The sequence below is a fragment of the Cohnella zeiphila genome (genome assembly GCF_014212055.1).
GTDB classification, from domain to species: Bacteria; Bacillota; Bacilli; order Paenibacillales; family Paenibacillaceae; genus Cohnella; species Cohnella zeiphila.
Window position 1 is genome coordinate 1 of record NZ_JACJVO010000040.1, and the last position, 105825, is coordinate 105825.

The following is a 105825-nucleotide window of genomic DNA, read 5'->3' on the forward strand; positions in this document are numbered from 1 at the left end:
TGTATTAGCTGGTTTTTTTGTTTTACATAAACCCCCCATTCATTTGACAATTTACAAATTGTTTACGCCGATGGCTATCTGCATTAACTTGCCGGTAATTTGCAACAAACACACGAAAGGTAAGCTCTTCACAGAATGCAAGCATGTCCGAAGCCCATAAGAAGGGCGGACGGCGCAATCAAGCATTCCGAAGGGAGCAACCCGTATGAACGGATCGGAGAGGAGCGTCCGCCTGCCCGGCAACGTCGCTTCCCCACGGACGGCGAAGCGGCTGGGAAGAGCGGCAACCCTCAGCGGTCTACGCCGGCGCGAGAGTTTGCTGGCTTACGTTTTTCTTGGCCCGTCGCTCATTCTGTTCGGCATTTTCTTCTTTTACCCCATGCTTGACTCGGTCATCTTGAGCCTTCATTCCACCGATCCGACGGGGAAGGTGGTCGGCTACGTCGGACTGGACAACTTCAAGTTCCTGACGCAGGACTTCCATTTCCTGAAAGGGCTGCAGGTCACCGCGATGTTCACGCTGCTGACCGTCCCGACGGGAATTGCGATCGCGCTGGCGCTCGCCGCCATGACCAGCGGCAGAAGCAGGGGAATGAAAGGATTCCAATTCGTTTTCTCCATGCCGGTCGTGCTCTCGGTCGGTTCCTCCTCGGTTATCTGGATGTTCCTGTTCCATCCGTCTCTCGGCATGTTGAACTACTTCCTGGGCCTGCTGAACGTATCGCCGGTGCCTTGGCTCGTCAGCCCGCAATGGGCGCTCGTCTCCGTCTCGATGATGACGGTCTGGATGAACATGGGGTTTCTTTATATCGTGCTGCTGAGCGGCATCAAGGGGATTCCGGAAGAGATCCTCGAGAGCGCCAGGATCGACGGAGCCGGACCGTTCCGGTCGTTCGCCGGCATTCTGCTGCCTCTGCTCTCGCCTTCGCTGTTCTTCGTCACCGTCATCTCCGTCATCGGAGCGTTCCAATCGTTCGGGCAAGTCAACATCCTCACCCGCGGCGGGCCGATGGACAGCACGAACGTGCTCGTCTACTCCATTTACCAGGAGGCATTCGTCAATTACCGCTTCGGCACGGGCAGCGCGCAGGCGCTGGTGCTGTTCGCCATCATTTTGCTGCTGACGCTGGTGCAGTTCAAGTGGGTGGAAAAGAGGGTGCACTATCAATGAGCGGAAGATGGCCTGCTGCCGTGCTCTATGCGGTGTTGACGATTTGCGCGCTGGCCGTTCTTTACCCGGTTCTCTATACGTTCTCCTCCTCGCTCATGTCTCCGGGGGAATCGAACCTGTCGCCGCCGCATCTGTATCCCCACAGCCCGAGTCTGGACAATTTCTCCGGCGTGTTCAAAGCCGTGCCGATCGCCGCGTTTCTCGGCAACACGCTGCTCGTATCCGCGCTCGTCACGATCGGGCAGATCGTCACGTCCGGCATGTCCGCGTACGCGTTCGCCCGCATGCGGTTTTTCGGCAAAAGCGCGCTGTTCGCCCTCTTCATGGCCACGATGATGATCCCATGGGAAGTGACGATCATCCCGAACTATTTGACCGTTCGGGCATGGGGCTGGCTCGACTCCTATCAAGGGCTTATCGTTCCGTTCCTGGCGCTGTCGTTCGGAACGTTCCTGTTGCGGCAATTTTTCCTGCAGCTGCCCGACGAACTGTTCGAAGCCGCCCGGATGGACGGATGCGGTCACGCGCGCTTTTTCGTATCGCATGTGCTGCCGCTGTCCCGCCCCGCCCTCGGAACGCTGGCCGTCTACTCGTTCCTGAACATGTGGAACTCGTACTTGTGGCCGCTGCTCGTCACCAACAGCGACAAGATGAGAACCGTGCAGATCGGCGTCGCGATGCTGCAGTTCCAGGAGACGACATCGTGGAACCTCGTTTTTGCCGGCATCGCGCTCGTCATCCTGCCGTCGCTGCTTCTGCTCGTCTTCGGCCTGAAGCAGTTGGTACGAGGCATGACCGCCGGCGCTCTGAAAGGATAAAACATTTCCCCCAAAAGGGATGTGAAGCTTGGCAGCCGATTCCAATGTCTCGTTATTCATTAAAATCATCCTATAAAGGGAGAGAACCGATCCATGAACCAGGTATCGACGAAAGCACTGCTCGCCGTATCCGCCGCAGCCGCACTGGCGCTCGTTTCCGCTTGCGGAAGCAGCAACAACGGCAACAACGCGGTGAGCGCCGCCCAGCCGTCCTCCGCCAACGGCCCGTCCCAGAGCAGCGCGACTCCGTCCGCAAGCCCGTCTGCTAGCCCGTCCGAATCGGTAAGCGCCGCCAAGCCCGTCAAGCTCACCTGGTGGCATTCCATGACCGGCCCGGGGGCGGAAGCGATCAACAAGATCGTGTCCGACTTCAACGCGTCGCATCCGGACATCCAGGTGCAGGCGGTGTTCCAGGGCAAGTACGACGACAGCCTGAACAAGCTGAAAGCGACTCTCGGCTCGTCCGAAGGCCCGGACATCATTCAGGTGTACGAGATCGGCAGCCGCTTCATGGCGGATTCCCAAGCGATCACGCCGATGCAGAAGTTCATCGATCAGGACTCGTTCGACCTGAGCCAGCTCGAGCCGCACATCCTCCAGTATTACACGGTGGACGGCAAGCTGAACGCGATGCCTTTTAACACGTCGAATCCGATTCTCTACTACAATAAGGACGCTTTCAAAGCGGCCGGGCTCGACCCGGAGAAGCCGCCGACCACGTACGAGGAGTTCGAGAAGGACGCCAAGGCGCTGACCAAAAAAGGCCAGGCCGGCGCGTCGATCGCCATTTACGGCTGGTTCATGGAGCAGTTCTTCGCCAATCAGAACGCGGACTATCTGAACAACGGCAACGGCCGGACGTCTCCGGCGACCGAATCGCTCGTCAACGCCGACGCCGGCGTCAACACGCTGACCTGGTGGAAGAGAATGATCGACGCCAAGACGGCGACCAACCTCGGACGCAACACCGATGATACGGACGCCGCGTTCGCCGCCGGACAAATCGCCATGACGCTCGATTCCACCGCCTCGCTGCGCAATATCGTCAACCAGGTCGGCGGCAAGTTCGAAGTGGGCACGGGCTTCCTGCCCCGGCCGGCCAGCGCGAACCAAGGCGGGGTCGTCGTCGGCGGCGCCAGCTTGTATATCATGAACAACAAACCGGAAGACGAGCAGCAAGCTTCTTGGAAATTTATCAAGTATCTGACCTCGCCGGAAGTACAGGCTACTTGGAGCGTAAGCACCGGTTACTTCCCGATTACCAAAGCGGCGTACGACCAGCAAGTTTTGAAAGACAACATGGCCAAGTACCCGCAGTTCCAGACGGCGGTCGACCAGCTTCACGCTTCGGCCGATTCGACGGCGACGCAGGGCGCGATGATGGGCGTGTTCCCCGAAGCCAGACAGGTCGTCGAAGGCGCCATCGAGTCCGTTCTGAACGGCAAGCAGGAGCCGAAGGCCGCATTGGACGACGCCGCCAAGCAAATCACGGACAAGATCGCGCAGTACAACAGCACCGTGAAAAAATAAGAGTATCGTACCAGTTGGAAGAGGCCGTCCTCTTGCCGCGGCAGCGGCGGGAGGGCGGTTTTTTCTGAACCTATCAGAAAGTATAAAATTCGTGGTCCAGGGTTGCGCCCAGGCAAACAATTGTAAACGATTGTGTTAACGGTGGACGCGGGCCGGAAAAGAAGCGAGTCAATCGAGAGAAGGAACGGGAATTTCTCCTCTTAAATTGAATTAAAAACTTCGGAAATGGGGATTTGCAGGAAGCGCATTGGGCGTTCATGAAGGGGACTTTCCCTTTCACTGCGCCATCACGACTCTTAGAGGGGCTGACGGCTAAATATGGGCCCGATACTGGCCGGGAGTGACGCCGACGAACTTCTTGAATTGGCGCATGAAGTGGGTATCGTGCTCGTAGCCGCACATCGCGGCGACCTCCGTCACCGAATAGGCGCTGTGCTGCAGGAGATACTTGGCATACTCCAATCTTCCGTTAATGATGTCGGTAACGACGGAGCAGCCGAACAAATCCTTATACAGATGCTGAAAATAGGATTTGCTCAAGTTGAGCCGCGAGGCCAGCAGCTCTACGGTGCAGTGCCGCTGCGGAGAATTAAAGAGCTCGTCGCGCAGCTCCGAGAACTGCCGGAAGTAGCGGCCCTGCTTCTCGGTGAGGGACATCTCGCGAAGGTTGCTCAGCTTCATCAGGAGCGACCGGATCTCGGTGTCGACGATCCGCTGCGTAAGCGGCCCGCCCGATTTGCGAATCCGGTGCAGTTCCATGATGCTTCGGGAGATGAGCGAGGGGTCGGTCCCGGGAAGAAGCGTGTCGAGCGGAAGCTGCAGATCGGCGAGAAGCTCCGCCATCCCGGGGCCGACGCAATGGAACCAGTCGTTGACGAACGGCAGGTCGGATTCGCGATACGAGTGAGGGGTCGTCGGGCCGAACAGAATGTAAGAGTCCCGTTCGCAGATCGACCGCTTGCCGCGGACGACGACCTCGGATCGGCAGCGGAAGAAGACGAAAGCATAATCCCCCGAGCCCTGAGGACGATTTATCAGGATCCCGTCCGGATGGATATAGCGATAGCCGCAGCCCAGCAATTCGATCATTCCATCCTCTCCCCGGCTTAAAAAAAGCAGAATAGGTCAGTTAATATCATCATAGTCGATTGTTGTCCCGCTATCAAACTCCTACAATTTTGATTAGGCATCCATCAGCGGATTGGAGGAATGGAATATGAGACGGCAAGGGACGTTAAGGGTTCGCACGCAGGATAAGGGCGCGCCATTGGGAGACTTGTTCGGCATCTTCTTCGAAGATCTCAATCATGCCGCAGACGGCGGCCTTTATGCCGAGCTCGTTCAGAACCGGTCGTTCGAATTCGATCCGGTCGATCATCCGGACTATCATGCCTTAACCGCATGGGAGATCGTCGAACGCGGACAGGGCAGGGCGAATCTGACCGTCGAAGACGAGCGGCCTTTGAACCCGCGGAACATCCATTACGCGGCCATCGATATCGTATCGGAAGGCGACGGAGTCGGCCTGGCCAATCGCGGTTTCAATACCGGCATTCCGGCGAGGCAGGGAGAACGGTACCGGTTCTCCGTCTATGCGAGAAGGGACGCCAGCTTCGAAGAGCCGGTTCGGATTGCGATCGAGCGAGGGGACGGTACGGTTCTCGGAGAGACGATCATTCGGGTCGATTCCTCCGAGTGGAAGCGGTACGAGGCGGACATCGTCGCGAACGCGACCGACAACGGCGGCAAGCTGACGATCGTCACGAAGGGAACCGGCAAGCTGTACCTGGATATGGTGTCCCTGTTCCCCGCGAAGACGTTCCGCGACCGGCCGAACGGCCTTCGCGAGGATATCGCGAGCCTGCTGGCCGGCCTGAAGCCGAAGTTCATGCGGTTCCCCGGCGGATGTCTCGTTCATGACGGGTCGCTCGATCCGGACGATCGGGATTCGATGTACCGATGGAAAAACACGATCGGAGACGTTGCCCAGAGACCCGCGCGGCGCAACAATTGGCGATACAATCAGACGTTGGGCCTGGGTTATTACGAACTCTTTCAATTCTGCGAGGATATCGGCGCGAAGCCGATCCCGATCCTGCCCGCCGGCTACGATCCCCATCACAAGCGCATCGTGCCGATCGAGGAGCTCGGGCCTTGGATCGGCGACGCGCTGGACCTGATCGAGTTCGCGAACGGCGGCGCGTCGACCGAATGGGGCCGCATCCGCGCGGAGCTTGGCCACCCGGAACCGTTCGGACTCGAATATATCGGCATCGGCAACGAGGAAGTCGGCGCGCCCTTCTTCGAGCGCTACGAATATTTCCATCGCGCGATCAAGGAGAAGCACCCGGAGATCAAGATCATCAACTCCAGCGGCCCTTTCGCCGCGGGCGGCGAATACGAGCGCGGATGGAAGTCCGCCCGGGACAACCGGTCGGATCTCGTCGACGAGCACTATTACCAGACGCCGGAGTGGTTCCTGGCCCATGCCGGCCGCTACGACGGCTTCAAGGCCGACGATCCGAAGGTATTCCTGGGCGAATACGCCTCCTGGGGCAACACCTACTACAATGCGCTGGCCGAAGCCGCCTTCATGACCGGACTCGAACGGAACGCGCACGCGGTAGCGCTCGCTTGCTACGCCCCGCTGCTCTGCAATGCCGATTACGTCAACTGGAAGCCGGACCTGATCTGGTTCGACAATCATCAGGCGTTCGGGACCGCGAATTACTACGTTCAGCAGCTGTTCATGCACCACCAGGGCGACCGTCTGCTGCCGATCGAGGCGAGCGGCTTCGAGGCTGCGAAGCCGCTTCGGGAAGCGACGCCGATCCGGGGAACGATCGCGCTGGGAACGGAAGGAAGCAGCGTTCATTACTCGTCGATCCGGTTGGTCAACAACGCGACGGGCGAGACGCTCGAATATCCGGACGTCTCGCTGGACCAATCCGGCGCGGGCAAGAAGCAAATCTTCGAATTGGGAGCAGCGGACGGGGACGACTATACGCTGCATCTGAGAGCCAGGAAGGACGGCGGCGGTCCAAGGGGATTCAACCTGTATTTCGGCTGGAAGGACGATCGGAACCATCTGAATTGGGAGATCGGCGGATGGCAGAACCAGGACAGCATCATCCATTCCTTCATCGACGGAAGGGGCTCCGTGTTGACCCAGAGCCTGTTCGAGGTCGAGAACGGCGTAGGGTACGATTTGACGCTGCGGATATCGGGCCGGAGCGTTCAAGCTTCCATTGACGGAACGCTAATGGCCGAGACGGAGGACAAGATTCCGCTCATCGAACCGCTGTATTATACGGCAAGCGTAGAAGAAGCGACCGGAGACACGATCGTGAAGGTCGTCAATGTCCGAGACGAATCCGAACTTGCCGCGATGGTGCTGGAGAGTTGGCCGGGCAAAGGTCCGGTAACGGTAGAAGCGCATATTCTCTCCGGCTATCGTCCGGACGAAGCCAATTCGTTCGAAGAGCCTGCCCGCATCGCCCCGAAGACGAAGACATTGACCTTCGACGGACCTTCCTTCGATTATGAGTTCCCGAACCATTCGGTGACCGTTCTACGAATTCGCGGTTAGCCGAATGGCGCTGAATCTACGATCAGGACATCGTGGTGAGAAGCTATTTCGACGATCAACCGAGCTGACCGGTGCTTGTCAAGCGTACGTGGGGCTGTACCCGGAATTCGACTTCGGGATACAGTTCCACCCACTTTTTCCACACGTGATCGGGGTTCCCGGGATGCCGGGCACGGTAGCGCAGCCCGAATCCGATCGGATCGATGTTCGCCTGCTGCAGACGCTTGACGAATTGAAGGGCCCGCTCCTTGATTTCCTGCTCCGCTTGGCGCTCGTACTTCGCCAATTCGGTTTTGGAAATGGGACTGGTCGCTTCTTCGATAATCCCATGAATATGGGGTTTCAGCGTAATAACGGTTTTGCCTTGAACGTTTTCGATCGTGAACGAGCCTTTGACGTTATCCGCCGAGATGATGAAGTAGCCTTGGTCCTGACGGATTTGGATGTCGTATTTTCCGATTCCTTGATAGAAGGAGTTGAAGATCTTCGTATCCAGAGGATCGAGAACGAGCCTCATCTTGTTTTTATCCAGAAGAGCCACCTTGTTGATGGCGACTTGCTGGTCGCCCCTCGATTCGACGATCGGAAGAATGGGATCGAGTCCCCGCTCTCTGAGCCTGCGGCGGAAATCGAACAAATATTCGGAGACGATATAAGCCGTCTCGGTACCGACTTGCCCGAACGACATAAAGAGCATGTTGGACGGAAGCCGCTCGGTCGGCGGCCGAAGGTCCAGGATCGATCTGCCGTCGGGGACTCCCGCCGCGACCCAGGCGATATTCTGGATGTCCCGGCGTCGGACGAACCAGTCCATCACCTCGTCCATGTTCCCTTTCTCGACGAGCTCGCGGCCGATGACGATCGCCTTCAAATGGCCCAGATCGAGTTCTTTATCCACTTTCGATTTAATAATCCGGACCGCTTGCGCAATGGAATCGGTGTCTTCGGAGACGAGCGTGTACTGGTTGGAACCGAATTTTTCCGACGGACTCGGAATCGCCAGCTTTACGGTAACGAGATACTTCTTGTCTTCCTTGCCCGACGGATCGACCGACATCGCGACGACAAAGAAGCGTTTGTCGATATCTTTGAATCCGCAGCCGCCGAGCGCCGATCCCGCGAGCAGCAGGGTCAAGAGAACGAGAAGCCGTTTCCCCTTCATGACGTTCTTCTCCTTCTGGCGGCAATAAGAATAAGGGCGACGATCAGCACCTCGCTGGGCAAGCGAAAGTTTAACCATACTCTTCCGACGGCCAAAATGTTGTTCTCGTTGAAGAAAAAAGCGAGAACGAGCGAGACCGACGCGAAAAAGGCGAAAAAGATCCAGGAAGTCAACGGCTTCTTCCGGGACCAGGAGGAGGGCAAGCAATCCTTCAGGAGATCCGAGGCGATGTGCCATCGGACGATGATGCTCCCCAGGGAGATTCCGGAATAGAGCAGCAGGAATAAAGGGAGGACCCGTTCGACGATGCCCAGTTCCACCCGCATCGAATCGGCCGTGATGATCCAGGGGTAGATGTAGTCCGAGACGCCGTCCGCTCCCTGGAAGGCGATCGGGATCGAGAACGAGGCGAACAGGATCGCGAGGCCGAGCGCCCCGAACAGCCATACCGACTTCGGGGAAGGCGTCTGTTTAAAGGCTTTGTGAACGACGACCAGGTCCGAATACCCGCTGAAAATATACGTCGCGGCGGACAAGGCGGTCCACGTCGGAAGCGCGGAATAGCTCATCCCCACGGTCGCCACCGCGTCCCAATCGTAGGATCGGTTCCAGAATGCCTTTACGATAATGAAAAGGATGAGGGGAACATCGATAAACAAGATGATTTCGACCAGATAAAGGACCTGCTTGGTTCGATGGACGGCGGCCATGCAGATGACGATCAGGAACATGAATATCCCCATAACGAGAGGGGTCTCCGGACTGATATACCGGATGCTCGTATCCGCGATGGACAGGAGCGAAATGCAGCCGGCCATGAAAAACTGACAGGCTGACATCAAAAGAAGCACCCGGCCGATCCAACGGGGCAAAATCGAGTCGAGGATGTCGGTCAATCCCTGCCGCGGAAAGCGGGACATCGATTTCAAACAGGTATAAATAAGCAGCATCCCGATCGGCACGGAGGCGAGAATAGCCCAGATGGCGCCTTGAAACCGCGAGCCGATCAGGATTTGGGGCACATAGGACACGATGTTGACCAGCATGTTCAGGAATACAAGGTAAACGAAATACCGATTCAAACGCAGATCTCCTTTTAACCCGCTTCTTTCCGAGGGACGACCTTCCCGTTTTCCGCAAAAAATCTCAAATAAGCCCGGCCGTAGTTTTGCTTTCGGGTCAGATGCACGATCAGGCCGATGAACGCGATGACCAGCCCCATAATCCCGAAGATCGTCGTAATGCCGAGGAACACGTACTTCATCACCCGCATCGAGAACATCATCTCGTTGATCGGCAATACGAAGTTGGAGATCGCCACGCAAGCGACGATAATAATCATGATGTTGCTGACCAGCCCGGCCTGCGTGGCGGCCGTTCCCAGAATCAGCCCGCCGACGGTCGTCGCGGTCGAACCGATCGTTCGCGGCAGCCGAATGCTCGCTTCCGTCAGCAGCTCCATCATGAGCAGCATGAACAGCACTTCGATAAAGGACGGGTACGGTACCGGCGCGCGGCTTCCGGCAATCGACAAGGCCAGCTGCACCCGGAGAAATTCGGGATTGTACGAGGTCAGGCCGACATAGAACGAGGCCATCGTCAGGTTGAAAAACAAGCCGATATAGCGAAGCACGAGCAGAAACCGCGAGGTCCAGTAATGCGAATACACATCGTCCATCGCCGTCATGAAATCGTAAAACACGGCGGGAGCGACAATCCCGAAGGGAGTCCCTTGGACCAGAATCGCCACTTTGCCCTGACTGAGGTTCAATACGACCCGATCGGGCCGCTCGGTGATCATGACCGTCGGGAAAAGGGTTCGTCTGGCGGGACTCATCTTGCGCTGAAGCTGTCCCGCCGCCTGGATGACGATATGATCGCTTATTCGCTTCAGATCCTTTTTGATTCCTTCGAGAACCTCGGGGTCGACGAGCTCCCGATCGTAGAAGATCGCGATTTCGGTTTTCGGATGGGATTCCAGATTGGCCCTCTCCACCGTCAGGCTCGACTCGGTATAACGGCTTCGAATGACGTTCATGTTGGTGTCCAATTCCTCGCTGAACGCGTGCTTCGGACCGACGACCGAAACTTCCACTTCCGCGGGACCCGGCGAGGAGTTCAACGGCTTTTTCATCGGAACGTTGGCGATGAACGTATCTTCGATGCAGACGATCGCTTCGCCTTTGATGACCCGTTCGAGGAGTTGACCCGGACTCGACGACGTTTTTTGATTGATCAGCGAACGAACGTAATTCTCGTAGCTCTCCGCCCGATCGGCCTGGTATAGCGGCAGAACTAGATCCCGCTGGATTTTGAGGTCGTCGCAGATACTTTTCAAATAAAAGAGATGCACTGTCGTATCATGATGATCAAGCTGTCTGATCACGAAGTCGGAGGACTCGGCCATGGGCGAATCCAGCAACTCCTTCAGCTGTTGTACGTGTTCGGTCGACAGGAGCGGCACCTCCCTTTTTGGCTGGAGCGAGCGTAAGGCCGGCTGCGCTGCTTCCTATTGTAACCAATGCAAAGATTGGATATCCGACGCTACAATCGGCCTCCGCCGATGCCGATAAAAGAGACAGGACGATAATAGATCGGAGGCTTCGCATGTTTGCCAATCGTAAGGCCAAGATGGGCTCCGGCGCGCAGCCCAATACGGGTGCGGCATCGGGCCGTTCGGGAAGCGCGCCCGGCGGATGGCAGGCGCTGCAGCGAACGGTCGGCAATCAAGCCGTACTGCAGATGATCGGCGGCGACGGGAGACCGGCGAGACGGAAGAACCTGAAAGACACGTCGTCGACGCGGGAAGAGAGATTGGCCAAAACCGTCGAGGCCGCCAAGAAGAAACGCAAGAACGAAAAGGACGATGCGCTTGCCGTCAGGCGAGGGAAATATACCCTCGGCATGCACGGGTACAAAAAGTCGGAGCAGAAGCGGCTGTCGAATGCGTACGGCATCAGCGTAACGGGCTCGACGCACGAATCGGAGCATACGATCGGCTTCGAACCTCTCAACCAGACGTCGGGGAACAAACGGGGAGAGAACGCCACGGCGCGGTCCCTGGAGAATCGGGCCCCGGCCTATCAGGAAGTGAAGGAGCTTCACCGCGACCACATCGGGACGGGCACTCACGGATCGCGGGACGCGTCGGGCTTCAATTCGGAAGAATATCGCAACAGCCAGCGCAGCCTGCTGGAGGCGGGGGACGTCAGCAGCGCCGTGCAGCTCAACCAGCTCGGCTACGCGTTCGATCCGAACAAGTCGGCGCTGACGGCGACGGAAGAAGGCAAAGCGGCGACGGACTCCTACGATACGATGGTCGCCAACATGAATTCCGTCGCCTATGCGCAGGATGACGACGAGGTGTCGGTTGGCGTCGACGCCAAGCAGAAGGCGGAGATGTATTTGGCGCGCCGCGCCGCGATTACGGGCAAGTTCCCGACGATCGAAGAGGAGAACGCGGCAAGAATCAAGTTCGGCTTGGATCCGATCGCCGATTCTTGACAACATTTTCGATTCCTCCTACACTTGCTTCCATTATAAGCGGACTCGCCGGCGGCGTTCTTGCCCGTGACGTGTTCGGTCAAGCGGGCAGCCCCGGCAAACTTCCTATTCATGGAAGGCGCCGGGGCTTTTGTCGTCCGGCGAAGTGAAACGCTTGGAGCCGCTTTTCCCGCGGGGTTCGTTTGCGATGCGCCTCCGCGATTGCTATACTGGGCACGAACGCAGATTCGTCTTACTCTTTTCGGACAGGAGCCCAGCCGATGCGAACCCGTTCTCCCTGGATAAGGTACGCGATCATTTTTGCCGCTTATGCGATCGTGATGGCATTATACGCGAAATATACGTCACCCAATACCGTCCCCGCCGCTTACCAGGGGACCGATGTCGATCCGGCGACTTATTTTACGCCGCAGCAATTGCACGACAGCGAGACGCTGAACGCGGCGAGAAACTGGATCTTCTTCCTCGGCGGGCCGTGGGAATGGCTCATCTACCTGCTGCTGCTCGTCGGGGGCACGGGAAGCCGCTGGTGGGCGTCGCTGGCTCGGCGGAAGTGGCCGCTATCCGTGCGTTTTCCCGTTTTCGTGCTGGCGGTCAACGCGTTCGCATTCGTGCTGTACTTGCCCTTGCAAATATTCAGCTACGCGATGTCCAAGTCTTACGGAGTCACGACCCAGCCGGTGCTCGGCTGGCTGAGGGATAAGCTGGTCGGCTTCGCGGTCTCCTACATTACCGCGCTGGCCGTGGCGGCGGTCGTGTTCTGGATGCTGTCGCGCGGCGGGAGATGGTGGCTGAAGCTGTGGCTGATCTCGATCCCGTTCACGCTGTTCATGATGTACGTGCAGCCGGTCGTCATCGATCCGCTGTACAATCACTTCTCCCGGTTGTCGGACCCGAATCTGGAGAAGAAGATCTTGGATATGGCCGCGAATGCGGGCATTCCCGCGGACCGGGTGTACGAAGTGAAAATGTCGGGCAAGACGAACGCCATGAACGCCTACGTCAGCGGAATCGGCTCTTCGCTGCGCATCGTGCTCTGGGATACGACGCTCAAAAGCCTAGACGAGCCGGAAATCCTGCTAATTATGGGCCATGAGATGGGACACTACGTCATGCATCATCTGGAATGGAGCGCGGTCGGCGCGGTCGGTTCTTCGCTGGCCGTGCTATGGATCGGCTCGAAGCTGTACGCCTGGCTCATCCGCAGGCGCGGCGAAGCCTGGGGCATCCGCTCGCTGGCGGATCCGGCGGCTCTGCCCGCGATGCTGCTTCTGCTGTCGGTGCTGTCGTTCGTGTCGCTGCCGATCTCGAACGCGGTCTCCCGGCAAGCCGAGGCTTCTGCGGACCAATACGGCATGAAGCTGATCGGAAGCGCCGACGGGGCGGTGACGATGTACCAGAAGATGGCGGCGGCTTCCTTAAGCGACGTCAATCCGCCGCTGCTCTCCTTTTGGTTCCGCGACGACCATCCCACCGATATGGATAGAATGATCGATGCCGAGCGATTCGCCAAAGCCCATGGGGAATGAGCTGGGGCTCTATTTGCTGGGCGGGTTGAAAACGGCGCCGTTGTTTATGGAAGGAATGCGTCTCGCGCTGCACGAACGGTTGAAGGCGGCGGGGGAGGGGGTACATTCCCGCTTATTGCTGCCTTACGGGGATTGGAGCCGGCAAGCCGTGCCCCAGCTGTGGGAGATCCGCCGGGACATGAGGCGAACTCCGCATCGGACCGCGCGGTCGACGGGCGGCAGACGGGCGTTGCTGGCGATCGACGAGGAAGAGCGGTCGTCCGGCGTCCCGGCGCCGGGCAGACGAATTCTGATCGGTCACAGCGGCGGAGGCGTGGCGGCGGTGCATGCGGCGCAGACGCTCTGGGAACGCGAGGGCGGGCAGCCGTGCCCGGTCGTCCTCGTCGGCTCGCCGAGGATCCGCATCCCCGAGCGGCTGCGTGCGGCCACGCTCTATATCCATGCGGAGGGACGCACGCCCGGGCGGTCGGCCGATCCGGTCGCGCGGATCGGCTCCTTCGGGGGCTGGACCGTCTCCGACCGCTCCCGGCTGCCCGTCTGGCGAGCCGGCAAGTTCGCGCCGGAGAACGCCGTCTCGGTCCCGGTCATCGGCGGTCACGCGGACTATTTCCGCGACCGGACGCCGTTCGTCGACCCGCAAGGACGTTCCAACCTGGACCGGCTGCTGGAGATCGTATGGCCGTGGCTTTGCTCGCGGCTCGGCCTTATCCCGGAATCGACTTGATGGACAGGCTGAAGGCAAAAAAAGCCGCGCTCGGCAAGCCGAGGCGGCGAGAAAAGCGGTCGTGCCAATTAATAGAAGATGCCGGCTTTGAGAATGATAACCAGCAGCACGAACAGAACGAGCACGAATGCGGCACCGTTTGTTGCGCAAGAAGCTCCACCAACATAGCCCATGATATCACCCCGCTGTAGGTTGATGTTGTGGTTCACCCTCCTATCATATGTGGGGAGAATATCGTGGACTGGACATACGCACAGTTCTGGTTTTTTTATTTTAACCGCATCGGCGCGCTTGCGACGTTCGATTTAACCGGCCATCCGATCGTGGTCCTCGCATTTATCCGAGCAGTAGCCGTTGTGTTCCCGCTCGCAGTCGTCGCAGACGATGAATTGCATGTGGCAAGTATCGTCCGTGCAGTTGATGTAACGGTCTGCGGGCTTGCCGCAGTGGTGGCAGCGGCCGACGACGATATCCTCGTCCGTATGGTTGATCGGCACGGAGATTCGCTCGTCGAACACGTAGCATTTGCCGTCGAACAGCCGTCCCTTTACTTCCTCGTCTTTGCCGTAAGTGACGATGCCGCCTTCCAGCTGGTACACTTCCTTGAACCCTTCCTTGATCAGGAAGCCGCTCAGTTTCTCGCAGCGGATGCCTCCCGTACAATAAGTGAGCACGGGCTTGTCCTTGAACCCGTCCATGTTCTCGCGGATCCAGGTCGGGAATTCGCGGAAGCTCTCGACGTCCGCGCGGATCGCGCCCCGGAAGTGCCCGAGGTCGTACTCGTAGCCGTTGCGTCCGTCCAGCACGACGACGTCGTCCCGCCGGAGCATCTCGTAAAACTGCTTCGGCGCCAGACGCGCCCCGCTGACGACGTTCGGATCAAGCTCCTCTTCGTCGAAGCGCATCGTCACGAGCTCCTTGCGGTAGCGGACGAATATTTTCTTGAACGCGTGCTCTTCCGCTTCGTCGATCTTGAAGACGGTGTCCGCAAACAACGGATTCGCCTTCAGGTCGCGCATATATCGCTCGGTCTGCTCCGGGGTTCCGGACAGCGTGCCGTTGATCCCTTCGTCGGCGATGAGAATGCGGCCTTTGACGCCGAGCTCCTTGCAGTAGGCCAGATGCTCCTGGGCGAACGTCTCCGCCTCCGGCAGCCGGACATATTTATAGAACAGCAGCACCCGATAGGGGAACGATGGATTCATGGTCTTTTTCACCTTGTTCATTAGATTTGGGCGACTACTAGTATACCACATCCGCGCGGAGCGTGAGCAAGCGGCGGGCCGGAATCGCATTCCGGCAGGCATTTCCGGCGTTTCCGGCGGAAAATGGTACGCCGAAGCCGGAATTGTACCTTTACTTGCGGCGGGGAAAACGGTACGATCTTGCTATAGTAAGCGCTCACAAAGAAAAGGGATTCCTCCGCTTCGCATCTGGTCGGTCGGACTCGGTTGCCATATCGGGCCAAAGCAACTACGGTGAGTCATCGGGAGTTGCTTTTCCGTTTTTTTGAGGGGTTAATTTGGGGGGATGAACGTGCCTAAGTTTTCGGGGGTCTTTCGAAGTTTTCTGATCTCGTACATCGTCATCCTGATCATTCCCAGCCTGGCCGGGTACATGTCCTACCGCACGTCGATCTCCGTCACGAAGTCCGTCTCGATCGAGAACGGCATTACCCAGCTCCAGAAGAGCAAAGAGATATTGGAGCGGCGCATGGCCGAAGTCGAAGGCTTCACTCGGCAGCTAGCGATCAATCAGGACTTGAACGTGCTGATGAACGAGAGAACGGCGAATGACCAGACGAACGTCTACGGCATTTGGAAAATGATGAGAGACGTGCTGACGTTCGGGCAGACGAACGATTTTTTGCAGAACTTCTTTATTTATCTGACCAACTACAACGTGGTGCTGACGCCGGGCTCTGCTTATTTCCGTCCGGAGCATTATTATGAGAGCTTCCACTACGGCGATCTGTCGTTCGACGAATGGAAGCAGAAGATTCTCGATCAGACGCACCGCAGCGAGATCATGCCGCTTCATCCGTTCGTCAACAAAGGGACGGATACTTCCGTCATCACCTACATGCAGTCGCTGCCGTTGGACAGCTTCAACGGCTCGTCGCCCGCCATCGCGGTCGTGCTGATCGACGCGAAGACGATGACGAGTCTGCTGTCGGGGCTGACGGACCGCTACGGAGGCTGGGTCGACATCAGCGACGCCCAGGGCCAGCCGATCGCGATGCAGGGCATCGCGCAAGCGGACATCGCGAGCATGACGTCGGACCCGAGCTTCGACTCGAACAAGATGGACCAGTTCTACGATGACGATCTGGTCATTACGATTCGCTCGTCGTCGAACGGCTGGGTATACCGGGCCGGCATTCCGAGACATGCCCTGATGGAGAACGCGAACAAGATCAAAGCGATCACGTGGACCGTGACCGGAATGGCGCTCGTCCTCGGGGTTGTCGTCGGCTTCCTGCTCGCCTATCGCAACAGCGCCCCGATTCATCGGCTTCTGGGCATCGTGCGCGAGCAGTTCGGCCAGGAAGGAGGCGCTTCGAACCGCAGCGACTACGACTTCCTGCACGGCAACATCTCGGAGATGATCACGAGCAACAAACGGCTCGAGTCCGAGCTTCGAAGGCAGCTTCCGCTCGTACGGGACGCTTTTCTCAAGCGGCTGATCGCCGGCGAATTCAAGTCGCGGGACGAGATTCTGGCCGCGGCGGCCCAGGCGAACACCGGCGTCAGCGGCCATTCCGGCTACGCCGCGATCCTGCAGATCAACGGCTATTCCGGAATGGACAGCGTCGAGATACTGAACGAGCTGAGCGCGGCGCGGCTGCTGCTGAAGCAGGGACTGATCGACCGGGCGGGGCAGATTCCGATGACGGACCTGGGCTCGGACAAAATCGTGATTCTGTTCCCGACCGTCGACGGGGAGACCGGGCATCCGGTCGCCCGCGAGGATGTCGAGCACTATTTGAACAATCTGGAGAGGCACGTGGCGGCGGAATACCGGATGAGCTTCACCGCCGCGTTGGGCGGCTTTTTCCCGAGCGAGACGGAAGTTCCGCACTCGTTCGAGCAGGCGAAGCAGGCGCTGGAATACGCCCTCCACTTGAACCGCAAAGGCGTGCTGTGGCACGACGAGATGAAGCTGGAGAGCGCCACGTTCTATTACCCGCTGGATATGGAGCTGAGGCTGATCGGCACGATCCGCGCCGGGGAGATCGAGGAAGCGCGGCGGATCGTCGATTCCGTCATTTCGCAAAATACGATGCGGCGCGAGCTGTCGATCGAGATGAAGCACCAGCTGGTCGGGGAGATCAAAGGAACGTTCCTGAAGCTGCTGGACCAGAAAGCATTTCAGGAGTCGGATCAATTCGAGACCGTCAAAACGCGGATTCTCGGCATTCAGGAGACGGAGACGATCGACGGGGTAAGACGGGAGATCGACGAAGTCATGGGAACGTTGTGCAGGCTCGTCACGAGCCGCAAAAACGATTCCCATATGCGGACGGTGGAGCAGATCAAGCAGTTCGTGCAGGAGCGGTATTCGGATTCCGAGCTGACGCTGTATCGAATCGCCGAGCAGGTCGACCGGCCCGAGAAATACATCTCGCAGCTGTTCAAGGAAGTGACCGGCACGAATCTGTCCGACCATCTGGAGAAAGTCCGCATGGACCGAGCCGTCGCCCTGCTGCGGAACCACGACCATACGGTGGACGAGATCGCGTCCAAGGTCGGCTACAACAGCTCCCATTCGTTCCGGCGGGCGTTCAAACGGGTAACGGGCGTATCCCCGAGCTCGTTCCGGCAATCCGCCGACCATTGGGAAGGAGGGCAGATCGCCGAATGAACGTGCGAACGGGCATCTTGCCGATGTTGACGATTTTTCTGGCTCTGACGGCAACGGCTTGTTCCCCGGCGGGAGAACCGCGGGGAGCGAGCCCATCCGCGGATCCGCTCGTCTTGCGCGTGTTCGCCCAGCAGAACGCGGACCAGAACCTGGCCACCAACGACTTCACGAAGCAGCTGGAGAGCCGGTTCAACGTCCGGTTCGACTGGGACCTCGTCCCTTACGACGGGGCCAAAGAAAAGCGGCAAATCTCGCTGGCCGGAGGACATTACGACGACGCTTATATTTTGACGGCCTACATCGACCAATTCTCGCAGGCGGACGTGCTCCGCTACGGGAAGCAGGGCGTGTTCGTGCCGCTTAACGATCTGATCGGGAAATACGCCCCGCACATCCGCGACGCGCTGGCGAACAATCCCGATCTGCGGGCTTTCAGCACCGCGCCGGACGGCAACATCTACGGGCTCGTCGATTACAGCGAATGCTACCACTGCTCTTATCCGAACAAGATGTGGCTGAATACGAAATGGCTGGATCGGCTTCATCTGGACATGCCGCGCACGACCGAGCAGTTCAAGCAGGTGCTGGAGGCGTTCAAGACGCGCGACCCGAACGGCAACGGGCTGGCCGACGAGGTGCCTCTCAGCGGGTCGACGGAAGATTTCGGCGTGCACGTCATTCCTTTTCTCATGAACGGCTTTATTTATGACGACGACCAGACGTACCTGCAGCTTGTGAACGGGAAAGCGGAGATGGTCGCGAACCAGGAACGGTGGAAGGAAGGCCTAGCCTATATCAAGTCGCTGTACGACGAGGGACTGATCGATCCGGGCGCGTTCACCCAGAACGCCGACGCGTACAAGATGATCGGCGAGAACGACGGCGCGCAGATTCTCGGGGCCGGGGCGGCGATGCACCCGGCGATCTTCGTCGATACCGGGCAAGGGAACACCAGGGGAAGCGACTATAATCCGGTGCCGCCGCTCGTCGGTCCTTACGGTTCCTATGCCGTATACAAGAAAATGGGGATTCTGCCGGGCGCCAAATTCGTCATCACGGATCGGGCGAGCGAAGCGGAGAGAATCGCGCTGATCCGCATGGTCGATTACATGTTCACGCCCGAAGGCCAAGCCTTCGCCGAGATCGGCAAAGAGGGCGTGGAGTGGAGGCGTCCGCTCCCCGGAGAGAAAGGGCTCGACGAAGCCATCCAACCTTCGTTTGCCACGATCCCGCTCGGGAAGGGAGAGAAGCCCCGCAACTCGGGCTGGGGCGGCATGGGCCATTTCTACATGCCGAAGTCGTACCGGGACAGCTGGGTTCAGGGCATGGACATTTACGCGCCGGACGGCTATGAGCGCAGACTGTTCGAAGCGACCGGTCTGTACGACGGCAAGCAGTCTCCGAATTTGTACCCGACCTGGTCGGTGTGGATCGACTCTTCCCAGGCGGACGAGGCCAGCATTTTGCAGACGAACCTGAAGTATTACATCGAGCAGAACGCGCTGGAATTCATTACCGGCGACAAAAATTTGGACAGCGACTGGGATTCGTACGTGAAGGGCTTCGGCGACCTCGGCTTGAGCTCTTACCTGGCGATCATGCAGCAGGCGTACGACGCGTCGCTCCGCCTTAGCCGGAAGTAGGCAGGGGATGGCACTTTCAGAGCGATGGTGATTTTTTTGGGGCGGCGGTCACCTCTGGCCCATTCGGCCATACGATGCGGCCAAACGATGCGGCAAGCGCAGCCGCGTTTACCGCCCGGCCGAAGGGTTGCGGCGGTATTCGCGCGGGCTCAGGCCGTGGTAGGCCCCGAAATGCCGCGTAAACGGGTGGATGGACGGGTAGCCGAGGCGGTCGGCGATCTCGGTAACGCTCAGATCGCTCTCCCGCAGCAATTGGGCGGCGCGCTTCATGAGCAGTTTATGATGGTACGCCTTCGGCGTCATGCCGGTCTCGCGGAGGAACAGCTCGTGGAAATAAGTGCGCTTCAGACCGCAGCGCCGCCACCAGATCTCGACCGGCTCCCGGCGCTCCGGGTGGACGTCCAGTTCGGCGAGCAGCCGGACGATGCGATAGTCGCTCGGACGCTGCGAGTGGATGGCGTCATACCAGCCGAGCAGCCAGGCATAAAGCAGGGCATTAACCGTCTCCGAGCGATAATGGCGCGCCTCGTCGAACGTTCGGGCGATGGCGAGCAGCCCGTCATAAAGCTGGGGGTACGCTTGCAGAGAGAAAGCTCCGGGCAAGCGGTCCAATTGTTCGCACGGCCGAGAGACGGCGGCCGCGTCCGTCCGGAACGGCTCGGGCACGAAATAAAATTGCCGGTTGACCGAAGCCGGGCGCTCCCGATCCCACAGATCGAAGTATAAATTGTACGAGTTTAACGGACGGTCGGGAGAGACGTGGAAGGCGTGCGGCTGGCCTGGCCTGATAAAAAACAGCGTTCTTTTCCCGATCGGATGCCGAATGCCCTCGATCTCGAATTCGCCCGGCCCCTCGGGGAAAAGGTGAAACGCGTAAACGCTGCAGGTCCGCAGCCGCTCGCTGGAGCTTCCGTCGTACCGGTAGGGCATGCAATCCCCGAGATGAGGCGTGATCTCCGCCAAGCTCATCATCGTTCTCCCCCTCAATTGCGAAAATCACCGGATTTTTTGTCAAATAAATGGATGTCTGTGCAAATACGAGATCTCATCAAAATGATACGATAATCTGGTGAAAAGGAAAAGCATATTCGCTCAGGATAAGCGGATAAATCGACAAATTGAAATGCGCTTGAAGGAGGGGATCGCCATGCGCCGTTTTGACGGGAAAACCGTCCTCGTCACGGGAGGAGGCTCCGGCATCGGCGAAGCGAGCGCGGAGAGGTTCGCCGCAGAAGGGGCATCGGTCGTCATCGCCGATTGGAACGAAGCGGAAGGGCTTCGCGTCGCCGAGCGGCTGAACGCGGCCTTCCCCGGCGAGAGCGGGCTTCCGCGCGCCGTCTGCGTACGGGCCGACGTGTCGCGGTCGGCGGACGTTGCGGACGTGTTTGCCCAGTCGCTGGCCGTATTCGGACAAGTCGACGTGCTGTTCAACAACGCAGCCGTCATTTTGCCTAAGCGGCTGGAAGACATCGAGGAGACGGAATTCGACCGCGTCGTGGCCGTGAACCTGAAGGGCGTTTTTCTGATGATGAAGCATGCGCTGCCCTTGCTGAAGGCGACGAGAGGGACGATCGTCACCATGGCGTCGCTTAACGGTCTGGTGGGGCAGAAGCAAAATCCGGCGTACGCGGCGACCAAAGGCGCGATCATCGCGATGAGCAAGTCGGTGGCGCTGGATGCGGCGGCGGACGGCGTTCGCGTCAACTGCGTCTGCCCGGCCGGGGTGATGACGCCGCTGCTTCGGGATTGGACGGGGCGGCAGGAGGATCCGGCGGCGACGCTTCAAGAGCTGAACGACATGCACGCGCTGGGGCGGCCGGCCACCCCGGAGGAAGTGGCCGAGGCGGTTCTGTTCCTGGCGAGCGGGCAATCGGGCTTCGTAACGGGAGCCGCGCTGCCGGTCGACGGCGGGGCGATGCTCGGTTATTAATTCAATCGGGAGAGATAGCGGATGAAGATTACGAAGGTAGAGACGTTTGTGCTGCATGTGCCGATTACCCCGCCGATTACCGACGCCATCAACGTCGCGACGCATTGGGGCTTGTCGGGGGTGCGCATTTTCACCGACGAGGGGCTCGTCGGCTGCGGCTATACGGGCACGTGCGCGCAAGGCGACGAGATGATCGCGGAGACGATCGACCGCTACTACGCGCCGGAGCTGATCGGCAAGGATCCTTTTATGGTGAAGGAAATTTGGGATTCGCTCCGCTTCGGCAAGATGCACTGGATCGGCCGCGCGGGCGTCACTCACATGGCGCTGGCCGCCGTCGACATCGCGCTGTGGGACCTGATGGCGAAGGCGGCGGGCAAGCCGCTCTGGCAGTACCTCGGCGGGCATAAGAGCAAGGGCATCAAGGCGTACAACACGAACGGCGGCTGGCTCAACTGGACGAAGGAGCGGCTGCTGAAGGACGTGACCGACATCGTGGAAGCGGGCTTTACGGGGGTTAAGATCAAGGTCGGCAAGCCCGACCCGCGCGAGGATTATGACCGCGTGAAGGCGGTGCGGCGGGCGATCGGGGACAACGTCATTTTCATGATCGATGTCAATCAGCAATGGAATCTCAATACGGCGATGACCTGGGGCAAAAAGCTGGAGGAGTTCGACCTGTTCTGGCTGGAGGAGCCGCTGAATCCCGACGACATCCTGGGGCACAAGAAGCTGGCCGACGAGCTGAACGTGCCGATCGCCCTCGGCGAGCACGTGTATACGAAGTATGCGTTCCGCGATTACATTCACCAGGGCGCGGTCGAATACTGCCAGGTCGACGCGACGCGGGTCGCGGGCGTTACCGAATGGCTGCAGGTCGCCGGGCTGGCGGCCGCGTACGACGTGCCGGTATGCCCGCATGTCGGCGACATGGGACAGATTCACCAGCATTTGGCGGCGGCGACGCCGGGGGCGATCATGCTGGAATACATTCCTTGGATCCGCGAAATTTTCGTCGAACCGGCGACGGTGAAGGACGGGTACTACGTGCTGCCGGAGCTTCCGGGCGCATCCACGGATATCATGCCGAAGTATTTCGAGCAGTACCGGGTTCGCTGATAGAAGGATGGATATTGTGCTTATAAAGGATGGGACGCTATGAATCGATGGAGATTGTGGTACGATCGGCCGGCGGCGGACTGGTCGCAGAGCCTGCCGCTCGGCAACGGCAGAATCGGGCTTGTCTCGGACGGAGGCTTGGAGGCCGAGACGTGGTGTCTGACCGAGATTACGTACTGGTCGGGACGGACGGAAAGAACGCCGAGCCGCTCGGCGGGCAAGCGGGATTTGGAGCGTCTTCGGGAGCGGTTCTTCGCAGGCGACTACGCGGGCGGAGAAAAGCTGGCGGAAGAGCTGCTGCAGCCGGCCAAAGGGAATTTCGGCACGAACCTTGCCGTGTGCGACGTGCGGCTCGAATTCGGCCATGCGGGGGAAGCCGGAGACTATGTGCGCGAGCTGAATCTGGAGGAGGCGGTCGCCGGCGTCTCTTACCGGGCGGACGGCTGCCGCTACCGGCGCGAGCTGCTCGCTTCGCATGCCGAGGGGGTGGCAGCGGCCCGGCTGAGCTGCGATCGGGCGGGCGGACTCCGCTTTTCACTCGCCGTGAGCGGGCGGACCGAGCGGTTCGAGGCGAAGGCCGCGGGCAACGGAACGTTGACGTTCGCGGGCCAGGCGGTCGAATCGGTGCACAGCGACGGCGACTGCGGCGTCCGGTGCGCAGGAGAGATCCGCGTCGTCGCGCGGGGCGGGGAGATTCGCGCCGAAGGGGGACGGATCGTCGTGCAGGGCGCCGACGAGGCGGAAGTTTACCTGGCCGTGAACACCGATTACGGCGAGGACGGCAAAGAGTGGCGCTCCCGCAGCGGGCGGCAGCTCGCTCAAGCTGCCGCTCTGGGATTCGCCCGCCTGCGCGAGCGGCATGTGGCGGACTACCGTCGGCTGTACGCTAGGCAAACCGTCGAGCTGGGAGACACCGGCCGTTCGGAACTGCCGACCGATGAAAGGCGGCGCCTGTTGCAAAGCGGGTCGACGGACGATCCTCAGCTGTTCGCGCTATTTTATCAATACGGGCGCTACTTGACGATCGCCGGATCTCGGGAAGATTCGCCGCTTCCGATGAATCTGCAAGGCATCTGGAACGACGGCGAGGCGAACCGGATGGCGTGGAGCTGCGATTACCATCTCGACGTGAATACGGAGATGAATTACTACCCGACCGAAGTCGGCCATCTGACCGAGTGCCGCGCACCGCTGTTTCGCTACCTTCGCCGGCTGTCCGACGCCGGGAGAGAGACGGCGCAGGACTTTTACGGCTGCGGAGGCTGGGTTGCTCACGTATTTTCGAACGCTTGGGGTTTTACGGCGCCGGGCTGGCACTATTCGTGGGGGATGAACGTTACCGGCGGTTTATGGCTGGCGATGCAGCTGCGCGAGCACTATGAGTTCAGCCTGAACCGAGCCTTCCTGGCGGAGACGGCCTATCCGATTTTGCGGGAGGCGGCCGTTTTCTATCTGGACTATATGACCGTTCATCCCCGGTACGGCTGGCTCGTGACCGGCCCGTCCAATTCGCCGGAGAACAGCTTTTACCCGGGGCCGCCCGAAGCCGGCTCGCACACGCTGTCGATGGGCCCGACGATGGACCAGACGCTCGTTCTCGATTTGTTCGAGTTCTGCTTGCGGTCGGCGGAGCAGCTTGATTCGGACGCAGCGCTGCAAGCTCGGCTTCGCGAGGCGATCGCGCTGCTCCCGCCGCTGCGGGTCGGCGCAGGCGGACAACTGATGGAGTGGCTGGAGGATTATGGGGAGGCTCAGCCCGACCATCGCCATTTGTCGCATCTGTACGCTCTGTATCCCGGCGACCGGGTGACGCCGGACGGAACGCCTGAACTGGCGGCCGCGGCGCGGAAAACGCTCGATACGCGCATGATCAGCGACAGTCTGGAGGACGTCGAGTTTACGATCTCCCTGTTCGCCGCCGGGTTCGCCCGGCTTCGGGACGGCGAGGCAGCTTACCGCCAGCTGTCGCATCTCATCGGAGAGCTTTGCTTCGATAACTTGTTCACCTACTCCAAGCCCGGAATTGCCGGAGCGGAGACGAACATTTTCGTCGTCGACGGCAATTTCGGCGGCACTGCGGCGCTGGCGGAAATGCTGCTGCAAAGCCGCGCCGGGGAGATTCGCCTGCTGCCTGCTCTGCCGTCGGCATGGCCGTCCGGCCGGGCCGACGGCCTTCGCGCCCGCGGCAACGCGGAAGTGTCGCTGGCCTGGGCGGACGGCCGGCTGACGTCGGCGACCGTGACGGCGCGGGGCGCGCTGCTGACGACGCTCCGCTGCGGAGACCGCTCCGTCGCCCTCAGCCTCGAAGCCGGCGAATCGCTCGCCGTGGACGGGCAGCTTCAGGTCGTCTCCCGGCAAGGAACAATCGTCTGATCCGAACGCTCCGCACCACTGAAAGCCGCTCGTAATAGCAGGAGCCTCCCGCATCGCTACCAAAGCGAAGCCGGAGGCTGCTTTTTTCCGGGAACTTGCGGCGATAGGCAGAACGGGGCGTTGTGCAGTACCTTCGTTCGCAGCCTTTCTTTCGAAATCCCCTTGGCTCAGTCCGGGTATCCCCTCGTCTTGACTCCTTATCCTCGAAATCCCGTTCGCTCAGTCCTTGGTATCCTCGGTTTTTCTCCTTATCCTCGAAATCCCCTTCGCTCAGTTCGGGTATCCCCTCGTTTTGTCTCCTTATCTTCGAAATCCCGTTCGCTCAGGACTCGTCCCATTATCCCCGGCTCGCCATTTTTGCCGCTATTCCCAACCGAACGAGCCCCGCCTCACCCTGCCACTTATCCCGATTTCATCTGATTTCAGATTAACTAACTTCGAGTCGCCCCAAATTCCGCAGATTTAATCTGATAACAGATTAAATTGCCCGGTCCCCACCTCTCCACGCCCGGAATTAGCCTGAAATCAGACTAATGAAACTCGGACCGCCCTACTTTTCGCCGAATGAATCGGATATCCAACCAACTAGCCCCGCCTCACTCCGTCACGCCTCGGGACTAATCTGAAACCCGGCTAACTTAAACTCGGACCTGAGGGAACGGGATTTCGATTGAAAGCGGGCGGAGAGCCCTGCATGCGAGATAACGAACCTGAGCAAAGGGATTTCGAATGGAAGCGGGAGGGAAGGCCCGCATAAGAGAAAGCACCTCCTGAGCGAACGGGATTTCGAGCGAGGCCGAGGAGAGCGCCGAAAGGTGAGGGAGAGCGCCGGAACCTGAGCGAACGGGATTTCGAAGGTAAGGGAGCGGAAGAGGTGCTGCGAGGAGGAGGAGGAGGAGGAGGAGGAGGAGGAGGAGGAGCCCGGCGACGCGAGAAACGAAAAAGGAACAGAACGGGTGAAGAGGACGGCAAACGAGCGAGATGACGGAGAGAGCCCGGAGCTTTGGGAGAAAAGGCCGCCGGAAGGCGAACTGGACCCGCCAAAACGGGAGAGATGTACGCCGAAAGGAGCAGTTGTACCTACCCGAAACGGGCGATTCTCCCCTATGATCAACCTGTAGTAAGCGCTGCCACAGCCGCAGCGCAACAGGCATCGCAGGCAAGCGACTTGGGAGGGATCGTTCTGAACGTTGAAATCGCACTGGATTCGAAAACGCCGGCGTCTCGCAAACGCGGCATGGCCTACGCGGCCCGCAAAAGCTTGCGCAGACATTGGCAGCTTTATTTGGTCGTCGTGCCGCCGCTGCTCTTTTTTCTGATATTCAAATATATTCCGATGCTGAACGCGGTCCTCGCTTTCAAGGACTACAACGTCATCAAAGGAATCTGGGGCAGCCCTTGGGTCGGCTTCAAAAACTTCAACTTGTTTTTCGACAATCCGCTCTTCTGGAGTCTGCTGAAGAACACGATCTATTTGAGCGGCTATCTGCTGCTGGCCGGCTTCCCGATTCCGATCCTGCTCGCGCTGATGCTGAACGAGGTGCGGAGCGGAAGGTTCAAAAAGCTGGTGCAGATGGTTTCGTTCGCGCCTTACTTTATTTCCACGGTCGTCATGGTGTCGATGATCATGCTGTTTCTGGCGCCCAGGCTTGGCTTCGTCAATATCGCGCTGAACCATCTGGGGCTGCATTCGATCAACTTCCTCGGCGAGCCGGGCATGTTCCGGTCGATTTACGTCTGGTCGGACATCTGGCAGACGGCCGGCTATACGGCAGTCATCTATTTGGCCGCGCTGGCGGGCATCGATCCGACGCTTTACGAAGCCGCCAAGGTGGACGGGGCTTCCCGTTTTCAGAAAATCCGCCATGTCGATCTGCCGGGCATTCTGCCGACGATCATCATCGTGCTCATTCTGAACGTGGGCAACGTCATGGCCATCGGGTTCGAGAAGGTGTACCTGCTGCAAAACCCGCTCAACCTCGTCAATTCGGAGATTATCGCGACGTACGTGTACAGCATCGGCCTGCTGAACGCCAATTACAGCTTCGCGACGGCGGTCGGCCTGTTCAATTCCCTCATCAACTTCATTCTGCTGCTGCTCGTGAACGGTTTGGCCAAACGGTTCTCGAACACCAGCATCTGGTAAAAAGGAGAGCAACCGCATGGCAACCATGAAGAAGACGATCCGGGAATCGACGGGCGACAGAATCTTCCTGACGACGATCTATGCCATTCTCGGCATCGTGCTGATCGTCGTGCTGTACCCGCTCATCTACATCGTCAGCAGCTCGATCAGCAGTCCGGCGGCGGTTACGTCCGGACGGGTCTGGCTGTGGCCGGTCGACATCTCGTTCAAGGGCTTCGAGACGCTGTTCCATACGCCGCAGGTGATGTCGGGCTACGGCAACTCGATTTTTTACACGGCGGCAGGCACGTTCATCAGCGTCGCGATGACCGTCATGATCGCCTATCCGCTTTCCCGCAAAACGTTTTTCGGACGCAACGCGATGATGGTGTTCGTGACGTTCACGATGATTTTCAGCGGCGGATTGATTCCGACATACATGGTCGTCAAAGGGCTGCACCTGATCGACACCCGCTGGGCGCTGCTCATACCGAACGCTGTCTGGGTATGGCAGGTCATCATCGCCCGCTCGTTTTTCCATTCGTCGATCCCGGACGAATTGCTCGAAGCGAGCGAAATCGACGGCTGCAGCGACCTGAGGTTTATGCGGAGCGTCGTTATCCCTCTGTCCAAACCGATTCTGGCCGTGCTCGTGCTCATGTACGCGGTCGGGCAGTGGAACGCCTACTTCGACGCGTTGATTTATTTGAAGTCGGCGAACTTGTTCCCGCTGCAGCTCGTGCTGCGGAGCATCATCATTCAGAACAACAGCTCCGGCCTGATGGACGCGATGAAGATGGTCGAGCGCCAGCAGCTGGCCGAACTGCTGAAATATTCGCTGATCGTCGTCGCTACGCTGCCCGTCCTGATCATTTATCCGTTCGTGCAGCGTTACTTCGTGCAAGGGATGCTGGTCGGGTCGGTCAAAGGCTGACGCCCGGACACGGAAAGGGGTGATTCCCATGTAGGGGGCGGGGGAATCCGGAACGGCTTATACTAGGAAACGACATGAAAAAGGGAGCGAACACACAGTGAAAAAGAGATGGCTCAGCCTGCTTGCGATTGCGGTCATGGTCAGTTTGGCGCTCAGCGCCTGTTCGAAAGGCAACGACGGTTCGTCGGCATCGTCTTCATCCTCCGCGGCATCTTCCTCCGGCTCGTCCGCGTCGGGTTCCGCGTCGTCGGCGCCGGCCGCCGCGCCGGTCAAGATCAAGCTGTTCGCCGTTCAGGAGCAAGGCATCGACCTGAAGACGAACAAGTTCACGAAGCTGGCCGAAGACAAGTTCAACATCCAATTCGACTGGGATATCAGCCAATCGGACGGCGCGAAGGAGAAGCGCCAAATCTCGCTCGCGAGCGGCGACTATCCGGACGCCTACATGCTGACGGACTACATCGACCAGTTCTCGCAGGCCGATCTGCTCAAATACGGCAAGCAAGGGGTATTCATCCCGCTGAACGACCTGATCGACCAGTACGGCCCCAACATCAAGGCGGCGATGGAAGCGCATCCGGATTTGAAAGCGTACGTCACCGCGCCGGACGGCAACATTTACGGCCTCGACGCTTATGCGCAATGCTTCCATTGTTCCTATCCGAACAAGATGTGGATCAATACGAAATGGCTGAAAAAGCTGAATCTCGAAATGCCGAAAACGACGGAAGATTTCAAGAAAGTGCTGGAAGCGTTCAAAACGCAGGACCCGAACGGCAACGGCAAAGCCGACGAAGTGCCGCTCAGCGGCTCGACCGAAGATTTCGGCGTACGCGTCATTCCGTACCTGATGAACGGCTTCGTCTATGACGACGACCGCAACTACCTCATGCTGCAGGACGGCAAAGTGCAGTCCGCCGCCATTACTCCGGAGTGGAAGGAAGGCCTCGCCTACGTCAAATCGCTCTACGACGAGGGGCTGATCGACCCGGGCGCGTTCACGCAGAACGCGGAAGCGTTCAAGAAGATCGGCGAGAACGCCGACGCGCAAATTTTGGGCGCCGGAGCGGGCATGCACCCGGCCATTTTCGTCAATATCGACCAAGGCAACAAGTATTCCGCCGACTATGACGCCGTGCCGCCGCTGACCGGACCGCACGCTTCGTTCGCCACGCATGACGGAGGCGGCGTCGCGCCGGGCGCGAAGTTCGTCATCACGAACAAAGCAAGCAAAGAAGCGCAGATCGCGCTGATCAAACTGGTCGACTACATGTTCACGCCGGAAGGCCAAACGAACGCTTCGTCGGGCGTGGAAGGCCTCGACTGGGAAAAGCCGGGACCGGACGACAAGGCGCTGGACGAGAACATTCAGGCGCAATTCAAGCCGATTCCGGCGAAGGAAGGCGACGCTCCGCATAACGGTTCCTGGAGCGGCATGGGCCACTTCTACATGCCGAAGGAATACCGCGACAGCTTCGTGTCGGCGACGGACATTTACTCTCCGGACGGCTACGAACGGAGACTGTACCAGGCAACGCTGCTGTACCAAGGCCATGAGCCGAAGGAGCTGTTCCCGCTCTGGTCGCTGTGGGTCGATCCTTCCCTGACGGACGAAGCCAGCATGCTCCAGACGAACCTGCGCAACTATATCGAGCAGAACGAGCTGCAATTCGTAACCGGTAACAAGGATTTAAACAAGGACTGGGACAGCTATGTAAAAGGATTGAAGGATCTGAAGCTGGACCGCTATCTGGAAATCCTGCAGCAGGCATACGACAACATGGCCAAGTAACGGCAGGGTAAGAACGGCTAAAAGCGAGAAGCCACAGGCTAGACGGCCAGAGGCGAGACAGCCAGAGATTAGCAATCGCGGGAGATCAGACGTACGGCCCTTCGGGCGGGGCGTCTGATCTTTCGCGTTCAAGGGAGGAAAGGACAGTGAAGCTGAATGCGTGGGAGCAAGCAAAGCGGCACCCGGTTGTCGGCGACCGTCCGGCGCCGGGATTTTTCGAGGGGGCGCTGCTCGGCAACGGCGGGCTCGGCGCCGTCGTGACAACGCGCCCGGACGCGGTCGTCGTCCGGTTCGGCCATAACAGCGTCTGGGACATCCGGATCGCCGAAAATCATCGGGAGGAGCTCGGCACGTTCGCGGAGCTGTTCGAGCGGCTGAAGCAGATTCCCGAGCATTACGAGTCCTTGAGCAAAGACGAATGGTATCGGGAGTACGTCCAGATGGCGGCCGACAACTACGGCCGCCCGTATCCGCGCCCGATGCCGTGCGGCTCGCTGCTGCTGGGCTTCGACCGGCGGAAGGCGGAGCTGCTCGGCCACAAGCTGCACATCGACCGCGGCTTGTGCGAGGTTTTCTTCCTGATCGGCGGGAAGCGGGCGGTGCTGGAGATTTTCGTCGATCAGACGAAGGACGAACTCTGGCTGGCAATGAAGCCGGCAAAAGGTTCGAAGTCCGGAGCGGGGTCGGCTTCGCCGTTCAATCGCATCCGGCTGCTGCCGGATCCGTACACGCCGCCGGAGCTGCCGGCCTGCCGGACCCATGCGGAGGCGGATAGGGCAGGCGGCGGAACGCTGGCGCTGCGGCAGACGCTGCCCCGGGCCGAACGGCCCGGCAAAGCCGCCGACCCCCGAGACCGGGCGTTCCGCCTGTCCGCGCGCGTGTCCGGCGGCGCGGGCTTTCGGCCCGGCGCGAACGCGCTCGAGGCGGCGCTGGCGCCGGGGGCGGACCTCCTCGTCCGCGTGCGACTGGACGAGAGCTTGAACCGCGACGTTCCCGCCGCCTCCGGCGCGGCGGGAACGCTAACGGCCGATCGCCGCGCGCGCCGGGAGGCGCTCGCGGCTTCGGAAGAGAAGTGGCGCGCATACTGGTCCCGTTCCGGCGTGGCGCTGGAGGACGATTTTCTGGAGGCGGTCTGGTATCGCAACCTGTACTTCTTCCAATGCGCCGTCCGGCCCGACGCGGCGTGCCCGGGCTTGTTCGCCAACTGGAGCCACGGGCGCATCGGCGCCGAATGGCACGGAGACTACCATATGAACTACAACACGCAGCAGCCGTTTTGGGTTGCCTTTTCGAGCAACCATGCAGACAAGCATCTCGCCTATGTGAACATGGTCGACCACGTGCTGCCGGTCAGCCGGAAGTGGGCGCAGGAATACTACGGCTTGCGCGGAGCGTACTATCCGCACTCGGCATATCCGGTCGAGATGACGATGATGCCGTACCCGGTGCCCCATTGGGGCTGGGAGGTGTGCGAGACGCCGTGGACCGTGCAAAGTCTGTGGTGGCACTACTTGTACACGATGGACAAGGAATTTCTCGCGAACCGCGCTTTCGTGCCGATCAAAGAAGCGGTCCTGTTCATGGTCGATTACATGAAGCGGCCGGAGGCAAGCGGCGAGGCATGGGGCGACGACCGCTATCATATTTTTCCGACGGTCGTGCCGGAGCTGTACGAGCTGACGCCGGGCTTCCGCCGGAATCGCGACTGCCTCGTCGACCTGACGCTGACGAAGTTCCTGCTGCGGTCGTTCGAGCAAACCTGTGCGGCGCTTGGCCGAGAAGAGGAAGAGCGGGAGCTGCTTGCGGAGGTCGCCGACGTGCGGGGCCGGTTCCCGGACTATCCGACCGCGGAGTCGCGCCAAGGCACCGTGTTCGTCTCTGTCGCGGGGGAGGATCCGGACGTCGTCTACAATGTGCCGAACTCGGTAACGACCGTTTTTCCCGGCGAGGAGCACGGACTGCATTCGCCGCCGGAGCCGTACGCGATCGCCGTCAACTCGTACCGCAACCACCGCAACGAAGGCGGCAACGAGCTTGTTTTCTACCATATGGCGGGCGCGCGGCTCGGTCAGCTCGACCTGGAGCGGTTCAAACGGCAGATCGCTTACTGCCTCCTGCCGAACGGTACGTGTACGGATCGGCTGCTGGAGAGCGGCGGGCGCTACTCGGACGAGACGGACTTCGATTATATGGGCGGCATGGGCATTTGGTTCGAAAACTTCGCGCTGCCCGCCGTCATCAACGAATGTCTGCTGCAAAGCTACAACGGAGTTTTGCGGTTTTTCCCGAATTGGCCGGCGGATCGGCGGGCGGCGTTCTCCACGCTGCGCGCGGTCGGCGGCTTCCTTATTAGCGCGGTCTGGGAGGACGGCAATGTGCGGGAGATCGAAATCTACAGCGAGGCGGGCTCGCAGCTGCGCATCTACAACCCTTGGAAGGAAGGCGCTCGCATCACGAGAGACGGAGAAGGGGGTAAGGCTTGGGCCGCGGGAGACGTGATCGAGACGGACACTGCGCCCGGAGAGACGATCCGGCTGGCGAAGGCGCTACGCTAGCCAGGCAAGCCGGGCGCGGAGGGAGCTCGGAACGGGTTGGCCGGTCCGAGCTCCAAGGCTTCCGGGCGGCGGCTGTCACCACGACTTCAGCACGGAGTCCGCCGGAATGTTGTTTAAAGCCGGGAACGATTCGGAGGCGGCCGTGCCGGGCGTCTCCGGTTCACGGAACTTCTGCCGGTCCGCGGAGTCGTCCGCGGACTCCGTCGCTGCCGCGGCGCGGTTCTCGTCCTGAGGCTGAGGCGCGTCCTTGTTCTCCATTTGGCTGGTGCCGTGGAAAAAACCGCCCGCTTCGATCGCCAGCTCCGAGGCGCTCAGATTGCCGAGCAGGCGGCCCGACGATTTGACGATCAGCTTGCCTTTGGCGATAACGTTGCCGTGAACCGTGCCGGCCAGCACGACGTTGCGGGCCGAGACGTTCGAGCGGGCGACGCCTCGCTCGCCGATGATGACGTCACCTTCGCAGACGACGTCTCCGGTGATTTCCCCTTCCAGCCGAATGCTGGCCTGCGACTTGATCTTTCCTTCGAAGGTGCTGCCTTCTCCGATGAGCGTATCCGTCGTTCCGGGATCGAGTTTTTTCTTGAACATCTCTATTCACTTGCCTTTCTGTCAGCTTTGAGATAGGCGCGCGGATCGACGGGCTCGCCGGCGACGAGAACCTCGTAATGCAGATGCGGGCCGGTGCTTCGGCCGGTGGAGCCGAGCTCGCCGATCTGCTCGCCCTTGGCAACCTTCTGCCCGACCGTCGCGATGAGCTTGCTCATATGCATGTACCAAGTGCGAATGCCGTTGCCGTGATCGATAATGATGTTGTTGCCTTCGGCGCTGTCCTTCTCGGACAAGGCGACGACGCCGTCCGCAGCGGCGAAGATCGGATCGCCGACATGCCCGGCGATGTCGAGTCCGGCGTGAAACCGGGCTTTGCCGGTGAAAGGGTCGGTTCGGACGCCGAACAGCGATGTGATTCTGCGATTGTCGGTCGGCCAGATCGTCGGCGTGATCCGCAGGCGCTTCCGGGCCTGGTCGACGTCGGTTTTCGTCTGCTTCAGCCGGTTCGCCAGTTCGTCCAGAACCGGCGCCAGCGTAAGGAGCTGATCGGCGGTATTTCGGGCCAGCGCGTTGATCTCCTCATTGGTGACGGGCAAATCTTCGCCGCCCATTCCCCCGTCGGAGGGATCTCCGTCTTCCACCGTTCCGCCGTACGTCGTCAAGTCCTTCGCGCCCCCTTTCGAAGAGTCTGCCTCCTGCAGGCCGACCATGCCCTTGACCTGATTTTCCAATTGATTGACTTCATCCACTTTCTGTTGGATCGACTTGGTCTGTTCGGACAATCCGGCGACTTGGGTTTGCAGCGACTCGATGCTGTCGTTCTTGTCCGCCAGTTGGCGCTCGTATCGGGAAGCGGATTCGGACAGCTCCCGCCGCATGTCGCCGACATCGCTTAAATTGCGGGCATACAGCAGGAAGAGGCCGCAGGCGACGAGAGCAAGGAACGCGAAAAGCGCAGGTACCGCGATAAAGATCAACCGCGGCAAGGCAAAACGTTTGACCGAGCCGTTCGCATCCGGAATGATGACGAATGTGAACCGCTTCATGCTCCACTTCATGACTGACCTCCTGGTTCTTCAAGCAGCTTTGTCCGAAATAGGGGTTCGACATTATGGGACAAAATTCCTTTTAAAACGGAAAAATTATGAAAATAGACCCTGAAAAAAAGAGGATTTTGTCAGAATGAGGCGAAAAGGTACAAATCAAATACTTGCATATGGGAAAATCAGGCATGACCAAGGACAGGAGGCGCATTATGTTCAGATTAGCGGGCATCGATATCGGCAACGACAGCGTCAAGCTGGTTGTCGGAGGAGGGGGCGAACCGATCGTCATCCCGAACGTCGTATCGCCGGGGTACGAGAGACTGGTGCTGCAAGAGGAAGACTCCCCGCTCAAGGCGTTGGACGTCATGGTCTACAGCCCGAAGCTGCGGAAGAAGAAATCCCGTTACTTCGTCGGATTGATCGCTTCGGAGGATCCGGACAACACCGAGCAGGAGGAGACCGACAATAAGGCGACGAGCGATCAGTCGCTCATCGTCGCCCTGACGGCGCTCGCTTATGCCGGCCTTGCCGGTCCGTCTTCCGCCATTCAGCCGGGCCAGACGGTCGACGAAGTCGAATACGTCATCGGAACCGGGCTTCCGGTCCGATCCTATGCGAGATATCATCAAATCTTCGAAGAGCGGCTTGTCGGAGAACACGAGGTATCGTTTCTGTCGACGCCGAAGCTGCAGGGCCGGACCGTCCGGGTCATCGTCCGCAGGGCGGTTGTCTCGGTCGAAGGAGCCGCGGCGCTGTTCAATATGGCGACCCACGACAATTTGCAGATTCGGGACGAGGAGCTGTACAACGGCTGCATCGGCATTTGCGAGATGGGGGCGCTGACGACGGATCTGCCGGTCATCAAGCGAATGGCGATCGACAATCAGTTCAGCACCGGGGAGCTGATCGGCCTGGCGACCTATCTGGACTCGATCATCCGGGAGGTCGAGGATCAATTCGGCTACCGGTTCCCGAGCCGGACGAAGCTGATGCAACGGATTCGCCGCCACGACTATACGGTTCAACGGGTCGGCGAGGGGCAGGCGGACATTCGCCCGATCGTGGATGCGTTCTTCGCCCGCGCCGCGCAGAAGATCGTCGACCTGATCCGCAAACGGTGGAAAAAGTACCCGGACATTCAATGTTTCTACGTGCTGGGAGGCGGCGCGGCCGCGCTGAAGCCGTACTTGCTGGAAGCGGCCGATACGATGCGGCTGCGGTTCGTCGACAACAGCGAGTTCCAGAACGTGCTGGGCTATCTGAAGCTGGCGAGGAACAAGATGAACCAACTGAACCAGCAAGAAGCCGGCGCGGTTTAATAGAATAGAAAGGCCGAGCTTGCCGGCTATACGTTCGAATAAAAAAAATCGGCCTGCGCATCTAGCCGCAGGCCTTCAAAATCTATGATACAGAAGAGGTCGTGAAATCATCTTACCTCCCAAGCCTTAGCGGAAAGTGAAGACAATCTTAAATTCTCATTAAAAAGTGATCGGCGAGCGAAACGTCATTTTGGATAATGGAGAGAGCCACTTGACGCCGGCGGGCGTCAGCGTGTCGGCGACCAGATGGGACAGGTAGGCTGCCCCGGCGACGACGGCCAATCCCTCGACGTGCAGCTCGCGCTCGAACGCCGCGCCGATCGCCGTCCAAGCGGCGGCGGCCCAGATCGTATGCGTCAGCCCGCGGTGCTTCAGCCACGGGGCGATGACGACGAAAGCGCCGAGCCCCATCAGCCCGTTCAAGCCGGCGCTAAGCCCGGCGAAGAGAAGCGCGGCGCCGCAGGCGCTGACCAAGGCGTTGCGAAGAGCGCCTTCCTTCAGAACGAGCCCCAGCAGCGCCAGAACGGCCCCTGCCAGAAAAAGCCTGGTCTGCGGCATTCCCTGGAAGCCTTGGACGGCGAAGGATGCGACGACCGCCGCCAGTCCGAGCCACAGCGCGCCTTCGCGCAGCCAATGGGATGCCTTGCCCAGCTTGCTGCTCAGCATGCTGGTGCCGTCCAGGTCCGCGCTAAGGGCGGAGAAGGCGGCCGCAGGCAGATAAAAGACGGCTTGCTCCCATTGATGAGGTTGATAATAGATGGTTGCGGCGACACCGATAGCGGCCCCGATGGCCAGGTGGGTTCTTCCCTTCATGCGTTCCTCCGGTTGCGAGTCTGACTGGCGTGCGAACATACGTTTGTCCTCGTATTATACACGGGATCCGGAACGCTGGCAAATGTTACTGGACGCCTCTCCTTTTATAAGCCCCACGTCTATAAGCCTCACGTCTATATGCCCCAAGTCGCCTCGGCCAAAGCCGGTTGTTTCGCGGCTTCCGCGCGGCGCAAATATTTTCGGTCCCGCCAACGGAAGAACGACAGGATGCCGCGGGAATATTCGTCCGCGATCATGCAGCCGTAGATGGCGATCAATCCGCCCGACCAATGAATGCCGAACCAGTAGGAGCAGCCTGTGGCGATCAGCCCCATGGACGCGAGCGACGTCGCCATGATGTACCGGGTGTCTCCGACGGCGTTGAGCGCGTTGCCGAGCGCCATGTTGAGCATCTTGCCCGGCTGGAGCAGCAGGTTCAGGCCGAGCAGCGACACGCCGAGCGAGAGAATGTCCGGGTCTGAAGTGAAGAGCCCGAGCATTCGCTTGCCGAGCAAGAACAGGACGAAAGCATTCGCCGTGACGAGCGCGAGCCCGATGAAGAGCGCCCGATAAGCCGACTTATAGGCTTCCTGCGTTCGGCCGGCGCCGTACAGATGGGCGATCTGGATCTGCACCGCCAGCGCGAACGCATAGCCGAGCATGAAGCAGAACGATTCCAGCGTGTTCATATAGGTGCGGGCGGCGAGCTCCTTGGCGCCGAGAATGGCGAGGAACGAATAGATGGCAAGCTGGGAAAATACCCAGCAGGACATGTTCACGCCGAGCGGCCAGCCGATCCGCAGCACCTCGCCGAACAGCTTTCGTTCGAACGTGCGGTAAAATTCCGCGATCCGGATCCGCCGCTCGAAGGAAAAGAAGAACATATACATCAGCAGCACCGTAGACAGCAAGCGGCAGACGTTGTCGGAGACGGTCACGCCTGCGAGGCCCCACTTCGGCAAGCCGAACGAGCCGAAGATAAGCGCATAGTTCAGAACGATGTGCAGCAGGTTGATCGCAATGCCGGTCATCATCGGGCCCTTGGTGTTGCCCGTATTGCGGATGACCGTGCCGAGGGCGGCGGTCATGGCCGCCAGGAACATTCCGCCGCCTACGTAGGAGATGTACATATCGGAAAGAGGAAGAAGATCCTCGGACAGATGAAGCATTCGGGCGATCGGGCGGGCTTGCGTGAACAGCAGGACGCTGATGACGAGCCCGATGGCCGTGCTGACGGTAATGGCCATGATGGCGATCTTGCGGGCGTCCTCGCGCCGGTCCGAACCGATCCGCTGGGCGACGAGTATGCCCGCGCCGCTGGCGATGGTCATGAACAGCGTCGTCAGCGCGTTAAACAGCTGATTGGCGAAGCCGACGACGGCGACGGCGTCGTCCGAGATGCGGCTGACCATGACCGTGTCGACCGTTCCCAGCATCGTCTGCAGCAGAACTTCGATGAAGATCGGCCAGGCAAGCGCCCACAGCGTAAATTTCGGATCAAGCGTTTTCATCATCCCAACTCCCTGATGTTCGTGCTGCCGTTAAGTCTCGTGACTCCGGTATCTTTGTGTGCAGAACAAATTATAGATGGTATACTCGTAACCATGTATCACTTTTCAAACGGATAATTTCATTTTTCCAACTTGAATTCGGGGAGGGGAAACGGTGGATCTGCTGCAATTCGCGCTGCCGCCGCTGCCTCATTATATTGCGAGCGGTTACATGACGGGGGAGCCCGGAGACCGTCATGTCAGCCGCCACAGCATCGGAATCTTCGACCTGCTGTTCGTTCGCCGGGGACGGCTGTTCATCGGCGAGGAAGACCGGAGATACGAGGTGACCGAGGACAGCTTTATGATTTTGCGGCCGGACTGCTATCACTTCGGTTCGGAGGGGTGCCGGGAGCCGACCGAATATTTCTGGCTTCATTTCCAGGCGACCGGGAACTGGTCGATGGCGGAAAAGGGAGCGTCTTCCAACCAAACGGAGGGAGCGGACGAAGTTCCGCTTACGTTCGCCGCGCGGCCTTTTCAACTGCTGCTGCCGCAGTTCGCCCGCGCATACCAGCCCCGCAAGCTGGAAGAGCTGCTATTCCAGCTCGTCCGCTTGGAGCCCGGGGCGCACCAAAGCTCCGTTCGCCTGAAGGAGCAGGTGCTGTTCCAGGAAGCGGTCCAGCTGCTCGCCGCTTCGGCCGATTCGCAGCGCTATTCGCCGGCGACGGCCTGCGCCGAGAAAGCGGCGGAATACTTGCGCAGCCATTACCGGAACGAGATTACGGCGAAGGAGCTTGGCGAACGGCTCAACTTCCATCCGGTCTATATCGCCAGATGCATGAGGCAGGAGTACGGCTGCTCGCCTATGGAGTATTTGCTGCGCTACCGCATCGAGCAGAGCAAGCGGCTGCTGCTGCAGACCGATCTGACCATCGCGCGCATCGCCGAGGAAGTCGGCTTCAACCAGACCCCTTACTTCAGCTCCACGTTCGCGAAGCTCGAAGGGTTGTCGCCGCGCCGTTACCGCGAGCGCTTCTCCCGCGCTTAGCCCCGCCGCTGCCGGTTAGCGCCTCATCCCGGGATTAATCCCGCCGTATCCGGGAACGATCCTCCCGAGCCTGATTTCCGCAGCTGCCGCCGAGTGCCGGCTTCCGGGGACTCGGCTTTTTTTGCGCGCTCATCGTTCAACTGGTATGATGGTTGCTAGTGTTTATAGCAGAACGGCGGGGGTTGACGATCATGAAATTCGGAATTATCGGCACGAACTGGATCACGGATTCATTCATCCGGGCAGGGCGAAAGGTGGACGGCTTCGAGCTTGCGGCCGTCTACTCGAGAACGGAACGGACGGCAAGCGAGTTCGCGGCCAAGCACGGCGTGCGGCACACGTTCACCGACTTGGAGCGAATGGCCGCGAGCGGGGAGATCGACGCGGTGTACATAGCCAGCCCGAACAGCCTCCATGCGGAGCATGCGATCGCCTGCTTGCGGAAGGGCGTGCACGTTTTGTGCGAGAAGCCGCTCGCCTCGAACGCGGCGGAAGTCGCCCGGATGCTCGAAGCATCCGAGCAGAGCGGCAGCGCGTTGATGGAGGCGATGAAATCGACGCTGCTCCCGAATTTCGCCGCCATTCGCGCGAGCCTGCCCAAGATCGGCAAAATCCGGCGCTACTTCGCAAGCTACTGCCAGTACTCTTCGCGATATGATGCATTCCGGAAGGGGACGGTGCTCAACGCCTTCAACCCGGCTTTTTCCAACGGGGCGCTGATGGATTTGGGCGTTTACTGCCTGTATCCCGCCATCGTTCTGTTCGGCAAGCCCCGCTCCGTGAAGGCGGGAGGCATGCTGCTGTCGTCCGGGGCGGACGGCGAAGGAAGCATGCTGCTGGAATACGACGGGATGGAGGGCGTCATCCAATATTCCAAAATATCGGACTCGTCCCTTCCGAGCGAAATTCAAGGAGAAGACGGTACGATCGTGATCGACCGGATCAGCCAACCGCAGCGGGTCGAGATCCGATACCGGGACGGCCGGATCGAAGACGCGTCGGTCGGTCAGGACGACGAGACGATGAAGTACGAGATCGAGGAATTCATTCGCCTGGTCAAGCGGGGGAGACGGGAGTCGGAGACGAACAGCCACGCGAATTCGCTGGCGGCAATGGAAGCGGTTGACGCAGCCAGGCGGCAGATCGGACTTCGCTATCCTGCGGACGACCGCTAAATCCGCAAGCTGACATAATCCACGTTCCGAAGGCATATTTTTGTAGGAACGGACAAGCATGAATTTATTTTGCCGGATCGCCCGTTTCAGGCTTAGATTAAAAGTTTATAAAATCGTACCGACGGCATAAGTTTCATTTTGACAAAAGAATGCGGCAGTAGCATAATGACTCTATCATTGTTCGCCGCAACGTCAGGCAAGATTATGAAGCCGCGCCCTAGACAGGATGAACGCTCAGCCTGCCTGTTTTTTGGCGCGTGCGAAAGGAAGGGGAAGGATCATGTCCTTCATAAGGACACTTCGCGACAGGCCTTTTATTCTGTTTACTTTAATTCTGCTCGTCAAAGGCGCGTTGGCTTGGTTCGTCGTTTTTTCCGACGGGCCGTCGTGGGCAACGCTGATAACGGAAATTCCGTTTTTTTGGGTCGTATTCTGCATCATCGAGTGGTTCGCCACCAAGCGGAAGTTTCTCTATTATATGATCGTGAATCTGCTGCTTACGGTGCTCTACTTCGCCGTACTCATGTACTATAAATATTACGGAATCATTGTCACCTACCACGCGCTGGGGCAAGCCGGCAAAGTAACGCAAGTCGGGGAAAGCACGTATTCGCTTCTCGATCCTTATTATCTGCTCATTTTCGTGGATATAATCGTCTTCGGCATCTTCATGCTGCGGCCGAAAACGATCCGCAAGCTGAAGAACATCGGAATGAAGCGCGCCAACCGGCGCATGCTGCTGGGCGGTTTCGTGCTGTCGCTCGTTCTGTGCATCTTCAACATCTGGCCGAATCACGCCAGCATGAACGAGAACAAGAAGGCGGAAGGAATGGGCATCCTCAATTACGAGGTGTATACGATTTTCGCCGATTCGACCCAGCAAGAGGACCTGATCGACAAGAAGGACATTACCCAGCCCGCGATCGATCAGCTCAAAGGCATTTCGGAGCCGTCCGCTCCGGCTTACTTCGGGGCCGACAAGGGCAAGAACCTGATTATCATTCAGATGGAATCGTTCCAGAATTTCCTGATCGGGCTTAAGATCGACGGGCAGGAAATTACGCCGAACGTGAATAAGCTCGCCGCGGAGAATTATCATTACGACAACTTCTATACGAGCGTCGGCGCGGGAACTACCTCCGACGCGGAATTCGTCGTCAACACGTCGATGTACGTTCCGCAGCACGAGCCTGCGACTCAGGTGTTCGTCGATAAGGCGCTGCCGAGCTTGCCGAAGCTGACGACGGCCAACGGCTACAACAACGCCACCTTCCATACGAACGACGTAACGTTCTGGAACCGGAAGGAACTGTACAGCGCGCTTGGCTGGCAGAAATATTACGACAAGAGCTTTTACGGCGACGACGATCATGTCGCTTTCAGCGCTTCCGACGAAGTGCTGTACCAGAAGACGCTGCCGAAGCTTGAGGAGATGGATCAAGTCGACAAGCCGTTTTATGCGATGATCATCTCGCAGAGCGCCCATCATCCGTTCAACATTCCCGAACGCAAGTACAAGATGCAATTGCCCGAACGGTACGAGGGAACGCTGGTCGGCGACTATATCCGTTCTCAAAATTACGCCGACTATGCGCTGGGGCAATTCATCGATCAACTGAAATCGAGCGGTCTGTGGGACGACAGCGTCATTCTGTTCTACGGGGACCATCAAGGCCTGTCGCTGTACGCCCTGAGCCAGAAAGAAAAAGACATGATGAAGGATATGCTGGGACGGGAATATGGCTATACCGACATGTTCAACATCCCGCTCATTCTGCACGCTCCGGGCGTGACGACCAGCCCGAAAAAGCTGGAGCAAACGGGCGGACAGATCGATATTCTGCCGACCGTATCGAACCTGCTGGGCTTCTCCTTGCAGAACCAGATTCATTTCGGCGAAGATTTGTTCAATCAGAAGACGAACCTGCTTCCGATGAGGCACTTCCTACCGACAGGCTCGTTTATCAACGATACGAGCGTGTTCCTGCCGGGGATCGAGTACGAAGACGGAATCAACTATTCGGTCATCGACAACAGCGAGCTGCAGGACGGCTCCACCAAGGATCAATACGACCGGGCGTTGGAGCTGCTCAATATGTCGGACAGCTACGTCAAGCAGCTTCCGGAAAAAGACCAGTAAAGCAAGCCATCCTTCGGGCGCCGAGCCCGAAGGATTTTTCATGCGCTCGGAGCCGATTGCCCTATAAGGAGGATTACCGATGGACAACATGCGGACAAAGATACCGGGAACCGATCTTCAATCGTTCCCGATTGCGCTCGGAGGCGCTTCGTTGGGCAGCTCGATCCGCCGCGAAGACGCCTTCCGCCTCATGGACGAATTCGTAGACGCAGGCGGCAATATGGTCGACACGGCTCAAGTGTACGCCAACTGGCTGCCGGACATCGAGCCGAGCATCAGCGAACGGGTGATCGGTCAGTGGATGGCGGAGCGCGGCCTTCGCAGCCGAATGATCGTGACGACCAAAGGGGCGCACCCCCTCCTGCATTCGATGGACCGTTCCCGAATGTCGGAGGAGGATATCCGGCAGGACGTGGACGGCAGCCTTCAGCGCCTTCGCGTCGACGAGATCGACTTGTACTGGCTCCATCGCGACGATACGGACCGCACGGTCGGGGAAATTCTCGAAACGATGAACCGATTCGTCCGGGAGGGGAAAATCCGCTACTTCGGATGCTCCAACTGGTCGGTCGAACGGATTCGGGACGCCGCCCGCTATGCGGCCGAGCATGGGCTGCAAGGATTTGCCGGCAATCAGATGATGTGGAGCCTGGCCTCTGCGGACCGCTCGCTATTCCAAGATCCGTCGCTCGTTCCGATGGATGAGGAGATGTACCGTTATCATCTGGAGTCCGGAATGGCCGCTCTGCCTTACTCCTCGCAGGCTCAGGGCCTTTTCGCCAAATGGGAACGGGGAGAGTACGCGAAGGACGACAATCGCATCAGCCCGCAATATCGGTCTCCCGAGAACGTCGGCCGTTTTGAACGGTGTCTTGCGCTTGCCTCCGAGCTGGACGTCTCCGTCAACCGGATCGTACTCGCCTATTTGTCCAGCCAGCCGTTTCCTACCGTTCCGATAGCCGGCTGCCGCATGTCCGCCCAACTCCGCGACAGTCTCTCCGCCGCCGGCCTCCGCTTATCCAAGGACCAACTGGCTTACCTGGAACGCGGCATTTCGCTTTAACTTCCTCCGCAGGCGTCAAGCTTCGTCATTTTGGCGGCTTGACGCCTTTTTCCATTTGCACATTCCGGTGTCTTCCCCCGTTGAATAACCCTCATCGTCAGCCTTAACTTCGAAATCCCTTTCGCTCAGGTCCGCTGATGAGTGGGTTCCGTTTTTCCTCTTTCCTTCGAAATCCCCGTCGCTCAGGAGCCGGCTCTTTCGTATTACTTGTTCTCCTTCCGTCGAAATCCCCGTTAATCAGGCTGCTTTCGCACATTTGCTTAACTCTCCGAAATCCCCTTCGATCAGGAAACGGTTGGAAAAGTTTTGGTTGCATTTGGGAACATATGTTTGGTATAATCAAAAAGGGAACATACATTCGCGTTCGAGGTGATTGAGGATGTCCGAAGCGTTCGATTCCTTTGAAAAGGTGCACGCCCTGCTGCAAGATGAAGAAGCGTGCGCTCGCGTTCTGTATGAGGCCAAATGGCCGAACGGCTTCCGCTGCCCGCGCTGCGGCCACGATCATGCGTATCCGATCGCCACGCGCAGACTTCCTCTTTATGAATGTTCCCGCTGCTCCAAGCAAACGTCGCTGATTGTCGGCACCGTTTTCCAAGGGACGCGGACGCCGCTGCATCTGTGGTTTCAGGCGATCTGGCTGCATTCCCGCCCCGGGAGCATCAACGCCCTTCAATTGTCCAAAGAGATCCATGTTACCTATAAAACCGCGTGGCTCATCTGCCACAAGCTGCGCCATGCGATGAGCGGGGCGGATGCCGACGCGTTGCTCACCGGCGCGGTTCGGCTGACCGACGCTTGTATCTATCACCGGGTTTCATCGAATATGAAGTGGCATCAACAGGAGCAATCCGTTCTGATCGGGGCCACGGACGGGGAGAACGGGGAACCGGAGAACGTGAAGATCAAGAAGCAGGACAAGAGCTTACTGAAGCATCGGTTGGAGGCGCCAAAGCCGGGATCGTTTATCTTGGAGCATGTCGCGACGGAAGCGAGAATGAGTGTGAATTTCGTCCGTCAATATAGCAGAGAACGCCATCACGCGCTGCAGAAAATCGGAAGAGAGGTGGAAAAATGGCTGGCGGAGCTGTTCCGGGGGATCGGTCCGAAGCATTTCCAGGCCTATCTCAACCACTACTGCTATGACTGGAATCGGCGGAAAACGTCACGGTTCGGCGATCTGCTGGGATGGTGCGCGGCGACGCGGACCATCACGTACCCGGTATTGACGCAGCGGCTGCCGGCTCGTTCCGGTCGGCGTTCCCGCTCGGCCACTTCCCACGTAGCGATCGCGGGCTAATCTTATGTTTACTTCGGAAGGAAAAGTTATTTTTGCATCTCAAAGCGAGCAGGACTTTAACGGTGGGGAAAAGGGGATTTTCAGGAGATGGATGAGGCTTTTAGACATGGTTGTTTGTTCATAACGTGTCAACTCTTCCCTGAGCGAAGGGGATTTCGAAGTTAAGGACAGAAAGGCGACTTGCAGGAACCAAATCCTGAGCGAAGGGGATTTCGAAGTAAAGGAAAAAAGAAGGAGATAAGCCCCACAATTGAGGTTGACGAAGGGGGAAGCGAGTGAGATAATGTACGCGCGTACATTATGATGCGAAGAGGTGGGGCGTCCGAAAGATGGCAACGCGCAAGGAAGTGGCGGATCTGGCCGGAGTATCCGAGGCGACGGTGTCCCGCGTGCTCAACGGGGTCGGTCCGATCAAGGAAACGACCCGGCAGCGAGTGCTGGAAGCGGCGAAGAAGCTTGACTATCAACTCAATGCGGTAGCCGCCAGCTTCGCGCGGGGGAGAAGCGGGAATATCGGCGTCGTGCTGCCTCATGTTCCGAAGGTGAGGCTGTTCTCCACTTATTATTTCTCCGAAATTTTAAGCGGGATCGGCGAAGCGGCTCGAGCGGGGGGGCAGGGGCTGCTGCTGCTGTACCGGGAGCCGGGCGCCGCCTACGATTATGCCTCGCTGTTTCACACGCAGCGGGTGGATGCCTGCGTTTTGCTGGGAACGAGCTCGCTGCCACAAGAGCGGCAAGGGATCGAGCGGCTGGCGAAGCTGGACTTGCCGTTCTGCGTGGTCGATCAGCGTTTCGGCGAAACGGGTTTTCCCGCGGTCTGCGCGGACCATGAGGAGGGCACGCTGCAAGCGGCCCGGCATTTGCTCGGCTTGGGACATCGCCGAATCGGCTTCCTGAACGGTTCGCCCCACTATTCGAACAGCCTGGACCGGGCCGAGGGGTACCGCAGGGCGCTGGCCGAAGCCGGAGTTCCGTTGAATCGGAAGCTGCTGTACGAAGGCAATTATAGCCGCAAAAGCGGTTTCGAAGCGGCTTCCGGCATTTATCGCGACCTGGATTCGCTGGACGCGGTGCTTTGCGCGAACGATCGGATGGCGATCGGTCTGGCCCAAGGACTCCGGGAGCGGGGCTGCAAGCTGCCGCGAGACTTGCCGATCGTCGGCTATGACGATTCCGACGCGGCCGCGTTGTTCGATCCTCCGCTGACGACGGTTCAAGTGCCGTTTTACGAGATGGGACGGATCGCCGCGGAAAGGCTTCTAAGGCGGTTGTCGGGCGATACAGGGGAGGATTTGCAGGGAGAAGGCAGCTCCCTTGTCATGCTGCCGACCCAATTAATCGTTCGCAAATCGAGCCAATCTGGAGAGGAGTAATGGAGCATGAGAAAAGCGTTGATCGTATGGGGAGGCTGGGACGGCCACGAGCCGCGGCAGGTAGCGGAGCTTTTTCAAAGCCTGTTGGAGAAAGAAGGGTTCGAGGTTACCGTTTCGGACACGCTCGAAGCGTTCGCGGACGGAGCCCGCTTGAAGGATCTCGACTTGATCGTTCCGGTGTGGACGATGGGCCGGATCGAGCAGCAATGGGTGAACAACGTGTCGGAAGCGGTTCAGGCGGGCGTCGGTCTTGCCGGCTGCCATGGCGGAATGTGCGATTCGTTCCGGGATAACGTCGACTGGCAGTTCATGACCGGCGGCCAGTGGGTGGCGCATCCCGGCAACGACGGCGTCGAGTACACCGTAAACGTCAAGCACAGCTCGAGCCCGCTTGTGGAAGGGGTCGAGGACTTCCAGGTGAAGAGCGAGCAGTATTATCTGCATGTCGATCCGGCGAACGAAGTGCTGGCCACGACGCGGTTCCCGATCGCACCGGGCCCCCACTCGTTGAACAAGGCGGTGGATATGCCGGTCGTGTGGACCAAGCGTTGGGGCTTGGGACGGGTTTATTACAACTCGTTGGGCCATCATGCGGACATCGTGGCGATGCCGCCTGTAACGGAACTGATGCGCAGAGGTTTCCTCTGGTGCGCCGACGGCAAGAGTGCGGCCAGCCAAGCGGCTAAAGGCCCCGCTTATACCGGAATGGCCGACAATCAACTTTAACGAACGGGAGAGGGACGGACCCATGGGGAAAATTCGCGTCGGCATTATCGGAACGGGCAACATCAGCGGCATTTATTTTCAGAACGGCAAACGGTTTGACTCGATGGAGATCGTCGCCTGCGCCGATTTGGACGTCGAGCGGGCGAAGGCGAAAGCGGCGGAGAACGGCGTGCGAGGCTGCTCGGTTCAGGAGCTGCTAGAAGCTCCGGATATCGATATGGTCATCAACCTGACCATTCCTCAAGCCCATGCGTCCGTATGCATCCAGGCGCTGGAGGCCGGCAAGCACGTATACGTCGAGAAGCCGCTCGCCGTTACCCGCGAAGAAGGCAAGAAGGTGCTGGAGCTTGCCCGGAGCAAAGGACTGCTCGTCGGCGGGGCGCCGGATACGTTCCTTGGCGGCGGCATCCAGACGTGCATCAAGCTGATCGAGGACGGCTGGATCGGGACGCCGATCGGCGCCACGGCGTTCATGATGAGCGGCGGGCACGAGAGCTGGCATCCGGCTCCGGAATTTTATTACCAGGCCGGGGGCGGCCCGATGTTCGACATGGGACCTTATTACTTGACGGCGATGGTCGCGATGCTGGGTCCGATCTCACGGGTCACCGGCTCGGCACGCATCTCGTTCCCCGAACGGAAGATTACGAGCCAGCCCAAATACGGCCAGATCATACCGGTAGAGGTGCCGACCCATGTGGCGGGCGTGCTCGATTTCGCGTCCGGCGCGATCGGAACGATCCTGACGAGCTTCGACGTCAAGGGAGGCTCCCAGCTCCCCCGCATCGAAGTATACGGAAGCGCCGGCACGCTTCAAGTACCGGACCCGAACACGTTCGGCGGGCCGGTGCTGTATCAGCGCGCCGGGACGCGCGAATGGTCGGAGCTGCCGCTCTTGTACGGCAACAGCGACAACGCCCGCGGCATCGGCGCGGCCGATATGGCGGAAGCCATCCGGACCGGCCGCCCGCACCGGGCGAGCGGTCAGCTGACGTATCACGTGCTGGAGGCGATGCACGGGATTCACGACGCATCGGAGCAAGGCGTGCATTACCGGATGAAGAGCGAGTGCGAACGGCCAGCCGTTCTCCCGCTCGGCTAAGATCGAGGCCAAATTCGTTCCGATTTTCATTCTTTCGGTTCCCCCGCCGCGGATTTGCGGCAGGGGAACTTTTTTTGTCCGAGTTGACTTGAAGCCGGGACGATGCCATGATTTACAAGATCATTTCCGACAGGTAAGGATAGGTGCAGCTTATGAAGAAGAGAATCCGAGGCTGGATGCCGTCGGCCGCTCTGGCCGCCGCGCTGGCGGTCGGCATGGCCTCGGCGTTGGCCGGTTGTTCGGTCGGAGCCGGCGACCAAGCCGCTTCGGCCGCGTTAGGGGAAAAACAAGTCGCCTGGGCGTTCACCCAAGCGGATCAGCATCCCGAGCGCGAGCTGATTCAAGTGATCGACGGAGCCGAGTCCACGCTCGATATCGCGATTTACAGCCTGACGTATCCGGACATCGTCCAGGCGATCCGGAACGCGGCCAAGCGAGGGGTACGGGTGCGGCTGATCTCGGACCGCATCCAGTCGAACGGCAAGACCCAGAAGGAAGCGCTGAAGCTGCTCGGAAGCGCCGGCATTCCGCTTAAGATCAACAAGCATAGCGGTCTCATGCATCTGAAAGTGACCGTCGCCGACGGCAAAGTGGCGACAACCGGCTCGTTCAATTATTCGAAATCGGCCAGCACGGATAACGATGAAGTGTTTCTCGTGTTGAGAGACGAGACGGTTGCCGCATCCTTCGAAAAGGAATTCGAAACCATGTGGAACGACGAGAAACGTTTCGAGTCGCTGCAAGCCGGAATTGCCCTGCCGGAGGAGCAATCGGACGGGGAAAACGAGGAGTCGGACGAACAGAAGGCGGCGGTCTCGGATGCGCCCGCTTCTTGCGACAATCCTCGGATTAAGGGCAACATCAACGCCAAAGGGGACAAAATTTACCACGTTCCGGGCGGAGCACAGTACGACCGGACGAAGGCGGAAGAAATGTTCTGCACGGAACAAGAAGCGACCGCGGCAGGCTTCCGTAAAGCCCAAAATTAAATAAACCGATAGCGAACCTTCCCTTAAAACCGCTTACGAAGCGGTTTTTCTTTTTTTATGGACAAAAAATTAGGCTAAAAAAACAAAAATACACAAACAAAAGGGTTTGTTTTGCAACGGATAATCGTTTACGATATGGATCAGTATCGAATTCAGCTTAATGAAGGAAGAGAGGGCAGCCCTATTATGCGCAGCATGGATTTAAACGGAATTTGGGAATCGGTTAACGGCAGGACGGGGGAACGCTACCGGGCGAACGTGCCCGGATTTATCCAGAAGGATTTGATGGAGCAAGGGGTCATTCCGAACGAATACGACACGCTGCTCGAACCGAAGATCGAATGGATCGAGAACGACGACTGGGAATATCGCCGGACGTTCGGGTTGGACGACGAGCTGCTTCGTTCGGAAGCGCTGGAGCTCGTTTTCGAAGGCGTGGACACGTTCGCGGAAATTCAATTGAACGGGAAAGTCGTCGGGCGGACCGAAAACATGTTTCTTTCTTATCGCTTCGACGTCAAAGGGATCGCGCAGGCAAACAACGAGCTGGTCGTTCGCATCTTTTCCCCGACGGAGACGATGAAAGAGAAGGAGAGAGCGTTCGGCGAATCGCTCATTCAGTGGAACAGCATCTCCGCGCGGGTGTTCGGGCGGAAGGCGCAATACGGCTACGGTTGGGACTGGGGCGCGCGCCTCGCGACCGTGGGCATTCACAAGGCGGTTCGCGTGGAGGGCCGCCAGGCGCTCCGGGGAGAGCATCTCGGCTACCGTCTGGCCGGCCTTTCTGACGAGAAAGCGATCGTTGTCGCCCACCATACGGTCGTGAACCTGAAGGACGCTCCGTTCGATGCGGACATGATTTATCGGATCTATGACGGAGAGACGCTGCGCGCGGAGAAAAAGGAACGGACCGCGATCGCCGCGGGACAGCGGCGGTATGAGGCGAGCCTGGAGATCGCAAACCCGAAGCTATGGTATCCCGCGGGTCATGGCGATCAACCTCTTTATCGCCTGGAGGTCTCGGTGGTGGCGGACGAAGCCTCGATCTCGTCTTCCTGCGCGGTGGGCATCCGGGACGTGAAGATCAAAATGCCTTACGACGAACAGGGTCGCAAATTCCTGATCGAAGTAAACGGCGCCGCCATTCTGTGCAAAGGCGTCAACTGGATTCCGCTGAGGCTGTTCCCGAATCTGGACACGGCGGAAGAGTACCGCTCCGAGATTGCGGACATCGCGGCGGCCAACATGAACATGATCCGCGTCTGGGGCGGCGGCACTTACGAGAACCACGATTTTTACGAGGAGTGCGACCGCCTCGGCATCATGGTGTGGCAGGACTTCATGTTCGCTTGCGGCGACTATCCGGACGACGATGCGTTCAGCGAGCTCGTCCGCCGAGAAGCGGATTTCGTCATCGACGAGTTCGGCTGGCATCCGAGCATCGTGCTCTGGTGCGGCAACAACGAGAACCAATATTTCGTCGAGCGCAGCCGCAAATTCCGCAAGCACGGCTTCGGCGAAAAGCTGTACTTCGACGTGCTGAAGGAGGCGTGCCGCAAAGATACGCTCCGCCCGTACTGGCCGACCAGCCCGTATTCGCTGACGTTCGATCATTCGAAGTACGAGGGCGATTACGGCGATCTCCATTCCTGGCACGTCTGGGGGCAGACGCACCCCTATGAGGAATACCGCGACGTGAACGGCCGCTTTCTCTCCGAATTCGGCATGCAGTCTTACCCGTCCATGCGGGTGATGGACCAGGTCGATCCGGCCGCCAACCTGCGCGATCCGAAGTTCGACGCCATGCAGAAAGCGCCGTATGGCATTCAGCGTCTGTTCTATTATACGGTCGGGGACTACCTGCTGCCGGCGGATAAAGCGGGCTTCGTCTACGTGAGCCAGCTGATGCAGGCGAACGCGCTTCGTTACGGCGTCGAGCATTGGGTGTCCCGCATGCCGGACACGTCCGGCGCGCTTATCTGGCAGTGGAGCGACCTGTGGCCGTCGATCAGCTGGGCGATCGTCGACTACGCCAAGGTGAAAAAGCCGGCTTACTATTACATGAAGCGGAGCTTCCGGTCTCCGAACGTCATCGCCAAGACATGGCCCGGACGGACGGAGGCCGAGCTGTACGTCGTGCATGACTTGGGCGACATCGAGGGCAAAGTGACGGCGGAGTTTTACGACCTGACGACGGATCGCGTCGTGAAGACGGAGGAGCGGGAAATTCGCGGTCAAGGCCGCCGATCTACGTTCGCGGGCAAGCTGGAAGTGTCGGGCTTCGATCCGGCGACTACGGTGCTGTACGTCCACCTGGAGGCGGAAGGCGACCGACTGGCCAGTCAAACGTACCTGCTGGGCAAGCCGCACCGGCTCAAGCTGAAGCCGGCGAACGTGCAGGTAACGAAGCGCGCGCTGCCAGGCGGCGACACGGAGTTTACGCTGACGGCGGACGCGTTCGCCAAGGATGTCGGCTTGTCCGACGTGCCGGGCACGCTGAGCGACAACTACTTCGATCTGCGCGCGGGAGAATCGCGCACCGTCGTGCTGCAGGGCCCGCTGCCGGAAGACTGCGAACCGACTGTCGTCTGTCTGAACGGAATCCGCACGATTTCGTACGTGTAAGATCAATAGAATAGAAGGGCGCCCTGGGACGGGGCGCCCTTTTTTGAATTGCAGCCGGTTCCAATGGCGACTTCTTGAGATCATGGTCGGATAATTACGGCGAACCGAGGTCAGCTAGTCGGACGGACCCAGCCGTTCGAGCCGGGGCGGCCGGGAGCTTGCCGGCGGAATGTAGTCGACGTTCCGCCGCTTTGCCCGGGCGCGATAGATCCGCACGGCGGTCAAAGCGACGACGGCGGCTCCCGTGCCGATATAGAGCAGCCGGACCCAGCCGACCGCGGAGTCCGTGCCGAGGGCGAATCCGTGAAGCCATCCCATGCCGAAGCCGGCGAAGGCGAGAAAATGGATCGCGCGCCACGTCTTGCGGCCGAGCCGCTTCATCAGGTCGGAGCTGGCGATCAGCACGACGCAGACGTACAGCGTCAGCGTCCCCAGTCCGTTCAGGAAGCGATGGTCGTCCGAGGCGAACGGAATCAGCAGCTCGAACGGCGAATAGCCGACGTACTTGTCGAACAGAAGCACGATGCCGTGCGTCAGGCCGAACAGGAACCCGAACCAGCCGCTCCACTGGTGGACGGCCAGCAGAACCGCCTTGCGCTTGCCGGACATGCCGCCCGTCATCAGCAAGCCTGCCAGCGTAGAGGCGAACAGCAGCAAATAGGAAGTCATTCCCGCGGCCCGGGTCGTCGCCCAGACCGACAGGACGTCAGATAGCTCGCGCATGCGTCTCACCTCCCGGGGCATAGCGTTCCAGCGCGCCTCCGCGCCGAACCGAACCGTCGCGTCCGACCAGGACGTAGCCGAATTCCGGACGGCGTGCCTCCAGCCAGGGAATGCCGGCGGCGGCTCCGAGCACGATCAGGCATTTGGCGTACACCTCGGCTTGAGTCAGCCGGGGCGCGACGACGGTCGCCTGAACGAGATCGGATTCGGCGGGCAGCAGCGTGGCGGGATCGATCAGATGATGCCTCGCCCGCCCTTCCCCGTCCGTCCAGCTCCGCTTCCGCGTGCTGCTCGTCGCGATTCCCGCCGGCCGCCCGATCCGCAGCTCGAGCAGATCCCGGTCCGGGTCTCGCGGGTCGGCCACGCCGATCTCCCAGCCGCGCTCCGGAGCTCCCCATAGCGCGATATCGCCGCCCGCGTCGACGGCGCCGGTCCGGATCCCTTCCCGGCGGAGCATGCCGGCGAGCTGCTCGGCGCTCCAGCCTTTGGCGAAGCCGCCGAGATCGACCCGGCAGCCTTCCGGCAGCCGGATGCTCATCATCCGCTCGTCAAACGTCGCGCGGAGCTCGGCCGCCGGACGGCGGGGCGAATCGGAAACGTCCGGTTCGCCGTCCGGGGAAGGCCGGCCGGCCGTCAGCTTCTCGAAGCTTCTGTCATAGCCGAGAGAAGAGAGCACGCCGCCCAGATACGGAGTGAAGAGACCGCCCGTCTCTTCCCGGCAAGCGTCGGCGGCGGTCAGCGCCTCGAACAGAAGCGCGGAAGCCATGAACGGCCGGCCGGCCGACCGGTTCAGCCGGTTCAGCTCGCTGTCCGGACGGAAGCGGCTCAGGTTCCGCTCGACGAAGGCGAACCAGGATTCCGCCTTGCGGCGGGACTCCGGAGGCAGTCCGAGCGTGGCCATTTGCGTATTCATCGCTTGAAACGTATGCATCGGCGCATTCCTCCTAATCGGTCAAGATGCTCTCGTTCTCATGCGGCCGCCAAGCTCCGAGGAAGAGCCGTCCGAGCCGCCGGATCCGATCGATCCGCTCGTGCCGTCCGAGCCGAAAAAATCTCCGCCGCGTCTCCCGCGGTAGCCGAAGCTGTCGTCGTATTGCGGCGTCTGATCGGAGCCCTCGTTATTCGATATCGTCCCGTCGGCTTGTCCTCCGGCCGACGCGGCCGCGGGATCCTCGCGGGAGATGAAGCCGACGAAGCCGGCGAACAGCGCCGCGCCGGACAGTCCGACGCACCACTTGACCCACTTGTTGTTAGCCATGTCCTTTCACATCCTTTTTCGCTTGCAAGCGATGGCTGATCTATTGAATGCCACCATTATGGCATTCGAACCTTAGGCCCGCTTGAGCGCAGGCTGAAAGTTTGCTGAATGCCCCGAACATGCTTTTCGCCCGGTGCTGCATGACAACCCTTTTCAGCTGGCTTTCAGCTTGTTGTGAGAGGATAATCCCAAACGGATTTTCGCATGGGAAAAGAGGAGGCGCGGACATGACGGCGGGGAACGGCATCCGAATTTTGCTCGCGGACGACGAACCGCACATTATTGACTTTCTTGAACTCGGTCTGCGCCACGAAGGCTACGAGGTGAACGCCGCATCGGACGGGACGGCAGCCCTGGAGATCGCGGCGTCGTTCCGGCCGCACGTCGCCATTCTGGACGTGATGATGCCGGGATTCGACGGTTTCGAGGTTTGCGAGCGGCTGAAAGCGGAAGGGGACGTGGCGGTCATCATGCTGACGGCTCGCGACGAGGTGGACGACCGGGTCAAAGGGCTGCGGCTGGGAGCGGACGATTATATGATGAAGCCGTTCAGCTTCGAAGAGCTGCTGGCCCGCATTCAGGCGAGGCTGCGCAATCAGTTCCCGCACCTGCTCGGCTCCGTCGCCTTCGGCGCGTTCCGCGTCGACGACCGCCGCAAAGAGATTTCGCTGGGCGAGCGGGTGCTGGAGCTGTCGCCGACCGAATATGAGCTGCTGCGCTATTTGATTTTCAACCGCGGGATCGTGCTGAGCAAGCCGGCCATTCTGGAGCGCGTCTGGGGCTACGACTTCGCCGGGGACGACAACATCGTCGAAGTATACGTCCGTTCGCTGCGGGACAAGCTGGGCGACCGGGAACACCGCATCATCCGCACGCTTCGCGGCGCAGGCTACCGGATGGATCTGCCATGAACGGGGCCATCCGCAAGCGGTTTCGCCCCTGGATCCCGGCAATGCCGGGCTCGCTGCGGTTCCAGCTGCTCTCCCGCTCGCTCATGCTGATGGCCGCGTTGCTTCTCCTCATCGGGTGCCTCCAATTCGTGTTGACGTATCGATTCCTTGTGGAAAATAAAGCAGAGGGCATCCAGAGCCAGGTGCGGACCGCGGACAAGGACATCTGGGCGAGAGCGGCGGGCATTGCCGGCACGTACTCCCCCGGCGGCGGGGACGGCGACTCCGATTCGCGGCGGACTCTCCCTTACGGGGACGCAAGAGGCCCCGGGGAGGGACGGGACGGCGGAGAGCGTGACGTCTCGCTCCTGTTCGGCGGCGCCTCCGTCGCTTATATCGACGACGCCGGCGGCTTCTCGTCCCTGTCCGGCGGCCAGGACGGGGAAGCTTCGACGCCTTCCGCTCCGAGGCTGTCCGACGAGGACTACGGCAGCGTGCTCGCCGATTATCCGGGCGGCGCTTATCGCGTGCTTAGGGACGGCACGGAGGGACGGACGCTGGTTGTGCTCCAAACCGTGGAGATCCACGGGACGCACGGGATCGTTCAGGTCAGCGTGGATTTAGCTCCGCTTATTCTCACGCTCCTGCGCCAGTCGGCCATCTTCGCGATCCTCGCCGCTTGTTCGCTGATTGCGGCCTGGCTCGTCATGCAGCCGGTGCTCGGAAGGACGTTATCTCCGCTGTCCCGGCTGGTCAAGCTCGTCGGCGAGATCGATGCGGGGCGGTTGGCGGTTCGGTTCCCCGAGCGCCAGGGGCAAGTCGAGATCGACCGGCTGTCCACGTCGTTCAACGGCATGCTGGCCCGCCTGGAGGCCTCCTTCGCGGCGGAGAAAGAGGCGAAAGAGACGATGAGACGGTTCGTGGCGGACGCGTCCCACGAGCTGCGAACGCCGATGACGTCGATTCACGGTTTTCTGGAGGTGCTGCTGCGCGGCGCGGCCGGAGATGCGGACCGCTTGGAGAAATCGTTGACCAGCATGCTCGGAGAGACGAAGCGGATCAACAAGCTGGTGGAAGACCTGCTCCTGCTCGCCAAGCTGGATCAGGCGCCGCCGCTTCGGACGGCCCGGGAGCCGCTCGGCGAACTTCTCCGCGAGATGGAGCCGCAATGGCGGGTTCTGGCCGGGGAACGGTCGGTGGCGATCGACATCGAGACCGAATGCGTGTGCCGCCTCGACGCCGACAAGCTGAAGCAGGTCGTTCTGAACCTGTTTCGGAACGCGGTCGAGCATACCGACGCGAAGACGGGGCGCATCCGGATCTCGCTTACGCGCGAAGGCGAACGGGCCGTCGTCTCCGTTGAAGACAACGGGGAAGGGATCGCCGCCGAGCATCTGGCTCGGATCTTCGACCGTTTCTATCGCATCGACGCTTCGAGGGCCCGCAAGAACGGCGGGGCGGGACTCGGCCTTTCGATCTCCCGCTCGATCGTCGAACGCCACGGCGGCACGATCGAAGCGTCAAGCGTTGCAGGCGCCGGCAGCGTCTTCCGAATCTTGCTTCCGGCGGACGATTCCGGCGAAGGCCGCTGACGATTACCGGCGCGGCGGGGACCCGGCTCCTTAAGCCGGCCGCCCCGCTCCGCTCTTCGGACGGGCATCCGAAGATGCCATCCTCCTCCCGTTCGCATAGGATGCAATTGAACAAGCCTCGGGAGGAGGAGAAAAGCATGAACGCCAATCTTGGAGCGGGCAGCATCATCATCGGGGCCATTCTCGTTTTCTCGTTCGGCATTTGGCCGGAATCGCTCACGTTTCTGCTAGTCGTTATGGGAGTCGATTACATCAGCGGAGTTGCGGCTTCGCTTCGGGAAGGCAAAGGGCTGAGCAGCACCGCCGGGTTCTGGGGGCTTGGCAAGAAAGGATTGATGCTGCTCGTCGTTCTCGTCGCCCATCGTGTGGACGTGCTGCTTCACGTCGACATGGCGATGGGGGCCGCTATTTATTTCTACATCGGCAACGAGCTGCTGTCCGTCATCGAGAACTACGGGCGCCTGGGCCTTCCGCTGCCGGACAAACTCCGCAACGCAGTCAAACTGCTGCGCGACCGGGGCGGCGACCGGCCGCCGGACGACGATCCCCCTTCCGGCGACCGGCCTCCGTCCTGAAGAGTGTCTTTTCTGCCGGAAAAATGTTCATACTTTTGCCATATGTGAAAAAAAGTTGACGTTCTCGTGAATGCAACTGTTGAGTTCAAACGGGCATTTTAGGTAATATAAGAGATGGACAATTGAAGGAAGCAGGGGGAGCATCAATGTACAAGTGGATCATGCCCGTCTTGATCGTCATCGCTTGCTTGTTCGGTGTATACTTGCTGGCGCAAGGGTTGCCCGAAAGGCCGAAGGAAGAGAAGCTCGCGGCAGGCGAGGAACTGCTCAAGATCACCGCGACGAACTTCCAGTTCGACCAGAAGGAGTACCATCTTAAAGCGGACACGAAATACCTAATCAGCTTTAACAGCAAGCTCGGCAACCACGGAGCCGAGATCGACGAACTCGGCATCAACATGACCAAGGACAATCCGAAGATGGAGTATACGTTCAAGCCCGGCACGTACGAGCTGCATTGCTCGATCATGTGCGGCCAAGGCCATGCGGGCATGGTCGCCAAGGTGATTGTTGAGTAACCGCATGCAAAAGGAGCCTTGTCGGCTCCTTTTTTGCCATTCCATCGGCGTCAGTCGGCGGCCCGCTTCGCCCGGTCCCGCATGATCAGGCGGTCGGAGATGTAGCCGATCGCCGCCCAGCTGGCGATGGTAAGCAGATACATGGCGAAGACGTCGACATGGTGAATGTCGCCGAACACTTCGACGAACCAGATCGGCACGCTGAACATGAACAGGAAGAGATTATGCGGATCGTAGCCGGTGGCGTTGAACAGGCAGAGCGCCGCTCCGAACAGCGTACACGCCAAGGTGACGGTATAGCGCAAGAGAAGGTCTCCTTCCTTGAAGCAAGTCGTCTTTTTTGCTCGTAGTATGCGCGCCGCGGCAATCGCTCATGCGGCCGGACCGCGGCGCCGATTTATTTTGCCAAAAGGAGACATGCGAAGATGATTACCCATATCGTGCTGTTCAAACTGAAGGACAGAAGCCCGGAGAGCGTCGCCAGAACCGCTCAGGTGCTTCGCAACCTGGAAGGAAAGATCGAAGGGCTGCTGTCGATCGACGTCGGCACCGACGTGCTTCGTTCGGAACGCTCGTTCGACATCGCGCTGACGACGACATTCCATGATTTGGACGGGCTTCAGGCGTATCAGGTGCACCCCGAGCATCAAAAAGTGATCGCGCACATGAACGAGGCGAAGGACGTCTCGTACAGCGTCGATTACGAGAGCTGAAGGGGAGAGGAACGTGAATTCGACCGATTCGGGCGCAGGGGATCTTTATGAGATGATGACGTATCTTCTCGTCATCATTTTCAGCGCGATCATCATGGTCGCCTGGTTGAAGCGAAGAGGCAAGCGCAAGGGCCGCAAGGACGAGAGGTGAACCGTATTTGTATTACGTAAATCGGGAAGGAATCGAACGGAGACTGGCGTGCATTCCCGACCTGGCCGCCGCCGCGGCGGAGCTGGCATCGGGCTGGACGGGCTCCCGAATCGAAGGTTTGGCGCAGGAGCGGGCGCTGCATCTGGCGCTGGAGATCGTGACGGACGCAGGCAGCTTCCTGATCGACGGCTTCATGATGAGGGACGCCAGCAGCTACGAGGATATCGTGGAGGTCATCGCGGGAGAGAATGTCGTCCCGGCGGAGCGCGCCGAGAAGCTGCGCGAACTGGTGCTTCTCCGGAAGCCGCTCGTTCAGGAATACGACAGCTGGCCGAGAACCGCATTGCATCCGCTGACCGCCGAACTGCCGGAGCTGCTGACCGGGTTCGCGGATGACGTAGGCAACTTTTTGCGCAAGGAACTGGATCCTTGGGAAGCAAGGTGACTCCGATCGGAGCCCTTGCTTTTTCAAATTTCGTGGCCTCTGCATCGTATCTTGGCAAGCTTCGAAGCCGGGCTCCGCTTTGTACAGTTATTTCGTTTACGCCCGAACCAAGTTCCGTTACAATGAAAACAAACGAACATTCGCTCTCCGGACCGCTTCGGCGGTTCGACCGGGCGCGCGGAAAGGAAGTGGGCAGATGCCGCAGCAAGAGAAAGGAACGACGACGCGCCGCCGGTTGATCGAGCTGCTCCGGACGACGGGCGGCTGCGGCATCGCCGAATTGTCCGGCGAGCTCGGCCTTACCGAGATGGGCGTCCGCCGCCATCTGCACCGCTTGGAGCGCGACGGCATCGTCCGTTCCCTGGCGGTCCGGCAGGCGATGGGGCGGCCTTCTTATCGCTATACGCTGACGGAGAGCGCCGACGATCTTTTTCCGAAAAATTACCCTCACCTGACGTTGGAGCTGCTCGGCGAGCTGGAGGAACTGAGCGGGCCGGAGACGGTCGACCGTTTGTTCGAAGGCCGGCGAGCCAAGCTGGAGGCGAGATATCGCGACCGGATGCGGGGCAAGCCGCTTAGGGAGAGAGTCGCCGAATTGGCGGCGATCCAGAATGCGGGCGGCTATATGGCGGTCTGGGAGACGGATCCCGCCGGCGGGTACGTCCTGCACGAGCGCAATTGCCCGATCGCCCAGGTGGCGAACCGGTACCGCCAGGCTTGCAGCTGCGAGAAGGCGCTGTTCGCCGAGCTGCTGAGCGCGGACGTGGAGCGGACGGAATGCTTCGCCGACGGCGGCAACCGCTGCACCTATGCCATTCGCGCCGCCGCGGCGTCGGACGAGCCGAAATAGCAAACGAGTATTGAAGCGCTCTTTCCCATTGGGGAGGGCGCTTTTTTGGTGGTTTGCTTTTTTTGCAGTTAGCTTTTTTGACGGATGGAGCGGGAAAAGATGGCGAGAGGGATTGCGATGCGATGTTTTTGATCGCATGGCGCTTTCCGCCGCCCTCGCCGAGCCGCTGTAGCGATGTTCTGGATCGCAAGCGGGTCGTTTTCGCCGGATTTTCCCCTGGCCGAATTTTTGCTTTGTCCGCTGTGTCAAGTCAAGCCCAACGTTCTTATACTGAATTAACCGCATGGGCGACTGTCCCGGTCGGAACCCATGGGAGGACCGGCGGACGAGAGCGCCGGGAGCGGAGGAGGTGCGCGGCGATGGCTTGGGATTGGGCCGCTTATTCGGTAGCGGCGGCGTGTCTGGCGGCAGCCGCGGCTCTCTTGATCGCCGCCGTCGCGATCGGCCGCATGCTGCGGCGGTGGGACGCTACTCTCGCGCGGCTGGAGCGCGAGACGGAAACGACGCTCGCGCAGTGGCGGCGTCTTGGAAGCGAAGCCGCCGATGCGGCCGAACGCTGCCGCCGCGGCCTGGAAGGCTTCGAGCGTCTCGCGGAAGGGGGGCGGGCGCTCGGAGCCGCCGCCGAGAAGGCCGCCAAAACGGCGGCCGACGCGGTCAGCCGGTGGACCGACCGGGTCGGCGATTCGCTGGCTGCGGAAGAGAAGAGAACGCCGCGGCACGCTTCGGGCCCGGATTGGGCGGAGATGGGCATGAGTCTATGGCAGGCGCTGCGCCAGCGTCTGGCGGGCGTGCCGAACGAAGGCGAAGCGAGCCGAGACGGCGATGCGGATGAAGAACGTTAGCCAAGACATCATTTGATGAGCGAGAGGAGAAAAACGACATGGCGGAGAAAAAGGCGGTAAAGTCGTTTCTGTGGGGCGCGCTGGCCGGAGCGGTAACGGGGGCGGTCGCGGGGCTGCTGTTCGCGCCGAAGAAAGGCAGCGAGCTGCGCAAGGATATTGCGGACACGGCCCACACCGTGGGCGAGAAGACGGCCGAGATCGGACGCAAGGCCGGCGCGACGGCAAGTTCGCTGGCGCGGCGTTCCGGCGATTGGGCCGAAGGCATTCGGTCCCGCTTCGGCAAGCGCGATAAAGCCGAGATCGCGTCCATCGCGGACGACGGGTCCGCGGAAGACGCGGCGGACGATCAATAAGAAGAAGAGCATAAGCCCGCAATTCGCATAGAGAAGCCGTCCGCTCCCGCCGGACGGCTTCTTTGCCGATGAACCGGGGGAGACCGGCGCGTCCTTGAACCGGGCGCCAAGATGAGCTAATATGTAGGTACCATTCGCGACAAGTCGTCATAATGTATCATGTTCTGTCATACCTTACCTGAAGAAAGCGCGGTGTTCTCGTGCAGCAAGCGATCGCAGTCCTGGACTCCGGCGTGGGAGGACTGACTGTCGTCAAGGAAGTCATGCGTCAGTTGCCCCGGGAGAAAATCCTGTATTTCGGCGACACCGCCCGCACTCCTTACGGTCCCAGACCTTCCGAAGAAATCATCAAATTTACGCGCGAAATCGTCGATTATTTGTCCCAATTCCGGCCCAAAATGATGGTGATCGCCTGCAATACGGCAACTGCGGTTGCTCTGGAGGACATTCGCAGCCGCTTGTCGATTCCTGTCGTCGGAGTGATCAATCCCGGCGCCCGCGCCGCGATCGGCAAGACGAAGAACGGCCGAATCGGCGTCATCGGCACGGAGGGCACGATCAAGAGCGGAGCCTACGAGCAAGCGCTGCACCGCCTGTCTCCGCATATCGATGTGGTGAGCCAGGCTTGTCCGGCGTTCGTGCCTCTTGTGGAGAACGGGAACTTCCGGTCGGGGGAGACAGAGCGCGTCGTGAGAGAAAACTTGCTTCCGCTCCAAAGCCGCAGGCTCGATTGCCTGATTCTCGGCTGCACGCATTATCCGTTCCTGGCCGAGACGATCTCGGAGACGATGGGGCCGAACGTGACGCTGATCAGTTCGGCGGACGAGACGGCAAGGGAAATCAGCACCATCCTTCACGAAAACAATCAACTGGCAGGCAGCGGCATGTCTCCGGTTCATCAGTTTTTTTGCAGCGGGGATACGAAGAAGTTCCAAGAGATCGCCCAGACGTGGCTCGGCGAGCAAATACGGCTGACGCCGGTCGTCTGGCAGGTGCCCAATATCGGCGCCTGAGATCGGTCATCGTCCGCACAAGCAAGCGACCGTGCCGCCCTTCGGCCCTATGGCCGGGGGTGGCATTTTGCCATGTTCCGCTTCATATATCGTTAGAATAACGATGTTGAAGGGGGTCGATAGCCTTGACGAATGTCATGTCCTACGTCGTGCGGGCCGGGGACACGCCGCGGCGGATCGCCGCCTCGTTAGGCGTCTCTTATAGCTCTCTGGCCGCCGCCAATCCGCAATGGATCGAAGGAGAGCCGCTGATCGAAGGGGAGCTGCTTCAGGTGCCCGTCCGGCTGCCGCGGCGGTATTCGGTCTTGGGCGGCGACACCTGGGAGTCGATCGCCGTCAAGGCAGGCTGCCCGGCGGCTCGTCTGCGGGAGATCAACGGAAGCATTCAGGGCGAGCAGCTGGAGGAAGGGCAAGTGATCGAGCTTCCCGCACCGGGCAGCGACCGGATCGTCAAGGCCGGCGCCGAATACGGCTCCGCTCAGCTGGCCAGGGATATAGAGCGCCTGAAGAAGGAATATCCGTTCCTGACGGAAGCGGTCATCGGCCGAAGCGTCATGGGCAAGCCGATTCACGCGCTGCGGCTGGGCGAAGGCGCGTTCCGCCTTCATGCGAACGGGACGGTCCACGCGAACGAGTGGATAACGGCGCTGGCGCTCATGCGCTTCGTCGAAGAGTATGCCCGGGCCTGCAAGTGGCACGGCTCCATCGGCGGCAGATCGGCGGCGGCGCTCTATCGCCGCTGCACGCTTTGGGTCGTGCCGATGGCCAATCCCGACGGAGCGGATCTGTCGCAGGCCGGGCTGAAGCCGGATCATCCTTTCTATAAAGATCTGCTTAGATGGAATAAAGGCTCGCGCCGCTTCGACCGCTGGAAAGCGAACATTCGCGGCGTCGACCTGAACGACCAGTTCCCCGCGTTCTGGGAGGAGGAGCGGAAACGGCGGGGCCGCGGCGGACCGGGGCCGCGCGACTACTCGGGGCCGGCCCCTCTGTCCGAACCGGAGGCGCAGGCGCTGGCCGGATTCGCGCGGGAGACGGATTTTCACGCGGCGCTTTCTTTTCACACCCAGGGCGAGGAAATATACTGGAACTATCGCGGGCTCGAACCCGAGTCGTCCGAACGGCGGGCGAGCCGTCTTGCCGCCGCTTCCGGCTACCGGCCCGTCAAGCTGGAGGGGAGCGACGCCGGGTTCAAAGATTGGTTTATCGCGGAATTCCGCCGTCCCGGCTTCACGGCCGAGATGGGGTGGGGGCGCAATCCGCTTCCGCTTCGCGTTTTTCCGGATGTCTATGACGATACGCTCGCCATATTGACGGAAGCGATGGAATTCGCCGAGTGAGTCGAACGGACGCTCGCGGGGTACACTTGTAGGAGGAAAAAAACGAAAGCGGGGAGGGACGCGGATGGCTCGTCGGATACGTGCGCGCGGATCTTGGCGGCGGCTGGGCACGAAGCTGCCGACCCGCCTCTGGCGCATTCTGCGCTCCCCTCGCGTGTCGGTTGCGGATAAGCTGCTGTTCGTCGTTCCGGTACTGCTGTATTGGGTGCTCCCGGACTTGATGCCGTTCATTCCGATCGACGACATCGCGGTAACCTTGGCGGCGGCCGGCTGGTACGTCGGACGGATGGAGCGCAAGTATGGCCCGAACGCGTTCGAATGATCCGCAGGAAGTCGCGGCCGGCGAAGAACGCGGTTGCGGGATCGCTGCCGTTTCATTACAATAGAACGTGACTCTCGAACGGTACGATGAACAAGACAGGAGCGAACAGCCATCATGAAATGTAAAATTACCCGCAATGCCGCCAAAATTTTGCGCGTCGAGCTGGACAAGCCCGAGAACGCCGAGCTGAAGCTGCGCGTGTTCGTCACCCACAGCCATGGCGATCACGCCCATTACGGCCTCGATCTAGACAAGCCGAAGGAAGACGATGTTATCGTTTCGACGGATAAAGAGATTGACGTCCTGCTCAAGTCCGGCGAGGAGATGCTTGACGGCGTCGTGATCGATTATCTGTATTTGCCGCAGGAAGGATTCGTCATCACCAATCCGTCTAAAGGCAACCACGGAGAGCACTGAGCCTCCGCATGCCCGTCAGGGAACCCGGAAGAGCCTGCTGGCGTCCTTCCGGGTTTTGTGTTTTTCTGAGCCCGCGGCTCTCTCTTCCTCTTTCTCTTCACATTCTCCGAGCCGGTTGCCCAGGGATTAGCCCCCTTATGGCCTGAGTTAATGTCAGAACGCAATAACTTCCGCAGAACCGGACCGCACGAGCGTCAAGCGATGAGATAAACACCTTACAACAACACAAAAAAAGCCGGAGGAGCTGTCCCCGGCTTTTGCAAATTAAGATTGGACGGTGAGCACCGTCATCTGGCCGTTCGAATGGTCGACGGCGACGTTGAAGCCAAGCTGGCCGGCCGCGAAGCCGAACGGGATCAGGGCGGTGCCGCCGACGAGCTGAGGAGCGTTGGCCGACGTAACGGCGCTTCCCGACGCCTGGGCTTCGGTGCTGCCGACGGTCATCTTCAGCTTGCGTCCGTTCACGGACAGCGTGACCGTCTTGGTCGCCTGGTCCCATCCGAGATCGGCTCCGAGCGCGGCGGCGGCCTGCTTGACCGGCACGAGCAGCTCGTCCTTCGTGTCCGCGAGCACGCGGTTCGTGAACACTTTGGATTCTCCGTTCAGCATGACCTGGAAGCCGACCACATTGTCGTCCGCGTTCAGGACGGCCGTTTCCGCCTGCTGCTTAAGCTGCGCGTTCAAAGAATCCACGTTGCCGTCGGTGACCCGGTACTTGGCGTCGTCGGCTCCGATCGCTTCGGCGATCCAACTGTTGACGTCCTGCTTGTGGTGGGACAGATCCTTGTACAAGTCCAGATCGTACGTCCATTCGCTGTTGGCCTGGAAATCGTACAGCTTCACGTTCGGAAGAGAGGCGAACTGCTCGTACATCCACTTGCGCATCTCCAGCTGGTTGCCGAAGCGTCCGGGATTCGTGTTGTACCAGACGACCTGGCGCAGCACGCTGTAGGGCGGATAGTAGAAGTCGAACTCGACGTCGGGATACGCTTTGACCAGCGACAGAATGTTGTCGTCGAAGCTTTGCTGAACGACGTCCAGCGTCTCCTCGTTCAAGCCGAAGTAGACTTCGTCCACGTTGGCTTGGGCGTACGACTTCGCCACCTTGGCCTTCCCGTACGTCACCGCATGATTCCAGTTGTATAAATATTCGAGGTTCTGCGGCTTCAAATGCTGCAGGTTCGCTTTGATGCTGTTAAAAAACTGCTGATAGACCGAGTAGTTGAACAAATACGGGTAATCGTTCCACCACTTGTCGTCGTACAGATAGTCGGGGAAATTGTAGCCGTCGTCCGCCGAATTCGACTTCAGCGAGAAATAGTCGAGGCCCCACAGAACCCGTTTGACCTTGCCCGTGCTCAGCGCCACTTTGGCGATCTTATTGTGCTCGTCCGCCGTCGAGCCTTCGATGGACAGCTTCATCACTTTGCCGCCCAGTTGCTCGCCTACCTGGGAGGGCAGGAAGTTCTCGGTCATCGAAGTGCCGATGATGATCGTGTCGTAATCCCAGTTTTTGGCCAGACCGGGATTCTGGTACCGCTCTTCGGTCGAGAAGCGGGGCGTATACCAGCCGGCCCGGTGATAGAACTGCAGTGGATCGATCAGCACGGTGAGGAGAGCGACCGCAATTGCCGCGGTCGCGGCGAACAGGACGAACCAGCCGACCATTCGCCGGGCGCGCTTCCGAAGCGACGGGAGAGGCGCGGACCGCGTCTCGGATTGGGAAATGGCAGACATGCAGGGAAACCGCCTTTCATCTCTCTAAAAGTTAAAGTAAAGGAACGTGCTGATCCGGTTCAGGTAGAGCAGCGACACGACGAACAGCACCGCGATGCCGAGCGCCGTCTTCCATCCGGGCTTGAAAGTCGTCTCGAGCTCGGACGAATTCCGGAAGATCAGCACGAACGGCAGGAAGACGACGATGAGCAGGATCGGCGCCCAATGGGCGCTGAGCAGGCCGATGCCGATCCCGTTCATGCCGACCATGCCCTTGAGCAGACGGAACGCTTGCTTCCAATCCTCCGCCCGGAAGAACACCCAGGTAAAGTTGATGAACAGAAACGTCAGCAGCCAGGCCAGCCAGGTCGGCAGCGGACGGCCGCGGCGGGTCCAGACGCGCTGGATCGCTTGTCCGACGCCGTGCAGGGCGCCCCAGAGAATAAACGTCCATCCGGCGCCGTGCCAGAGGCCGCCGAGCAGGAACGTAATGATCAGGTTGCGGTTGGCGATGGCGAAGCCGCGGCGGTTGCCTCCCAGCGGTATGTAGATATAATCCCGCAGGAAACGGCTGAGCGTCATGTGCCAGCGCCTCCAGAAGTCGGTGATGCTGACGGCTTTGTAAGGCGAGTTGAAGTTTTGCGGCAGGCGGATGTTGAACAGTAGCGCGATGCCGATCGCCATGTCCGTGTAGCCGCTGAAGTCGAAATAAAGCTGGAACGTATACGACAGGGCGGCGATCCACGAGTCGGTGAATTCGGTCGCTTTGGCGAAGCCGCTGTTGGCGTACAAGGCGAACGTGTCGGCGATGACGACCTTTTTGAACAGGCCGATACAGAAGACGAAAATGCCCTTGGCCGCGTTCGGCCAGTTCCATACCTTGTTGCGCTTGCGGTCGAACTGCGGCATCATCTCGCTGTGGTGCAGGATCGGGCCGGCGATCAGATGCGGAAAGAACGTGACGAACAACGTATAGCTGATAAAATTGAACTCCTTCGCCTTGCCTTTATAGGCGTCGACGAGGAAGGCGATTTGCGTGAACGTGAAGAAGCTGATCCCAAGCGGAAGAACGACCTGCAGCGCCGTATAGGTATGTCCGGTCACATCTCCCAAGTTTTGCAAGAAAAAGTTTGCGTATTTATAGTAGCCCAGCAGCAGCAGATCGACGGCCAATCCCCCGATCAGCACTGCCCGACGCGCCCCTGTGCCTCGGGAAGACCAGGCGGCGAGCCACCGGCCGATGAAGTAGTTGAATACGATGGAGCCGAGGATAAGCGGAACGTACCTGACGTTCCAATAGCCGTAGAAAAATAGCGATGCGAGCGCCAACCACGTCTTGGAGGCGACTGTCCAGCGGAACCGGTTAAGCAGGAAGTACACGATCGCCGTCGCCGGCAAGAACACGAAGATGAAAGGGTACGAATTGAATAACATGATTTCCCTCTTTCTGTTCGGATAGACGATAACGATTAGAAAATGCCGCTTTTCCCATTATAAAAGAACTTTCGACAATCAAGGCTTAATTTTATCATAAAAATAACGACAGATTGAGGAAAAAGGTTACAAACCGCGAAATTTGACCGAAAAAAAGCACCGGAACGAGCGTTCGCGGTGCTTGAACCGGGCGATCGGGCGCCCGTCTTAAAGCTTCGGTACCAAATCGTGCTCGACGACCAGATCGGATATTTCCAGTTCCTTCTTCGCCGCTTCCGCGCCGGCGGTGCAGGCCGAGATATCGGTTTTCTCGCCGCTAGGCATCGCGTAGCAGCTTCCGTTCTGGACAAGGCCGTCATTGGACGGGACGTAATAGACCGAATTGTCGGTGTATCCGCCGTTGCGGAACACGACCGGAGCCTGAGCGTCGGATACCATGCTCACGCCCATCATCTTGTTGTCTCCCACCGGAACGCCCAAGAGCTGAAGGACGGTCGGCGCCGTGTCGATCTGGCCGACGGCTTTGTCGTTGACGCCGGCATGCTCGTCGTTCGGGAAGTGGATGAAATACGGCACCTTCCGGACGATGGCGTCCTGCTGCTGCGCGGTCAACGGGTGGCCGTAAAATTTCTCGTACGTGCTCATATCGTAAAGCGAGTTGTCATGGTCGCCGTAGAACATCAGGATCGTGTCGTCCCACAGTCCCGCGTCCTTCAGTTCCTGGACCAGTTCTCCGACCGCGGCGTCTACGTAATGGGCCGCTTCGAGATAATTGCCGAACGTCGTTCCCTTGAAGTCGCCCGAATCGAACTGGGTGACCGAAGGCGGAAGATCGAACGGATGATGGCTGGAGATCGTGATCGCCATCGCGTAGAACGGGGATTTGCCCCGCTCCTTCAGCTGGTCGACGGTCTGACGGAAGAACGATTTGTCTCCGATCGACCAACCGAGCGGCTCGTCGTTCGTAAAATCGTTAATGGTATAAAATTTATTGTATTCCATATCGCGATACATGTTCGTCCGGTTCCAGAAGCTTCCGTCGTAGGCGTGGTGCACGGTCGTGTCATAGCCTTCGCCGTTCAGGATCGTCGGCGTGCAATCGAACTTGTGGTCCGCGAACCGGATGAAGACGGATCCGGTCGGCATCGGGTGCATCGAACAGCTGGTCAGGAAGTCGGCGTCCGAAGTTCTCCCTTGCGACGTCATATGGTAGAAGTTCGGGAAATAAAGGCTCTGGCCGATCAGTTTGTTCAGGTTCGGCGTAATCTCCTGGCCGTTCCACGATTGGTTCAGCAAGAACTCCTGGAACGCTTCGGCCTGGATGATCAGCACGTTCTTGCCTTTGTAGGCGCCGAACATCGGTTCGGTCTCGGCCTGCTTCTGCAGCTTGGCGCGCTCGTCGAACCAGTTCGAGGCTTCCTGGATCTGCTGCCCGGAAGGCCCTCCGCCGAACCAATGCTCCTTCGCGTAACGGTACGTGTCGTAGCCGTGAAAGCCGAACAGCCCGGTAACGTTATAGATCGGGATGTTCCACCAGTTGCCGACGAACAGTCCGGTTGCCCAGCCGTTTTTCTGCTGATTGACGGGCACCGCGATCATGTAGATGCCGGCGACCAGCAAGGCGGCTCCCAGCGCCAGGCGAACAAGGAAGGAGGCGCGCGTCGCCCGGCGATATGTCGGATAAGCATCACGATTCCGCTGCCTGCGGCCGTGGTACCAGCAGGACCAGACGGCGAGCGCGGCGGCGATCGGCAAGTCGGCGAACAGAATCCAGTCGCCGGGGTGGATCAGCGTATGAATGCTGTCCGTCAATTCCCCGACCTGGCCGGCCTGCATGAGCACCGGCACGGAGATGAAGTCCTTGAAATAGCGGAAGTAGACCAAATCCGCGAACGTGCTGACCGACAGCAGCAGGTCCAGCACCGCGAGCACGACGGCGCGCGTGCGGCGGCCGAGCCAAACGGTCCAGAACGTGGCGAGCACCATCGCGCCGAGATTCACTTCCCACTTCCAATGGTTCATGCCGCCGACATTGAGCTGCCCGTCCAGCCAATTCAGCTTGTAAAGCATGGAGACGATGAGCAGCATGGCTCCCCAATAAGGCCAATAACGTATTCCGTGAAAAGAGAGCCGGACGCCTTTGCGGGCGGCGGTCTGCAACTGAGACATCATGGATGAAGACGCATCCTTTCGCGTGTTTGTTTGGCAGCGCGGCGAGAGCCGGCTGCTCTTCCCGCGATCGCCGCGCGCGCTCCCGCAGTTGGCGCGCCGCCGGCATGAATCGGAGAAGGAAGGGGACCTGAAAACGCTTTTTGTAATCGTTCTGTAAACATCAGATAGTATAGCGCGAACGGCCCGGCGAATTCAAACCGCGTAAAGGGGAGGAAAACCCGCCTCGAGAGGGGATGACCGTCGCGGGTCGGCTTATTTGGGACGATTGCCCGGGAAATGAGCCGATCCGGGGAACGTTGGGGCATGGAAGCGGTACGTTGGACCGGGGACCGTCGCCCCGGCCGAGGAAGCGGAAGCTCCGTTCGTTCGTTGGAACGGCTCATTTGAATCCGTTACAATAGAGAGGATCATGACCGCGCAAAGCGGCATAGGGGAGGAATAACGGTGGACGCGAACATAGGGACGGGACCTGAGGCTTATTTCGATTCGCTGTTCGAGACGGACCCGGCATGGGAACGGATCTCGGCCGCGATTCGGGAACGGGACATGCCGGACATCTCGGTGGAGCGAGGCTACGGGCGGCTGCTGACGATGCTGGTGGCGGCGACCGGCGCGCGCGCGGTGCTGGAGATCGGCGCGCTGGCCGGCTACAGCGGCATTTGTTTATCGAGGGGGCTCCCGCCCGGCGAGGGCATGCTGACTTCGCTGGAGCTGAAGGCGGAGTACGCGGAGCTGGCCTCGGCCCAGCTTCGCGAGGAAGGCTTCGGCGATCGCAGCGAGATGATCGTCGGCCCCGCCGCGGACAGTCTGGCCCGGCTGGAGCGGGAGGGGCGGCGGTTTGATTTTTTCTTCATCGACGCGGATAAGGAAGGCTACCCTCTCTACCTGGAGTACGCGATCCGCCTGGCGAACCCGCGGGCGGTCATCGCCGCCGACAACACGCTGCTGCGCGGCCGGACGCTGAACGCGGAGAAGATGGGGCCGGCGGTGCAGGCGGTGCGCGACTTCAACCGCACGATCGCCCGCGATCCGCGGCTGACCGGCGCGCATCTGCCCGCGTACGACGGCCTGGCGCTGGCGATGATCAAGTAGCACGAGCCATCATCGGCCGGCCGCGCGGGCGCCTCGGCGCTGCAGCAGAGCGTAGGCCCATACCGAAGTGGCCAGCAGGAACGCGGCCGAGACGAGGAACAGGCCCTGAATGCCGATGAAGCCGGACAGGGCGCCGCCGACGACGGGGCCAATCATGTTGCCGAGCGCCAGGAAGCTGCTGTTGAAGCCGAACGCCCGGCTCTCGCGCCCGTCCGGCGTGAAGCGGCGGATGAGCGAGTTGACCGTCGGGATGAGGCCTCCGACGAAGCAGCCGAGCAGGAAGCGGCAGACGAGCAGCTGCGGCACGCTGCCGACGAACGCCTGCGGAACGAACATGACGCCGGCGCCGATCAGCGAGACGATCAGAATGCGGGTCGAGCCGATTCGATCGCTGAGCCGGCCGAGGATCGGCGCGGACACCATGTTGGAGAAGCCGGTCACCGAGCCGACGAACCCGGCCCAGAAGGCCAGGTTCTCGGGCGTTCCGTGCAACTCCTTTACATAGAGCGGCATGAGCGCCATCGGGCTGAGCATCGCGAACTGGATCAGGAACGTGACCGAGAACAGGGCGGGAAGCTGAGGAATCCGCACCAGCTCGCGGAACCCTTTGATCATGCTTGCCTGGGGCCGCCGGGCCGCCGCTTCCCGGTCGAACGATTCCTTGACCATGATCCAGCTCAGCGTCGACGCGACGAACAGCAGCGATCCGGTAATATAGAAGATCGGCCGGAAGCCGAACGTGTCGGCCATGACGCCGCCGATCAGCGGCCCGAGGATCGTTCCGGCCGTTCCGCCGGACTGCAGCGTGCCCATCGCGAAGCCCATCTTCTCCTTCGGCGTCGTCGCCGAGACGAGCGAGACCGCAGCCGGCGAGAAGCCGGAGATGACGCCGTTCATCATGCGCAGCAGAAGAAGCTGCCAGGGGGCGGTTGCGAAACCCATGAGCATGATGACCAGCGACATGCCGAAGCCCGATCGCAGCAGCATCATTTTCCGTCCGTAGCGGTCCGACAGCTTGCCCCACAACGGCTGGAAGAAGAACGAGGTCACGAAGTTCGCCGCGAAAATAAAGCCCGCCCAAACGCCGATCTCGTGATCTCCGGTTACGCCCAGGTCCTGCTGCAAGTAGAGCGACAGAAACGGCGTGATCATGGTCATGCCCGCCATGACTAGAAAGTTGCCGAACCAGAGCACGGCCAGGTTCACTTTCCAACGTTCCATGTCTATCACCTTCTCTTACTAGTTAAACAATCACGGGATTCAGTATAGCACAACCGGAGAGCGCTGAACGCGCATGTTCACTCTTTCATTGTCATACGATTGTCATACTCCCTTGACGGAGGCAGGTTGTGAGTCCCTCCCAAAAGGGGCATAATGGATTAAAATAAAGATTCCATATCAAGCCAAGAAGGGGCAGAAGACGAATGAATGACCGATTCCTGCGCGCCTGCCGCCGGGAACCCGTCGATCGGGTGCCGGTGTGGTACATGCGGCAAGCCGGACGGTACGACCCCGATTACCGGAAAATCAAAGAGAAGTATTCGCTGCTGGAGATTTGCCGGCAGCCCGAGCTGGCCGTCGAAGTGACGATGATGCCGGTTCGCAAGCTCGGCGTCGATGCCGCGATTCTGTACTCGGACATTATGAATCCCGTCGCTTCCATCGGCATCGACTTCGACATCGTCAAGGACGTCGGCCCGGTCATTCACAATCCGTTGCGCAATGCGGCGGACGTCGACCGGCTGCGGCCGATCGACGTAGAAGGGGATCTTCCCCACATTCTCGAGACGATCCGCCTCCTGCGCAAGGAGCTGGACGTGCCGCTGATCACGTTCGGAGGCGCGCCGTTTACGCTGGCGAGCTACCTGATCGAAGGACGGCCGTCGAAGTCGTACATCCGCACGAAAGAGCTGATGTACGCCGAACCGGACGTCTGGCATCGGCTGATGGGCAAGCTGGCCGACATGGCGGCCGCTTATTTGCGCGCCCACGCAGAGGCCGGGGCGCAGGCGGTTCAGCTGTTCGACAGCTGGGTCGGATCGCTGGCGCCGCATGATTTCGAGCAGTTCGTGCTGCCTCACGTGCGGAGCATCTTCGCTCAGTTGAAGGATGTTGCGATTCCGAAAATCTATTACCCCGGCGTCAGCTCGGGCGAGCTGCTGCCGCTGACCGTCGATCTCGAAGCGGACGTTATCGGGCTCGATTGGCGCGTGCCGATCGCCGAAGGACGCCGCCGCACGGGCGGCCGCTTCGCGGTGCAAGGGAACCTCGATCCTTACGTGCTGACGGCCCCGGCGGCCGTTATCCGGGAGGAGGCGCGGCGCATTCTGGACGAGGGGATGCGGGAGCCGGGCTTTATTTTCAACCTCGGACACGGATTGTTCCCCGAAGCTTCCTTGGACAAGCTGCGCGAGCTGACGGAGTTTATCCATTCCTATTCCGAGAAGCGATTGAGAGAAGGGGTGACGCCATGAGCGCGAATCCGATCGGCGTGCTGGTGATGTCCTACGGAACGCCCGAAAGTCTGGAAGGCGTCGAAGCCTATTATACGCATATTCGCCGGGGGCATCCCCCGACCGCGGAGCAGCTCGAAGATTTGACGTCGCGCTACCGGTCGATCGTCGGCGGGGTTTTCCCGCTGCGCGAGAATACGAACCGGCAGGTGGCGGCGCTGCAGCGGACGCTGGACGAACTTGCGGGCGCCGGCACCTATCGCTGCTACCAAGGGCTGAGGCACGCGTCCCCGTTCATAGAAGACGGCGTCGCCTCGATGGCGGCGGACGGCATTCGGGACGCGGTGGCGATCGTGCTGACGCCCCAGTATTCGTCGATGAGCGTCGGCGGCTACATGAAGCGCGCGAAGGAAGAAGCGGAGAAGCAGGGCATTCGGATGGCGACGGTGGAGAGCTATCATCTTCATCCCGAGCTGATCTCCGCGCTCGAGAAGCGGGTCCGGAACGGCCTGGCGAAGTTCGACGGCGGCGAAGACGAGGCGCTGGTGCTGTTCAGCGCGCACAGCTTGCCGGCTCGCGTGGTGGAGATCGGGGATCCGTACCCCGAGCAGCTGCTCGAAACGTCGCGCGCGGTCGCGCAAGCGGCGGGCGTGGGAAGATGGAAGTTCACCTGGCAGAGCGCCGGGCAGACCGGACAGCCATGGCTCGGCCCGGACATTCTCGAGACGCTGGATACGCTGGCCAAGGAAGGAACGCGGGCGGTGCTCGTGACGCCGGTCGGCTTCGTGTCGGACCACCTCGAGGTGCTGTACGACATCGATCTGGAAGCGCGCAAGTTCGCCGAAGAGCGCGGCATCCGGCTGGAACGGATCGAGATGCTGAACGACGATCCGCAGTATATGAAGGCATTGGCCGATTCGATTCTCGAAGCGGCCGAGACGATCGGGTCCGAAGCGACGGCAGGATAATCGTGGAAAATCGTTTAACGGCATAAAAGGAGAGTGGCGTTATGAGACGGGATGTCAAGCGGGTCGCGGTACTCGGCGGCGGCATCACCGGCCTGAGCGCCGCTTTTTATTTGAAGCGGCTCTCGAAGGAACGGGGAACGGATGTCGAGGTGACGGTGCTGGAAGCGTCCGGACGGCTCGGCGGCATGGTGAACACGCTGCGCAAGGAAGATTTCGTCATCGAGCGGGGGCCGGATTCGTTCCTCGGCCGGAAACTGCCGATGCTGCGGCTGGCGCGCGAGCTCGATCTGCTGGACGAGCTGGTCGGCACGAACCCGCAGGCGACGAAGACGTATATGGCGGCGGACGGACGGCTGCAGCCGATGCCGAAAGGAATGAACCTCGGTATCCCGAACGAGCTGGGCACGTTCGCGCGGAACAGCCTCGTATCGCCGCACGGCAAGCTGCGGGCGCTCGACGAGCTGCGGCTGCCGCCGAAGAAGGACGACGCCGACGAGTCGGTCGGCGCGTTCCTGGAGAGACGGCTCGGCCGGGAGATGGTCGAGCGGATCGGCGAGCCGCTGCTGGCCGGCATCCATGCCGGCAACCTATACAAGCTGAGCCTCAAAGCGGCGTTCCCGCAGTTCGCCGAGATGGAGCGCAAGTACGGCAGCGTCATCAAGGGAATGATGGAAGCGCGGCGGCTGGCGCCGGCGGCGGGAGCGAAGGCGGCCGAAGCCCGCTCGGCCGCCGTGGGAGGGGCACCCGTTCCGCCGACGGCGTTCCTGACGTTCCGCCGCGGCCTCTCCACGCTGATCGAAGCGCTGGAAGAACGGCTGCGCGCCGAAGGCTGCGACATCCGCCTCGGCAGCGAAGTCGCGGCGATTCGCCGCGCGGCTTCGGAGGCCGCAGCGGAGCCGAGTGCGCCGGCCTACCGCTTGGAGCTGAGCGGCGGCGAAACCTTGGAGGCGGACGCCGTGCTGCTGACGCTGCCGGCTTACGTCTCGGAGAAGCTGCTGGCTCCGCACGTCGATGTCTCCGCGCTCGCCGCGATCGATTACGCCAGCGTCGCCAACGTCGTGTTCGCCTATGACGCCGAGGGCTTCAACCACAAGCTGGACGGCTCCGGCTTCCTCGTTCCGCACGGCCAGGGCTTTACCATTACGGCCAGCACCTGGACCTCGTCCAAATGGGGCCATACCGCGCCCGCCGGCAAGCGGCTCATCCGCTGCTACGTGGGCCACGCGGACGATTCTTCCGCCGTGGAGCTGTCCGACGAGGAGCTGACGGCGGCGGTAAGCCGCGATCTCAGCAAGCTGATGGGACTGAACGCGAAGCCCCTGTTCGTCGAGATTACGCGGCTTCGCCGTTCCATGCCCCAATTCCCGGTCGGGCACGTGGAGCAGATCGCCGCGCTGCGCAAGAAATTGGCCGAACGGCTGCCCGGCGTCTACGCGACGGGGGCGTCGTTCGAAGGCGTCGGCCTTCCGGATTGCGTCGGCATGGCGAAGGAAGCGGCCGAGCGGATTCTCGGCGGTTGATCCCCGGCCGTGAATGCGAAAAGAGACTTTCCGTAAAACCGGAGCGAAGCCGCCCGGTCTCACGGAAAGTCTCTTCTTTTTTTGCTTGGCGGATGAGATGAGTCTTTACGCCATGCCGTGCAAGATTTTGTTCACGAGCATATCCATCTTCGCGTTCATCGCTTCGTCGTCCACGGAAGCGGCCGTTTCCGCCGTCAACAGCTGCTTTTTTTTCATAAGATAATAATCGAACAAGGCGCCCCGGAGCGTCAAATTCCGCTTCGTCAGGAATATCGGATCGATCAGCTTGCGGAACAGAAGCTCATCCTGCAGCACCAGCAGCGCCGCGTTCTGCCTTTCGAACGCTCCGGCTTCCATGCCGGCTTCGTAGAACGCCTGCAGCTTCTCGTTCCGCGCGCGAATCGCGGCTTCCACCTTCTCGTGCTGCTCGGGCATCGCCTCGCGGAGATCGGAGAGAAACGGCTCGGTGCCGTAATTGGCGATCATCATCGTCTGGGTGAACGTTCGCTGAAATTTCTCCCCGAACGAGATGTTCGGATCCTCCAGATACTCTTGATACAAATCCACGATCTGATCCAGGAAAATCTCGACGATGATCGAGACGATCTCTTCCTTGGAACTGAAATACTTATATAAGGTGGCCTTGGAAATGTCCATATATCGCGCGACATCGTCCATGCGCAGCGATTGGAAACCGGAAGACTTGACCGGATACATCAGCTTGGTGGCGAACTTCATTCGGCATTCCGGATCGACGTAACGTTGTCCAGGCTGCTCCTCCTGCTTCATAAACGTTCTCCCCCTTTTTACTTAGTATAAACAAATCATCCTCCCGGGTAAACCGAGTAAGACGAATTAAACTAAAATCAATAAAAACAGTTTACATAGTCTGAATCGTGGAGTATGATGAAGGCACCCAACACCGAGATTGGGAAAAGGAGAAGAGGGAGAGAAACCATGAATACGACGATCGAGCAAAGTTCCGTTCGATTTTGGCCGATTATGCTCGCGATCTTTTTCGGTTCGTTCCTAAGCGTGCTCGGCATCAGCACGATTAACATCGCGCTTCCGATGCTCATGAACGATTTTCATTCCGACCTGGACACGGTCCAGTGGGTGCTGACCGGGTTCATGCTGTCCCTGGGCGTCGTCGCGCCGCTGACCGGCTATTTGGGCGACAAATTCGGCTACAAAAAATTGTACCTTTACGCGATGGTCGGTTTCGTCGTGTTTTCGCTTCTGTGCGCGTTATCCTGGAACATGTCGTCGCTGATCGCGTTCCGCATTCTTCAGGGCGTATTCAGCGGCCTGGTGCTGCCGGCGACGATGACGATCATCTTCCAGGTGCTGCCGCAGGATAAACAGGCGTTCGCCGTCAGCATCTGGGGGCTGTCCGGGATGCTGGCGCCCGCGTTCGGCCCGACGATCAGCGGCTGGCTGATCGAGCATTACAGCTGGACCGGGCTGTTCTATCTCAACATCCCGATCGGCCTGATCGCTATCGTGTTCATCCAATGGATGATCCCGAACTATCGCATCGGCACCGGTAAAACGCTGGACAAATCCGGGCTGGCGGCCGTCGTCGTCAGCAGCGCGTCTCTGCTGCTCGCGCTGAGCGAAGGGCGCCTGTGGGGCTGGACGTCCGGGCGGACGCTAGGGCTGTTCGCCGTCGGAGCGATCGCGCTTGCGCTGTTTATCCTGCGGGAAGGGAAGGCGCGCCAGCCGCTGCTGGACTTGCGGGTGTTCGCCAATCCCCGCTTTACGCTGACCCTCGTGTCGATGACGATTTTGACGATCAGCATCTATTCCGGTACCTTGCTTGTCCCATTGTATCTGCAGAACGTCGAGCGGGTGAGCGCTCTCGATACGGGCATCATCATGCTCCCGGCTTCCCTGATCATGGCGCTGGCCATGCCCGTGGCCGGCAAGCTGTACGCCCGTCTCGGCCCCCGCTGGCTGACCGTCGGCGGCCTCGTCTTCGTGATCGTCGGCAGCTACGAGCTGACCCGGCTGCAGCCGGACTCCTCCCACGCCTACATCATCCTGTGGATGGCCGTCCGCAACATCGGCGTCTCGCTTGCCGCCGCGGCTGCCAGCACGGCCGGGATGGAGGAGATCCCGCCTCATATGAGCGGCCAGGCTTCCTCCGTGTCGAACTGGGTGCGCAACGTCGGCGGCTCGTTCGCCATCGCGCTGTTCACCTCGCTGCTGCTTTCCCATACGGCGTCTCATTCCACAAGTCTGGCGAGCCAAGGCGAAGCGGCCGATGCCGTACTTCCGCACGCTTATACGATGAGCGTAAACGACGTGTTCCTGCTCGCGACCGTCATCGCCGCCGTCGCGCTCCCGTTCGGCTTGCTGGTCGGCAAGAAGCGGGCTACCCCGTCGAACGTTCCGACCCCGGCCGCTCCCATCGGCGAAGAGCAGTCGGCCTGATCGGCGGCTGCACCCATAAAAGCTTTTTCCTCCGGACCACTCCGCGGGAAAAAGCTTTTTTGCCTCCGATAACCGAAATCCCTTTCGCTCAGGTTGCGGATGGAACCGTTCCTTTTTCCCTCTTTCCATCGAAATCCCGTTCGCTCAGGAATGGTCTCGGCAAGCTATCCTCCTCCCTTAACTTCGAAATCCCTTTCGCTCAGGTCCGCACACCTCCGTTCGATTTTTCGCTTCCCGTCGAAATCCCGCTCGCTCAGGTCCGCACGCAAACGTTTCGTTTCTTCGCTTACAACCGAAATCCCGTTCGCTCAGGCGCACCCGAGACATGTTTTCTTTTCCCTACTTCGAAATCCCTCTCGGTCAGGAAGCTGCGGGCAGCGAGACGCCTTCATTGGGTCTGATGTCGTTCGCCGCCGAGGAGGTGGCAGAGCCTTCCCTGAGGGAAGGGGATTTCGAATTTAAGAGGAAAAAAGAGAAATATGCCGCCTTGCAATTCCCAATATAAGGAAAATAGAGGCAATCGATTTTTATCCCCCGATGAGCGAAAAACAACCTTATTCGCCGCCCGACCCGGAGATATAATGGAGAAGCGAGGAGCGCGTTCTTCCTGTTATAATCAAGCGAGAGCGGCGAGAAGAGAGGACGGCGCGACGATGAGCCTGAGCCGGCGGGTATTTATCGCTTTTTTTATTTTTATCATCGTTCCGCTGTTCGTGCTCGGAACGGTGGCCTACCTCGTCTTTCAGCACATTACGGAAGTGAAGTATACCGAACAGATGGAATTGTCGATGAACGCGATCGGACGCAATTTAAGCAGCATGATCCGCGAAGCGAACTACTTCTCGGATTTTTGGGTGACGACCAAGGACAGCGTGGAGAGCGTGCAGGAGTCGTTCGATAAGAAAAGCAAAGGGGATGCGGCGCCGCCTTCGTCCACGGACGACCCTTATATCGAACAGATGATGGAGAACCAGAAGCTGAGCCAGCGGGTGCTGCTCACGTATCCGGGGATCAAGTCGGTCACGCTCTACCAGAACGACGGCCGCGAAGTCAGCGTCAGGTTCATTCCGGACACTCCGCTGTCCCTGAACGCGCTTCGCCGGAATCCGATTTATGCGGAAGTGCTCAAGAAGAACGGAGCCCCGGTCTGGATCGGACCGAACGAGGACAAGGAGCTGACCGGGGAGAACAATCTGTTTACGCAAATTCGCGTGCTTCTGGATATCGATACGCTGAAAAGCCGGGGCATCCTGGTCATTCGGTTCCAGATGAACGAATTGAACCGAACGTTCGACTTCTATAATACCGGAGCCAGCGGGCACCGCCGGTATTTGATCGTCGGCCGGGGCGGGACGGTCGTCTATGACAGCGGAGCGTCGTTGGAGGGAAAAAAATTCGCCGAAAGCGCCGATTCCGGCCGCAAGCTGGATTTGGAGAGCGGCTTTCAGAGCCGCAAGATGAAGTTCCTCGGCCGCCAAAGTCTCGTGTCCGTCCATAACCTGGGCGACATCCAGCGTTTGGGGGTCGGAGACTGGTCGCTCGTGACGGTGACGGACTGGAAATATTTATCCGGCGATCAGACGAACGTGCTTGTCTGGGTGCTCGGGGTTACGGCCGCCTCGGTCGTTTGCGCGCTGCTGTTCAATCTCATGTTCATCCGGCGGACGATCGGCTTCGTCGTCCGGGTCGTCGCCGCGATGCGCCGCGTAGAGCTGGGGGACTTGACGACGCGAGTGCCGATATCCGGCAACGGAGAGACGGTCATCCTGGCCAAAGGCTTCAACCGGCTGGTCGAACGGGTGTCCGAGCTGGTGGAGGACGTCACGCGCGAGCAGCGGCGCAAGCGAAGAGCCGAGATGATGCTGCTTCAGGCGCAGATCAAGCCGCATTTTTTGTTTAACGCGCTGGAGTCGATCAACATCTTGGCCGTTCGCAACGAGGGGCGCAAAGTGAGCAAGATGGTGCAGCGGCTGGGCAACGTTTTTCGGATCAGCATCCAGCAGAAGGAGGAGATCCGGGTCGACGAGGAGCTCGAGCACCTGCGAAGCTACTTGGAGATTCAGAAGTTCCGCTTCGAGGACCTGTTCGAATACGAGATCGACGTTCCCGAGGAACTGCTCTCCCATTCGATTCTGAAGCTGACGCTTCAGCCTCTCGTCGAGAACAGCATCCAGCACGGATTCGAAGGCATCGATTATTTGGGGAAAATCGCGGTGCGCGGCCGAGCGGAAGGGGACAAGATCGCGTTCTACGTGGAGGACAACGGGATCGGCATTTCGGAAGCGCAGCTCACCCGCTTCGCCTCGAACGGCGTGACGACGCTCGAAGATTGGCCGCACGAAGACTCTCCCGAGACCGGCGAGCGGCGCGGCCTGGGGGTCGGCAACGTGGCGGACCGTCTCCGGATTCATTACGGACCCGGCAACGGGCTGCTTCTGTGCAGCGCGCCGGGCTGCGGCACCGTGATCAAGTGCATTATTCCTAAAGCTGCGGAGGAGGAATCGCATGAAGCTGAAGGTTCTGTTGGTTGATGACGAGATAAATATTCTCAAAAACCTTCAAGCCGTCGTTCCTTGGACGGAGCTCGGCACCGAAGTCGTAGGCTTGGCCCGGAACGGAGAAGCGGCGCTCGAACTGTGCCGGGAACGCCAGCCGGACCTCATCCTGTGCGACATCCGGATGCCGGTCATGGACGGCATCGCGTTCCTCGGCGCGCTGCGGGAGTTCGATCCGGAAGCCCAAGTGATCATGATGACCGGCTATCAGGACTTCAGTTACGTTCGTTCCGTCATCCGCTACGAGATCCGGGACTACGTGCTGAAGCCGATCGACTACGAGGAACTGGAGCGTACGATCGGCCGTCTCGCCGAAGGGATCCGGGAGCGCCGGGCCGAGGAGCAATCGATCCGGAACGAATGGCGGCAGATGTTCCGCCTTGCTTACGAGAGGGTGCTCTACGATCTGCTGATCGACGCCGGCAGCGTGTCGAAATCGCTGCTTCAGATCCGGGAAGCGGCCGGTGACGAGCCCGGGTTCACGATGATGCTGGTCGACGTCGAAGACTATTTGCGCAAAGAATGCCTTTGGGACGAGAAGGAGCGCAAGCTGTGGAATTTCGCGGTCCATAACGTGCTGCAGGAAAATTTGGAGGCGTTCGAAGTTCCCTACTCGGTGCTGCAGGTTCGCAGCGGCGAATGGTGCGTCTTGATCGAGAGGCATACCCCCGATTCGGCCGATTCGGCCGATTGGGATCGGGAGCTGTCGTGGGGGCGGAAGCTGCGCCGGGCGGCGGAGAGTTACTTGAAGCTGAACATCCGGGTGGCGCTGCATCCGGCTCCCGTTGCCTTGGAGCGGCTCGCATCGACTTACCGGGAGCTCCAGCGCTCGCTTCATCTCGGAGGACCGGCCCGGGGCGACATCCTCGTTCCGGAGCGGCCGCAAGGCGTTCGCGACGAGACCGAACGAGTGTGGGACCGCATCGAGGAGATGGTTACGGGACTGAAGCGCTGCGACCGCAAAAAGACGGAAACGGCACTGAAACAATTGAACGACAGCTTCCGGCTTCTGCCGGAGGCGTCGTTCGAGCGGGTCGAGCCGATCTTGCATTACGTCATCTTGCATCTGCTGCGGGAGATGCGGGAGATGGACGTCCTCGGCAGCGGCGACGAGGCGGACTACTGGGCGCAGCTGGACCGTCGGCCGGGCATTCGCGAGACGCTGGCGCTCATCAACCGGCTGGTCGACCGGTCGATCGACAGCGCGATGAAGAAGAAGACGAGCGACGTGCTGATGCTGTCCGCCAAAGATTACATCGAGCGGAACTTGTCTTCGGACCTGAGCATCGATCGGCTGGCCGATTATTTGGGCATCAGCGGCAGCTATTTCAGCCTGCTGTTCAAGCAGCATTTCGGGGACACGTTCGTGGAATACGTCACCAAGCAGCGCATGGAGATGGCCAAGTCGCTGCTCTCCCTCAGCGACAAGAGCGTTACCGCCGTCGGGCAGATGGTCGGTTATGCCGAACGGCGGTATTTCACCCGCGTCTTCAGCAAGTATGCGGGCGTGCTGCCGTCGGAATACCGCGAGCAATCCAAGCGGAAGCCTCAAGAAGCATTTTTGTCCGGGTGGATGAATCCGGACGATTGAATCGGAAAGGTTGCCGCATTCCATAACAAGGAAGGCTCCCGGGCGATCGTTGCGCCGGGAGCCTTCTCCGTTTTTACCGAAATCCGCGAACCTGCAGCCATTCTCCGCAGGCGCGGCTCCAATCGCGAACGCCGGGCGTCTCTTCCGCGAGCCCGAGGCCGTGCCTACCGGATTCGTAGACGTGCAGCTCGTGCGGGACCCGATTCCGGGAGAGCGCCGCGGCGAAGTTCAGGCTGTTCTCCACCGGAACCCCCGCGTCGTCGGCCGTATGCCAGAGGAACGTCGGCGGCGTGTCTTCCGTCACCTGCTCGTCGTTCGACATCAAGTCGACGAGAGCGGGTTCGGGCGACTCTCCGAGCAGCAAGGTGCGGCTTCCTTCGTGCGTATACGGCGGCTTCATCGTGATGACCGGGTAGCAGAGGACCATCAGGTCGGGCCGGCTGCTCATGCGCTCGATCGGATCCGCCGCCTGCGAATCGCCGCCATCGTAGCGGGTTCCCGCGGAGGAGGCAAGGTGGCCGCCGGCGGAGAAGCCGAGAATGCCGATCCGCCGCGGATCGATCCGCCATTCCGTCGCGCGGTGGCGAGCGGTGCGAATCGCCCGCTGCGCGTCCTGCAGCGGAACCGGATGCTTGTAAGGCGCGACCCGATAGTGGAGCACGATGGCGGATACGCCGATGGCGTTCAGCCATTGGGCGATCGGTTCGCCTTCATGGAACGCGCGCATCGCATAGCCGCCGCCCGGGCAGACGATCATTAGGGGATGCGGACCTTCGCCTTGCAGCAGATAAGGGGTGTAGCTCGGACAGACCTCGTTCTGCGCTCCTTCGGAGAGCGCCTGGCCGGGCCATAAAGGAATCGTCTCCATACGGTAAAACCTCCATTGCGTCGATTAAGGACGGGATAGATGCCTGAACATTCCATGACGATCGTACAAGAATCGAATTTTAACTTCAAGCCTTATTTCGCAAAAGGAAAGAACAGCGCTATTCGCAAGGGATGACGACGGTGAAGCAGCTTCCGTGGCCTTTTTTGCCGGAGACCGAGATTTTGCCGTCATGGGGGCGACGATCCACATGGCGATCGACAGCCAGGGCCCATGGCCGTTCTGCCGGCGCGAGCGGCCATCGTTTCGACTGACCGCCCCGGCGGCTGCCCGTTCGTCCATCTTCGACAGCATGCACGCTTCCGTGGCGAACGTTGGCCCGCGGAAGCGTTCTTTGTCGTTTTTTAAGGCGCGGCCTGGCGCTCCGGTATGTTATAATAACGGGCAGGACAAGGATGGGGAGGAGTCGCCTGCATGTCTTATTCCCGTACCCGCTCGCGCCGGGAAGCCAGGCAAAAGATGCGCCGGCTGCTGTATGTCAACGTTACGATGCTGGCGGTCGTTCTGCTGATCGGAGGGCTGCTCGCTTACCGATGGCTGCACGGAGGCGGATCCGAGATGCTGTCCGGCCTGTTCCGGCCGGCGCCAAGCCACCATTCGGCGGCTCCTCCGACGGACGGGCCGAATCCGGCCGCCGATTCGGCGCTCCCCGACGGAAGCGGCGCTGAGAACGGGGGAACGCTCCCCGATGGAGACGGCTCGGAAGATGGCGGGGGGCTCTCCCTTCCGGACGGTTCGCCGGCGCCGCAGGACGGAGGCGGGTCCGCGAACGAAGCGACGCTGGCGTTCGTCGGGGACCTGCTGCCAGCATCCAAGGTCGGCGACCTGATGGACAAGAACGGCGTCGATTATCCGTTCGCGAAGGCGATGGACACGCTCCGATCGGCCGATTTAACGGCCGGCAACCTGGAGACGCCTTTGACGAACCGGGGAACCCCGGCCGAGAACAAGCAGTACGTTTTCCGCGGCAAGCCGGAATACGCCGCCGGGATTAAGGACGCGGGCTTCGACGTGCTGACGCTGGCCAACAACCATACGCTCGACCAGGGCTGGGAAGGGCTGCAGGATACGATGGACGCCCTGAACGAACAAGGGCTTCAGCATGTCGGCTCCGGCGTCGACGATACCGAGGCGTTTACGCCCGCTTACCTGGAAGCCGGCGGCATCCGGTTCGCCTTCATCGGCGTCTCCAACGTCGTGCCCGAGGTCGGCTGGAAGGCCGACAAGAACCATCCCGGCGTCGCCGAGACGTACGACACGACGCGCGCGGTCGCCGCGATTCGCGATGCCAAGAAGCTGGCCGACGTCGTCGTGGTGATGGTGCACTGGGGCAAGGAGCGGAGCCAGGAGCCGATTCCGGTTCAGGTGAGCGTCGGCCATACGTTCATCGACGCGGGAGCGGATCTCATCATCGGCAGTCATCCGCATGTGCTCCAAGGCTTCGAATATTATAAAAAGAGATGGATCGCCTACAGCCTCGGCAACTTCGTGTTTACGACGAACGGCGATTCCGTTACGCAGCAGACGGGCGTGCTCAAGGCCCGCTGCGCCAAAGACGGGCAGTGCGGATTGACGTTCGAGCCGATGTACTCTTCGAATTCGCAGCCGGCTCCGATGGACGCCGAAGAAGGGCGGCAGCTTCTGGCCAGCCTGTCTTCCCTGTCGATCGGCGCGCGGATCGGCGAGGACGGCAGCATCACTCCGCTTGCCGAGAGTGGGGAGGAGACGCCTTGACGGCGATGACGGAACGGGTCGCGGAGCGCGCGCGGCTTCATCCGTGCGTGGCTCATCGCGGCTGGTCCGGCGGCGCGCCGGAGAACACGATCGCAGCTTTCCGGCTTGCGCTCAGCGAGCCGGAAGTTCGCTGGCTGGAGCTGGACGTTCACTTATCCAAAGACGAAGTGCCCGTCGTCATTCACGACGGCAAGCTGAACCGGACGACGAGCGGGAAGGGCAGGGTGGCGGAGAGAACGGCGGCGGAGCTCGCCCGGACGGATGCCGGCAGCTGGTTCCACCCGGTCTACGGGGAAGAGACGATTCCGACGCTGGAGGAAGTGCTTCGGCTCGCCTGCGGCCGCAGCCATCTCAACATCGAGCTGAAGGAAGGGCCGAACGGCAAGCTGCTCGCCCGCCGGACCGTAGAGATGATTCGTTCGCACCGGATGGACGCGGACGTCGTCATTACTTCGTTCGACCGGCGATTGATCCAGGAAGTGAAGCGCGTCGCGCCCGAGATCGCCACCGGACTCATTCTCGACCGAAGACCGCGGGGGCTCGTCCCGCTGCTGCAGTCGCTGCAGGCGTCGATGTTGTCGCTCCAATACGATATGCTGAGCGAATCGCTGCTGAGGGAGACGGCCGACGCCGGCATCCGCGTCATGGTCTGGACGGTGAACGATCCGGGCGCGCTGCTGCGGCTGACGGCCATGCCCCAGCCTTTTCTTATCTGCACCAATTATCCGGACCGCTGGCTCGCGGCCGTAAAGGAAGGATCCTAGAAGATGAACGCTGCCCGTATCCCCGCCGCCGCCAACGTCTATTGCGTCGGCCGCAATTATCGCCTGCACGCCGCCGAGCTCGGCAACGAAGTTCCCGAATCGCCGATGATTTTCACGAAGCCGACGCATGCGCTCGTGCCATGGGAGGGCGAAGTGGCCCTCCCGGGCTCGTTCGGGGCCGTTCATTACGAAGCCGAGCTGGTGCTGCTCCTGGACCGGCCCTACCGGCCCGACCGTCCGCTGGACGAGCAGATCAGCCATTTTACGATCGGTTTGGATTTTACGCTGCGCGACGTTCAGGATAAGCTCAAGGCGAAAGGGCATCCGTGGCTGGAAGCGAAAGGCTTCAAGAATGCGGCCGGTCTCGGCCGATGGATGCCGTATCCGGGCTATGCCGAAGTGGCCGAGCGCGATTTCGTTCTGAAGCTGAACGGGAAGGAAGCGCAGCGCGGCAACGTGAAGGAGATGGTATTCGGCTTCGAGGCGCTCGCCGCTTTCGTCGGGAGCCGCTTCGGCTTCGGGGAAGGCGATTTGCTCTTCACCGGCACGCCCGCGGGCGTCGGGGCGCTGACCTCCGGCGACCGGCTCGTCTTGGAATGGGACGGCGAGACGGTCGGAGACGCCGTGGTCGTTCTGTAACGGACGGCACGGCCTTTTCATAAACGAAGCTCGATTTTCCGGGAGACGGCCGTCTCCCGGATTTTTTTTAGGAGCAAAAGAACTCCGGGAATAGAATCTTATCCCTCAATTGCGGATTTGACGTCCTTACAGATTGCCCGATCCCGCTTACAATGAGGGTGTAGCTACGATCCGAACACGAACTTATGGGAGGTCCCGCGAGTGAAAAAGAAAGTCGCATCCGCAATGGCCGTTTCGGCCGCCCTGTCCGTTTTTCTGGCCGCCTGCGGCAGCAATGGCGATAATGGCAATGGAGCGAACGCCTCCCCGTCGTCGTCCCAGCCCGCAGCTTCCGACGCCAGCCCCAGTCCCAGCCCCAGCGCATCCGCGCCGGCCTCCGAGTCCGCCTCGCCGGAGAAGGCGGAGAACTTCACCGTCTCGCTCCGGCACATTCAGATCGGCGACGCGCAGAAGTTCCGCAAGGCGATTCTCGACGACGTCGTCAAGAAGACGGAGTCGGAAGTGCCCGGCCTCAAATTCGAGCTGGACGGCGTCGAGGACAGCGTCAACCGCTTCACGAAGCTGCCCGCCGAGATGGCCGCCGGCAATCCGCCCAAGATCATGGACATCTTCGGCGGCGCGGGGGATACCCAGAAGTACGCCAAGGCGGGACGGCTGCTCGATCTGACGCCGATTCTCGACGAACTCGGGCTCAAGGACAAATTCCTGAACGTGCTCGAACCTTTCTCCGTGGACGGCAAGGTGTACGGCCTGCCGATCGGCGGCAACACCGAGGGCATCTTCTACAACACAGACATTTTCGCCAAATACAACTTGAACCCTCCGACCACGTGGGACGATCTGATCAAGGCGGCCGACACGCTCAAGAAAAACAACGTCGCTCCGTTCGCCGCCGGCTCAAAGGACGCCTGGGTGCCCAACATGCTGGTCAACACGCTGATCGGCCGCATCGCCGGCGAGAATACGAATTCGGGCTTCATTACCGGCCAGTCCAAATGGAATTCGCCGGACGTCGTCGCCGCCTATCAAATGATCGCGGATTGGGAGAAGAAAGGCTATTACCCCAAAGGCGAGCTGGGCAAAGCGTACGCCGACATGCTGACGGACTTCGTGGCGGGCAAGGCGGGCATGATGTTCGACGGCTCCTGGCGCTCCTCGGCGTTCAAGGACGACGCGGTCGGCAAGGACATCTCCGGCAAAGTCGCTTTCGTCAGCCTGCCGCCGATCCCGAACGGCAAAGGCAACCAAACGTCCGTCAACGCCAACTACGGCGAAGGCTACGGTTTCTCGTCCGACCTGAACGAGAACGAATTGAAGGCGGTCAAAGCGTTCATCAAGAACATGTACAGCGACGAGATGCAGCTGCGCGGCCTGCTGGAGGACGGCGTGCTGCCGTCGATGAAGCTGTCCGACGAATCGATCGCCCAGGTGACCGATCCGGTCGTCAAGCAGGTCCTCGACGTGCTCAAGAACGCCGGCACGACGTTCCCGCACTTCGACTCCGTCGTGCAGTCGAAGGTGTACACCGAGACCGAGACGCAGCTGACGAAGCTGATCGCGGGCAAAGCCACGCCGCAGGAAGTCGGCAACGCGATCCAGAAGGCGCAGGACGCGGAGAACGCGGCCGCGGCGAAATAAGCCGGCATCGGCACAGGAGACGCCGTCCGCCCGAGCGGGCGGCGTCTTCCGCTTAAAGCCGATGGAAGGCGGGGGAGGAACCATGAGAAGCACGCTGAAAAATCCGTATGTCTACCTGTTGTTCGTCCTTCCGACGATCGCGCTGTACTTCCTGTTTTTCATCTATCCGATGCTGACCTCGTTCTATTACGGGTTTACGAACTGGAACGGCCTCGATACGAAGGATTACGTCGGCTTCGCCAACTTCGCGAACGCCTTCAAGGACGCCGACTTTCGCCATTCGATCCTGAACAACCTGATCATTCTGCTGTTCTCCTGCTGCATCCAAGTGCCGCTGATCATCGTGTGCTCGCTGCTTATCAGCGGGGTCAAGCGGCTGCAGGGCTTCTACAAAACGACGGTGTTCATGCCGTCCATCCTGTCGACATCGGTCATCGGCATTTTGTGGGGCTTCATTTACGATCCCGACGTCGGGCTGCTGGACAAGACGCTTCGGTCGCTGGGCGCGCCGACGATCTACTGGCTGGCCGATACGAATTGGGCGCTTCCCGCGATTCTGATCACGAACGCCTGGCAATGGATGGGCTTCTATATCGTGCTTATTCTGGCGGCGATTCTCGCCATTCCGAGAGAGATCGACGAAGCCGCGAGGATCGACGGCGCGACCGGACCGCAGCGGGCCTGGTATTTGACCGTGCCGCTCATCAAGCCGATCATCAACGTCGTCATCATGCTCTCGATCGCCGGCGCGCTGCGCGTCGTCGACATCGTGCTGGTCATGACCGGCGGCGGTCCGGCCGGAGCGACGGACGTGATGGCTTCCTACATGGTGAACAAGGCGATCAAGTACAGCGATTACGGCTACGGCACGGCGTTGTCGATCATCATCTTCGCCTTCGCGCTCGTGCTGACCGCTTTATACCAGATCTTGTTCGCGAGACGGCAGGAAAGGGTGGAGTTCTGATGACGCCGACGCTTCGCAAATCGATTCCTCACATCCTCATGATGGCCTACGTCGTCGTCATCCTCGCGCCGTTCCTGTTTATTCTGTTCTCCTCGTTCAAGGCGGATAACCTCGCGATTGCGCTGCATCCGTTCGGATTGCCCAAGAAGTGGGAATTCGAAAACTATCGCGAAGCGTGGGTCAAAGCCAAGATCAACGTGTACTTCTTCAACAGCCTTTACCTGGCGTTCAGCTCGGCCGTCGTCGGGGTGCTGATGGCCGCCGCCACCGCGTTCGCGCTCGTGCGGATGAAGTTCGGGCGCATCAGCGCGTGGATCTACCAATTCGTGCTGATCGGGATGCTGATCCCCGGCAACGTGCTGTTTATCGCGCAGTACCTGCTCGTGCAGAAGCTGGGCATCCTCGGCACGCACTGGTCGCTGTTCCTCCCGTATACGGCCGGGGCGCTCCCGTTCAGCGTGCTGCTCATCTGCGCGTTCATGCGATCGATCCCGCGCGAGCTGGAGGAAGCGGCGATCGTCGACGGCATGAACGTGCTGCGGATGTTCGGGCAGATCGTCCTGCCGCTTACCGTCCCGGCGCTCGTCACCGTGTTCATCGTCAACTTTCTCGGCAACTGGAACGAATATTTGCTGTCCTTCTTCTTCATCAGCAAGGATTCGCTTCGCACGCTCCCGGCCGGCATGGTGCAGTTCCGCGACGCGTTCCAGACGAATTACGCGCTCATCTGCACCGGAATCGTGTTCAGCGTGCTGCCGGTTCTCGTTCTGTACATGTTCCTGCAGCGGAAAATCATCGAGGGCCTGACCGCGGGCAGCATCAAGGGCTGACTCGCGCGGCGCGGTTATGCTTCCGAAAAAGAAAAAGCCTTCGCGACCGCCCGCCGTTCCGAAGGCTTTTTCGCCGTTCATCCGCTTACGGCAGCGCGATGCCGTCCGTGCGGTCTTCGCCGTGGATCTTCTGGAAGATGACGCCGCGCGTCCAGTTCATCGGGTCCACCAGGTAAGTGCCCAGATCGTTTCGCTGCCCGCCGAAGCTGCTGTTCGTGCTTCCGTACGTAATCTTTTCGGGATCTTTCTCTTCGTAGGCAAAATAGTAGGAATCCCCGAAGTCGTCCGGCTTCTTCCCGATCTCGTTCTCCCCGAAGTCTCCTTTCTGCCATTTGACTTCGGCGATGCCGTCCTTCGTAATAACGACGTACGATGTGATGCCGTCGCGCTCCATCAAGTAGCGGGTTGCCTCGCCTTTAGGGAACGTATACGTGATCCTCGAGCCGCGGCTGTTGGAGGTCAGTTTGCCGCCGGTATACTCCAGCGGAAGCCGGACCGCGACGCTCCGGGCGTTGTCCAGGTCGGCGGTGCGCAGCAAGTCGTAGTTGTATTGGCCGGTCGGCGTGCGCAGGAACACCAGATTCGCCCGGTTCCCGTAGGTCATTGTTGCGCCAAGATACTTCTTCAGGAACTGGAGGGAGACGAACGTGCGCCCTTTGGCGGACAGTACCGGCGAGTCCAAGGTGACGGTCTTGCCGTCCACGGTCGCTTTGCTCGAACCTGCTTTGAGCCGGAGCTTATCGCCTGTCGTCGTTTTCGTAACGATCGTATAGCCTTTGTCGAATCCGTAGCGGAAATACTGGGGGTCCTTGAAATCGGAGAGCGGAACATAGGCGCGATTCCCGTGAACCAGAACGCTGCCGTCCAGTTTACCGTCTACGTACACGTAAACGGGGGGAGCGGCGGTCTGCGCTCCGGCGGCCGAGGCTGCGCCGAACACGCCCAAGGCGACGCCGAGCGCCAGCGCGGATAGGGTCCATCTTTTCAATCCCTTCATCCTCCCATGCGATTGGTGAATATTCAGTCTTCTAGACAGAATATATGGGGGAGCGGGCGAGGCTAGTTCTGGAAAAAAACGGTTCGAAAAGCGGAGGGGGATTTGCGTATGGCAGACGCCGATGAGACAATGGAGCCACCCGATAGAAAGGAGGCGCGAATCCCCATGGAATCCGCACCTCGAGTCGAATCTTTCCCGCCATTCGCGGACGACCGATCCCGCATCGTCATCCTCGGCAGCATGCCGGGAACGGCATCCTTGCGGGCTTATCAATATTACGGCAATCCGCGAAACTACCTGTGGCGGCTGCTTTACGCTCTGCATGACGCCGGCGAGCCGGCGGAGCGGTATGAGGACCGGCTCGCGTTCGCCGCCGGCCGGGGGATCGCGCTTTGGGACGTCCTCGCATCCTGCGTTCGCCCCGGCAGTCTGGACAGCGACATCCGCGAAGCGGTTCCGAACGACATTCCCGGACTGCTCCGGCGGTATCCGGGCATCCGGGTGCTCGCCTGCAACGGCAGCAAGTCGTACGGCGAGATCGGCAGGCGGTACCGGGAAGCGCCCGAGCTGGAAGGGAAGACGGTCATCCGCCTGCCCTCGTCCAGCCCGATCCCGACGCCGTCCTACCGCGGCTTCGAGGATCGGCTGGACGCCTGGCGGGAGCTGCTCGGGCCTTATTTGACGAAATAGCGCTCCGGTGCTCGACCCGCTCGACCCCTATCTGCACCGCAGCGGCGGAGCCGAATCAGATCGCCCAGTTGCCTTGGCGGAACAGCTGGATTTCCTGGCCGTCCGCCGTCACGCCGAAGATGTCCAGCTCGGCCGAGCCGATCATGAAGTCGACGTGCGTAAGGCTGGTGTTCAGGCCTTTCGCTTTCAGCTCCTCCTGCGACATTTTGGTGCCGCCTTTCAGGTTGAACGCATAAGCGCTGCCGATGGCCAGGTGGCAGGAGGCGTTCTCGTCGAACAGCGTGTTGAAGAACAGAATGCCCGTTTGCGAGATCGGAGACTGATGGGGGACGAGCGCCACTTCGCCGAGATAATGGGAGCCTTCGTCCATCTCGACGAGATTGCGGAGCGTGTCTTCGCCTTTCTCCGCTTTGACGCCGACGATCCGCCCGTTCTCGAACGTCAGCGAGAAGTTGTCGATCAGGTTGCCGCCGTAGCTGAGCGGCTTCGTGCTGGACACCGTGCCGTTCACGCCGGAAGCGAGCGGGGCGGTGAACACTTCCTCGGTCGGCATGTTGGCGACGAATCCCGTGCCCGCCTCGTTCTCGCTGTCGGCGGCGACCCACAGATGGCCCTCCGGGAGCTCGATCGTCAGATCGGTTCCGGGAGCGGCGTAACGAAGCTTCTTGAATTGCTTGGCGTTCAGGAAGTCCGACTTCGCGTTCAGCGTGCGGATATGCTCCTCCCAAGCGGAGACCGGGTTGTCGCGCTCGGCTCTGACCGTGTGGAAGATCGCTTCCCACAGCTTGGCGACCTGCTCCTCTTCCGGTACGTTCGGGAACACCTTGGCGGCCCATGCGGGGGACGGGGCGGCGACGACGCACCAGCTGAACTTGTTCGACTGCGTGTATTGGCGGTATTTGGCCATCGTCTTGCCGTACGTCTTCTGATGGTTGACGATCCGCTCCTGCGGCACTCCCTTGAGCAGGTCCGGATCGGATGAGACGACGCTGATGACGGCCGCGTTGTTCTCGGCCAGTTCGAGCATCTCGCCCGCATACCATTTGGGCTCTTCCAGGAACACCTCGTCTGCGGCCTTGTCGTAGCGAAGCCGGGCGATCGTGTCGTCGCTCCAGTTGACCTTGACCAGGGCGGCCCCGGCATCGTATCCCTTGCGCGCGATTTCCCGCACGAGCTCGGCGGCGTCGAGCGTGGCGTTGACGACGAGCTTTTGCCCTTTCTGCAGGTTGACGCCGACCTGGACGATCAGTTCCGCATAGCGTTCCAGATTTTGTTGATGGTTGTTCATGGACTTGATGTTCCCTCCTCGCGTCCGGGAGTAAGCTCCCGAAGATTAGCTTTACTATATCACAGAGAACGCGCCAATAAAAAAACGGACAAGGGGTTATCCCTTGTCCGTCAATCGTTCGCGAATGTCGAGCAGCTGCGGCAGCTTCGCGAAAAAGGCGTCTACGACGGCCGGGTCGAAATGCTTGCCCCGCTCTTCGCGGAACAGCCGCTCGATTCTCTCCAGCGGCCAGGCCGCCTTATACACCCGCTCGGCGCTAAGCGCGTCGAACACGTCCGCCACGGCCGTGATCCGCCCGTACACGTGAATCTCCTCGCCCTTCAATCCGTTCGGGTATCCGCCGCCGTCCCATTTCTCGTGGTGCTGCTCGGCGACGATCGATGCCGCCCGAAGCAGTTCCCGGCGCGAGCCTTTCAGCAGCTGTCGGCCGATTCTCGTATGGGACTTGATGATCTCGTATTCCTCGTCGGTCAGCTTGCCCGGCTTGTTCAGCACCGCGTCGGGAATGCCGACTTTGCCGATATCGTGCATCGGCGACACGGTGCGAAGCAGCTCCGCTTCCTTAGGGGACAGGCCGAGCGCCAGCGCGAGCACGTAGGAATATTCCGCCACCCGCTTGACGTGGTTGCCGGTCTCCTTGGAACGCATCTCGCCGATTTCGCCCATCGTGGCGATAATCTCCCGCTGGGTGTCGACGATCTCCTGGTGGAGCATGACCGATTCGAGCGACTTGCCGGCATAAGAGGCGGCCAGGGACAGCAGCTCCATATCCTTGGAAGTGAACTTGGCGGTCTCGGTCATCTTGTTGATGGCTTGGTACGCTCCGATCACGGTCCCGTCGTTATTGCGGAAAGGGATCGTGATGATCGACTTCGACACGTATCCGGTCTTCCGGTCATTATCCGGATTGTGGCGGGGGTCGAGATAAGCGTCTTCGATGATGATCGGCTCCCCGGATGCGATGGCATGACCGACCAGCCCGGTCCCGGCCGGAATGCGAATCTCCCGAACTCCGTGAGCGACCGTCGTGTACACTTCCTGCTTCGCTTCGTCGATCAGCCATACCGTGCAGCGGTCGGCGACGATCAGCTCGCGGCCCATGTTCGCCATATAGACGAGCACGTTCTCGAGCCTCGTCTCGCCGGTGATCTTGGCCATATAATCGAAAATAACGGCCAACAGCTCTTCCGAACTCAAATCCGTCTTGAGCAACGTCCCCACTCCACTCTTTCCTCTATGCCCGATGGTATTCGTGGCGAACGGGGTCGAATCCTGCCGATCTCCAGGTCTATCCTCGAATTATTTTCCGTAAGTATCCAATTTGTACTCTTGAATGGGACCTAGAGAATCCGCGAGAGGTTTTTATGATACGGAAAAAACAAGAAGCGCCCCGAAGACGGAATCGTTCCGTTTCCCTTCGGGGCGTCGGGCGTTAGGAGGCGGCAAGGCGCGAAGGGCAGAGCGGGGTTAAGGCATTGCCGTTACCAGCCGCTTCGCTCCCGCAGTGACACGATCTGAGCGACATGATGACGACCATGCCAGGCGAAGAAGGCGAGCGCTTTGTCCAGCGTCCAGGGACCGCTTGCCGGATGGACGAACGTCCGGGCGTAATCGGTCTCGCTCATGGAGCGAAGCAGGGTCAGCCATCGTTCGTACAGCCCCGAGATCAGCGCGAGCGAAGGGGCGAGCGGCAGCTTGGAATCGGGCAGCGCGGCCCAAGCCGCTTCCTCGAACGGCTTGATCGGCGGCGCGTCTTCCGTAAGCGCGAGCTTGACCCGCATGTAACCGTTCAGCGACGCGTCGGCAAGATGGTGCGCGACTTGACGGGGCGTCCAGCCGCCCGGGCGATACGGCGTATCCAATTGCTCGTCTCCAAGGCCTTCGATCGCGCGCCGCAGCTCTTCCGGTACCGACGCAAGCTCGTCGATCCAGCGCTGCCGCTGCTCCGCGTCGGCGTTTGCCGCAGGGGGCTCGAACTCCCCGATCGGATACTTCCAAGAATCCATTCGTTTCCCCTCCCATGAAGCTGTTATTCAAAAAAAGACGAGACCGGGGCCGCTCCCGTTTCGATGGAACGTGCCGCCGGTCTCGCCGACGAATTACCGGTTTTGCGTCAGCTTCTCCATCTCGTCGAGCAGCCCCTCGAACACGCTCATCGCTTGCTCGATCGGCTCCGGAGAGGACATGTCGACGCCGGCTTTCTTCAAGATGTTGATCGAATAGTCGCTGCCGCCGCTCTTGAGGAAGCCGAGGTAGCGGTCGACGGCCGGCTGGCCTTCGTCGAGAATCTGCTTGGCGAAGCTGGTCGCCGCCGAGAACCCGGTCGCATACTTGAACACGTAGAAGCTCGTGTAGAAGTGGGGGATGCGGGCCCATTCCATCTCGATGTCCTTGTCGACCGTAACGTCTTTCCCGTAATACTTGACGTTCAGATCGTAATAAATTTGGCACAGCTCCTGAGGTGTGAGCGCTTCGCCTTCCTCCGCCTTCCGGTGGATGATCTTCTCGAACTCCGCGAACATCGTCTGGCGGAACACCGTCGTGCGGAATTGGTCGGCGTAGTAGGTGAGCAGATACATTTTCTCCTTCGGATCGGTCGACTTGTGCAGCAGATGATCCATGAGCAGCGCCTCGTTCAGCGTGGAGGCGACTTCCGCCAGGAAGATCGTGTACTGCGCGTCGCGGTATTCGTTGTTCGCGTCCGAATAGAACGAATGCATGGCGTGGCCCATCTCGTGCGCGAGGGTAAACATGCTGTTCAGGTTGTCTTTATGGTTGAGCAGCACGTAAGGATGCGTGCCGAACGCTCCCCAGCTGTAGGCGCCGCTGCGCTTGCCTTCGTTCTCGTAGACGTCGATCCAACCGTTGTCGAAGCCGCCCTGCAGCTCCTTGCGGTATTCGTCGCCGAGCGGGGACAGGCTCTCGAACACCGTTTTCTTCGCTTGGTCGTAGGAGACCTCCATGTCGAATTCGTCCACGAGCGGCGCGAAAAGGTCATACATATGAAGCTCGTCGACCTTGAGCAGCTTCTTGCGCAGCGCCATATAACGGTGCATGAGCGGCAGATGCTTATGGATCGTGGCGATCAGATTGTCGTACACGCTCACGGGAATGTTGTCGCCGAACAGGGACATCTCCAGGGCGGACGGATAATGGCGGGCGTTCGCGTAGAAAAGGTTCTTCGTCACGTTCGCATTCAAAGTGGCCGCGAGCGTGTTGCGCCATTTCCCGTACGTGTCGTACATCGCCTTGAACGCGTCTCTGCGAACGTCGGCGTTGCGGCTCTCCAGGAACTGGATGTAGCGCCCGTGGGTCAGCTCGACTTCCTCGCCTTGCTCGTTCTTGACTTTCGGAAACTTCATGTCGGCGTTGTTCATCATGCCGAAGATCGTCCCCGGCGCCTGCGAGACGTTGCCGACCTGGGCCAGCAGCGCTTCTTCGCCCTTCGAGAGAATGTGCGGCTTCTGGCGGAGCATCTGCTCGAGCGTATGCTTGTATGTAACGTTCAGCTGCGGATTTTGAATAAGCTGTTTCAGTTCGTCCTCGGACAAAGCCAAAATTTCCGGCGTGATGAACGACAGTGCTTCATTCACTTCGACGCTCAGCTTTTTCGCTTTCTCGGAGAGAGATTGGTTCTTGCTGTCGGCCATGTCTTCGTGGTGGCGCATATTGGCGAAGACGTACAGCCGTTCCGCCGACAAGCTCATGTCGTCTTCCAGCGCGAAGCAATCCGAGATCGAAGCCGCATCTTTCAGTTTGCCTTGAAAGCTCGCGATCTGCCCGATCTGCTTGCGCACTTTGCCGTATTCGGCGTCCCACTCGGCTTGGCTGGCGAACAGGTCCTCCAGCTTCCAACGGAACTCCTGCGGCGTTTCACTGCGTTTCGGCACATGGTTCATGGGCTTGTATGGCCTCCTTTGGGAGATGGAATCGCGGGAATCCGGCTGCGCCTTCGCCGTCCCGGCGTGGGCGGGGGGCGGGGCGAGCGGCTCCGCGGCAAAGCCTAGCAACGACAAAGCCGCCAAAGCGGCGGCGGTCGGCAGGACATACGTTTTCATCGACGGGCCTCCCAGGATCTGGATAGGTTTACCGCCCATAGTATGTCCATCCGTCCGCTCATTATGAGAGAGCGGACTTCGCGATTACGCTCCCGCCGTAACCAAGCTGTACACGATCAGGAAGAAAGCGAACAGCACGAGAGCCAGGGAGACGATTGCCATTCCCCGGCGCAGCCGCTCGGGAATCGACCGGCGCTGCCAGATGAGAATGACCGCGAGCCCGAAGGCGGCGATGGCGAAAATAAGCGTAGCGCTGTAATCCAAAAGCGGGAAGCCTCCTTAAATATCGCGCAGAGCCGCCAGCGTCTCCCGAAGCTGGTCCTCGCCCCGCGGGAAATCTTCCGCCCGGAAATGACGCTCCGCCCAGTCCATCATCTCCGCGCGGCTGAGGAATTTATGGCATTCCTCGCCCCATTGCTCGGAGATTTCGCGGACGACGAGCGTCTTGCCCTGCACTTCGACGGTCAGCATGTTGTAAGAATCGTGTTTGTAAATGACGTGTTTGGCGAACATGGATCGTTTCTCCCTGCGCCGCCGGTTGGCGATTTTTTACTTTATCATAGAAGAGATGGCGGCAGAAAGCAACGTTTCGGCGGGGATAAAGGACGTTTGCGGCTCTTTCGGCGAACATCTTGACATCGGGCCGAATGTATGCGAATGATAGGAGAAGTCCGGGGAGCCGGACGATTTGCCAGAGTAGAACCAAGAGCAGTACGAGCCGAGAGGAGAAGAGCGGAGATGAGCGGAGAAGAGATGCGACAAGACAAGCAACAAGACAAACAACAAGACAAGCGATTGCCGGAGTATCCCCAAACGGGGGTTGCTTCCACATGCCGGTCCTACCGGGAGTACTTGGCCATGTTCGGGCTTCAGGAAGCCGATCTTCGGCGAGGCGCCGTCCTCGACGTCGCCGGGGGAGCGTCGTCGTTCACCGCGCGGCTGCGCGCGATGGGCATCGAGGCGTTCGCCGCGGACCCTTTTTACGGAGGGGACAGGGAAGCCGTCGTCGAAAACGCGCGGCGGGAAGCGGAGGCCGCGGAGGCCAAGATCGAAGCGCTGAAGGAGATTTACGACTGGAGCTTCTACGGATCGCCGGAGGGGCATCGCATCATGCGGAAGGAAGCCTGCGAGGAGTTTGCCGGGCACTTCCTTTCGGAGGAGGGGACCGGCCGCTACGTTGCGGCATCCGTGCCCCGGCTGCCGTTCGCGGACGGCTTCTTTCGCACCGTCGTGTGCAGCCACTTCCTGTTCCTGTACGGGGACCGGTTCGACCTCGCCTTCCATCGCGACGCCGTGGCGGAAATGCTGCGGGTGACGGCTCCGGGCGGAGAAGTCCGCGTCTATCCGCTGGTCACGCTTCAGTGGGAGGAGTCTTCGTTCGTCGGCGCGATCATGGCGGAAATGGAAGAGACGGCCGCGGCGAGCTTGGTCCCCGGCAGCCTGCCGTTTATTCCGGTTAAAAGCCCGGTACTCGTGCTAAGAAAGCGCTGACGAAACAAGCCGGAACAAAACGTTCACATATTGCGTCTTGACAAAGGATCGGTTATAATGGTGACATTCGCCGACCGACGGCGAGATTTTAGGAGGTTTTTCATTTGAGAGGAACAGTTAAGTGGTTTAACGCAGAGAAAGGCTACGGCTTCATTTCCGTAGAAGACGGCAACGACGTATTTGTTCACTTCTCTGCGATCCAAGGCGAAGGCTTCAAGACCTTGGAAGAAGGTCAAGCGGTTGAATTCGAAATCACGCAAGGCAACCGTGGACCGCAAGCATCCAACGTGGTGAAACTGTAAGTCTCGCAATCGCGAAGACTTATCGCATATCACGAACGAGAGCGCTAGGACAAAACCTCCGGCTTGAGGCCGGGGGTTTTTTCGTCGTTGGTTTGCTCGTTGCGGCCGGCTTGTTCCCCGCTTCAATCGCCCGCGACCGCCGCGCTTTGCCGGGATCGGCATCCGTCGGACGGCGGGGCCGAGGGAACGAGCTTTACCCCTAACGAATCTCAGCGGCGCTATTCCTGCAAAATCGAGGATCGGTCACACGTAACGAATCGTACAGACCTTATGCGGGCAAATGATGGCCGATTACCGGATGAAATGGGCCAATAAGGCTTCTACGATTCGTAAGAACGCAAACCTGCCTCTTTTTCACAAAATAAGATCGTGTGGTTTCGTTAGCGAGTGAAGTCGGTGCAAGCTTGGATCTCCGGCGCGGTACGCCATTCGCCGTCGCCTTAACGTTCGCCCGTAAACATGGCATGCGGACCGTTCGCAGATGTTATGCTGCCGACATCAAGTCGCAGACCGCTACTCCCACTGAGCGCGGACCATTAGTCTAGGGCGATCCATCGCTTTTTCGCCGGTGTACGGAGGGGGAGGATGGCGCTGCGAGAAGGCCGTGAGACGGCACCAAACCGCCGTCCGAAGCGAACCGGCCGCCGAGCAAGCGTTATTCTGCTTGTCCGGCGCCGGAAGTCCTCAGACGGAGTCGGCCGTGTGCTCCGTTTCCCCGCGAAGGCGCACCCGCACCCACATCCGCAAAGCGCTCTCGATCGTGCCGCCGCCGAGGCAGACGTCGCCGTCGTAGAACACGACGGCTTGGCCGGGCGTGATCGCCTTCTGCGGCTCGTCGAAGTCGACGCGGTACGTGCCGTCCTCCTGAGCCGTGACAGTCACCCCTTGATCCGGCTGACGATACCGGAACTTCGCCGTGCAGCGCATCGGCTTCGCCGGATCGCCGCCGGGCCGGATCCAGTTGACGCCGCTCGCGATGAGTCCCGTCGAGTAAAGGCTCGGATGGCGGTCGCCCTGTACGACGTACAGCACGTTCGCCTCCAAATCCTTGTCGGCGACGAACCAGGGTTCGCCGCTGCCCGAACCGCCGATGCCGAGCCCTTGCCGTTGCCCGAGCGTGTAATACATCAGCCCGTCATGCCGGCCTTTGACTTCGCCGCTCGCGAGATCGACCATGTTTCCCGGCTTGGCGGGCAAGTATTGGCCCAGGAACTCCTTGAAGTTCCGTTCGCCGATGAAGCAGACGCCGGTGCTGTCCTTCTTCTTGGCGGTGGCGAGTCCCGCTTCCTCCGCGATCCGGCGCACTTCCGGCTTCGGCAGATGGCCGATCGGGAACATCGCCTTCGACAGCTGCTCCTGGTTCAGCGCGTGCAGGAAATACGTCTGGTCCTTGTTCCCGTCGACGCCCCTGAGCAAGCGATATTCCCCGTCGGCGAGCTCCACGCGGGCGTAGTGGCCGGTGGCGATGACGTCGGCGCCGAGGTCCAGCGCTTTTTGCAGGAATTCGCCGAACTTGATCTCGCGGTTGCACATGACGTCCGGGTTCGGCGTGCGTCCGCGGCGATACTCTTCGAGGAAATACTCGAACACTTTGTCCCGGTACTCGTCCTCGAAGTTGACGGTATAGTAGGGGATGCCGATCTGATCGCAGACGCGGCGGACGTCTTCGGCGTCGGTCTCGGCCGTGCAGACGCCGAACTCGTCGGTGTCATCCCAGTTTTTCATGAAAATGCCGATAACGTCGAACCCCTGCCGCTTGAGCAGCAGAGCGGTGACGGAAGAGTCGACTCCTCCGGACATGCCTACGACGACGCGCGTCGAGGCGGGATCGGCAAACCGTGCGTCCATCCGATTCATCTCCTTGAATCCGTTGAATCTTTGAACTTATCGAGCCTGAACCTCGTCTTATTATCCGAGCGAGTATTCCTTATTGTAGCATAAGCGGTCAAGGTTCTCACGGAGGCGGTCGGCGGCCTTTCGTTTTGTAAAGGAAATGACATGAATAGTCTGCGTTTTTTTTGTCCACAAAGGGTAATGTTGTGATAACATATATCTGATATGGGGATACTCTCCCATTTACTGCCGAACGTTCCGACTGCGGATGCGTATAGAAACATATAAGGAAACACGTTCCGGGAAGAGGTGCTTCTTTGAAGATTTCGACGAAAGGCCGATATGGCTTGACGATTATGATGGAGCTGGGAGCCAAATTCGGCGAAGGTCCGATCTCGCTCAAGAGCATCGCGGAGAAGAACGGGCTGTCCGAGCATTATTTAGAGCAATTGATCGCGCCCTTGCGCAACGCGGGGATGGTCAAAAGCATCCGGGGAGCATACGGCGGTTACGTTCTGTCGAAGGACCCGGAAGCGATAACGGCGGGCGACGTGATTCGCGTGCTGGAAGGTCCGATCAGCCCGGTCGACTTCACCGAAGAAGACGATCCGGCCAAGCGCGACCTGTGGCTGCGAATTCGCGACAGCATCGCCGCGGTGCTGGACTCCACCTCGCTGTCGGACCTGATCAACTTCAAAGAAGAAGGCGCGCCCGACAGCTACATGTTCTACATCTGATTCGCAAGGGTGAGCGGGGATGGAACGGATTTATTTCGACTACGCCGCGACGGCGCCGATGCTCCCGGAAGCGATTCGCGCTTACGCGGAGACGGCGTCGGCCGGTCCGGCCAACCCGTCGAGCCTGCATTCGTTCGGGCGCGAAGCGCGTAGCCATCTGACGGCGGCGCGCGACGCGCTCGCGCGAATGCTCGTCTGCCGCGCCGACGAGCTGGCGTTCACCGGCGGCGGCACGGAGAGCGACAACGCCGCGCTGTACGGCGCCGCCTGGGCGCAGCGGCGGCGGGACGGAGCGCGGAAGCGGATCGTCACGACGGCGGTCGAGCATCACGCCGTCCTGAACGCCTGCCGCAAGCTGGAAGCCGAAGGCTTCGGGCTGACGCTGCTCCCCGTCGACGGGGAAGGCAAAGTCAGCGCCGCCGACGCGCGGGCGGCGATCGGGTCCGATACGGCCGTCGTCAGCGTGATGACGGGCAACAACGAGACCGGCACCTTGCAGCCGGTCGCCGAGATCGGACGGATCGCCCGCGAAGCCGGCGCCGTCATGCATACCGATGCGGTACAGGCGTTCGGCTACGAGCCGCTGGAGCTGGATAAGCTGCCGGTCGACCTGCTCAGCTTGTCGGCCCACAAGGTGGGCGGGCCGCAGGGCGTCGGCGCGCTGTTCATCCGCCAGGGCACGCCGTTCGAACCGACGCAGCGGGGAGGCTCGCAAGAGCGCAACCGCCGCGCCGGAACCGAGAACGTCGCCGGCATCGCCGCGTTCGCCAAAGCGGCGGAGCTCGCGGTCTCCGGCCGCGCCGCCCGCCGCGAACGCGCCGAAGCGGTTCGCGCCGCGCTCATAGCGCAATTGACCGAACAAATCGGCTCCGAGGCGTTCCGTATCAACGGAAGCTCCGATCCCGCCGGCCGGCTGCCGCACATTCTAAGCGTCGGCTTCGACGGCGTCTCGAACGAGACGATGCTGATGAACCTCGACCTGGCGGGAGTCGCCGCCTCCGGCGGTTCGGCTTGCACGTCCGGCTCGCTGCAGCCGTCGCATGTGCTGAAGGCGATGGGACTTTCCGACCCTTTTTGCAGGTCGACGGTTCGATTTAGTTTTGGAATGGGGAATGATACCGCAGAGGCCCAAAAAACCGCAAAAATCATTGCAACCATTATCGGCCGCCTGCGTATTAGATAACAGCGGCTCTTGCCCAGAGGTGCCATCCACGTGCGAAACTTGCAGCAAATGATCGGTTTGCCCGTTCTTCTGGACAGCGGCAAACGGGTCGGACACATACAGGATATCGGTTTCGACGAATTTTGGCGGCTTTCCTGCCTGGTCTTGGATACGAGAGTTTGGTTCCGGCGGGCGGCGGTAAGAATCGTGAAGTGGAACGACGTCGCGGTATGCGGGGAAGACGCGGTCATTATCCGCAGCCCGGGTTCCGTGACGACCATTCGCCGGAGCGAGTTGCTCCGTTCCTTCCAGACCGGCATCGTTCAGCTCAAGGAGCTGCCTGTTTTTACGGTGGATGGACAAGAATTGGGTAGAGTTTCCGACGTTTATTTTCGTAAGTCCGAGGGTACACAAATTATAGGATATGAATTGACGGACGGTTTTCTCGCGGATGTGTTCGAAGGTCGGCGCCGGTTGCTAATTCCGGATGGGCCTGAGGGCGTCACGTTGGGCGAAGATGCCATCTTGGTTCCCGCTTCTTGCGATCGGGTGCTGGAGAGAGAACCTACGCGGAAAGTGACAGGTGAGAAGCGATGATGATGAGATGCCCCAACTGCAACTCCAAGGATATCGGCAAGATCGGATCGCATCAGTTTTACTGCTGGAGCTGCTTTATCGAGCTGACGGTGAACGGAGACAAGATGTCCGTTTATCAAGTGGAAGAAGACGGTACGCTCAGTTCGCTGGACGATTTGTTCTTCGAAGAGCCGATCGCCCCGCAAGTTCACGCGGGCGGCATGTAATTTTTACATTCACCGCCACAAGCGGCAACGCCCCGGTCACTCCGCGCCCATTCGCGGAATGGCCGGGGCTATTCGCATTTGTAGGAGGTTTACGGCTGGGGACAAGTACATATACTGGTGTAGGAGAGGGCCGCAAGCGGAAGGCCGTTCCAAGCGGGGGGTGACGCGTCTGTTCCGGTTTGCCCAGAGTCGTTTGTTCGCCGTGCTGGTGTACGCCATACTCGGGCTGCTCGTCCTGTTTCTCATCATTCAGGTGAGGCCGATGCTCCAATCCATCTACCGTTTCGTAAGGGCGGTATCGGCTCCTTTTTTCGTCGCGATGATTATCGCCTACATGCTGAATCCGGTCGTCAGCCTGCTGCACAATCGCAAAGTGCCGCGCACGGCGGCGGTGCTGCTGATCTACGCCGTCTTCATCTGCAGCTGCGTCGTCATCTTCGTCAACGTGACGCCGATGTTCGTCGGCCAGGTCCGGGAGCTCAACGAGCACGTGCCGGAGCTGACGATCAAGGCCCAGAGCATGATGGATCACTTCAACAACAACGACATGCTTCCCGAGAGCGTAAGGAACGGGATCAACCGGGCCATCTCGGGGTTGGAAAAGCAAGTGTCCGAGCGGATCGCCGCCTTCATGAACAACATCGGCGCGGTCGTCAACGTCGTGTTCCTGGCGATGATCGTTCCGTTTCTGGCTTTCTACATATTGAAGGACATGGACGTCATCGAACGCGCCGCCTTCAAGTACGTGCCGCGTTCGAAGCGCCAGGGGACCGTGCGGATGCTCAAGGAGATCGACGAGGCGCTCGGCAGCTACATTCGCGGACAGCTTATCGTCTCGCTATGCGTGGGCGTGGCCGCTTATATCGGCTACCTGATCATCGGCATGCCGTATCCGCTGCTCATGGCCGCTTTCGTCGCGCTGTTCGATATCATTCCGTACCTGGGGCCTTTCTTCGGCGCGCTGCCGGCGCTGATCATGGCGACGACGATCTCCTGGAAAATGGCGCTGCTCGTCGTCATCGTCAACACGCTGTGCCAGACGCTGGAGAGCAACGTGATCAGCCCCCAGGTGGTCGGCAAGTCGATGCGGATGCACCCGCTGACGATCATCTTCGTGCTGCTGATCGGCGGCGAGCTGGCGGGCGTCATCGGGATGATTCTGGCCGTTCCTTTCTATGCGGCCCTGAAAGTCGTGGCCCAGCACCTGTTCGCTTACTACATTCGGCGAAAAACCGTTTGACAGCCCGGAAAACGGTTGTCTATAATCAAACTGATTATTCATTACGCCAAAGCGTAGACAAGACAAGAGTACGTCGTAGACCGCAGGCCAGAGAGAAGATTCCGACGCGTTTCCCCTTAGGTTATTCGTGCAGTTCGCAAGACGGGAAAACGCTTGGCTGGAAGAATCTTCCATGCGAAGGACGACGGAAGCCGGTCTTGGAGCTCGAACATTCGACGGGAGGGCCCGTTAACGCCCGCATAAGGCGATTGCTCCGCACGCGCGGCGCAATAACCAGGGTGGTACCGCGATGAATTCGTCCCTGACTGTCGGGGGCGTTTTTTTATTTTTTCAAGTCCGTAGGAGGCAGAGAGTCCGATGAAACCGATGAAAGCTGCGGAAATTCGCGAGAAATGGCTGAAGTTTTTTGCAAGCAAGGGGCACCACATCGAACACAGCGCTTCGCTCGTGCCGCACAACGATCCTTCCTTGCTCTGGATCAATGCCGGCATGGCGCCGCTTAAAGCTTATTTCGACGGGAGGGTGAAGCCGGAGAACCCACGCATCGCCAATTCCCAGAAGTGCATTCGTACCAACGACATCGAGAACGTCGGGAAAACGCGCCGGCACCATACGTTTTTCGAGATGCTCGGCAACTTCTCGATCGGCGACTATTTCAAGGAAGAAGCGATTGCGTGGGCGTGGGAATTCCTGACCGGACCCGAATGGATCGGCTTCGAGCCGGATAAGCTGTCGGTGACGATCCATCCGGAGGACGAGGAGGCGTTCCGCTTCTGGAACGAGAAGATCGGCATTCCCGAGGAGCGGATCGTCAAGCTGGAGGACAACTTCTGGGATATCGGCGAAGGGCCTTGCGGACCGTGCACCGAGATCTTCTACGACCGCGGAGAGAAGTACGGCGACTTGTCCGATCCCGAATGCTTTCCGGGCGGCGAGAACGAGCGCTTCCTCGAAGTGTGGAACCTCGTCTTCTCGCAATTCAACCATAACAAGGACGGCAGCTACACGCCGCTTCCGAACAAGAACATCGACACCGGCGCCGGCCTCGAGCGCTTCGCGTCGATCGTGCAGGACGTCGACTCGAACTTCGACACCGATCTGTTCCAGCCGATCATCGCCCATACGGCCCGCATCGCCGGCATCTCGTACAAGGCGAATCCCGAGCACGACGTCGCGCTGAAGGTGATCGCCGACCATATCCGCACGGTGACGTTCGCCGTCGGCGACGGCGTCCTTCCTTCCAATGAAGGCCGGGGCTACATTATCCGCCGCCTGCTGCGCCGCGCCGTCCGCTACGGCAAGGTAATCGGCATCGACCGCCCGTTCCTGTGGGAGCTGCTGCCGACGGTGGGCGACATCATGGGCTCCTACTATCCGGAAGTGGTGGACAAGCGCGAATTTATCGAGAAGGTCGTGCGCACCGAGGAAGAGCGGTTCCATGAGACGCTGAGCGACGGGTTGTCCATTCTGGCCGATCTGGCCGGCAAGGCCCGTTCCGAAGGCGTGAGCCGGATCTCCGGCCCGGACGCGTTCAAGCTGTACGATACGTACGGGTTCCCGTTCGACCTGACGGAAGATTACGCCGCCGAGCAAGGAATGACCGTCGACCGCGAAGGGTTCGACGCCGCGATGGAGGAGCAGCGCGAGCGCGCGCGCGCCGCGCGGCAGGAGACGGACAGCATGAAGGTGCAGGGCGGACCGCTCTCCGATTTGACGGAGAAAAGCGAGTTCGTGGGCTACGATACGCTGACGGCGGAAGCGAGAGTCGTCGCCATCGTCTCCGGCGACGAGTTCGTGGACATGGCGGGCGTGGACCAATCGGTGGCGGTCGTGCTCGACCGGACGCCTTTCTACGCGGAGAGCGGCGGCCAGGTCAGCGACGGCGGAACGCTCGCGGGCGCCGGCGGCGTGCTCGCTTCCGTGAACGGCATGAGCAAGGCGCCGCTCGGCCAGCCGGTGCATCACGTCACGATCGTCTCCGGCGCGCTCAAAGTCGGCGACGTCGTCTCGGCGAGCGTCAATGCGGCGGACCGCGGCGACATCGTGCGCAACCATACGGCGACGCACCTGCTGCACAAGGCGCTCAAGGAAGTGCTCGGCCAGCACGTCAACCAGGCCGGTTCGCTCGTCGAGCCGGAGCGGCTGCGCTTCGACTTCTCGCACTTCGGGGCGATCACGCCGGAGGAGCTGGCGGACGTGGAGCGCCGCGTCAACGAGCAGATCTGGCACGGCACGGACGTGGACATCAGCCTGAAGCCGATCGCCGAAGCGAAGGCGATGGGCGCGATGGCGCTGTTCGGCGAGAAATACGGGGACATCGTGCGCGTCGTGCGCGTCGGCGATTACAGCCTGGAGCTGTGCGGCGGCTGCCACGTGCGCAACACGGCGCAGATCGGCCTGTTCAAGCTGGTGAGCGAGAGCGGCATCGGCTCCGGCGTGCGCCGGATCGAAGCGGTGACGGGCCGCCATGCTTATGCGTACCTGGATGAGCAACTGCAGCTGCTGCGCGGAGCCGCCGCCCTGCTGAAATGCAACGTCGCCGACGTGCCGAAGCGCATCGAGGCTGCGCAGGCGGAAGCGCGCGAGCTGGCGCGCGAGAACGAGTCGCTGCAGGGCAAGCTGGGCCGCCTTGAAGCGGCGGACCTGGCCGGCCGCGCCAAGACGGTCGGCGGCGTGACGCTGCTGGCGGCGCAGGCGAACGTCGGCG

Annotated in this window: 91 protein-coding genes and 1 pseudogene; 63 read left to right on the top strand and 29 right to left on the bottom strand. The window is 60.1% G+C overall.

Features of this window, described 5'->3' with window-relative positions; translation table 11 throughout:
- Window positions 1–205: 205 nt before the first annotated feature.
- From H7C18_RS29170 to H7C18_RS29180, 3 genes are all read left to right on the top strand, one after another.
- Complete coding sequence (locus tag H7C18_RS29170; RefSeq protein WP_185132649.1) at window positions 206–1171, top strand: carbohydrate ABC transporter permease; 966 nt, start codon at window positions 206–208, stop codon at window positions 1169–1171.
- Window positions 1168–1989, top strand: coding sequence for a carbohydrate ABC transporter permease (locus H7C18_RS29175; protein ID WP_185132650.1), 822 nt, complete (start codon window positions 1168–1170; stop codon window positions 1987–1989). Before H7C18_RS29170 ends, H7C18_RS29175 begins: the two co-directional genes overlap by 4 nt.
- Window positions 1990–2082: 93 nt before the next feature.
- Entirely contained in the window at window positions 2083–3519 is a 1437-nt protein-coding gene (locus tag H7C18_RS29180) for an ABC transporter substrate-binding protein (protein ID WP_185132651.1), read from the top strand.
- A 312-nt stretch (window positions 3520–3831) separates the two neighbouring features.
- Here the strand turns inward: H7C18_RS29180 and H7C18_RS29185 are convergent, their stop codons facing one another.
- Window positions 3832–4608: a helix-turn-helix transcriptional regulator gene (locus H7C18_RS29185; RefSeq protein ID WP_185132652.1), complete on the bottom strand. Its 777-nt coding sequence runs from the start codon at window positions 4606–4608 to the stop codon at window positions 3832–3834.
- Window positions 4609–4795: 187 nt separating this feature from the next.
- On the opposite strand from H7C18_RS29185, the pseudogene H7C18_RS29190 reads away from it, so the two are divergent.
- Window positions 4796–7108, top strand: a pseudogene (locus H7C18_RS29190) (alpha-L-arabinofuranosidase C-terminal domain-containing protein); the annotation flags it as partial.
- A gap of 55 nt (window positions 7109–7163) precedes the next feature.
- Here H7C18_RS29190 and H7C18_RS29195 read toward each other — a convergent pair.
- The 3 genes from H7C18_RS29195 to H7C18_RS29205 are packed head-to-tail and all read right to left on the bottom strand — an operon-like array spanning window position 7164 to window position 10677.
- Window positions 7164–8270, bottom strand: coding sequence for a Ger(x)C family spore germination protein (locus H7C18_RS29195; RefSeq protein ID WP_185132654.1), 1107 nt, complete (start codon window positions 8268–8270; stop codon window positions 7164–7166).
- A complete protein-coding gene (locus tag H7C18_RS29200; RefSeq protein ID WP_185132655.1) occupies window positions 8267–9352 on the bottom strand; it encodes a GerAB/ArcD/ProY family transporter in 1086 nt (361 codons plus the stop codon). The genes H7C18_RS29195 and H7C18_RS29200 overlap by 4 nt, the downstream gene beginning before the upstream one ends.
- Window positions 9353–9366: 14 nt before the next feature.
- Window positions 9367–10677, bottom strand: a complete 1311-nt coding sequence (locus H7C18_RS29205; RefSeq protein WP_185132656.1) for a spore germination protein — start codon at window positions 10675–10677, stop codon at window positions 9367–9369.
- Between the two features lie 200 nt (window positions 10678–10877).
- Between H7C18_RS29205 and H7C18_RS29210 the strand changes: the two genes are divergently transcribed.
- The 3 genes from H7C18_RS29210 (at window position 10878) to H7C18_RS29220 (ending at window position 14027) form a co-directional block, all read left to right on the top strand.
- Entirely contained in the window at window positions 10878–11774 is an 897-nt protein-coding gene (locus tag H7C18_RS29210; protein WP_185132657.1) for a hypothetical protein, read from the top strand.
- A 260-nt stretch (window positions 11775–12034) separates the two neighbouring features.
- Window positions 12035–13303, top strand: coding sequence for a M48 family metallopeptidase (locus tag H7C18_RS29215; protein WP_185132658.1), 1269 nt, complete (start codon window positions 12035–12037; stop codon window positions 13301–13303).
- On the top strand, window positions 13293–14027 hold the full coding sequence (locus H7C18_RS29220; RefSeq protein WP_185132659.1) for a hypothetical protein: 735 nt from the start codon (window positions 13293–13295) through the stop codon (window positions 14025–14027). The genes H7C18_RS29215 and H7C18_RS29220 overlap by 11 nt, the downstream gene beginning before the upstream one ends.
- Before the next feature lie 68 nt (window positions 14028–14095).
- Here the strand turns inward: H7C18_RS29220 and H7C18_RS29225 are convergent, their stop codons facing one another.
- Window positions 14096–14236, bottom strand: a complete 141-nt coding sequence (locus H7C18_RS29225; RefSeq protein WP_337913922.1) for a hypothetical protein — start codon at window positions 14234–14236, stop codon at window positions 14096–14098.
- 96 nt (window positions 14237–14332) lie between these two features.
- Window positions 14333–15232, bottom strand: a complete 900-nt coding sequence (gene trhO / locus H7C18_RS29230; RefSeq protein ID WP_185132661.1) for an oxygen-dependent tRNA uridine(34) hydroxylase TrhO — start codon at window positions 15230–15232, stop codon at window positions 14333–14335.
- 325 nt (window positions 15233–15557) lie between these two features.
- Between trhO and H7C18_RS29235 the strand changes: the two genes are divergently transcribed.
- Window positions 15558–17891: a helix-turn-helix domain-containing protein gene (locus H7C18_RS29235; protein WP_202887605.1), complete on the top strand. Its 2334-nt coding sequence runs from the start codon at window positions 15558–15560 to the stop codon at window positions 17889–17891.
- Window positions 17888–19534 (top strand): extracellular solute-binding protein, encoded by a 1647-nt coding sequence (locus H7C18_RS29240; RefSeq protein WP_185132663.1) that lies wholly within the window; start codon window positions 17888–17890, stop codon window positions 19532–19534. The genes H7C18_RS29235 and H7C18_RS29240 overlap by 4 nt, the downstream gene beginning before the upstream one ends.
- Window positions 19535–19642: 108 nt before the next feature.
- Here the strand turns inward: H7C18_RS29240 and H7C18_RS29245 are convergent, their stop codons facing one another.
- Window positions 19643–20506, bottom strand: coding sequence for a helix-turn-helix transcriptional regulator (locus H7C18_RS29245; RefSeq protein ID WP_185132664.1), 864 nt, complete (start codon window positions 20504–20506; stop codon window positions 19643–19645).
- A gap of 175 nt (window positions 20507–20681) precedes the next feature.
- On the opposite strand from H7C18_RS29245, the gene H7C18_RS29250 reads away from it, so the two are divergent.
- The 7 genes from H7C18_RS29250 to H7C18_RS29280 all read left to right on the top strand — a co-directional run bounded on the left by H7C18_RS29250 (window position 20682) and on the right by H7C18_RS29280 (window position 32362).
- The gene (locus H7C18_RS29250; protein WP_185132665.1) at window positions 20682–21464 is read left to right on the top strand and encodes an SDR family NAD(P)-dependent oxidoreductase; all 783 of its coding nucleotides are present in this window, start codon (window positions 20682–20684) and stop codon (window positions 21462–21464) included.
- A gap of 21 nt (window positions 21465–21485) precedes the next feature.
- Window positions 21486–22583 (top strand): mandelate racemase/muconate lactonizing enzyme family protein, encoded by a 1098-nt coding sequence (locus tag H7C18_RS29255; protein WP_185132666.1) that lies wholly within the window; start codon window positions 21486–21488, stop codon window positions 22581–22583.
- Between the two features lie 39 nt (window positions 22584–22622).
- On the top strand, window positions 22623–24956 hold the full coding sequence (locus tag H7C18_RS29260; RefSeq protein ID WP_185132667.1) for a glycoside hydrolase family 95 protein: 2334 nt from the start codon (window positions 22623–22625) through the stop codon (window positions 24954–24956).
- Window positions 24957–26193: 1237 nt separating this feature from the next.
- Window positions 26194–27102, top strand: coding sequence for an ABC transporter permease (locus H7C18_RS29265; protein WP_185132728.1), 909 nt, complete (start codon window positions 26194–26196; stop codon window positions 27100–27102).
- A gap of 16 nt (window positions 27103–27118) precedes the next feature.
- Complete coding sequence (locus H7C18_RS29270) at window positions 27119–28015, top strand: carbohydrate ABC transporter permease (protein ID WP_185132668.1); 897 nt, start codon at window positions 27119–27121, stop codon at window positions 28013–28015.
- A gap of 97 nt (window positions 28016–28112) precedes the next feature.
- Window positions 28113–29807 carry an extracellular solute-binding protein gene (locus H7C18_RS29275; RefSeq protein WP_185132669.1) on the top strand — a complete coding sequence of 565 codons (1695 nt, stop codon included), beginning with the start codon at window positions 28113–28115 and terminating at the stop codon, window positions 29805–29807.
- A 146-nt stretch (window positions 29808–29953) separates the two neighbouring features.
- Window positions 29954–32362: a glycosyl hydrolase family 95 catalytic domain-containing protein gene (locus H7C18_RS29280; RefSeq protein WP_185132670.1), complete on the top strand. Its 2409-nt coding sequence runs from the start codon at window positions 29954–29956 to the stop codon at window positions 32360–32362.
- A gap of 75 nt (window positions 32363–32437) precedes the next feature.
- Here the strand turns inward: H7C18_RS29280 and H7C18_RS29285 are convergent, their stop codons facing one another.
- Entirely contained in the window at window positions 32438–32950 is a 513-nt protein-coding gene (locus tag H7C18_RS29285) for a bactofilin family protein (RefSeq protein ID WP_185132671.1), read from the bottom strand.
- A gap of 2 nt (window positions 32951–32952) precedes the next feature.
- The gene (locus H7C18_RS29290) at window positions 32953–33969 is read right to left on the bottom strand and encodes a M23 family metallopeptidase (protein WP_185132672.1); all 1017 of its coding nucleotides are present in this window, start codon (window positions 33967–33969) and stop codon (window positions 32953–32955) included.
- Window positions 33970–34166: 197 nt separating this feature from the next.
- Here H7C18_RS29290 and H7C18_RS29295 point away from each other — a divergent pair, with 197 nt between their 5' ends.
- Entirely contained in the window at window positions 34167–35276 is a 1110-nt protein-coding gene (locus H7C18_RS29295) for a ParM/StbA family protein (protein WP_185132673.1), read from the top strand.
- 159 nt (window positions 35277–35435) lie between these two features.
- Here H7C18_RS29295 and H7C18_RS29300 read toward each other — a convergent pair whose 3' ends face one another.
- A complete protein-coding gene (locus H7C18_RS29300; protein ID WP_185132674.1) occupies window positions 35436–36089 on the bottom strand; it encodes a metal-dependent hydrolase in 654 nt (217 codons plus the stop codon).
- A 134-nt stretch (window positions 36090–36223) separates the two neighbouring features.
- Window positions 36224–37600, bottom strand: a complete 1377-nt coding sequence (locus tag H7C18_RS29305; protein WP_185132675.1) for an MATE family efflux transporter — start codon at window positions 37598–37600, stop codon at window positions 36224–36226.
- A gap of 154 nt (window positions 37601–37754) precedes the next feature.
- Here H7C18_RS29305 and H7C18_RS29310 point away from each other — a divergent pair, with 154 nt between their 5' ends.
- The 10 genes from H7C18_RS29310 (at window position 37755) to H7C18_RS29355 (ending at window position 51123) form a co-directional block, all read left to right on the top strand.
- Window positions 37755–38630 (top strand): helix-turn-helix domain-containing protein, encoded by an 876-nt coding sequence (locus H7C18_RS29310; RefSeq protein WP_185132676.1) that lies wholly within the window; start codon window positions 37755–37757, stop codon window positions 38628–38630.
- 188 nt (window positions 38631–38818) lie between these two features.
- Window positions 38819–39805, top strand: coding sequence for a Gfo/Idh/MocA family oxidoreductase (locus H7C18_RS29315; protein WP_185132729.1), 987 nt, complete (start codon window positions 38819–38821; stop codon window positions 39803–39805).
- A gap of 280 nt (window positions 39806–40085) precedes the next feature.
- Window positions 40086–41945 carry an LTA synthase family protein gene (locus tag H7C18_RS29320; RefSeq protein WP_185132677.1) on the top strand — a complete coding sequence of 620 codons (1860 nt, stop codon included), beginning with the start codon at window positions 40086–40088 and terminating at the stop codon, window positions 41943–41945.
- A 79-nt stretch (window positions 41946–42024) separates the two neighbouring features.
- A complete protein-coding gene (locus tag H7C18_RS29325) occupies window positions 42025–43008 on the top strand; it encodes an aldo/keto reductase (RefSeq protein ID WP_185132678.1) in 984 nt (327 codons plus the stop codon).
- Between the two features lie 379 nt (window positions 43009–43387).
- Window positions 43388–44308, top strand: a complete 921-nt coding sequence (locus H7C18_RS29330; protein ID WP_185132679.1) for a transposase — start codon at window positions 43388–43390, stop codon at window positions 44306–44308.
- A 329-nt stretch (window positions 44309–44637) separates the two neighbouring features.
- Window positions 44638–45681, top strand: a complete 1044-nt coding sequence (locus tag H7C18_RS29335; protein ID WP_185132680.1) for a LacI family DNA-binding transcriptional regulator — start codon at window positions 44638–44640, stop codon at window positions 45679–45681.
- A gap of 6 nt (window positions 45682–45687) precedes the next feature.
- Window positions 45688–46407, top strand: coding sequence for a ThuA domain-containing protein (locus tag H7C18_RS29340; RefSeq protein ID WP_185132681.1), 720 nt, complete (start codon window positions 45688–45690; stop codon window positions 46405–46407).
- Window positions 46408–46429: 22 nt separating this feature from the next.
- Window positions 46430–47509, top strand: coding sequence for a Gfo/Idh/MocA family protein (locus H7C18_RS29345; protein WP_185132682.1), 1080 nt, complete (start codon window positions 46430–46432; stop codon window positions 47507–47509).
- Window positions 47510–47661: 152 nt separating this feature from the next.
- Window positions 47662–48498 carry a phospholipase D family nuclease gene (locus H7C18_RS29350; protein ID WP_185132683.1) on the top strand — a complete coding sequence of 279 codons (837 nt, stop codon included), beginning with the start codon at window positions 47662–47664 and terminating at the stop codon, window positions 48496–48498.
- 186 nt (window positions 48499–48684) lie between these two features.
- On the top strand, window positions 48685–51123 hold the full coding sequence (locus H7C18_RS29355; protein WP_185132684.1) for a beta-mannosidase: 2439 nt from the start codon (window positions 48685–48687) through the stop codon (window positions 51121–51123).
- A gap of 114 nt (window positions 51124–51237) precedes the next feature.
- Here H7C18_RS29355 and H7C18_RS29360 read toward each other — a convergent pair whose 3' ends face one another.
- Genes H7C18_RS29360 through H7C18_RS29370 form a run of 3 tightly spaced genes read right to left on the bottom strand, consistent with a single transcriptional unit; the run spans window position 51238 to window position 53104 of the window.
- Window positions 51238–51846, bottom strand: a complete 609-nt coding sequence (locus H7C18_RS29360; RefSeq protein WP_185132685.1) for a ferric reductase-like transmembrane domain-containing protein — start codon at window positions 51844–51846, stop codon at window positions 51238–51240.
- Window positions 51830–52777 carry an FAD:protein FMN transferase gene (locus H7C18_RS29365; protein WP_185132686.1) on the bottom strand — a complete coding sequence of 316 codons (948 nt, stop codon included), beginning with the start codon at window positions 52775–52777 and terminating at the stop codon, window positions 51830–51832. The genes H7C18_RS29360 and H7C18_RS29365 overlap by 17 nt, the downstream gene beginning before the upstream one ends.
- A gap of 21 nt (window positions 52778–52798) precedes the next feature.
- Window positions 52799–53104, bottom strand: a complete 306-nt coding sequence (locus tag H7C18_RS29370; protein ID WP_185132687.1) for a hypothetical protein — start codon at window positions 53102–53104, stop codon at window positions 52799–52801.
- Window positions 53105–53331: 227 nt separating this feature from the next.
- Between H7C18_RS29370 and H7C18_RS29375 the strand changes: the two genes are divergently transcribed.
- From H7C18_RS29375 to H7C18_RS29390, 4 genes are all read left to right on the top strand, one after another.
- The gene (locus H7C18_RS29375; protein WP_185132688.1) at window positions 53332–54015 is read left to right on the top strand and encodes a response regulator transcription factor; all 684 of its coding nucleotides are present in this window, start codon (window positions 53332–53334) and stop codon (window positions 54013–54015) included.
- Complete coding sequence (locus H7C18_RS29380) at window positions 54012–55586, top strand: sensor histidine kinase (protein ID WP_185132689.1); 1575 nt, start codon at window positions 54012–54014, stop codon at window positions 55584–55586. The genes H7C18_RS29375 and H7C18_RS29380 overlap by 4 nt, the downstream gene beginning before the upstream one ends.
- Before the next feature lie 137 nt (window positions 55587–55723).
- Entirely contained in the window at window positions 55724–56161 is a 438-nt protein-coding gene (locus tag H7C18_RS29385; protein WP_185132690.1) for a phage holin family protein, read from the top strand.
- A gap of 146 nt (window positions 56162–56307) precedes the next feature.
- Window positions 56308–56679, top strand: coding sequence for a cytochrome c oxidase subunit II (locus H7C18_RS29390; protein WP_185132691.1), 372 nt, complete (start codon window positions 56308–56310; stop codon window positions 56677–56679).
- A 50-nt stretch (window positions 56680–56729) separates the two neighbouring features.
- Here the strand turns inward: H7C18_RS29390 and H7C18_RS29395 are convergent, their stop codons facing one another.
- Complete coding sequence (locus tag H7C18_RS29395) at window positions 56730–56984, bottom strand: hypothetical protein (protein WP_185132692.1); 255 nt, start codon at window positions 56982–56984, stop codon at window positions 56730–56732.
- Window positions 56985–57104: 120 nt separating this feature from the next.
- On the opposite strand from H7C18_RS29395, the gene H7C18_RS29400 reads away from it, so the two are divergent.
- From H7C18_RS29400 to H7C18_RS29445, 10 genes are all read left to right on the top strand, one after another.
- Window positions 57105–57392 (top strand): Dabb family protein, encoded by a 288-nt coding sequence (locus tag H7C18_RS29400; protein ID WP_185132693.1) that lies wholly within the window; start codon window positions 57105–57107, stop codon window positions 57390–57392.
- Window positions 57393–57405: 13 nt separating this feature from the next.
- On the top strand, window positions 57406–57543 hold the full coding sequence (locus H7C18_RS29405) for a hypothetical protein (RefSeq protein ID WP_185132739.1): 138 nt from the start codon (window positions 57406–57408) through the stop codon (window positions 57541–57543).
- Between the two features lie 7 nt (window positions 57544–57550).
- A complete protein-coding gene (locus H7C18_RS29410) occupies window positions 57551–57988 on the top strand; it encodes a DUF86 domain-containing protein (RefSeq protein WP_185132694.1) in 438 nt (145 codons plus the stop codon).
- 196 nt (window positions 57989–58184) lie between these two features.
- Window positions 58185–58838, top strand: a complete 654-nt coding sequence (locus tag H7C18_RS29415; protein ID WP_185132695.1) for a helix-turn-helix transcriptional regulator — start codon at window positions 58185–58187, stop codon at window positions 58836–58838.
- Between the two features lie 359 nt (window positions 58839–59197).
- Window positions 59198–59680: a hypothetical protein gene (locus tag H7C18_RS29420; RefSeq protein ID WP_185132696.1), complete on the top strand. Its 483-nt coding sequence runs from the start codon at window positions 59198–59200 to the stop codon at window positions 59678–59680.
- A 38-nt stretch (window positions 59681–59718) separates the two neighbouring features.
- Window positions 59719–60033, top strand: a complete 315-nt coding sequence (locus tag H7C18_RS29425) for a YtxH domain-containing protein (RefSeq protein ID WP_185132697.1) — start codon at window positions 59719–59721, stop codon at window positions 60031–60033.
- A gap of 200 nt (window positions 60034–60233) precedes the next feature.
- A complete protein-coding gene (gene racE / locus H7C18_RS29430) occupies window positions 60234–61046 on the top strand; it encodes a glutamate racemase (RefSeq protein ID WP_185132698.1) in 813 nt (270 codons plus the stop codon).
- A gap of 125 nt (window positions 61047–61171) precedes the next feature.
- Entirely contained in the window at window positions 61172–62386 is a 1215-nt protein-coding gene (locus tag H7C18_RS29435) for a M14 family zinc carboxypeptidase (RefSeq protein WP_337913923.1), read from the top strand.
- Between the two features lie 64 nt (window positions 62387–62450).
- A complete protein-coding gene (locus H7C18_RS29440; RefSeq protein ID WP_238358046.1) occupies window positions 62451–62708 on the top strand; it encodes a hypothetical protein in 258 nt (85 codons plus the stop codon).
- 114 nt (window positions 62709–62822) lie between these two features.
- Window positions 62823–63125 (top strand): iron-sulfur cluster assembly accessory protein, encoded by a 303-nt coding sequence (locus H7C18_RS29445; RefSeq protein WP_185132699.1) that lies wholly within the window; start codon window positions 62823–62825, stop codon window positions 63123–63125.
- Window positions 63126–63389: 264 nt separating this feature from the next.
- Here H7C18_RS29445 and H7C18_RS29450 read toward each other — a convergent pair whose 3' ends face one another.
- The 3 genes from H7C18_RS29450 to H7C18_RS29460 all read right to left on the bottom strand — a co-directional run bounded on the left by H7C18_RS29450 (window position 63390) and on the right by H7C18_RS29460 (window position 68447).
- Window positions 63390–64862 carry a copper amine oxidase N-terminal domain-containing protein gene (locus H7C18_RS29450; RefSeq protein ID WP_185132700.1) on the bottom strand — a complete coding sequence of 491 codons (1473 nt, stop codon included), beginning with the start codon at window positions 64860–64862 and terminating at the stop codon, window positions 63390–63392.
- A gap of 24 nt (window positions 64863–64886) precedes the next feature.
- Entirely contained in the window at window positions 64887–66275 is a 1389-nt protein-coding gene (locus tag H7C18_RS29455; protein ID WP_185132701.1) for an MBOAT family O-acyltransferase, read from the bottom strand.
- A gap of 207 nt (window positions 66276–66482) precedes the next feature.
- A complete protein-coding gene (locus H7C18_RS29460) occupies window positions 66483–68447 on the bottom strand; it encodes an LTA synthase family protein (protein ID WP_185132702.1) in 1965 nt (654 codons plus the stop codon).
- Window positions 68448–68891: 444 nt separating this feature from the next.
- Here H7C18_RS29460 and H7C18_RS29465 point away from each other — a divergent pair, with 444 nt between their 5' ends.
- Window positions 68892–69539, top strand: coding sequence for an O-methyltransferase (locus H7C18_RS29465; protein ID WP_420481892.1), 648 nt, complete (start codon window positions 68892–68894; stop codon window positions 69537–69539).
- A 9-nt stretch (window positions 69540–69548) separates the two neighbouring features.
- Here the strand turns inward: H7C18_RS29465 and H7C18_RS29470 are convergent, their stop codons facing one another.
- Window positions 69549–70760 (bottom strand): MFS transporter, encoded by a 1212-nt coding sequence (locus H7C18_RS29470; RefSeq protein ID WP_185132703.1) that lies wholly within the window; start codon window positions 70758–70760, stop codon window positions 69549–69551.
- Between the two features lie 203 nt (window positions 70761–70963).
- On the opposite strand from H7C18_RS29470, the gene hemE reads away from it, so the two are divergent.
- From hemE to hemG, 3 genes are read left to right on the top strand one after another with little or no spacing between them, the layout of a single operon-like run.
- Window positions 70964–72013, top strand: coding sequence for a uroporphyrinogen decarboxylase (gene hemE, locus H7C18_RS29475; protein ID WP_185132704.1), 1050 nt, complete (start codon window positions 70964–70966; stop codon window positions 72011–72013).
- A complete protein-coding gene (gene hemH / locus H7C18_RS29480; RefSeq protein WP_185132705.1) occupies window positions 72010–72960 on the top strand; it encodes a ferrochelatase in 951 nt (316 codons plus the stop codon). Before hemE ends, hemH begins: the two co-directional genes overlap by 4 nt.
- Before the next feature lie 41 nt (window positions 72961–73001).
- Window positions 73002–74480 carry a protoporphyrinogen oxidase gene (gene hemG, locus H7C18_RS29485; protein ID WP_185132706.1) on the top strand — a complete coding sequence of 493 codons (1479 nt, stop codon included), beginning with the start codon at window positions 73002–73004 and terminating at the stop codon, window positions 74478–74480.
- Between the two features lie 105 nt (window positions 74481–74585).
- On the opposite strand, the gene H7C18_RS29490 is transcribed toward hemG, so the two are convergent.
- Window positions 74586–75269, bottom strand: coding sequence for a TetR/AcrR family transcriptional regulator (locus H7C18_RS29490; protein ID WP_185132707.1), 684 nt, complete (start codon window positions 75267–75269; stop codon window positions 74586–74588).
- Between the two features lie 168 nt (window positions 75270–75437).
- On the opposite strand from H7C18_RS29490, the gene H7C18_RS29495 reads away from it, so the two are divergent.
- The 3 genes from H7C18_RS29495 (at window position 75438) to H7C18_RS29505 (ending at window position 81062) form a co-directional block, all read left to right on the top strand.
- On the top strand, window positions 75438–76916 hold the full coding sequence (locus tag H7C18_RS29495) for an MDR family MFS transporter (protein ID WP_185132708.1): 1479 nt from the start codon (window positions 75438–75440) through the stop codon (window positions 76914–76916).
- 653 nt (window positions 76917–77569) lie between these two features.
- On the top strand, window positions 77570–79447 hold the full coding sequence (locus H7C18_RS29500; RefSeq protein ID WP_185132709.1) for a cache domain-containing sensor histidine kinase: 1878 nt from the start codon (window positions 77570–77572) through the stop codon (window positions 79445–79447).
- Window positions 79422–81062, top strand: coding sequence for a response regulator (locus H7C18_RS29505; protein WP_185132710.1), 1641 nt, complete (start codon window positions 79422–79424; stop codon window positions 81060–81062). Before H7C18_RS29500 ends, H7C18_RS29505 begins: the two co-directional genes overlap by 26 nt.
- 73 nt (window positions 81063–81135) lie before the next feature.
- Here the strand turns inward: H7C18_RS29505 and H7C18_RS29510 are convergent, their stop codons facing one another.
- On the bottom strand, window positions 81136–81930 hold the full coding sequence (locus tag H7C18_RS29510; protein WP_185132711.1) for an alpha/beta hydrolase: 795 nt from the start codon (window positions 81928–81930) through the stop codon (window positions 81136–81138).
- 432 nt (window positions 81931–82362) lie between these two features.
- Between H7C18_RS29510 and H7C18_RS29515 the strand changes: the two genes are divergently transcribed.
- The 6 genes from H7C18_RS29515 (at window position 82363) to H7C18_RS29540 (ending at window position 88517) form a co-directional block, all read left to right on the top strand.
- The gene (locus tag H7C18_RS29515; RefSeq protein ID WP_185132712.1) at window positions 82363–83682 is read left to right on the top strand and encodes a CapA family protein; all 1320 of its coding nucleotides are present in this window, start codon (window positions 82363–82365) and stop codon (window positions 83680–83682) included.
- A gap of 5 nt (window positions 83683–83687) precedes the next feature.
- A complete protein-coding gene (locus tag H7C18_RS29520) occupies window positions 83688–84446 on the top strand; it encodes a glycerophosphodiester phosphodiesterase (protein WP_185132733.1) in 759 nt (252 codons plus the stop codon).
- Between the two features lie 3 nt (window positions 84447–84449).
- Window positions 84450–85085 (top strand): fumarylacetoacetate hydrolase family protein, encoded by a 636-nt coding sequence (locus H7C18_RS29525; protein WP_185132713.1) that lies wholly within the window; start codon window positions 84450–84452, stop codon window positions 85083–85085.
- A gap of 201 nt (window positions 85086–85286) precedes the next feature.
- The gene (locus tag H7C18_RS29530) at window positions 85287–86723 is read left to right on the top strand and encodes an extracellular solute-binding protein (protein ID WP_185132714.1); all 1437 of its coding nucleotides are present in this window, start codon (window positions 85287–85289) and stop codon (window positions 86721–86723) included.
- Between the two features lie 82 nt (window positions 86724–86805).
- Window positions 86806–87687: a carbohydrate ABC transporter permease gene (locus H7C18_RS29535; RefSeq protein ID WP_185132715.1), complete on the top strand. Its 882-nt coding sequence runs from the start codon at window positions 86806–86808 to the stop codon at window positions 87685–87687.
- Window positions 87687–88517 (top strand): carbohydrate ABC transporter permease, encoded by an 831-nt coding sequence (locus H7C18_RS29540; RefSeq protein WP_185132716.1) that lies wholly within the window; start codon window positions 87687–87689, stop codon window positions 88515–88517. The genes H7C18_RS29535 and H7C18_RS29540 overlap by 1 nt, the downstream gene beginning before the upstream one ends.
- Before the next feature lie 85 nt (window positions 88518–88602).
- Here the strand turns inward: H7C18_RS29540 and H7C18_RS29545 are convergent, their stop codons facing one another.
- Complete coding sequence (locus H7C18_RS29545; RefSeq protein WP_185132717.1) at window positions 88603–89505, bottom strand: copper amine oxidase N-terminal domain-containing protein; 903 nt, start codon at window positions 89503–89505, stop codon at window positions 88603–88605.
- 174 nt (window positions 89506–89679) lie between these two features.
- On the opposite strand from H7C18_RS29545, the gene H7C18_RS29550 reads away from it, so the two are divergent.
- Entirely contained in the window at window positions 89680–90204 is a 525-nt protein-coding gene (locus H7C18_RS29550; RefSeq protein ID WP_185132718.1) for a DNA-deoxyinosine glycosylase, read from the top strand.
- Window positions 90205–90259: 55 nt separating this feature from the next.
- Here H7C18_RS29550 and H7C18_RS29555 read toward each other — a convergent pair whose 3' ends face one another.
- From H7C18_RS29555 to H7C18_RS29580, 6 genes are all read right to left on the bottom strand, one after another.
- Window positions 90260–91492, bottom strand: coding sequence for an aminopeptidase (locus tag H7C18_RS29555; RefSeq protein ID WP_185132719.1), 1233 nt, complete (start codon window positions 91490–91492; stop codon window positions 90260–90262).
- Window positions 91493–91588: 96 nt separating this feature from the next.
- A complete protein-coding gene (locus H7C18_RS29560) occupies window positions 91589–92713 on the bottom strand; it encodes an HD domain-containing phosphohydrolase (protein ID WP_337913924.1) in 1125 nt (374 codons plus the stop codon).
- A gap of 260 nt (window positions 92714–92973) precedes the next feature.
- Window positions 92974–93498 (bottom strand): YfiT family bacillithiol transferase, encoded by a 525-nt coding sequence (locus H7C18_RS29565; RefSeq protein WP_185132720.1) that lies wholly within the window; start codon window positions 93496–93498, stop codon window positions 92974–92976.
- Between the two features lie 93 nt (window positions 93499–93591).
- Window positions 93592–95391 carry an oligoendopeptidase F gene (gene pepF / locus H7C18_RS29570; protein WP_185132735.1) on the bottom strand — a complete coding sequence of 600 codons (1800 nt, stop codon included), beginning with the start codon at window positions 95389–95391 and terminating at the stop codon, window positions 93592–93594.
- A gap of 243 nt (window positions 95392–95634) precedes the next feature.
- On the bottom strand, window positions 95635–95814 hold the full coding sequence (locus H7C18_RS29575) for a hypothetical protein (RefSeq protein ID WP_185132721.1): 180 nt from the start codon (window positions 95812–95814) through the stop codon (window positions 95635–95637).
- Between the two features lie 15 nt (window positions 95815–95829).
- Window positions 95830–96063 carry a hypothetical protein gene (locus tag H7C18_RS29580; RefSeq protein WP_185132722.1) on the bottom strand — a complete coding sequence of 78 codons (234 nt, stop codon included), beginning with the start codon at window positions 96061–96063 and terminating at the stop codon, window positions 95830–95832.
- A gap of 225 nt (window positions 96064–96288) precedes the next feature.
- Between H7C18_RS29580 and H7C18_RS29585 the strand changes: the two genes are divergently transcribed.
- Together H7C18_RS29585 and H7C18_RS29590 are read left to right on the top strand one after the other, a co-directional pair.
- Complete coding sequence (locus H7C18_RS29585; protein ID WP_185132723.1) at window positions 96289–97041, top strand: class I SAM-dependent methyltransferase; 753 nt, start codon at window positions 96289–96291, stop codon at window positions 97039–97041.
- A 104-nt stretch (window positions 97042–97145) separates the two neighbouring features.
- The gene (locus H7C18_RS29590; protein ID WP_080840638.1) at window positions 97146–97343 is read left to right on the top strand and encodes a cold shock domain-containing protein; all 198 of its coding nucleotides are present in this window, start codon (window positions 97146–97148) and stop codon (window positions 97341–97343) included.
- Window positions 97344–98027: 684 nt separating this feature from the next.
- Here the strand turns inward: H7C18_RS29590 and mnmA are convergent.
- Window positions 98028–99191, bottom strand: coding sequence for a tRNA 2-thiouridine(34) synthase MnmA (gene mnmA, locus H7C18_RS29595; RefSeq protein ID WP_185132724.1), 1164 nt, complete (start codon window positions 99189–99191; stop codon window positions 98028–98030).
- A gap of 302 nt (window positions 99192–99493) precedes the next feature.
- On the opposite strand from mnmA, the gene cymR reads away from it, so the two are divergent.
- The 6 genes from cymR to alaS form a co-directional block, all read left to right on the top strand.
- Entirely contained in the window at window positions 99494–99913 is a 420-nt protein-coding gene (cymR, locus tag H7C18_RS29600; RefSeq protein ID WP_185132725.1) for a cysteine metabolism transcriptional regulator CymR, read from the top strand.
- Window positions 99914–99932: 19 nt separating this feature from the next.
- Window positions 99933–101096 carry a cysteine desulfurase family protein gene (locus tag H7C18_RS29605; RefSeq protein ID WP_185132726.1) on the top strand — a complete coding sequence of 388 codons (1164 nt, stop codon included), beginning with the start codon at window positions 99933–99935 and terminating at the stop codon, window positions 101094–101096.
- Window positions 101097–101126: 30 nt separating this feature from the next.
- Window positions 101127–101672 carry a PRC-barrel domain-containing protein gene (locus tag H7C18_RS29610; RefSeq protein ID WP_185132727.1) on the top strand — a complete coding sequence of 182 codons (546 nt, stop codon included), beginning with the start codon at window positions 101127–101129 and terminating at the stop codon, window positions 101670–101672.
- Entirely contained in the window at window positions 101672–101878 is a 207-nt protein-coding gene (locus tag H7C18_RS29615) for a hypothetical protein (protein ID WP_185132736.1), read from the top strand. The genes H7C18_RS29610 and H7C18_RS29615 overlap by 1 nt, the downstream gene beginning before the upstream one ends.
- Before the next feature lie 169 nt (window positions 101879–102047).
- Entirely contained in the window at window positions 102048–103118 is a 1071-nt protein-coding gene (locus H7C18_RS29620) for an AI-2E family transporter (RefSeq protein ID WP_185132737.1), read from the top strand.
- Window positions 103119–103484: 366 nt separating this feature from the next.
- Window positions 103485–105825, top strand: a 2341-nt coding sequence (alaS, locus tag H7C18_RS29625) for an alanine--tRNA ligase (RefSeq protein WP_185132738.1), incomplete at its 3' end; no start/stop codon positions are given.

What these genes read in the sequence shown, in the direction of transcription:
- H7C18_RS29345 (WP_185132682.1), top strand. Translation starts at nt 46,430, where the DNA reads ATGGGGAAAATTCGCGTCGGCATTATCGGAACGGGCAACATCAGCGGC.
- H7C18_RS29205 (WP_185132656.1), bottom strand. Translation starts at nt 10,677, where the DNA reads ATGGCCGAGTCCTCCGACTTCGTGATCAGACAGCTTGATCATCATGAT.
- H7C18_RS29515 (WP_185132712.1), top strand. Translation starts at nt 82,363, where the DNA reads ATGTCTTATTCCCGTACCCGCTCGCGCCGGGAAGCCAGGCAAAAGATG.
- mnmA (WP_185132724.1), bottom strand. Translation starts at nt 99,191, where the DNA reads ATGGACGCACGGTTTGCCGATCCCGCCTCGACGCGCGTCGTCGTAGGC.
- hemG (WP_185132706.1), top strand. Translation starts at nt 73,002, where the DNA reads ATGAGACGGGATGTCAAGCGGGTCGCGGTACTCGGCGGCGGCATCACC.
- H7C18_RS29195 (WP_185132654.1), bottom strand. Translation starts at nt 8,270, where the DNA reads ATGAAGGGGAAACGGCTTCTCGTTCTCTTGACCCTGCTGCTCGCGGGA.
- H7C18_RS29355 (WP_185132684.1), top strand. Translation starts at nt 48,685, where the DNA reads ATGCGCAGCATGGATTTAAACGGAATTTGGGAATCGGTTAACGGCAGG.
- H7C18_RS29440 (WP_238358046.1), top strand. Translation starts at nt 62,451, where the DNA reads ATGGCTCGTCGGATACGTGCGCGCGGATCTTGGCGGCGGCTGGGCACG.
- H7C18_RS29500 (WP_185132709.1), top strand. Translation starts at nt 77,570, where the DNA reads ATGAGCCTGAGCCGGCGGGTATTTATCGCTTTTTTTATTTTTATCATC.
- H7C18_RS29460 (WP_185132702.1), bottom strand. Translation starts at nt 68,447, where the DNA reads ATGATGTCTCAGTTGCAGACCGCCGCCCGCAAAGGCGTCCGGCTCTCT.
- H7C18_RS29360 (WP_185132685.1), bottom strand. Translation starts at nt 51,846, where the DNA reads ATGCGCGAGCTATCTGACGTCCTGTCGGTCTGGGCGACGACCCGGGCC.
- H7C18_RS29285 (WP_185132671.1), bottom strand. Translation starts at nt 32,950, where the DNA reads ATGTTCAAGAAAAAACTCGATCCCGGAACGACGGATACGCTCATCGGA.
- H7C18_RS29350 (WP_185132683.1), top strand. Translation starts at nt 47,662, where the DNA reads ATGAAGAAGAGAATCCGAGGCTGGATGCCGTCGGCCGCTCTGGCCGCC.
- H7C18_RS29455 (WP_185132701.1), bottom strand. Translation starts at nt 66,275, where the DNA reads ATGTTATTCAATTCGTACCCTTTCATCTTCGTGTTCTTGCCGGCGACG.
- H7C18_RS29555 (WP_185132719.1), bottom strand. Translation starts at nt 91,492, where the DNA reads ATGAACAACCATCAACAAAATCTGGAACGCTATGCGGAACTGATCGTC.
- H7C18_RS29400 (WP_185132693.1), top strand. Translation starts at nt 57,105, where the DNA reads ATGATTACCCATATCGTGCTGTTCAAACTGAAGGACAGAAGCCCGGAG.
- H7C18_RS29330 (WP_185132679.1), top strand. Translation starts at nt 43,388, where the DNA reads ATGTCCGAAGCGTTCGATTCCTTTGAAAAGGTGCACGCCCTGCTGCAA.
- H7C18_RS29505 (WP_185132710.1), top strand. Translation starts at nt 79,422, where the DNA reads ATGAAGCTGAAGGTTCTGTTGGTTGATGACGAGATAAATATTCTCAAA.
- H7C18_RS29580 (WP_185132722.1), bottom strand. Translation starts at nt 96,063, where the DNA reads ATGTTCGCCAAACACGTCATTTACAAACACGATTCTTACAACATGCTG.
- H7C18_RS29300 (WP_185132674.1), bottom strand. Translation starts at nt 36,089, where the DNA reads ATGAAGGGAAGAACCCACCTGGCCATCGGGGCCGCTATCGGTGTCGCC.
- H7C18_RS29565 (WP_185132720.1), bottom strand. Translation starts at nt 93,498, where the DNA reads ATGGATTCTTGGAAGTATCCGATCGGGGAGTTCGAGCCCCCTGCGGCA.
- H7C18_RS29585 (WP_185132723.1), top strand. Translation starts at nt 96,289, where the DNA reads ATGAGCGGAGAAGAGATGCGACAAGACAAGCAACAAGACAAACAACAA.
- H7C18_RS29445 (WP_185132699.1), top strand. Translation starts at nt 62,823, where the DNA reads ATGAAATGTAAAATTACCCGCAATGCCGCCAAAATTTTGCGCGTCGAG.
- H7C18_RS29270 (WP_185132668.1), top strand. Translation starts at nt 27,119, where the DNA reads ATGGCAACCATGAAGAAGACGATCCGGGAATCGACGGGCGACAGAATC.
- H7C18_RS29375 (WP_185132688.1), top strand. Translation starts at nt 53,332, where the DNA reads ATGACGGCGGGGAACGGCATCCGAATTTTGCTCGCGGACGACGAACCG.
- H7C18_RS29260 (WP_185132667.1), top strand. Translation starts at nt 22,623, where the DNA reads ATGAATCGATGGAGATTGTGGTACGATCGGCCGGCGGCGGACTGGTCG.
- H7C18_RS29490 (WP_185132707.1), bottom strand. Translation starts at nt 75,269, where the DNA reads ATGAAGCAGGAGGAGCAGCCTGGACAACGTTACGTCGATCCGGAATGC.
- H7C18_RS29535 (WP_185132715.1), top strand. Translation starts at nt 86,806, where the DNA reads ATGAGAAGCACGCTGAAAAATCCGTATGTCTACCTGTTGTTCGTCCTT.
- trhO (WP_185132661.1), bottom strand. Translation starts at nt 15,232, where the DNA reads ATGAATCCATCGTTCCCCTATCGGGTGCTGCTGTTCTATAAATATGTC.
- pepF (WP_185132735.1), bottom strand. Translation starts at nt 95,391, where the DNA reads ATGAACCATGTGCCGAAACGCAGTGAAACGCCGCAGGAGTTCCGTTGG.
- H7C18_RS29390 (WP_185132691.1), top strand. Translation starts at nt 56,308, where the DNA reads ATGTACAAGTGGATCATGCCCGTCTTGATCGTCATCGCTTGCTTGTTC.
- H7C18_RS29265 (WP_185132728.1), top strand. Translation starts at nt 26,194, where the DNA reads ATGGCCTACGCGGCCCGCAAAAGCTTGCGCAGACATTGGCAGCTTTAT.
- H7C18_RS29520 (WP_185132733.1), top strand. Translation starts at nt 83,688, where the DNA reads ATGACGGAACGGGTCGCGGAGCGCGCGCGGCTTCATCCGTGCGTGGCT.
- hemE (WP_185132704.1), top strand. Translation starts at nt 70,964, where the DNA reads ATGAATGACCGATTCCTGCGCGCCTGCCGCCGGGAACCCGTCGATCGG.
- H7C18_RS29540 (WP_185132716.1), top strand. Translation starts at nt 87,687, where the DNA reads ATGACGCCGACGCTTCGCAAATCGATTCCTCACATCCTCATGATGGCC.
- H7C18_RS29380 (WP_185132689.1), top strand. Translation starts at nt 54,012, where the DNA reads ATGAACGGGGCCATCCGCAAGCGGTTTCGCCCCTGGATCCCGGCAATG.
- H7C18_RS29210 (WP_185132657.1), top strand. Translation starts at nt 10,878, where the DNA reads ATGTTTGCCAATCGTAAGGCCAAGATGGGCTCCGGCGCGCAGCCCAAT.
- H7C18_RS29365 (WP_185132686.1), bottom strand. Translation starts at nt 52,777, where the DNA reads ATGCATACGTTTCAAGCGATGAATACGCAAATGGCCACGCTCGGACTG.
- H7C18_RS29305 (WP_185132675.1), bottom strand. Translation starts at nt 37,600, where the DNA reads ATGAAAACGCTTGATCCGAAATTTACGCTGTGGGCGCTTGCCTGGCCG.
- H7C18_RS29170 (WP_185132649.1), top strand. Translation starts at nt 206, where the DNA reads ATGAACGGATCGGAGAGGAGCGTCCGCCTGCCCGGCAACGTCGCTTCC.
- H7C18_RS29425 (WP_185132697.1), top strand. Translation starts at nt 59,719, where the DNA reads ATGGCGGAGAAAAAGGCGGTAAAGTCGTTTCTGTGGGGCGCGCTGGCC.
- H7C18_RS29615 (WP_185132736.1), top strand. Translation starts at nt 101,672, where the DNA reads ATGATGAGATGCCCCAACTGCAACTCCAAGGATATCGGCAAGATCGGA.
- hemH (WP_185132705.1), top strand. Translation starts at nt 72,010, where the DNA reads ATGAGCGCGAATCCGATCGGCGTGCTGGTGATGTCCTACGGAACGCCC.
- H7C18_RS29320 (WP_185132677.1), top strand. Translation starts at nt 40,086, where the DNA reads ATGTCCTTCATAAGGACACTTCGCGACAGGCCTTTTATTCTGTTTACT.
- H7C18_RS29175 (WP_185132650.1), top strand. Translation starts at nt 1,168, where the DNA reads ATGAGCGGAAGATGGCCTGCTGCCGTGCTCTATGCGGTGTTGACGATT.
- H7C18_RS29235 (WP_202887605.1), top strand. Translation starts at nt 15,558, where the DNA reads ATGAACGTGCCTAAGTTTTCGGGGGTCTTTCGAAGTTTTCTGATCTCG.
- H7C18_RS29495 (WP_185132708.1), top strand. Translation starts at nt 75,438, where the DNA reads ATGAATACGACGATCGAGCAAAGTTCCGTTCGATTTTGGCCGATTATG.
- H7C18_RS29510 (WP_185132711.1), bottom strand. Translation starts at nt 81,930, where the DNA reads ATGGAGACGATTCCTTTATGGCCCGGCCAGGCGCTCTCCGAAGGAGCG.
- H7C18_RS29335 (WP_185132680.1), top strand. Translation starts at nt 44,638, where the DNA reads ATGGCAACGCGCAAGGAAGTGGCGGATCTGGCCGGAGTATCCGAGGCG.
- H7C18_RS29525 (WP_185132713.1), top strand. Translation starts at nt 84,450, where the DNA reads ATGAACGCTGCCCGTATCCCCGCCGCCGCCAACGTCTATTGCGTCGGC.
- H7C18_RS29470 (WP_185132703.1), bottom strand. Translation starts at nt 70,760, where the DNA reads ATGGAACGTTGGAAAGTGAACCTGGCCGTGCTCTGGTTCGGCAACTTT.
- H7C18_RS29290 (WP_185132672.1), bottom strand. Translation starts at nt 33,969, where the DNA reads ATGAAGTGGAGCATGAAGCGGTTCACATTCGTCATCATTCCGGATGCG.
- H7C18_RS29370 (WP_185132687.1), bottom strand. Translation starts at nt 53,104, where the DNA reads ATGGCTAACAACAAGTGGGTCAAGTGGTGCGTCGGACTGTCCGGCGCG.
- H7C18_RS29415 (WP_185132695.1), top strand. Translation starts at nt 58,185, where the DNA reads ATGCCGCAGCAAGAGAAAGGAACGACGACGCGCCGCCGGTTGATCGAG.
- H7C18_RS29185 (WP_185132652.1), bottom strand. Translation starts at nt 4,608, where the DNA reads ATGATCGAATTGCTGGGCTGCGGCTATCGCTATATCCATCCGGACGGG.
- H7C18_RS29295 (WP_185132673.1), top strand. Translation starts at nt 34,167, where the DNA reads ATGTTCAGATTAGCGGGCATCGATATCGGCAACGACAGCGTCAAGCTG.
- H7C18_RS29255 (WP_185132666.1), top strand. Translation starts at nt 21,486, where the DNA reads ATGAAGATTACGAAGGTAGAGACGTTTGTGCTGCATGTGCCGATTACC.
- H7C18_RS29420 (WP_185132696.1), top strand. Translation starts at nt 59,198, where the DNA reads ATGGCTTGGGATTGGGCCGCTTATTCGGTAGCGGCGGCGTGTCTGGCG.
- H7C18_RS29385 (WP_185132690.1), top strand. Translation starts at nt 55,724, where the DNA reads ATGAACGCCAATCTTGGAGCGGGCAGCATCATCATCGGGGCCATTCTC.
- H7C18_RS29450 (WP_185132700.1), bottom strand. Translation starts at nt 64,862, where the DNA reads ATGTCTGCCATTTCCCAATCCGAGACGCGGTCCGCGCCTCTCCCGTCG.
- H7C18_RS29325 (WP_185132678.1), top strand. Translation starts at nt 42,025, where the DNA reads ATGGACAACATGCGGACAAAGATACCGGGAACCGATCTTCAATCGTTC.
- H7C18_RS29215 (WP_185132658.1), top strand. Translation starts at nt 12,035, where the DNA reads ATGCGAACCCGTTCTCCCTGGATAAGGTACGCGATCATTTTTGCCGCT.
- H7C18_RS29220 (WP_185132659.1), top strand. Translation starts at nt 13,293, where the DNA reads ATGGGGAATGAGCTGGGGCTCTATTTGCTGGGCGGGTTGAAAACGGCG.
- H7C18_RS29550 (WP_185132718.1), top strand. Translation starts at nt 89,680, where the DNA reads ATGGAATCCGCACCTCGAGTCGAATCTTTCCCGCCATTCGCGGACGAC.
- H7C18_RS29180 (WP_185132651.1), top strand. Translation starts at nt 2,083, where the DNA reads ATGAACCAGGTATCGACGAAAGCACTGCTCGCCGTATCCGCCGCAGCC.
- H7C18_RS29340 (WP_185132681.1), top strand. Translation starts at nt 45,688, where the DNA reads ATGAGAAAAGCGTTGATCGTATGGGGAGGCTGGGACGGCCACGAGCCG.
- H7C18_RS29605 (WP_185132726.1), top strand. Translation starts at nt 99,933, where the DNA reads ATGGAACGGATTTATTTCGACTACGCCGCGACGGCGCCGATGCTCCCG.
- H7C18_RS29240 (WP_185132663.1), top strand. Translation starts at nt 17,888, where the DNA reads ATGAACGTGCGAACGGGCATCTTGCCGATGTTGACGATTTTTCTGGCT.
- H7C18_RS29245 (WP_185132664.1), bottom strand. Translation starts at nt 20,506, where the DNA reads ATGATGAGCTTGGCGGAGATCACGCCTCATCTCGGGGATTGCATGCCC.
- H7C18_RS29250 (WP_185132665.1), top strand. Translation starts at nt 20,682, where the DNA reads ATGCGCCGTTTTGACGGGAAAACCGTCCTCGTCACGGGAGGAGGCTCC.